The organism is Streptomyces sp. NPDC050610 (genome assembly GCF_040654875.1).
In the GTDB taxonomy this organism is placed as follows: Bacteria; Actinomycetota; Actinomycetes; order Streptomycetales; family Streptomycetaceae; genus Streptomyces.
Window position 1 is genome coordinate 2161 of record NZ_JBFAIV010000030.1, and the last position, 114527, is coordinate 116687.

A 114527-nucleotide genomic window follows, 5' to 3' on the forward strand; every position below is an offset into this window, starting at 1 on the left:
GGGCCGCCGACGCGCGGGAACTGCGAGGTCTCGCCGGGGCCGTTGGCGAACTGACCGGGCTGCGCGAACTGACCGGTGTCGCCGCGCCCGCCCTGCTCGGGCTGGGCGAACTGGCCCGTGTCGCCGCGCCCGTCGTGGCCGGGCTGGGTGTATTCACCGGTGTCGTTACGGCCGCCCTGACCGGGCCGCGAGTACTCGCCGGTGTCGGCGGGGCCGCCGACGCGCGGGAACTGCGAGGTCTCGCCGGGGCCGTTGGCGAACTGACCGGGCTGCGCGAACTGACCGGTGTCGCCGCGCCCGCCCTGGTCGGGCTGCGCGAACTGGCCCGTGTCGCCGCGTCCGCCTTGTTCGGGCTGGGCGAACTGGCCCGTGTCGTTGCGCCCGTCGCGGCCGGGCCGGCCGTATTCGCCGGTGTCGGCGGGGCCGCCGATGCGCGGGAACTGTGCCGTGTCGCCGGGACCGTTTCCGCCCTGACCGGGCTGACCGCCCGGACCTGGCTGCGCGAACTGGCCGGTGGCGTTGCGTCCGCCCTGGTTGGGCTGGGCGAACTGGCCGGTGTCACCGGAGCCACCGCGCCCGGGCTGGGCGAACTCGCCCGTGTCGCCGCGGCCTGCCGGCGGGGCGCCGGCGCCGTCCGTACCGCCCGGCGCGCGGTTGCCCGGACGGCCGAAGGCGGACGGGGAGTCCACGTCCTCATGGCCGCGCGGGCTGTCCTGCCGGCCGCGCGGGGAGCCGTCTTCGCCGAGGGGCCAGTCGTCCACGGGGGACGAGCCGGAGCCCTGGCCGCTGTCGCTGCCCCAACTCGTCGCGGGCTGCCGGGAGCCGCGGCCGGTGAGGCCCTCGGCGGGGCCGCCGGACAGCTCGCCCGCGGGGCCGCGGGGCGGGAGCTGCGGCCGACGCGCGCGGTCGCCCGAAGAGGGGGCGCCGGTCGGCGGGGCGACCGAGGGGCCGGGGGCCTTGCCGCGCGGCTGGATCGCCGGGCGCCCGTCGGGGCGGGTGCTCATCCGGTCCGTACCGGAGGGGCGCGGGGCGCCGTTGTCGAAGAGGCTGGCGCCGCCCGACGGGGGCGCGGCCGGGGCCAGGCCCGCGCCGACGGGACGGGTCGGCAGACCGCTCTCGGTAGTGCTGGGACGGCCGGACTGGTCGCCGGGGCCGGCTCCTTGGCCGCCCTGACCACCCTGGCCGGGTCGGCCGGGCTGACCGCCCTGGCCTCCCTGACCGGCGGGTCCGCCCTTGCCCGGCAGTGCCGGACGCGGTCCCGGGCCCGGCACCTGGCGGCGAGGCGGCGCGGAGTCGACGAGGCCGGGGGCCGCGTTGCCGCCGCTGACGCCGGGCGTGGAAGCGCCGGGCGCGTTGCTCGGCACCGGCTTCTTGCCGCCCTGGGCGACGTCGACCGGCAGCATGACGAGCGCGGTGGTGCCGCCCGAGTCGGACGGCCGCAGCTGGATGCGGATGCCGTGGCGCAGGGAGAGGCGGCCGACCACGAAGAGGCCCATGCGCCGGGAGACGGACACGTCCACCGTCGGCGGGCTGGCGAGCCGCTCGTTGATCGCGGCGAGGTCTTCGGGGGAGAGCCCGATGCCCGTGTCGTGGATCTCGACGAGCACCCGCCCGTCGGGCAGCGCGTGACCGGTGACCTTGACCTTGGTCTGCGGGGACGAGAACGACGTCGCGTTCTCCAGCAGCTCGGCGAGGAGGTGCACGAGGTCGTTGACGACCCGGCCGGCGACCTCGGTCGGCGGCACCCCGCTGAGTTCGATGCGCTCGTACTGCTCCACCTCGGACGCGGCGGCGCGCAGCACGTCGACGAGGGGGACGGGCCGGGTCCAGCGGCGGCCCGGCTCCTCGCCCGCGAGGACGAGGAGGTTTTCGCCGTTCCGGCGCATACGGGTCGCGAGGTGGTCCAGCTTGAAGAGCGAGGAGAGCTGGTCCGGGTCGGCCTCGCGGCTCTCCAGCTCGGAGATGAGCGAGAGCTGGCGCTGGATGAGGCCCTGGCTGCGGCGCGAGAGGTTGGTGAACATCGCGTTGACGTTGCCCCGCAGCATGGCCTGCTCGGAGGCGAGGCGGACGGCCTCGCGGTGCACGTCGTCGAAGGCCGCGGCCACCTTGCCGATCTCGTCGCGGCTGTGCACGCCGACGGACTCGACGGAGGTGTCCACGTCCTGCGGGTCGATCTCGGAGAGCTGCTTGACCAACTCGGGCAGCCGCTCCTGGGCGACCGTCTGCGCGGTGTCCTGGAGCCGGCGCAGCGAGCGCACCATGGAGCGCGCCACGACGAACGCGCCGACCAGCGAGATGCCCAGCACCAGCACGATCAGCGCACTGTTGAGGATCGCGTCCTGCTGCGCGTCGGCGCGCAGCTCGCGCGCCTTCTGGTCCATCTGCGTCAGCAGCGTCTGCTCGATCTTGGACATCTCTTCGAGCTTGACGCTGTCCTGGTCGTACCAGTCCTGGTAGGACGTCTTCTCGGACTTGATGCCGTCCTGCTTGGTGAGCCAGCGCTCCGCGTTGGCGTTTGCGGAGGTGATCTCGGTCTGGCCGCCGTTGAGCGCCCGCATCAGTTCGTCGATGTCACCGGACTGGATCGCGGTGAAGCGGCGCAGCGACTCGTCCTCGCTGTCCAGGGCCGACTTGCCGTACTGGCGGTCGTTCTCGGAGAGGAACGGGTGCTTGGGGTTGGCGAGCGCGGCACTGATCACGGCGCGCTGGATGGACGCGTACTCCTTGGCGGAGGAGAACGTGGCGAGCGCGCGGGTGCTCGTGATCATCTCGGGGTTGCTGGTCGCCTGCGCCATGTCCTGGGAGAGCGACAGCAGCGAGGTGATCAGCGCGTCGTAGTTGCCGACGGTCCGGGAGATGTACTCCTTGTCGCCGTACGCGTCCGCACGGATGTCCTTGATCTTGTCGAGCTGCTTGGAGATATCGACGAGCGTGGTCCGGACACCGACCATCGACGGGTCTTCGGGCTTGACGCTGTCCGTGGCCTGCTTGAACGCCTGGACGGCGCGGTCGGTGCTCAGCCGCGGCGAGATGACGCCCTGGTCGTCCTTCTTCTCCCCGGCGGTCAGCGGGCCGGCCGACTTGTCCCGCTCCTCCTGGAGCGCGCCGGCGAGCCGGGTGGCCTGCTGCGTCATCTCGGTGAGCAGCTGCATGTGGTCGAGCTGGTCGATCTTCTCCAGCGAGTCCTGGATACGCAGCGCGCCCAGGGTCGTCGCGGCGACCACGGGGAGGGCCAGCAGGGAGACCAGACGGGTACTGATGCGCCAGTTGCGCAGGGCAACGCGTGGGCCGGGGCCGGTCTGCTTCTTCGCCTTCGGCCGCTCGGACGGCTCGCCGCCACTGGGCGCGTCGGCAGCCGCACCGGCAGCTCCGCGGTCGGTCGAACCGCGTGGCTCCGGCTCCGCCGCGGCGTTGCCATCTCTCTTGAAACGTCCCTGCACTAGCGTCGCAACCTCTGGACCAGGCGTCCCTCCGCGAGCGGCGGAACGGTGTCGAGTCGTGGGGGACCGCGCGGCCCCCCATGGCGGTCGTGAGTTCCGGCGCGCCACCCCTCATTCCGACCGCCGCTTCGGCGCTGTTCTGCGCCCATCGCGCGCCGGATGATTCGTACGGCGGTCCGTGGAATTCCAGCACAGTGCAGGATCTCCAACAAGAGCAGCAGTCGTGCAGGCGATGTGAGTAACGCTATGTGCGGTGCATGTCACCAGGTGTGCAAAGTCGCGTCCGCGATTTCGGACTTATGGGTACGAATCTCTCGTACGTAAAGGGTGTCCCGGTACCGGCGATCACGATCGGAACGTCTGGTTCGGTGGTGCAATGTCTGTTTTGCGGGGGTGGAAGTGCTGCCACTTATGGGGCTTTTGTCATAGAGCTCGTGAGGAAACTCACACGCCCGGCGTGACTTTCCTCGCGGATCAGTGGGGATAGGGGTGCCTAGCCTTGACGTTTACACAGGCAACGGAAACGACAACCGCGAGGCGGCCCCAGTGAAGAAGACGATGATGTTCCGGAACATAGCCAACCCGCGCCGCACGACCCTCGCGCACCTCAAGGACGCCGAGGAGCTGCTGACGCCGGCGCCGGAGGCACCGGAGCACTCCGTCGAACTGCCCGCGCAGACGGCCAACCCGCGCCGCACCACGCTGGCGAACGCGCCCAAGGTCTGAGTCGTCCGAGGGCCGAGGTGCCGGAAGGCCGGGGCGTCCAAGGGCCGGGGTGCTCAAGAGCTGAGGCGTTCGGGAACCGGGGAGTCCGGGAACCGGGGCGCGTATGAATACCGGGCCGACGAGGGCAGCCGCCGCGACTCGCACCCGCCACGCCCGCCGCACGCGCCCTAGTCGTCGCATCCGGCCCCCTCGCCGCATCCGCCACGGAGGCCCTCCACCGGAAAGTGGCCGGAGCCCCGCCGCGCCCCGCGTTAGCCTGGAGCGTCAGTCTCCGGCCGGCGGATGGCCAGCGGATTCAGTGCAGTGAAAGTGAAGGGGTAGCGGCTTCCCGTGCGCATCGCCAGGTTCTCCATCGACGGCAACGTCGCCTTCGGCGTCGTAGAAGGAGATGTCGAAGAAGCCAAGGCAGGGACCGCCGACGGCGGCCCGGTCCTCGACATCATCAAGGGACACCCCTTCGCCGAGTTCGAACGCTCCGGCCAGAAGGTCCCGCTGAGCAAGGTCCGGCTGCTGCCGCCCGTACTCCCCAACAAGGTCGTCGCGTTCGGCCGCAACTACGCCGAGCACGCGACCGAGCTGGGCAACGCCGTCCCCGACGCGCCCTTCGCCTTCTTCAAGCCGTCCACCTCGGTGATCGGCCCCGGCGACCCCATCGCGTACCCCTCCTTCTCCGAGGAGGTGCACCACGAGGCCGAGCTGGCCGTGGTCATCGGCCGCATGTGCCGCGAGGTGCCGCGGGAGCGCGTCAAGGACGTCATCCTCGGCTACACCTGCGCCAACGACATCACCGCGCGTGATGTCCAGAAGCGCGAGAAGCAGTGGGCGCGGGCCAAGGGCTTCGACACCTCCTGCCCGCTGGGCCCGTGGGTGGAGACCGAACTGGATCCGTCGGACCTCGGGATCATGTGCACCGTCAACGGCGAACAGCGCCAGCTGGGCCGCACGGGCGAGATGATCCACTCCATCGAGGACCTGATCGTGAACATCACCGAGGCGATGACGCTGCTCCCCGGCGACGTCGTCCTCACCGGCACCCCGGCGGGTGTCGGACCCATCGGTGTCGGCGACGAGGTCGCCGTCACCATCGAAGGCATCGGCACTCTCACCAATAAGGTGATCAAGCGTGGTTAGCGCAACCCCCTCTTCCGTGCGTGTTCGTTTCTGTCCCTCGCCGACCGGCAACCCCCACGTGGGCCTGGTCCGCACCGCCCTGTTCAACTGGGCGTTCGCGCGCCACCACAAGGGCACCCTGGTCTTCCGCATCGAGGACACCGACGCGGCCCGCGACTCCGAGGAGTCGTACGAGCAGTTGCTCGGCGCGATGCGCTGGCTGGGCTTCGACTGGGACGAGGGCCCCGAGGTCGGCGGCCCGCACGAGCCGTACCGCCAGTCGCAGCGGATGGACATCTACCGCGACGTCGCGCAGCGGCTCAAGGACGCCGGCCACGCCTACGACTGCTACTGCACCACCGAGGAGCTCGACGCGCGCCGCGAGGCGGCCCGCGCCGCCGGCAGGCCGTCCGGTTACGACGGCGCGTGCCGCGACCTGAGCGCCGAGCAGAAGGCCGCGTACGAGGCCGAGGGCCGCAGCCACATCGTCCGCTTCCGGATGCCGGACGAGACGATCACCTTCACGGACCTGGTCCGCGGCGAGCTGACCTTCACCCCGGAGAACGTGCCGGACTACGGGATCGTAAGGGCCAACGGCGCGCCCCTCTACACCCTCGTCAACCCGGTCGACGACGCGCTGATGGAGATCACGCACGTGCTGCGCGGCGAGGACCTGCTGTCCTCGACCCCACGCCAGGTCGCGCTCTACAAGGCGCTGACCGAGCTGGGCATCGCGAAGACGACGCCGGAGTTCGGGCACCTCCCGTACGTCATGGGCGAGGGCAACAAGAAGCTCTCCAAGCGTGACCCGCAGGCGTCCCTGAACCTCTACCGCGAGCGCGGCTTCCTGCCGGAGGGGCTGCTCAACTACCTCTCCCTGCTCGGCTGGTCCTTCTCCGCCGACCAGGACGTCTTCTCGGTCGAGGAGATGGTGGCGAAGTTCGAGATCGAGGACGTCAACGCCAATCCGGCCCGCTTCGACCTGAAGAAGGCGGAGGCGATCAACGCCGACCACATCCGGCAGCTGGATCCGGCGGCCTTCGCCGCGGCCTGCGCCCCGTGGCTGGAGGCCCCGCACGCCAACTGGGCGCCCGAGGACTTCGACCAGACCGCCTGGGAAGCCATCGCGCCGTACGCGCAGACGCGGGTCACAGTCCTGTCCGACATCACCGCCAACGTCGACTTCCTCTTCCGGGACACCCCGGTCGAGGACGAGGCGTCCTGGAACAAGGCGATGAAGGAAGGCTCCGACGCCCTGCTCCGCACGGCCCGCGCCAAGCTCGCTGACGCGGACTGGAGCAGCGCGGACGCCCTCAAGGAGGCCGTCCTGGCCGCCGGCGAGGAGCACGGCCTCAAGCTCGGCAAGGCCCAGGCCCCGGTCCGCGTAGCGGTAACCGGCCGCACCGTCGGCCTCCCCCTCTTCGAGTCCCTCCAGATCCTCGGCCGCGACCGCACGCTCCCGCGCATCGACGCGGCCCTGGCCAAGCTCACGGCCTGACCTCGTGCACGTAGGGCCCGGAAGCCGAACCGGCTTCCGGGCCCTACGTACGTACGGGGACTGGCATCAGAGCGCCACCAGATCGACGACGTTGATGACGACGTGCCGGTTGGAGACCACATAGGTGATGAAGCCGCCGGTGAAGTCCGCCGACCAGCTGTTGTCCCGGTTGCTCCTCGCGGGCGGGTCGAACGGATTGCGGCTCAGACGCTTTTCGAGCCCCTCCAAAGCGGAGCGCTGCGGTGAGGTCAGAGCCGCCTTGCGCTGAGCCGCCCGGTCCGCGTACCTGATCTCATACGCACTCACAGACACCTGCCCGTGCCGATCGGGTTGTTCTCGGCGTCGTAGGCGTTGCCCTCCGCGTCCCGGAAGACCATGCCTTCCGTGTCCCCCTCCGCCATGCGCTTGACGGTCTGTTCCACATCGTCCAGATATCCCGGAGTGGCACAGGCGCAGGCAAAGGGAATCCACTTGTCCAGCACATCGTCCAGCGCCGCCTGGTCGAAGTCAGCGGCCGCACTGAGCCACTCCTGCTCGAACCCCTGCAACCAGTCGGGCCGCCGCTCCAGCGCCGTACGGATGGCTTCCGGCGTTCTCTCACAAGAGTCCGGGTCGACTTCGCGGGCCATGATCGGCGACCTCCGGCGAATGAGGGGCAGGGGACAGGGGTGCCCACCGTAGAGGCGCGCGCCTCCCGGCCGCACCCGGGACGCGCGGTGATACGAGCGTGAGCGCCCGCGACCGCCCTCGCCCGATGGTTCACTCAACGCGACCACTCGCGTACGCGACCGGACCGGCCCAGCCGGGGCGCGGTCGCTTCGACCAGCTCTTGGATAAGAGGAGCAGAGATGAACAGTTGGGCCTGGCAGAAGTCCTCCTATAGCAACCAAGGCGCCAACTGCGTCAACATCGCCGCCGCCCCGGACGGCACCGTCCGCCTCCGGGAGAGCGACGCCCCCGATGCCGTCCTGTCCGTAGCGCCCGACGCTCTGCGAGGGTTCTTCGTCGCGGTCAAGAAGGATCGGCTGGGCGGTCGCGCGGACGGGCGGGGCCGGTAGCGTCGGGGGTATGCCGATTCGTGCTGTCCTCTGGGACGTCGACGACACCATCTTCGACTACGCCACGGCCGACCGCACCGGAGTGCTGGAGCACCTGCGGGCCGAGGGGCTGCTGGGCGGGGGCGAGGCGGAGGAAGTGGTGTTGGGGCGGTGGTGGGAGGTCACCGAGATTTACTGGGCGCGGCTCGCGGCCAAGGAAGTGGATTTCGAGGGGCAGCGCAGGGGGCGGGTGCGGGCGTTTTTGGGGGAGGAGGCCAGTGATGCCGAGGCGGATGCGTGGTTCGCGCGTTATCTGAGGCATTACGAGGCCGCGTGGGCGCTGTTTCCGGATGCCGTGCCGGCGCTCGACGGGCTCACCCCCGGATATCGGCATGGCGTGCTGTCGAATTCCCGGGCCAGCAATCAGGACCGCAAACTGCGCGTACTCGGGGTGCGCGACCGGTTCGAGGTGCTGGTCTGCGCCCACGACCTGGGGATCAGCAAACCGGAGGCCGGTGCGTTCATCGCGGCGTGCGAGGCGCTCGGGCTGGAGCCCGGGGAGGTCGCGTACGTGGGGGACAAGATCGATATTGATGCGTGCGGGGCCCGGGACGCCGGGCTCACCGGGATCTGGCTGGATCGCGGGGGCGCCCCCGGTGCCGCCCCCGGCGGGCTGCCGGCCGGGGTGACCGGGGTGCATCGCATCACCGGTCTCGACCAGCTCTCCGGCCTCCTGCGGGGCGATACCCGTTTTGGAGCGCCGACGTCGATCGGGTAATGTTCTTCCTGCGCCGCCCGAGCGGGCCGAGAGGCCGGAGCGGAAAGCGCAAGCCAAGCAAGGCCCTTCAGGGGGTTGTGTTTTGGTGGGCTATGGTGTAATTGGCAGCACGACGGTTTCTGGTTCCGTTAGTCTAGGTTCGAGTCCTGGTAGCCCAGCAAGAGATCGTTATTATTGGGTCTCTTGATTCAGCAGTGCAAGCCCCCGTTGTGTAGCGGCCTAGCACGCCGCCCTCTCAAGGCGGTAGCGCCGGTTCGAATCCGGTCGGGGGTACAGATCCTTTCTTTCCGTCACCTTCGGGTCGCTCCCGGATGTGACGATGCGAGGATCGCTAGGGCCCCCGTTGTGTAGCGGCCTAGCACGCCGCCCTCTCAAGGCGGTAGCGCCGGTTCGAATCCGGTCGGGGGTACTGGTCTATACCATGGGCTATGGTGTAATTGGCAGCACGAGGGTTTCTGGTTCCCTTAGTCTAGGTTCGAGTCCTGGTAGCCCAGCTTCAGAGCGTCGAAATCGGACATCTGAAAACACGCGGACGCGAGTCCGCACGCTAGCCCCCGTTGTGTAGCGGCCTAGCACGCCGCCCTCTCAAGGCGGTAGCGCCGGTTCGAATCCGGTCGGGGGTACGCAATCGAGACGCCCTCCGCGCAAGCGGGGGGCTTTTCCACGTGCACCTTCCGCTGCGCGTGTGCCGCGCTCGATAATTCACGCATGGCCCAAGCCGACGGTGTGCGCCGCAGGGTCCCCGTGGGGAAGCTGCGCCCCGGCGATCACGCCTGCCTGCTCTTCGCCTCGGAGGAGGAGCGGGCCTGCGTCCTGCGGGGTTTCCTGATCGGCGGACTGCGCGCCACCCACAAGATCCTCTACCTGGCCGGCCATGACGGGCCGCACAGCGCCGGCGAACTGATGGGGCGTCACCAAATCTCCGAGTCCGCGATCGGCGCCGGCGGTCAGGTAGAGATCGTGGACGCCGCCCAACCCTGCCCGGACGACAGGCAGTTGGACCTCGACATGATGCTCGGCCGGCTGCGCAAGGCCTGCGACCGCGCCCGCTCGCAGGGCTACCGCACCCTGCGCATCGCGGGCGACCCGGGCGGTGCGCCCTATGACGCGTACGACCTCGGACGGCTGCTGCGCTACGAGGCGCTGCTGGCAGGGGAGTTCCGGACCAGGGACACGCTCACCGTGTGCCAGTACGATCTGCGCCGCTGCGACGACGAGGCGGCGGACGCCGTCGAGTCGGCCCACCCCTGGAGCGTCGAAGTGGACCCCCTCGTACAGACCGCGGAGTTGGTCATCGTCCGTACGTACCGCCCGCAAGGGCTGCGCATCGAGGGCGTGGTGGACGCCGCCGCGCACCGGCACATCAGGGAGGCCCTGCAGACGGTCGCCGCCGTACGGGGCGACGTCCGGCTGGAGATGTCCCGGGTGGAGTTCCTCGACCTTGGCGGGCTGCGGCTGCTGATGGCCTTCGCGCGCGCCCGCGCCGCCCGCCACTACTGCGTGGAGCTGACGGGGCTGATGCCGCACCTGCTCCAGGTCATCACGCTCATCGGCTGGGACAGCACCCCCGGCCTCAGACTGGCGGCCACCCATGCCTGCTGACCTCGGCGCTGCCGACGGTTTCACCCACCACGCCTGCCTCTACGGCTCGGACGACGAATTCCTGGCGATGGCGGTGCCGTTCGCCGAGCGCGGACTGGCGGCGGGGGAGCCGGTGCTGGCCGCGACCACGGCCGCCAACCTCGCCTCGCTGCGCGCCGCGCTCGGCGGACGGGCGTACGCGCTGGACACCGCCGAGACCGCCTTCTTCGGCCGCCGCCCAGTGGAACGGGTCTCCGCCTTCCTCCGCTACCACGCGCGCCGCGCGGTGCCGGGCCGCCGGCTGCGGATGCTCGCCGAGCCCGTGTGGAGCGGGAAGTCCGCCCGCCAGGTCGCCGAGTGGCAGCGGATGGAGGCCGGGCTCAATGTGCTGCTGGCGGACCTGCCGGTATGGATGATCTGCCCGTACGACACCCGAGCCGTGCCGGACCAGGTGGTGTCGGCCGCGCGGGCCACCCACCCGGGGCTGATGGACGGCGCACGGCTGCTGCCGTGCGCCGAATACGTCGCGCCCAAGGAGTACGCGGCGTCCGTCGCGCCCGATCTGCCGCCCCCGCCGGCCGGCGCGCCGGGGATCGCGCTGACCTCCGACGCCCCCGCCGTCCGCCGGTTCGCCCGTGAACGCGCGGCGGCGGCCGGACTGTCCGGCCCCCGTCTCGCGCTCGCCGAACTCGCCGTCCACGAGGCCGCGGGCTATCTGCTGGCCGCGCGAGGAGCCCGCGTCTCGCTCCGGATGTGGACGGAACCGGGCGCCCTGGCCTGCGAACTGCTGCGGCGCGCACCGGACGGCGCGCCGCCGCCCGTTTTCGTGGGCTTCCACCCGCCCGGCGCCGCCCCGGACGCCGCGGACGGCCTCTGGCTCGCGCGCAGCCTGTGCGAGTACATGGAGATCCGGGGCGACGGGCCGTGGGTCCGTATCACCCTGCACATCGCGGGTCCGCGGGACGCCGAGCGCCTGTGACGTGCCCCGGGGGCGGGAGTCATGGGGCACGCCGCCTCCGTAGCCGCGGCCGGTGCGGGGCTCAGCCCGTGCGGCGAAGGGCCTCGCTGAGCCGGGCCGCCGCGTCGATGACGGCCTGGGCGTGCATCCGGCCCGGGTGGCGGGTCAGGCGCTCGATGGGTCCGGATACCGAGACGGCGGCGACCACGCGGTTGGACGGGCCGCGGACCGGCGCGGAGACCGAGGCGACGCCCGGCTCGCGCTCGCCGATGGACTGGGCCCAGCCCCGGCGGCGTACGCCCGAGAGCGCGGTCGCCGTGAAGCGCGCGCCCTGCAGCCCGCGGTGCAGCCGCTCCGGCTCCTCCCAGGCCATGAGCACCTGGGCCGCCGAACCCGCCTTCATCGGCAGCGTCGAGCCGACCGGCACCGTGTCCCGCAGTCCGGACAGCCGTTCCGCGGCCGCCACGCAGATCCGCATCTCGCCCTGCCGGCGGTAGAGCTGGGCGCTCTCGCCCGTCACGTCCCGCAGGTGGGTGAGGACCGGGCCCGCCGTCGCCAGCAACCGGTCCTCGCCCGCCGCCGCGGCGAGTTCGCTCAGCCGCGGGCCGAGGATGAACCGGCCCTGCATGTCCCTGGCCACCATCCGGTGGTGTTCGAGGGCCACCGCGAGGCGGTGCGCCGTGGGGCGCGCGAGGCCGGTCGCCGCGACCAGTCCGGCAAGAGTGGCCGGGCCCGACTCCAGAGCGCTCAGTACCAGAGCCGCCTTGTCGAGAACGCCGACGCCGCTAGAGTTGTCCATGAAACGATACTCGCGTCTCACACTGTGAAACGCAAGTTCAATTTTCTCGGAGAAGCGCGAACCTGGTCGACAGCACCCCGCAGACATACGAGTTGGGTCGGCGGCGACGTCGGCCGGAGGGACAGCGATGGGACGGACACTGGCGGAGAAGGTATGGGACGACCATGTCGTCACGCGCGCCGAGGGCGAGCCCGACCTCCTCTTCATCGATCTCCACCTGCTGCACGAGGTGACCAGCCCGCAGGCGTTCGACGGCCTCCGCAAGGAGGGCCGCACGGTCCGCCGCACGGACCTCACCCTCGCAACGGAGGACCACAACACCCCCACGCTCGACATCGACAAGCCGATCGCGGACCCCGTCTCCCGCACCCAGTTGGAGACGCTGCGCAAGAACTGCGCGGAGTTCGGCGTGCGGCTGCACCCGCTCGGCGACGTCGAGCAGGGCGTCGTCCACGTGGTGGGCCCCCAGCTCGGCCTCACCCAGCCCGGCACCACCGTGGTCTGCGGCGACAGCCACACCTCCACGCACGGCGCGTTCGGCGCGCTCGCGTTCGGCATCGGCACCAGCCAGGTCGAGCACGTGCTGGCCACCCAGACGCTGCCGCTGGCGCCCTTCCGGACCATGGCGATCACGGTCGAGGGCGAGCTGCCCGACGACGTCACCGCCAAGGACCTGATCCTCGCCGTCATCGCCCGCATCGGCACGGGCGGCGGCCAGGGCTATGTCATCGAGTACCGCGGCCCCGCCATCGAGAAGCTCTCGATGGAGTCCCGGATGACGATCTGCAACATGTCGATCGAGGCGGGCGCCCGGGCCGGCATGATCGCCCCGGACGCGACCACCTTCGCGTACCTGAAGGGCCGCGCGCACGCCCCGCAGGGCGCCGACTGGGACGCGGCGGTCGAGTACTGGAAGACGCTGCGCACCGACGACGACGCAGTCTTCGACCACGAGGTGGTCATCGACGCCGCCGAACTCGCGCCGTTCGTCACCTGGGGGACCAACCCCGGGCAGGGCGCGCCGCTGTCGGCCCGCGTCCCCGACCCCGGTTCGTACGATGACGCTTCGGAGCGGTTCGCCGCCGAAAAGGCCCTGGAATACATGGGTTTGACGGCTGGTCAGGCGCTGCGGGACATCACCGTGGACACCGTCTTCGTAGGTTCATGCACCAACGGCCGGATCGAGGACCTGCGCGCCGCGGCCGCCGTGCTGGACGGCCGCCGCATCGCCGACGACGTCCGCATGCTGGTCGTGCCGGGCTCCGTACGGGTCTCGCTGCAGGCCGTGGCGGAGGGGCTGGACAAGGTGTTCACCGCCGCCGGGGCCGAATGGCGGCACGCCGGATGCTCGATGTGCCTGGGCATGAACCCGGACCAGCTCGCCCCCGGCGAGCGCTCCGCGTCCACCTCCAACCGCAACTTCGAGGGCAGGCAGGGCAAGGGCGGACGCACCCATCTGGTCTCCCCGGGGGTCGCCGCCGCCACCGCGGTGCTCGGCCATCTGGCCTCGCCCGCCGATCTGTCCGACGTCCCGACTCTCGTGGAGGCCTGAGCACCATGGAAGCTTTCACCACGCACACCGGCCGGGCCGTGCCGCTGCGCCGCGGCAACGTGGACACCGACCAGATCATTCCCGCGCACTGGCTGAAGAAGGTCACCCGCGACGGCTTCGAGGACGGGCTCTTCGAGGCCTGGCGCAAGGACCCGGAGTTCATTCTCAACCGGCCCGAGCGCGCGGGCGCCTCGGTTCTGGTGGCCGGCCCCGACTTCGGCACCGGCTCCTCCCGCGAGCACGCCGTCTGGGCGCTCCAGAACTACGGCTTCCAGGCCGTCGTCTCCTCCCGCTTCGCCGACATCTTCCGCGGCAACTCGCTGAAGAACGGTCTGCTGACCGTCGTGCTCCCGCAGGAGACGGTCGAGCTGCTGTGGAAGCTCATCGAGGAGGACCCCGCCGCGGAGGTCACCGTGGACCTCGTCGCCCGCCAGGTGAGGGCCGAAGGCATCACGGCTGATTTTGCGCTTGACGAGAACGCACGTTGGAGGCTGCTGGAGGGGCTGGACGACATCGGCCTGACCCTGCGGCAGAGCGCCGAAATCGCGGCGTACGAAGGGAAGCGGCCCTCTTTCAAGCCCTCCACGACCGTCGTCTGAGGCCCTTGCCGGGACCCCGATTTCCGCTGTTCACCCGGCGTTTGACATGATGCGCCCCCTGTCTTCGGACAGGGGGCGCATCGGTTTGTTGAGGCCCCGTGAAGCGACAACTCGCCTCAGATGGCACAATCGGTGCATGGAACGCGACAGCCAACTCAAGCTCTACGGGCTCGTTGCCGACCAACTAAAGGAAGCGCACACAAGGGTGCGCACACTGCAAGTCCCGGAGGGCGTACGGATGGCGCTGTCCCGGAAGCTGCTGGCCATCACGGCCGCGGCGAAGCACGATCTCTCAGGCGCGGCAAAGCGTCTGGACCGGTTGATGAACGACCTCGACGAGGGCCGTTTCCCCCCAGAACGCGACACCGACGGAACTCGATGATGGTCGAGTTCGTTGCGGCACAAGGGTGATTAGACCGTTTCGTGTTTGATTTGCGGTATATATCTGCCTAACGTGCGAAAAGGCTGGAACGCATTCGTTCCAGCAATGTCTCCGAAGGGGAAGACGTGAACAAGGCGCAGCTCGTTGAAGCGATTGCCGACAAGGTAGGCGGCCGCCAGCAGGCCGCAGACGCTGTCGACGCGGTACTCGACGCGATCGTCCGTGCAGTTGTCTCCGGCGACCGGGTCTCGGTCACCGGTTTCGGCTCGTTCGAGAAGGTCGACCGTCCGGCCCGGTACGCCCGTAACCCGCAGACGGGTGAGCGGGTGCGGGTCAAGAAGACCTCCGTGCCCCGCTTCCGCGCGGGTCAGGGCTTCAAGGACCTCGTGAGCGGCTCGAAGAAGCTCCCGAAGAACGACGTGGCCGTCAAGAAGGCCCCCAAGGGCAGCCTCTCGGGCGGTTCTTCCACCCGTACGACCGCCAAGGCCGCGGCCAAGAAGGCCACCGCCAAGAAGGCGACGGCGAAGAAGACCACCGCGAAGAAGACCACCGCGACGGCCGCCAAGAAGACCACGGCGACCGCTAAGAAGGCGGCGACCAAGGCGACCGCGAAGAAGGCGGCGCCCGCCAAGAAGGCCACGGCCACCAAGGCCGCCGCCAAGAAGGCCACGCCGGCGAAGAAGGCGGCGACGGTCAAGAAGGCGACCGCGAAGAAGACCGCGCCCGCCAAGAAGGCCACGGCGACCAAGGCTCCGGCGCGCAAGACCACCGCGCGCAAGACCACCGCCAAGAAGGCCACTGCCAAGAAGAAGTAAGGGCGGCGACAGCCAAGAGCGTCCCGCGCCGGGCCGGTCTCCCTCCGGGGAGACCGGCCCGCGGCGTGCGCTCGGACACGCCCGAAAGGGCCCGGGGACGCGCGGGCCTGACGGACGTACGTCTCAGAAGGCCTTACGTCTCAGAAGGTCTGGAGCGTCACCAACGTCACCCGGCGCCCGTCGGCGGCCGGCGCCTTCCCGGAACCCGTCCCAGGGCCTTCCGGGGAGCCCTTCGCGGCGCCCTCAGCGGACCCCTTTTCCGGGGCCGCTTCCGATTCCGCGGACGCGACCTCGATCCGCACCCGCTGCCCCGGACGCAGCAGCCGCAGCCCGCCCGCGTCGAACGCCGCCGCGTCGAACGGCAGCGGCGTGCCGTCGTCCAGGAGGACGCTCCCGCTGCGGGTCTCGAAGTCGTATGTGTACGCGGTGGCCTGCATAGGACAAAGCTTAGAGCCTGGGGCCGACACCGGCGTGTGCCCCGCCCTAATCGGCAATCAGCAGGCCCGCCGCGGCCTCGGTGGTACGGGCTCCCGCGCCCAGCGCCAGGGCGGCCCGCAAATCCTGCGGCGTATCCACGTCCTGACGTACCGAATCGACTCCGTCGAGCAGGATCTCTCTCGCCCCGGACGCCCGGTGCCGGGCCCGCGAGAGCCCTTCGAAAGCCGGCGCCAACAACACTCCGGGAGCGGCCGAGAGCAATGTGGTCCCGATTCCCGCGGCATCCGCGAGAAATGCGCGCGGAAACGCGGCGGCCGCGTTCAGTACCCGGGTCAGCTCATCCGGCCGCAAGGCGGGAAGATCCGCGTTGAGCGTCACCACCCCGGATTCCGGGGCCCACGCCCGTACGGCGTCCGCGCCATGGGCGAGGGCCGCGTTCAGGCCGCCGCCCGGCGGCTCCGGCACGATCCGCGCGCCGAGATCCGCCAGTTTCGGGGCGGCCAGCGGATCGTCCGTGACGACCGCCACACCGGCCACCGGCCGCGCGGCCAGCGCGGCGGCCACCGTGTCGAGGGCGAACGCGAGCGCGAGAGCGGGCCGGAGGCCGTCTCCCCTTGTCCCAGCGGCCCCGGAGAGGCGGCTTTTGGCCTGCGCCAGGGATTTCAGCGGCACCACTACGGTCCAGACCACACCCGCTCCGTCTCTTCGCATCGACCTCATTGTCACCTGCTGCCGCAGTCGCCCGGAGAGCGCGGGGTTACCGTGTTCTCGACAGACCGGGTACCTGGGGCCACACTTGTGCGGCCCCCGGGATCGCAGCAGACCCGCTCCATCCCAGGTCCAAAGAGAAGGGTGTCCGAGTGTCCCGCCACAGAATCGGCTTCTGGTACCGCTTTACGGCGGTGTTGGCGAAACCGCCGCTCGTGGTTCTGTTCAAGCGGGACTGGCGCGGAATGGAGCACATTCCCGCGGACGGTGGCTTTATCACCGCGGTCAACCACAACTCGTATCTGGACCCGCTGTCCTATGCGCACTTCCAGTACAACACCGGCCGCGTGCCGCGCTTCCTCGCCAAGTCGGGCCTCTTCAAGACGACCTTCGTGGGCACGCTGCTGCGCGGCACCGGCCAGATTCCCGTCTACCGCCAGTCGACCGATGCCGCAGTCGCCTTCCGCGCCGCCGTCGCGGCCATCGAGAGCGGCGAGTGCGTGGCCTTCTACCCCGAGGGCACGCTGACCCGCGACCCGAAGCTGTGGCCCATGCAGGGCAAGACCGGCGCCGCCCGCGTCGCGCTGCTGACCAAGGCGCCCGTCATCCCCGTGGCGCAATGGGGCGCCCACGAGGCCATGCCGCCGTACGCCAAGGAGAAGAAGTTCCGGTTCTTCCCCCGCAAGACGCTCAAGGTGCTGGCCGGCCCGCCCGTGGACCTCTCCGAGTACTACGGGCAGGATCCGACCGCCGACGTGCTGCGCCAGGCGACCGACACCATCATGGCCGCCATCACCGAACTCCTCGCCGAGCTCCGCCAGGAGCCCGCGCCCGCGGAGCCGTACGACCACAAGCAGGCGCGCGCCGAAGCCCGCCGCAAGGCCCAGCATGCCAAGGAGAACGACGAGTGACGCGCTGCGCCGTATACGGCACCGGATCCTGGGGCACCGCCTTCGCCATGGTGCTCGCCGACGCGGGCTGCGAGGTGACGATGTGGGCCCGCCGCGCCGACGTCGTCGAGGCCGTCAACACCGGCCGCAGCAACCCCGACTACCTCCCCGGGGTCCGGCTCCCGGATGCCGTACGGGCCACCACCGACCCCGCGGTCGCCGCCCGCGGCGCGGAGTTCGCCGTCCTCACCGTGCCCTCCCAGACGCTGCGCGAGAACCTCTCCCAGTGGTCCCCGCTGCTGGCCCCCGACACCGTCCTCGTCTCCCTGATGAAGGGCGTGGAGCTCGGCACCGCCAAGCGGATGAGCGAGGTCATCCAGGAGGTCGGCAACGCCGCCCCGGAGCGGGTCGCGGTGATCACCGGCCCCAACCTCGCCAAGGAGATCGCCGCCCGGCAGCCCGCCGCCGCCGTCGTCGCCTGCCCCGACGAGTCGGTCGCCCAGCGGCTCCAGGCCGCCTGCCACACCCCGTACTTCCGCCCGTACACCAACACGGACGTGGTCGGCTGCGAGCTCGGCGGCGCGGTCAAGAACGTCATCGCCCTCGCCGTGGGCATCGCCGACGGCATGGGCCTCGGCGACAACGCCAAGGCGTCCCTCATCACCCGAGGCCTCGCCGAAACCACCCGGCTGGGACTGGCGATGGGCGCCGACGCGCAGACCTTCGCCGGCCTCGCGGGCATGGGCGACCTCGTCGCCACCTGCTCCTCCCCGCTCTCCCGCAACCACACCTTCGGCACCAACCTCGGCCGCGGCATGACGCTGGAGGAGACCATCGCGGTCACCAAGCAGACCGCGGAGGGCGTCAAGTCCTGCGAGTCCGTGCTGGATCTGGGCCGCCGCCACGACGTCGACATGCCGATCACCGAAACGGTCGTCGGCATCGTCCACGAGGGCAAGCCGCCGCTCGTCGCGCTCAAGGAGCTGATGTCCCGCTCCGCCAAGGCCGAGCGGCACTGACGAGCGGTTCGTCAACAGGTAGTCTCGACGCGATATGAGCAGCGACAACCCTCCCCAGAGCCCTGAGCAGAGCCGGAAGCCGCGTGTCGCCGTCGTCTTCGGCGGCCGCAGCTCCGAGCACGCGATCTCCGTCGTCACCGCCGGCGCCGTGCTGCGCGCCATCGACCGCACCAAGTACGACGTGCTGCCGATCGGCATCGCCGCGGACGGCCGTTGGGCGCTGACCGCCGACGACCCCGAGCGGATGGCGATCACCGGCCGCGAGCTGCCGTCCGTCGCGCAGCTCGCCGACTCCCCGGACGGCACGGTGGTGCTGTCCGCCGACCCCACCTCGCGCGAGATCGTCTACACCGAACCGGGCGCCGTGCCCAAGGCGCTGGGCGACGTCGACGTCGTCTTCCCCGTGCTGCACGGCCCGTACGGCGAGGACGGCACCCTCCAGGGGCTGCTGGAGCTCGCCGGGGTGCCCTACGTCGGCTCCGGCGTCCTCGCGTCCGCCGTCGGTCAGGACAAGGAGTACATGAAGCGCGTCTTCACCTCCTTCGGACTGGCCGTCGGCCCGTACGAGGTGATCCGGCCGCGCGAGTGGGAGAACGACCGCGACGCCGCCCGCCGGAAGATCGCGGACTTCGCCGGGGACCACGGCTGGCCGCTGTTCATCAAGCCCGCCCGCGGCGGCTCCTCCATGGGCATCACCAAGGTCGACGGCTTCGACGGCCTCGACGAGGCCATCGAGGAGGCCCGCCGCCACGACCCGAAGATCATCGTGGAGGCGCTGCTGCGCGGCCGCGAGATCGAGTGCGGGGTGCTGGAGTTCGAGGACGGGCCGCGCGCGAGCGTGCCCGCCGAAATCCCGCCGGTCTCCAGCCACGACTTCTACGACTTCGAGGCCAAGTACATCGACTCCTCGCCCGGCCTGGTACCCGCGCCGCTCACCGCCGAGCAGACCGAGCGCGTCCGGGAACTGGCCGTACGGGCCTTCGACGCGGCGTCCTGCGAGGGCCTGGTCCGCGCGGACTTCTTCCTCTGCGAGGACGGCGAGTTCGTCATCAACGAGATCAACACGCTGCCCGGCTTCACGCCCATCTCGATGTACCCGCGGATGTGGCAGGAGAGCGGCGTCAGCTACCCGCAGCTCGTGGACCTCCTCGTACAGGCCGCGCTGCGCCGCACCACGGGGCTGCGCTGAAGGACGCTCGGCCGAGCGCCTTCAGATCCCCGTCGGGACGGTCCGCCGCACGGCGTCGGCGAAGTCGGTGAGCGCGCTCACGTCACCGGCTTCGCCCGTGTACTTGGCCGGGATGACGATCTCGACGAACGCCTTGCGCAGCGTCGTCGTGGCGCGGACGCCGCCGTCCGGGAGCCGTTCGGGCAGCCACGAGACCCCGTTGAGCTCCATGGCGTCCGCGCTGGGGTTGTAGTGTTCGTTGCCGGGCGTGAGGATCTTCGGCCGCGGCCCCCCGCAGCGCAGTTCGATGGCCGGATCGCCCCAGGCCGCGGTGTAGTCCGAGGCAGGCACCGTCGTCCGCCGCTGCATTCCGTTCACGGCATCGGGGAGCTTCGCGTGCAACGCCCGGCAGTACCCGGCCTCCGCCGCCGACGGCGAGGGGGCGCTCACGTTCGCGCCGCCGCCCGTGGACGAGCAGCCGACGGCGGTCAGTACGGCGACGAAGGGCAGCCAGCCGCGCGGGCGGATGGAAAATCTCACCGGCCGAGCATACGGGGGGACTAGATATGGACCACCGGGCAGGTCAGAGTGCGGGTGATGCCGTCCACTCGCTGGATTCTGGCGACCACCATGCGGCCGAGTTCGTCCACGGTCTCGGCCTGGGCGCGGACGATCACGTCGTACGGACCGGTCACGTCCTCGGCCTGTATCACGCCTGCGATCTTCGCGATGACTTCGGCCACGGTCGACGCTTTGCCGACCTCGGTCTGGATCAGGATGTACGCCTGTACCACGGAACCTCCTGGGCGGCGACGAGGATCATGTGGGGGAAAGAGACGCCACGGTACCGCGTCGCCGCACGGCGCGGGGAGACCCGCGCGGCCTGCGCGGCGCGGCGATCAGCGGAGCACGAGTGCGAAGGGGCAACAGGATGAAGGGCACCGTGGGCGAGTTGGGGGAATTCGGGCTCATCAGAGAGCTCACTTCCCGGCTCACCACCACCCCGGCGGTACGGCTCGGGCCGGGGGACGACGCGGCGGTGGTGGCGGCCCCCGACCGGCGCGTAGTGGCCAGTACGGACCTGCTGCTGGAGGGACGGCACTTCCGCCGTGACTGGTCCACCGCCTACGACGTCGGGCGTAAGGCCGCCGCGCAGAACCTCGCCGACATCGCCGCGATGGGCGCGGTGCCCACCGCCGTCCTGCTCGGCCTCGTCGTCCCCGCCGAACTCTCCGCCACCTGGCCGACCGAGCTGATGGACGGCATCCGCGACGAATGCCAGGTCGCCGGCGCGGCCGTGGTCGGCGGCGACGTGGTGCGCGGCGAGACGATCACCGTGGCCATCACCGCCCTGGGCGACCTGCGCAACCACGAACCCGTCACCCGCTCCGGCGCCCAGCCCGGCGACGTGGTCGCCGTCACCGGCTGGCTCGGCTGGTCCGCCGCCGGGCACGCCGTGCTCTCCCGCGGCTTCCGCTCCCCCCGCGCCTTCGTCGAGGCGCACCGCAGGCCCGAACCGCCGTACCACGCGGGCCCCGCGGCCGCCGGGCTCGGCGCCACCGCCATGACCGACATCAGCGACGGCCTCATCGCCGACCTCGGCCACATCGCCGACTCCAGCAAGGTCCGGATCGACCTGCACACGGCGGCGATCGACGTGCCCAGCCAGATGCACGACATCGGGCAGGCCGTCGGCGTCGACCCGCTGCACTGGGTGCTCGGCGGGGGAGAGGACCACGCGATCGTGGCCACCTTCCCGCCGGACGTGAAACTGCCCGCCCGCTGGCAGGTCATCGGCGACGTGCTCCACCCGTCCGCGCTGCCGCAGGTGACCGTGGACGGCGCGCCCTGGGAGCAGGCCGGCGGCTGGGACCACTTCGGCGACCTGGAGACGGACGAGTAGGGCCGGCGGGCCCGGCCGGTGCGCGGCGGTGACGGTAGATTCGCCCGTATGCCAAGCGAGATAACCACACCGCCACGCGTGCTCACCGTCGCCGGATCGGACTCCGGCGGCGGCGCCGGCATCCAGGCCGACCTCAAGACGATGCTGGCGCTCGGCGTGCACGGCATGAGCGTCCTCACCGCCGTCACGGCGCAGAACTCACGCGGTGTGCAGGGCGCGTGGCCGCTGCCCGCCGAGGTCGTCCGGGCGCAGTTCCGCAGCGTCGTCGACGACATCGGCGTGCAGTCCGTCAAGACCGGCATGCTCGCCTCGGCGGAGCTGGTCGAGACCGTCGCCGACCTGCTCGTGGGCGTCGAAGCGCCGGTGGTCGTCGACCCGGTGGGCATCTCCAAGCACGGCGACGCGCTGCTCGCCGCCACCGCGCTCGACGCGGTCCGTACGAAGCTGCTGCCGGCGGCGACCGTCGCCACCCCCAACCTGGACGAGGTGGCGCAGCTCACAGGCGTACACGTGACGGCCGAGGACGATCTGCGGCGGGCGGCGGACGCGGTGCTCGGCTACGGGCCCACCTGGGCGCTGATCAAGGGCGGGCACCTCGCGGGCGACGCCGTGGACCTGCTCACGGACGGTGCCGAGGAGCACTGGCTGCGGTCAGAGCGGCTCGACAACCGGCACACCCACGGCACCGGCTGCACGCTCGCCAGCGCCATCGCCTCGGAGCTGGCCAAGGGGCGTACGGTCCCGGCGGCGGTGGCCGGGGCGAAGGAGTACGTCACGGGGGCGATCGCGGCGGGCTTCCCGCTGGGCGGCGGCATCGGCCCGGTGGATCACGGGTGGCGCACGCGCCGCTGAGCGGCCTCTCCCGCATGCCCGCGGGCATGCGAAAGGCCGGTCCGTACGGGACGGACCGGCCTGTCAGGCAACCGGAGGGGGCTGCGCCACGACGTAACCGTCGGTGCGAGACCGGCTCACCCCCGCTGGTGCGGGGAGGACCGCTCGCTAGCGCGAGACCTTGCCGGCCTTGATGCACGAGGTGCAGACGTTGAGCCGCTTCGGCGTGCTCCCGACCACTGCACGCACCCGCTGGATGTTGGGGTTCCAACGGCGGGGGGTACGGCGGTGCGAGTGCGAAATAGCGTTGCCGAAGCCCGGCCCCTTGCCGCAGACGTCGCAGTTGGCAGCCACGGGTCACTCCAAAGACTTCAGATGCTCTTACGGTGAATTCCCGGCACTCCGACATCGAGAACGTATCGATGACCGGCGGTACCAGGGGGAATGGCCTGATTCTCATCAGGCAACCGGAGCAGCATACAACGACCGCTCCCGTACAACGAAACTACCATGACGGCCCTGGCCCCCGCCCCGGGCGGCCCACCGCCCCGGCACTACTGTGCCGACCTGTGCCCGTGGCCCGCGGACGCCGCGGAGGCGGCGAGCCGGGGCGCACATCGGGCCCGGGCGGATCTAGGAGGAGGAACACAGGTGCCGCACACGACGCGGGTGCCGCACACGCTGGACGCCGCCGCGGTACGCACCTGGTGCGCCCTGGCGCTGGACGAGCTCGGCCGGGCCCGCGAGGAGATCGACGCGATCAACGTCTATCCGGTCGCCGACGGGGACACCGGCACCAACCTGTACCTCACCGTCGAATCCGCCGCCCGGGCCGTCGACGCCGCCTTCGACGGGCACGCCGCCACGGAGGCCGTGCCCACCCTCGCCGACGCCGTACGGGCCATGGCGCACGGAGCCCTCATCGGGGCGCGCGGCAACTCCGGCACGATCCTGGCGCAGCTGCTGCGCGGCATGGCGCAGGTGCTGGCGGAGGACGGCCCCGACGGCGGCGCTCAGGGGGGCGTGAGGGCGATCGGGACGCGTGAGGGCGCCGATGCGCTCCGGCGCGCGCTCCGGCAGGCCGCCGACTCCGCGTACACCGCCGTCGCGCACCCCGTCGAGGGCACCGTGCTCACCGTCGCCGCGGCCGCCGCCGACGCCGCGGGGAAGGCCGAGGGAGACGGCGCGGACGTGGCGCGGGCGGCCTGCCTGGGGGCGCGCACCGCGCTCGACGCCACCCCGGACCAACTCCCCGACCTCCGCCGCGCGGGCGTCGTGGACGCGGGCGGCCGCGGGCTGGTCGCGGTCCTGGAAGCCCTCGTACGGACCCTGTCAGGGGCCCGTCCGGACGCCCGTACACCTGCGCCCGGCATGCCGGCGGCAGCGGTCGCGCGGGCGTCGTGCGACTGCCCGGGCGGCGGCACGCACCCGGCCGCGGACGGGCCCGCCTTCGAGGTGATCTACCTCCTTGAGGCGGACGACGACGCCGTCACGGCGCTGCGGACCCGGCTCGACGCCCTGGGCGACTCCCTGGTCGTCGTCGGCGGCGACGGGCTGTGGAACGTCCACGTCCACGTGGACGACGCAGGGGCGGCCGTCGAGGCGGGCATCCAGGCGGGACGGCCGCACCGCATCCGCATCACGCACTTCGGGGCGGACGCCGCGCAGGCACGCGCCGCGAGGCGCCCGGAGGAGCGCGCCGAGACGCCGGAGCGCCGGCCGCGCGCCCCGCGGGCCGTCGTCGCCGTGGTGCCCGGGGAAGGGCTGGCCGGGCTCTGCGCGGAGGCCGGGGCGACCGTGGTGGCGACCCGGCCGGGGGAGCCGCCCGCCAGCGGCGAGCTCGTCGACGCGATCCGGCGCGCGCACGCGCGTGAGGTCGTCCTCCTGCCCAACGCCGCCGACCTGCGGCACACCGCCGCCGCTGCCGCCGAACAGGCCCGCACCGAGGGCGTACGGGTCGCCCTGATCCCCACCCGGTCCGCGGTGCAGGGCATCGCCGCGCTCGCCGTGCACGAGCCCGGCCGCCGCTTCGACGAGGACGTCGTCGCCATGACATCCGCCGCCGGGGCCACCCGCTCCGCGGAACTCGCCGTCGCCGAACGGCAGTCCTGGACCATGGCCGGCGTGTGCCAGGCCGGTGACGTACTGGGCCTCATCGACGGCGACGTCGCCGTGATCGGCGCCGAGCTGCCGGCCACCGCCGAGGCCGTCCTGGACCGGATGCTGGCCGCGGGCGGCGAGATGGTCACCCTGGTGCTCGGCGCGGGGGTGCCGAACGCCGTCGCGGACCGCCTGGAGCGGTACGTACGCGACGGCCACCTCGCCGTCGACACCGTCGTCTACCGCGGCGAGCAGCAGTCCGCGCCGCTGCTCATCGGCATCGAATAGCGCCGCCCGCGGCGGCTCCGGCGGCGGTGGCGCGGCGTTGTCACACCCATGGTGTGCAATGGACCGCGTGCCCGCGCTCGATGAACCACTGAAGAAGATCCTCGGCGGCAACACCGCGAAGGTGATGGCCGAACACCTCGACCTGCACACGGTCGGCGACCTGCTGCACCACTACCCGCGGCGGTACGCGGAGCGGGGCGAGCTGACCCGCCTCGCCGACCTGCCGCTCGACGAGCACGTCACGGTCGTCGCGCAGGTCGCCAAGGCGGCCATGAAGACCTTCAACCACGGCAAGGGCGTCCGCCTGGAGGTCGTGGTGACGGACGGCAGCGGATCGCTGACCCTGGTCTTCTTCGGCAGGGGCGCGTACGCGCGCGAGAAGGAGCTGCTGCCGGGGCGGCGGGGCATGTTCGCGGGCAAGGTCTCCGTCTTCAACCGCACCCGGCAGCTCCTGCACCCCGATTACGAGCTCCTGGACCGGGAGAGCGGCAGCGAGGCCGCCGAGTCCTTCGCCAACCAGATGGTGCCGATCTACCCGGCGTGCAAGCAGTTCCAGGCGTGGAAGCTCACCAAGGCCGTCTCCACCCTCCTGGACCTCTTCGAGGCGGAGAACTGGGAGCACGTCGTCGACCCGCTGCCGACGGCGCTGCGCGAGAACCGCGGCCTGGCCGAACTGCCCGACGCCTTCCGCAAGGTCCACCGCCCGCGCACCAAGGCCGACATCGCCTTCGCCCGGGACCGGCTCAAGTGGGACGAGGCGTTCGTCCTCCAAGTCGCCCTGGCCCGGCGGCGGCACGCCGACGCCCAGCTCCCGGCCGTGCCCCGGCGGCCCGTACCAGGCGGCCTGCTCGACGCCTTCGACGCCCGGCTCCCCTTCACCCTCACCGACGGCCAGCGCAAGGTCTCCGCCGAGATCTTCGACGACCTCGCCACCGACCACCCCATGCACCGGCTCCTCCAGGGAGAGGTCGGATCCGGGAAAGCGCAGCCCCTCGATTCCCTGGTGCTCACTCCACAGGGTTTCCGGCCCATGGGAGAGATGGCGGTCGGCGACGAAGTCGTGGTGCCCAGTGGCGAGCGCGCTGTCATCGACGGCGTCTTCCCACAAGGTGAGCGCGACGTGTGGCGCATGTCCCTGTCCGACGGAACGACGGTGGAGTGCGACGACGAGCACCTATGGATCGTAGGCACCAGTTGTGCCTGGGCCCGGGGTCAGGAGCCCAAGGTGATGACGACACGTGAGATCCGGTCGGACCTCTGCAAAGCGAATGGATCGTCCAAGTGGTATCTCCCCGTCGCGAAACCGGTCGATCTTGAGGATGAGGCGGACCTCGCCTTCGATCCCTATTTCTTCGGTCTTCTCCTGGGGGACGGTTCGTTCCGGCACAACCTGCGGCTGTCCAGTGTCGACGAGGAGATCCTGGAGGCGGTGAGAGGAGCCGTGAGCCCCGATTGCACGCTCGTACCTGTGATCGGGTCCACGTGTGACTACACCATCCGGCTCGCAGGGCCCAGGAGCGGTGCGCGGCGAAATCCGGTGATCCAGGAGCTGCGCGATCTCGGGCTGTGGGGCCTGACGTCGCATGGGAAGTTCATCCCCCGCGCTTACAAGCACACGACGGTCAAGAACCGCCTCGCTCTGCTCCAGGGACTCATGGACACGGACGGCACGGTGGGGGCGGACGGACTGGATGTTTCCTTCTGCTCGGCCTCCCGCCGATTGGCGGATGATGTGGCCTGGCTCGTGCGTTCGCTCGGAGGCCGGGCGCGGGTCTTCACGAAGAAGGCCGCTTACATCGTCGCGGTGGGGCTGCCCGACGCCTATGTGCCCTTCAGGCTGAGCAGAAAGGTGAACCGCACGCGTCCCCGCCCGAAGTACAAGACCTTCCGACGGGGTATCCGGGAAGTCGACTACGTCGGCCGGAAGCCGGTTCAGTGCATCAGCGTCGCGCACCCGAGCCACGCCTACGTGACGGATCACTTCACGGTGACGCACAACACGATGGTGGCGCTGCGCGCCATGCTCGGGGTCGTGGACACCGGCGGGCAGGCCGCGATGCTCGCGCCGACCGAGGTGCTCGCGCAGCAGCACCACCGGTCCATCACCGAGATGATGGGCGAGCTCGCCGAGGGCGGCATGCTCGGCGGGGCCGAGCAGGGCACCAAGGTGGTGCTGCTCACCGGGTCCATGGGGATGCCGGCCAGGCGGCAGGCGCTGCTGGACCTGGTGACCGGCGAGGCCGGGATCGTCATCGGCACGCACGCGCTGATCGAGGACAAGGTGCGGTTCCACGACCTCGGGCTGGTCGTGGTGGACGAGCAGCACCGCTTCGGGGTCGAGCAGCGGGACGCGCTGCGGGCCAAGGGCAGCCAGCCGCCGCACCTGCTGGTGATGACGGCGACGCCGATTCCGCGGACCGTCGCCATGACCGTCTTCGGCGACCTGGAGACGTCCGTGCTCGACCAACTCCCGGCCGGGCGCTCGCCGATCGCCTCCCATGTGGTGCCGGCCAAGGACAAGCCGCACTTCCTGGCGCGCACCTGGGAGCGGGTGCGCGAGGAGGCCGAGGGCGGCCACCAGGCGTACGTGGTCTGCCCGCGCATCGGCGACGAGCCGGAGGAGACGAAGAAGAAGACAGGGGCGAAGAAGGAAGAGGCCGAGGACGACGGGCCGGACGGCGAGCGCCGGCCGCCGCTCGCCGTCCTCGACATCGCCGAGCAGCTGTCCGCGGGGGCGCTGAGCGGGCTGCGCGTGGAGGTGCTGCACGGGCGGATGCAGCCGGACGCGAAGGACGACGTGATGCGGCGCTTCGCCGCGGGCGAGGTGGACGTGCTCGTCGCGACGACCGTCATCGAGGTCGGCGTCAACGTCCCCAACGCCACGGTCATGGTGATCATGGACGCGGACCGGTTCGGCGTCTCCCAGCTCCACCAGCTGCGCGGCCGGGTGGGCCGCGGCTCGGCGGCGGGGCTCTGCCTGCTGGTGAGCGAGGCGCCCGAGGCGAGCCCGGCGCGCGCCCGGCTCAACGCTGTCGCCAACACCCTCGACGGCTTCGAGCTGTCCCGGATCGACCTGGAGCAGCGACGCGAGGGCGACGTGCTCGGGCAGGCGCAGTCCGGCGTCCGCTCGTCGCTGCGGATGCTCGCCGTCATCGACGACGAGGAGGTCATCGCGGCGGCCCGCGAGGAGGCCGTCGCCGTCGTCGCCGCCGACCCGGAACTCGACGGATTCCCCGCGCTGCGCACCGCGTTGGACGCGCTCCTCGACGACGAGCGGGAGCAGTATCTCGACAAGGGCTGACAGGGGATGACGGGCCTGTGCGCCCGGTCGCGCGGGGGCGCGGAGAGGCCCGAACGAGCAGAGGAATTGTCAGACCCCCCTGAGAGAATGGACACAGTCCGAACCGATCCGCTCCAGGATCGGCTGAGTTGGGCCATAGGGGGCTGCTTTCATGTCGTTCCGCCACATCAACGAGCTGCCGCTCGGCGACAAGATCTTCCGGATCGAGCTCGCCAGCGACGACGACGCCACCGTCACCCTGACCCTCACCGGCTGGCAGGAGGACGCCCCGGAGGCGCTGCTGGCCTCCGGCGCCCTGACGCTGCCGCTGACCGAAGTCCCGCCGCTGCGCATCGCGCTCAACCGCGCGCTGCGCGCCCTCGCGCTCGTCGCCGACGTCGCCGAGCCGATCCCGGACCGGGACGTGCTGCGCGAGCTGTTCCCCGGCCACGGCGCCCCCTGGGTGCCCCAGCACGAGGAGGACCTCGCGCACCGCTTCCACGGCGGCGAGACCATAGCCCGGATAGCCGCGCGCTTCGGACGTACGCCGGACTCGGTGCGTACAAAGCTCCGCGAGCTCGGCCACGACCCGCGCCGCCCCGAGTACTGCCCGCCCGACGGCTGCCTCTCCTGGTCGCGCTACGTCTCGCCGGCGCTCCTCGGAGCGGGCGAGGCCCCCGGCGACGCTCCCGGCGTCTGATCCCCGCCCGGCCTGTCCCGTAAGGCCCGGGCGGGCCGCATCCGGCGGCGGCGCCAATAATGAGACGGCAGCGTGTGCACGTCGAACGGAAGGGTGAGCCACCACCATGACCCGCGTTATCGCCGGTGCGGCCGGAGGGCGGCGCCTCGCGGTGCCGCCCGGCGGCGGCACCCGCCCCACCTCCGACCGGGCGCGCGAGGGCCTCTTCTCCACCTGGGAGTCGCTGGACGGGCCGCTGGCCGGGGCGCGGGTCCTGGACCTGTACGGCGGGTCCGGCGCGGTCGGCCTGGAGGCGCTGTCCCGCGGCGCGGAACACGTCCTGCTCGTCGAGGCCGACGCCCGCGCGGCCCGCACCATCCGGGAGAACGTCCGCGCCCTCGGCCTGCCCGGGGCCGAGGTCCGCGCGGGCCGGGCCGAGCAGGTCGCCGCCGCGCCCCCGCCGGACCGCCCGTATGACGTCGTCTTTCTCGATCCGCCGTACGCGGTGGGGGACGACGAGCTGCGGGAGATACTCCTCACACTCCTGGCCCAGGGCTGGCTCGCGGGTGAGGCGCTCGTCACCGTGGAGCGCAGCACCAGAGGCGGCGAGTTCCGGTGGCCGGAGCGGTTCGAGGGGCTCAGGGCCCGTCGCTACGGCGAGGGGACGCTTTGGTACGGTCGCGCCGCCTCATGTCGCACAGCCGCGTCATGACCGGATCGGAGAGCGAGGAACCACTCTTGCGCCGCGCAGTCTGTCCGGGGTCCTTCGACCCCGTCACCAATGGACACCTCGACATCATCGCCCGCGCTTCCAGGCTGTACGACGTCGTCCATGTCGCCGTGATGATCAACCAGTCCAAGCAGGGGCTGTTCACGGTCGACGAGCGGATCGACCTGCTCCGCCAGGTCACCGTCGAGTACGGCAATGTGCAGGTGGAGTCCTTCCACGGCCTGCTCGTCGACTTCTGCAAGGAGCGCGACATCCCCGCCATCGTCAAGGGGCTGCGGGCCGTCAGCGACTTCGACTACGAACTCCAGATGGCCCAGATGAACAACGGGCTGTCGGGCGTGGAGACGCTGTTCGTCCCCACCAATCCCACCTACAGTTTCCTCTCCTCCAGCCTGGTGAAGGAGGTCGCGGCCTGGGGCGGCGACGTCGCGCACCTGGTGCCGCCGCTGGTGCTGGAGTCCCTCACCGAACGGCTCGCGAAGCGCTGACGGGCTGACGGCGCGTCAGCAGGTGTCGGGCGGGGGCCCACTGGCCGTACAGTCGGTCCCGTCCCGACCCTTCGGCCGTAGAAAGTGGCGAGCACCCAGGTGGACGTGCAGAAGAAGCTCGACGACATCGTCGCGACCGTCGGCGGCGCCCGGTCCATGCCCATGTCGGCCTCGTGCGTGATCAACCGGGCCGAGCTGCTCGCCCAGCTGGAAGAGGTGCGGGCCGCGCTGCCCGGCTCGCTCGCCCAGGCGCAGGAGCTCATCGGCGGCCGGGAGCAGATGGTCGAGGACGCCCGCCAGGAGGCCGAGCGGATCATCGAGTCCGCGCACGCCCAGCGCGGCTCGCTGATCTCCGACACCGCGGTCGCCCGGCAGTCCCAGGACGAGGCCGACCGCATCCTCTCGGAGGCCCGCCGGGAGGCCGAGGAGATCCGCGCCGAGGCGGACGACTACGTCGACAGCAAGCTCGCCAACTTCGAGGTCGTCCTCACCAAGACCATCGGCTCCGTCGACCGGGGCCGGGACAAGCTGCTGGGCCGCGACGGGGGCCCCGACGGCTTCGCGGACGCGGACGGCCAGTTCGACGAGGGGCCCGAGCGCAGCGCCGACCCGCAGACCCAGCGCCACCGCGCCGACGAGTACGTGGACACCAAGCTGGGCGCGGTGTCGGCCGTGCTCGCCAAGACCCTGGAGGCCGTCGGGCGCGGCCGGCAGAAGCTGCTCGGCGTGCGCCCCACGGACGAGCTGGGCGCGCTCGCGGACGCCCAGGACGGCTTCGGCTCCGGCGGGCACACCACCGACGCGGACTTCCTCGCCGGGCTCGCCCTCCCGCAGGAGCAGCCCGACCGCGCCGGCGTCCCGGCCGCCCCGATCCAGCCCCCGCAGCCGCAGGTCCAGGAGGTCCAGCACCAGGACCACGGCCAGGCCCAGCCCGATTACTACGGGGCGACCGCGGGGTACCAGCAGCAGGACGCGTACGGCTATCAGCAGCAGTACGCGCAGCAGCCGGACCCGTACGCGGCGCAGGGCGGCTACCAGCAGGACGCCTACGGCTGGCAGGGGCAGCAGGCGTACGACCCGAACGCCGGGTACGTCGCCGATCCGCACCTCCAGCACCAGGTCCATGAGGGCCACCAGCAGCAGGCCGCGGCCCTCGACGAGACCAGTCTCTTCGACACCAGCATGATCAATCTCGACCAGCTGCGCGCGTACGAACAGGGCCGCTGACCCCGCCGCTGCCGCGCCGGGCGGGCCCCTCGGGGCGCGGATTGGGTGTACAGCGACAGGTCCAGTATCCTGGCTCTTCGGTCGCGTGTACGTCCGCGATCACGGCTGCCCCAGCACATCCGCACCGGGCGGCCGTCACCGCAGCGTAGAAAGCAGGAAGCCCTGAACGCCCACCTCGACCACCGTGCCCCTCTCGTGTTCGACACACGCGAGCTGGGTCGGCGTCCCGGTGCGCTGAAGCGGGTCTCCCGCACTGTCGCCGCCCCCGCCGACCTCGGCATCGAGGTCATCCGGGTGGCGGAAGGCGCGACCGTGGAGCTGGACCTCCGACTGGAGTCGGTCATGGAAGGGGTGCTTGTCACAGGCACCGCCCGTGCGCCGCTGACAGGGGAGTGCGTAAGGTGTCTGGAGCCGCTGGAGCGAAAGCTCGACGCGGACTTCCAGGAGATGTTCTCCTACCCCGACGCCGACGTCCGGAGCCGCACCGCGGACACCGGCGACGACGCCGAGGAAGATGAGGACACTCTCTTCATCGAGGACGACATGTTCGACCTCGAACCCGTGCTGCGCGACGCGGTGGTGCTCGCACTGCCGCTGCAGCCGGTGTGCCGGGAAGACTGCCCCGGCCTGTGCCCCGAGTGCGGGGCGCGGCTGGCGGACGACCCGGACCACCACCATGAGGCCGTCGACATCCGTTGGGCGGCTTTGCAGGGACTCGCCGGGACCATCCAGGACGGCGAGAAGGACAACGCCCCCCGCGCCAGCGGGGATGAACCTCAGGAGAAGTAGCCGTGGCTGTTCCGAAGCGGAAGATGTCGCGCAGCAACACGCGCCACCGCCGGTCGCAGTGGAAGGCTGCGGTCCCCACCCTGGTGGCGTGCGAGCGCTGCCACGAGCCGAAGCTGCAGCACATCGCGTGCCCGAGCTGCGGCACCTACAACCGCCGCCAGGTCCTAGAGGTCTGAACGGCGGGTGACAGGCTCCATGTCAGACGCTGATTCGTCGAGGAACACCTCCTCGAAAAAGACGTCGGCGGACACAGCCTCGTCCCACACGCTTCTGGAAGGGCGGCTCGGGTATCACCTTGAGTCCGCCCTTCTGGTGCGTGCGCTGACGCACCGCTCCTTCGCGTACGAGAACGGCGGGCTGCCCACCAACGAACGGCTCGAATTCCTCGGGGATTCGGTGCTCGGACTGGTGGTCACCGACACGCTGTACCGCATCCACCCCGACCTCCCAGAAGGCCAGCTGGCCAAGCTGCGGGCCGCGGTGGTCAATTCGCGTGCGCTCGCCGAGGTCAGCCGTGGCCTCGATCTCGGCGCCTTCATCCGGCTCGGCCGCGGTGAAGAAGGAACGGGCGGCAGGGACAAGGCGTCGATCCTCGCCGACACCCTTGAGGCCGTCATCGGCGCGGTCTACCTCGACCAGGGCCTCGACGCCGCCGGCGAGCTGGTGCACCGGCTCTTCGACCCGTTGATCGCCCGCTCCTCGAACCTCGGCGCCGGCCTGGACTGGAAGACCAGTCTCCAGGAACTCACGGCGACGGAAGGGCTCGGCGTCCCCGAGTACCTCGTCTCCGAGACCGGCCCCGACCACGAGAAGGTCTTCACGGCTGCTGCCCGCGTCGGTGGTGTCACGTACGGCACCGGCACCGGCCGCAGCAAGAAGGAAGCGGAGCAGCAGGCGGCCGAGGCCGCCTGGCGCGCGATCCAGGAGGCGTCCGAGGCCCGTGCCGCGGACACCGCCAAGGAAGCCGCCGCGGAAACGACGGACGGCGCGTCCGCCGACAGCGCACCGCCCGCCGCAGAAGGCAGCCGGCCCGCCTGACCCTTCCGCGCGCAGTACGAAGGCCGACCGCCCACCCGTCCCCGCAAGGGGAAGGGTGGGCGGAGCCGCATCCCGCACCATTCCGCAGTTCTTTTACCCAGGAGAGAGCGTGCCCGAGCTGCCCGAGGTAGAGGTCGTCCGGCGCGGGCTGGACCGGTGGGTCCGCGGCCGCACCGTCGGCGCCGTCGAGGTGCTGCACCCGCGCGCCATCCGCCGCCACGTCGCCGGCCCCGTCGACTTCGCCGCCCGGCTGACCGGCCACCGCATCGGCGAACCGCGCCGCCGCGGCAAATACCTCTGGCTGCCGATGGAGAGCGCCGACGCCCTCTCCGTCCTCGCGCACCTCGGCATGAGCGGCCAGCTCCTCGTCCAGCCGCACGACGCCCCGGACGAGAAGCACCTGCGCGTCCGCGTCCGCTTCGCCGACGCGGACGGGACCGAACTGCGCTTCGTCGACCAGCGCACCTTCGGCGGACTCTCCCTGCACGACGCCGTCCCCGGCGACCCGGACGGCCTCCCGGACGTCATCGCGCACATCGCCCGCGACCCGCTGGACCCAGCCTTCGACGAGGCCGCCTTCCACGCCGCGCTGCGCCGCCGCCGTACGACCGTCAAGCGCGCGCTGCTCGACCAGTCGCTGATCAGCGGCGTGGGCAACATCTACGCCGACGAGGCGCTGTGGCGCTCGCGCCTGCACTACGACCGCCCCACCGCGACCCTCACCCGCCCGCGCAGCGCCGAACTCCTCGGCCATGTGCGCGAGGTGATGAACGCGGCCCTCGCGGTGGGCGGCACCAGCTTCGACAGCCTCTACGTCAACGTGAACGGCGAGTCGGGCTACTTCGACCGCTCCCTGGACGCGTACGGGCGCGAGGACGAGCCCTGCCGCCGCTGCGGGACCGCCATGCGCCGCCGCCCCTGGATGAACCGCTCCAGCTACTTCTGCCCGCGCTGCCAGCGCCCGCCGCGTCCGGTGGCCGCCGGCCTCTGACCGGCGCCGACGGGCGGGCCGGCCGGCCCGCCTTCAGGAAATGGCCGTCAGAAGCCGAAGTCCTGGGTCCACCAGGGGCCGCCGGGGCCGTAGTGCACGCCGACGCCCAGCGTCTTGTAGTCGCAGTTGAGGATGTTCGCCTTGTGCCCGGGGCTGTGCATCCAGGTGTCCATGACGGCTTTGGCGTCCGCCTGGCCGCGCGCGATGTTCTCGCCGCCCAGGTTCTTGATGCCGCGCTTCGCGGCCCGGTCCCAGGGGCTCTTGCCGTCCGGGTCGGTGTGGGCGAAGAAGCCGCGCTCGGCCATGTCCTCGCTGAACGCGCCGGCGAGCGAGTCGAGCGGCCGGCTCGCGGTGACCGGGCTGCAACCGGCCTTCGCCCGCTCCTGGTTGACCAGGGCGAGGACCTGGCCGCGGGCGGCGGCCACGCGGCCGGCGGACGCCGGAGCGCCCGCGGACTTCTCGGGCGCGGCCGGGGCGGGTGCGGCGTCGCTGGCACGGGGCGGCGCGGCGGCGCGGTCCGTGGCGCCGTGGTCCGGGCGTGGGTCGGCCCCGGCCCCCGTCCCCTTCGCGGCGCTCTCCCCGGTCCGCGCGGGGGAGGGGCTGGCGGACGGCGAGGCGGGCGGCGTCGAGGGCGTCAGGGACGGCGCGTGCGCACGCTCCCCGCCGCGGCTCGCGGGCGTCGGGCCGCGGCCGGCCGGGGACGCCGACTCGGAGTTCGTGGACCCGAGCGAGCCGCCGTCCGGGGAGCCGTCGGCGCGCACATCGCCGCTCGGGCCGTCGTGCCCGCCGAAGCCGAAGTTCTCGCCGCCCGGCAGCAGGCCGGAGGTCACGGCGACCGCGCCGATGGCCATCGCGGCGGACGCGCTCAGCAGCCCGGTCCGTACCGGAGCCTTGGCTCTGGCCCGGCCGCGGCGGCCCTCGCGGTGCCGTCCGGCGGCGGGGTCGGCGGCGGACGGGGGAGCCGTCGCCGCTGGTGGCGAAGTGGGGCGTCCATGGCGGCCCATGTGCTGCCTTCCTTACGTGCGCTGCGCGTTGCCAGGCATCGACATGCGTCACTCGTACGGGTGAGTAATCGTATCGAGCGGCGACTGTACGCCATGGTCATCGGGGCCGAAGTGCTCCGAAAGCAATTGGCCGGTTAGCGTGCACACATGAACGAGAATGTCCGTCTGACCGCCTGGGTCCGTGGCCATGTGCAAGAGGTCGGCTTCCGGTGGTTCACGCGCGCCAACGCGCTCCGTATCGGGGACCTCATCGGATTCGCCTCCAATCTCTCCGACGGCCGGGTGCAGGTGGTCGCCGAAGGCCCGCGGATGGGGTGCGAACAATTGCTCGAATGGTTGCGCACGGGGGACACGCCCGGACGGGTCGACGGCGTGACGGAGATCTGGGACACACCGCGCGGCGGATATGAGGGGTTCGAGATCCGCTGAACGCGGGGGCGCGCGGATGGATCGAGGGGCGGCCGATGGGCCGGCGACCCCGCTCCGTGCGTGAGGCCCGAGCGTCTCGGGCATATGCGAAGGGCGGGAATGGCCTGATGGTTGCCAAGCGCGCCCGCCCGTGCAAGGCTGCCCCCGACGGATGATCTCCACGCTCCCAGCGGGCCAGGGAAGAGGAAGCGCCGCGCATTGAGCTGCCGCGCGCCCCTGGGTTGCCCCTTGATACGGGGCGTGATCGTGTTGACCGTCAAACTTTTTGGTGAGACGCTGGAAGCCCCGCGCACCTTAGCTGTTTGGCATTGAACACAGTAGTGATGGCAGACACCGCGGGTGCGAATCCCTCACGACCCACACCGCTTCGGTCGGTCACTCAGTGTGGAGGACCATCCATCATGGCAAAGGCGCTTCTCGGTTACGTCGGCGGCTCCGACCCCCGAGTTCTCTCCGAGATGCGACGGCTTCAGCAGCGTGTCCAGGACCTCGAATCCGAGCTCATCCGGATTCAGGCCGAAAACGACGCGCTGTACGCCGCCGCGCACCACGGCGACTCGCTGCTTGACAGCATTGACGTACCGCAGGCAGAGCCTGCGCTGGCCTGACCTCAACCCTTACCCCAGGGCCGGTCCGGCTGCAATGTCAGCCGTTTGAGAATCCGCAAGGGACGCTTCGGCGTCCCTTCGTTTTTTCCGGCTGTCGCCCACCGCCTCCTCACCGTCAGATGTGCCCTGCACCATAACCGGTGAAACCGAAAAACAAGCGAGCCGCCCCGGGGCCCGCGCCGGGACCGGGGTCGGCCGGGGGCGGGCGGTAGAGTCCCACGGCGTGCATCTCAAGTCCCTGGCCCTCCGAGGTTTCAAATCCTTCGCCTCGGCTACGACGCTCCGCTTCGAGCCGGGTATCACGTGCGTCGTAGGTCCCAACGGCTCCGGCAAGTCCAATGTCGTGGACGCCCTTTCCTGGGTCATGGGCGAACAAGGAGCCAAGTCGCTGCGCGGCGGCAAGATGGAAGACGTCATCTTCGCCGGTACCACCGGGCGGCCCCCGCTGGGCCGCGCGGAAGTGTCGCTGACCATCGACAACTCCGACGGCGCGCTGCCCATCGACTACACGGAAGTCACCATCACGCGGATCATGTTCCGCAATGGCGGCAGCGAATATCAGCTCAACGGCGATACGTGCCGGCTGCTCGACATCCAGGAACTGCTCTTCGACTCCGGTATCGGCCGCGAAATGCACGTCATCGTCGGCCAGGGCCAGCTGGACTCCGTTCTGCACGCCGATCCGATGGGGCGGCGCGCCTTCATCGAAGAGGCGTCCGGAGTTCTCAAGCACCGCAAGCGCAAGGAGAAGGCGCTGCGGAAACTGGACGCGATGCAGGCCAATCTCTCGCGCGTACAGGATCTGACCGATGAGTTGCGCAGGCAGCTCAAACCGCTCGGGCGACAAGCCGCCGTCGCACGCCGGGCGGCCGTTATCCAGGCCGATCTGCGCGACACCCGGCTGCGGCTGCTCGCCGACGACCTCGTGACCCTGCGGGAGGGGCTGCGCACCGAGATCGAGGACGAGGCGGCGCTCAAGGCGCGCAAGGACGCCGCCGACGCCGAACTGAAGGCCGCGCTCCAGCGCGAGGCCGCGCTGGAGGAGCGGGTGCGTACGCTCACGCCGCGGCTCCAGCGCGCGCAGCAGACCTGGCACGAGCTGTCGCAGCTCGCCGAGCGGGTCCGCGGGACGATCGGGCTGGCAGACGCCCGGATCAAGAGCGCGACCGCCGCCCCCGGCGAGGAGCGGCACGGCCGCGACCCCGAGGACATGGAGCGCGAGGCGGCCCGGATCCGGGAGACGGAGGCCGAGCTGGAGGCCGCGCTGGAGGCGGCGAGCCGGGCCCTCGACGACACCATGGAGCACCGCGCCGAGCTGGAGAGCCGGCTGGCGCAGGAGGAACGGCGGCTGCGGGATGTCGCACGCGCCATCGCCGACCGCCGGGAGGGGCTCGCCCGGCTGCACGGCCAGGTCAACGCGGCCCGCGGCCGGGCCGCCTCGGCGCGGGCCGAGATCGACCGGCTGGCGGCGGCCCGCGACGAGGCACGGGAGCGGGCGGCCGCGGCCGAGGAGGAGTACGAGCAGCGGGCGGCCGAGGTCGGCGGGCTGGAGGCGGGCGACGCGGAGCTGGCCGACGAGCACGAGCGCGCCAAGCGCGAACTGGCCGACGCCGAGGCGGCGCTGACCGAGGCGCGCGGGGCGGCGGTGGCGGTGGAGCGCGACCGCGCCGCGACCGCCGCCCGGCACGAGGCGCTGGCGCTGGGTCTGCGCCGAAAGGACGGTACGGGCACGCTCCTCGCCGCCGGCGACCGCCTGACCGGCCTCCTCGGGCCCGCCGCCGAACTGCTGACGGTGGCCCCCGGCTTCGAGATCCCCGTCGCCGCCGCCCTGGGCGCGGCCGCCGACGCCCTCGCCGTACACGGTCCGGACACCGCCGCCGACGCGCTGCGCCTGCTGCGCGAGCAGGACGCGGGGCGCGCGGCGCTGGTGGTGGGCGGCGGGGCCGAAGCCGGTGGCTCCGCGTCCGGCGTCGAGCCCGTCGATACGGAAGCGGAGCCCGGCGGTGCGGGGCCGGTGCCCGCCGTGCGGCTCGTCGAAGCGCCCGACGGGCTGCTGCCCGCTGTGCGGCGGCTGCTGCGGGACGTCGTCGTGGTGGGCTCGCTCGACGACGCCGAGAAGCTGATCGCGGCGCGCCCCGAGCTGACGGCCGTGACCGGCGACGGCGATGTGCTCGCGGCGCACTTCGCGCAGGGCGGCTCCGCCGGTGCGCCGAGCCTGCTGGAGGTGCAAGCGTCGGTGGACGAGGCCGCCGCGCGCCTCACGGAGCTGGCCGTACGGTGCGAGGAGCTGGCCGGCGCGGAGCGGGAGGCGGGCGAGCGGCGGGCCCGCTGGGCGGCGCGGGCCGAGGAGTTGGGCGCCCGGCGCAGCGCCGCGGACCGGGAGAAGTCGCACGTCGCGCAGGCGCTCGGGCGGCTCGGCGGGCAGGCGCGGGCGGCCGTGGGGGAGGCCGAGCGGCTCGCGGCGTCGACGGCGAAGGCCGAGGAGGCGCTCGCCGGGGCGATGGCCGAGGCCGAGGAGCTCGCCGAGCGGCTGGCCGTGGCGGAGGAGGCCGCCGCGTCCGGGGACGGCGGTGCCGAGGAGCCCGACACGTCCGTACGGGACCGGCTCGCCGCGGACGGGGCCAACGCCCGGCAGACCGAGATGGAGGCGCGGCTTCAGGTCCGTACGCATGAGGAGCGCGTGAAGGGGCTCGCGGGGCGGGCGGACGCGCTGGACCGGGGCGCGCGCGCCGAGCGCGAGGCGCGGGCGCGCGCGGAGCAGCGCCGGGCGCGGCTGCGGCACGAGGCGACGGTGGCGGCGGCCGTCGCGGCCGGCGCCCGCCAGTTGCTGGCGCACGTCGAGGTGTCGCTCGTACGGGCCGACGAGGAGCGGCGCGCCGCCGAGGAGGCGAAGGCCGGGCACGAGCAGGAGCTGATCGCCGAGCGCAACCGGGGGCGTGAACTCTCCTCCGAACTGGACAAGCTCACGGACTCGGTGCACCGGGGCGAGGTGCTGGGCGCGGAGAAGCGGCTGCGCATCGAGCAGTTGGAGGCGAAGGCGCTGGAGGAGCTGGGCGTGGAGCCCGCCGCGCTGGTCGGCGAGTACGGCCCCGACCAGCCCGTACCGCCCTCGCCGGCGGCCGACGGCGAGGAACTGCCCGAGGACCCGGAGCACCCGCGCAACCAGCCGGCGCCCTTTGTACGGGCCGAGCAGGAGAAGCGGCTGAAGGCCGCCGAACGGGCGTATCAGCAACTGGGCAAGGTGAATCCGCTCGCCCTGGAGGAGTTTGCGGCTCTGGAGGAGAGGCACAAGTTCCTGAGCGAGCAGCTTGAAGACTTGAAGAAGACCCGGACGGACCTCCTTCAAGTGATCAAGGAGGTCGATGTGCGCGTGGAGCAGGTCTTCACCGAGGCGTACCGGGACACGGCGCGGGAGTTCGAGGGCGTCTTCGCGCGGTTGTTCCCGGGCGGCGAGGGGCGGCTGGTGCTGACCGATCCGAACGACATGCTCAGCACCGGCGTGGACGTGGAGGCGCGCCCGCCGGGGAAGAAGGTCAAGCGGCTGTCGCTGCTGTCCGGGGGCGAGCGGTCGCTGACGGCGGTGGCGCTGCTGGTGTCGATCTTCAAGGCGCGGCCGAGCCCGTTCTATGTGATGGACGAGGTCGAGGCGGCCCTGGACGACACCAACCTGCAGCGGCTGATCGGGATCATGGCGGAGCTCCAGGAGAGCTCGCAGCTCATCGTGATCACGCACCAGAAGCGGACGATGGAGGTCGCGGACGCGCTGTACGGCGTGTCCATGCAGGGCGACGGCGTCTCCAAGGTCATCAGCCAGCGGCTGCACTGACCGCTGCCCGGCCCGTTCTGGGGCACCTCCTGCAAGACTTCAAGTCTTGAAGCCTGTGTCGAAGAAAGCTTGGGAGAACTTCTTGGTCACGACCTATTGACTTAGAAACTTGAAGACATAGGCTCTGCAACGTCGCTTATGCCTTTAAGTGGTGGCTTCCGGGAAGTTATGCCCCACTGGAAGGTCCAGCCCCCTACGCCCGGCAACGCGGCCGGGCCACAGGAGTTCACGTTGACCAGCACCGCGAAGGCGCAGGTTCCGGAGGGCCGCGGAGCCCAGCCGGACCATCTCGGCCATGTCATCTTCATCACCGCGGCAGCGGCGATGGGCGGCTTCCTCTTCGGCTACGACAGCTCCGTGATCAACGGCGCCGTCGAGGGGATTCGCGGCAAGTACGACATCGGCTCCGGCGCGCTCGCCCAGGTCATCGCCATCGCGCTGATCGGCTGCGCGATCGGCGCCGCCACCGCGGGCCGGATCGCGGACCGCATCGGCCGGATCCGCGTGATGCAGATCTCCGCGGTGCTCTTCACCATCAGCGCGGTCGGCTCGGCGCTCCCCTTCGCCCTGCTGGACCTGGCGTTCTGGCGAGTGCTCGGCGGCATCGCGATCGGCATGGCCTCGGTCATCGGCCCGGCCTACATCGCCGAGGTCTCGCCGCCCGCCTACCGCGGCCGCCTCGGCTCCTTCCAGCAGGCCGCGATCGTCGTCGGCATCGCGGTATCGCAGCTGGTCAACTGGGGCATCCTCAACCTCGCCGACGGCGATCAGCGCGGCAAGATCATCGGCCTGGAGGCATGGCAGGTCATGCTGGGCGTGATGGTCGTGCCGGCCGTCCTGTACGGACTGCTGTCCTTCGCCATCCCCGAGTCGCCGCGCTTCCTGATCTCCGTCGGCAAGATCGGCAAGGCCAAGGCCGTGCTCGCCGACGTCGAGGGCGGCGGCGTCGACCTCGACGCGCGGGTCGCCGAGATCCAGCACGCGATGCGCAGCGAGCACAAGTCGACCTTCAAGGACCTGCTGGGCAGCCGGGCCGGCTTCCTGCCGATCGTCTGGATCGGCATCGGCCTCTCGGTCTTCCAGCAACTCGTCGGCATCAACGTGGCGTTCTACTACTCGGCCACGCTGTGGCAGTCGGTGGGCATCGACCCGAGCGCCTCGTTCTTCTACTCCTTCACCACGTCGATCATCAACATCATCGGCACCGTGATCGCGATGATCTTCGTCGACCGGATCGGCCGCCGGCCGCTCGCGCTGATCGGCTCGGCGGGCATGGCGGTCGCCCTCGCCCTGGAGGCATGGGCCTTCTCGGCCAAGACCACCGGCGGCACCCTGCCCAACACCGAGGGCGTCGTCGCCCTCATCGCGGCCCACTGCTTCGTGCTCTTCTTCGCCCTCTCCTGGGGCGTGGTCGTCTGGGTCTTCCTCGGCGAGATGTTCCCGAACCGCATCCGCGCCGCCGCGCTGGGCGTGGCCGCCTCCGCCCAGTGGATCGCCAACTGGGCCATCACCGCGAGCTTCCCGAGCCTGTCGGACTGGAACCTCTCGGCGACGTACATCATCTACATGGTCTTCGCCCTGCTCTCGATCCCCTTCGTGCTCAAGTTCGTGAAGGAGACCAAGGGCAAGGCGTTGGAGGAGATGGGCTGACCACCCCGCCCCGCCCGTCTCCTCGCATTCGGTCGCTGCCCCGGCTCAGCTCCTGAGCCGGGGCAGCGACCGTTCCAATGATCGGCACCTGCCCCGCGGCTCAGTCCTTGAGCCGCGGCAGCACCTGTTCCGCGAACAGCCGCAGGCTCCGCCAGCCCTCCTCGACCGGCATGCCCCCGCACAGCGGATGCAGCACCAGCCCCGACCCGTCGTCGCCGTTCTCCCGCGCGAGGGCCACGCACTCCTCGGGCGTGACGATCCGGTAGACGCCCTCGCGGCGCAGCGCCTCGACGTCCTCGGCGGCGGACCGCACGGCCGAGCGGATGTCCGAGGACTGCCAGGACGCGTACGTACGGGCCTCGTGCAGCAGATGCGCGCCGTGCTCCGCCCACGCCCGGTCCACGTCCTCGGCGATGTGCAGCAGCGGCGTCTCGGCGGCCGGCATCAGCACCCAGCCCTCGGTCCCGTACTCGACGCACCGCTCCTTGTAGTACGCCTCCAGCTCCGGCAGGTGCGCGCTCGGGAACAGCGGCAGCCCGAGCCGGGCCGCCCGCCGCGCCGCCGGCCGGGAGGCGCCGCCGACCAGCAGCAGCGGATGCGGCTGCGTGTACGGGCGCGGGGTCACCCGGACCGTGCGGCCCCGGTACGAGAAGGGCTCGCCGGTCCACGCCTTGAGCAGCGTCTCCAGCGCGTCGTCCTGGAGCCTGCCCCGGTGGTCCCAGGCGCGGCCGTGCGCGGCGTACTCCTGGGGGCGGTAGCCGATCCCGGCGACCGTCACCAGCCGGCCGCCGCTCAGCAGGTCCAGGACGGCTATGTCCTCGGCGAGCCGCAGCGGGTCGTACAGCGGGGTGACGATCGCGGCGAGCGTCACGGCGATACGGCGGGTGGCGCCGAGCACCGCGCCCGCGAAGGCGATAGGCGAGGGCATCCAGCCGTTGTCCGTGCCGTGGTGCTCCTCCGTCTGCACGGTGGTGACGCCGTGCTCATCGGCGTAGGCGGCCATCTCGACGGCGGCGCGATAGCGCTCGGAAAGGCTCTGCGGGGTGGCGGCGGGATCGACGAGATTGAACCGAACGACCGTGGTGGGCATGGCAGACGTCCCCTTCGCCGTGGGTGGCAGAAGGGGACGCTAGTCGAGAGCTGATCAATTGAACAGAGCGCCCGCGGGCGCCCGTTCGACGCGTCAGGCAGGGACCTTCGTGCGGGGCGCGGGCTCCTGTCCGGCCTCCGCCGCGCCCTCCCGGGGCTTCGGCAGAGCCAGCGAGAGCACCGCGGCGATCACGATCGTCGTCGCCCAGCCCAGGCCGTGCTGCCCGATCCAGGTGGTGGCCAGCGGACCGGTGAACCAGTCGACCTTGGTGAAGCACAGGCCCGCGACCAGCGCCACGAACCACGCCGTCATCGCCTGCCAGCAGAAGCCGCCCAGGTACCAGTAGCGGCTGGTGCGGCCGGTGTCCATCAGCGCGTCCGGGTCGTACCGCAGCGAGCGGCCCCGGCGGCGCGCCATGTCGACGGCGTAGACGCCGATCCACGCGGAGAAGGAGACCGCGAGCAGGGTCAGGAAGGCGATGAAGGAACCCAGGAAGCTCTTCGCCACCAGCATCAGCAGCAGCCCGCCGACCAGGGAGATGACCGCGTTGATGGATACGGCCATGGCGCGCGGCAGCTTGACGCCCATGGTCTGCGCCGTGAACCCGGCCGAGTACATCGACAGGCTGTTGATCAGCAGCATGCCCACCACCGCGGTGATCAGGTATGGCACCGCGATCCAGGTCGGCAGGATGTCGCCGAGGAAGGAGACCGGGTCCGGGGCCGAGGCGAGATCCGGCGTGGCGACGGCCATGACGGCGCCCATCAGCACCATCGGTGCCATGACCAGGCCCGCGCCCGAGATCGTGATGCCGACGATCTTCTTGCCCGAGGCGGCGTGCGGCAGGTAGCGGGCGAAGTCGGGGCCGGTGGGCACCCAGCTGATGCCGCCCGCGGCGATGGTGCCGACGCCCGCGATCATCATGGCCGTCGTCCCCGCCGGCCTGGAGAAGACGTTGCCCCAGTCCATGTCGGCGATCAGATAGACCAGGACCAGCACGCTGAAGACGCCGAAGAGGTACGTCGACCACTTGTTGCAGACGTTGAGCGCCTTGCGGCCCATGCCGCTCACCAGGAAGGTGCAGGCGACGAAGGCGACGAGGGTGACGACGATCAGCGCGGTGTTGCTCTTGACGCCGAAGAGCAGGTCCAGCACGGTCAGCACGGCGTACGCGCCGGTGACCGCGTTGATGGTCTCCCAGCCGAAGCGGGCCACCCACAGGATCGCGCCCGGGAAGTAGTTGCCGCGGACGCCGAAGGCGGCGCGGGAGAGCAGCGCGCCCGGCGCGCCGCCCCATTTGCCGGACACCGACAACACGCCCACCATGCCGAACGACACGACGGCGGCGCACACGGCGACGATCAGCACCTGCCAGAAGTTCAGCTTGTTGAAGACCACCAGGGACGCGCCCATGGTGAGCAGCAGCACGCTGATATTGGCGGCGACCCACGTCGGGAAGAGCTCGCGGACCTTTCCGTGGCGCTCGTGGTCCGGCACGGGCTCGATGCCGCGGACTTCGATGGCGCCTTCGAAATCGGCGGTGGACGCGTTGGCCCCTGAGGCCGTGTTGGACGCTGTGTCCATAGGTAGGGCTCCGTGCGTTTCATGCAGTGGCGGGATGCCTGGTCAGCGGGGGGACGATCGGACTCTACGCGCGTCGCATCGTGTCACACCATCGTAGTTTGCTCCAACTTTGACCGGTTGGCCGCTTTGGTCCTCTGCCCAGCCGAAGGTCGGGGCGGACCGGGACGGATGCCGCCGAGGGGCCGGGGCGCCGTGCGCCCATGGGCGGGCCGCCACCGGTAAGCGGAACTGGAGGTTCCCACGAGTGGGGTCCGTATCCGGCCTTGGATGCCGGCAGCCGCGCCCGGACACCGCATATCGACATCTCCACCGCGCCCCGCGCCCGGCCGCGTCGCCGCGCTCCGACCAGGCCGTACGGTCCCGGCCGCACCGGTCGATACGCGCCGTCCCGTGCGCGGCCCGGCCGAGAACTCCGCGCGTGGCCGATACTGGGTCCGTTATGGACATCGTCACCCTTGCTGTAGTCATCGCTGTGGTCGCGCTCATCGCGATCGGCGGGCTCGTGGTCGGCAGCCGCAAAAAGAAGCAGCTGCCGCCGGCCCCGCCGAGCAGCCCGTCCGTCACCACGCCGCCCGCCGAGCCGCAGGTCGGCGAGGAGGCCGATACCGCGCGCGAGGAACCGCGCCGGACCATAGAGGAGGTTGACCTGCCGGCGGCCGAGGCCCCGGCGCCCGCTGCCGAAGCACCCGTCGCCGAGGAGCCCGAGGCCCCCGCGATCGAGGTGCCCGAGCCCACCGCGGGCCGCCTGGTGCGGCTCCGCTCCCGGCTCTCCCGCTCCCAGAACTCCCTGGGCAAGGGCCTGCTCACGCTGCTCTCCCGCGAGCACCTCGACGAGGACACCTGGGAGGAGATCGAGGAGACCCTGCTGGTCGCCGACGTCGGCGTCGCCCCCACCCAGGAGCTCGTCGACCGGCTGCGCGAGCGGGTGAAGGTGCTCGGCACCCGCACCCCGCAGGAACTGCGCAGCCTGCTGCGCGAGGAGCTGCTGACCCTCGTCGGCACCGACCTCGACCGTACGGTCCACACCGAGAGCGGCGTCAGCGAGAGCGGCGCGGAGAAGCCCGGCGTCGTCATGGTCGTCGGCGTCAACGGGACCGGCAAGACCACCACCACCGGCAAGCTCGCGCGTGTCCTGGTCGCCGACGGCAAGTCCGTCGTACTCGGCGCGGCCGACACGTTCCGCGCCGCCGCCGCCGACCAGCTCCAGACCTGGGGCGAGCGCGTCGGCGCCCGTACCGTCCGCGGGCCCGAGGGCGGCGACCCCGCGTCGATCGCCTTCGACGCGGTGAAGGAGGGCATCGCCGAGAGCGCCGACGTCGTCCTCATCGACACCGCCGGCCGACTGCACACCAAGACCGGGCTCATGGACGAGCTGGGCAAGGTCAAGCGGGTCGTGGAGAAGCACGGCTCCGTGGACGAGGTGCTGCTGGTGCTCGACGCCACCACCGGACAGAACGGCCTGGTGCAGGCGCGCGTGTTCGCGGAGGTCGTGGACATCACCGGCATCGCGCTCACCAAGCTGGACGGCACCGCCAAGGGCGGCATCGTCGTGGCGGTCCAGCGCGAACTGGGCGTACCGGTGAAACTGGTGGGCCTGGGCGAGGGCGCGGACGACCTCGCGCCGTTCGAGCCGGAGGCCTTCGTCGACGCGTTGATCGGCGAATGACGGCCGGCGGCTGACGGCCGTCGCACCGCCGCCGCGTATGCGGTTCGGACCGCCGCGGCGCATACGGAAACGAGAAGGGCCCCGTCGCACGTACAGCCGCGACGGGGCCCTTCCTCGATTCCGGCGGCCGGTTCGGGCCCGAACAGAATCCTGGCAGCGGGGTCAGGCGCAGAAACGTGACCCCGCGCGGTGGCAGACGTAGGCCAGCGTGCCCACCAGGAGCCGCGCCTGGGGCGGGCGGCCCGCGGTGTCCAGGGTCGGGGGGCGCAGCCAGCGCATCGGGCCGAGACCGCCGAAGTCGGAGGGCGGCGCGGTCACATGGTCGCCGGGGCCCAGGCAGCGCAGGTCGAGACCGGCGTCGTCCCAGCCCATGCGGTAGAGCAGCGCCGGGAGTTCGGCCGTCGCGCCGGGGGCGACGAAGAACAGCGCGCGCCCGTGGGGGGTGGCGGCGACCGGGCCGAGCGGCAGTCCCATCCGCTCCAGCCGGACCAGCGCGTGCAGCCCGGCCGGCTCCGCCACCTCCAGCACCTCGAAGGCGCGGCCGACCGGCAGCAGCACCGCCGCGCCGGGGACCTCGGCCCAGGCGGCGGTCGCCTCGTCGAGGGTGGCCCCCGCCGCGACCCGCGGGGCGAAGTGCAGCGGGTGGGCGCCGGGGGAGGGGCAGTCGGCGACGCCGCAGGAGCAGTCCGTACGGCCATCGGGCCCCTGGCGAGAGGCGCGGGCGCCGGGCGCCACGTCCCATCCCCACAGGCCGGTGTACTCCGCCACTGTCATCGCTGTCATGGCACACCCGGTCGCGCGTGCGCGCCGTCGGGTGCCGGAACGCATGTCCCGGATACCGCCGATCGTGAAGCCCATGCTCCCTCCAACGGGTCGTCTTCAATGATGGTTACGACCCGGAGTCTTGCGAACACGCACGGTTGCCGACACCCGTGCGTGGGGGGCGTGAGGCGGTGCGGCCGGTGGTGCGAAGTGGCGGCCGCGCTCCCGTGCGCCTCACTGCGCCAGCTCCTGATCTTCCCGCGCCAAGTCAATCGCGCGGAGTGGTGCGGGGGTCCATTCGGTGGGGTGGCGAATGGTGGCGATTGCCGGATCGGCCTCGCGGCGCCCGTGATCGTAGGATTACTTTCGGTGCATGAACCCCGGAGGTGCCCACCCGGCGGGTATGCCGGAGGCATGAGGCCTCGTCGGAGCGGCTGTTTACCTTCAGTCGAGTCGGTGCATCACCGGACAGGAAGTCGCAGGAGGCGGCATTCTGTTGGCGGTTCGCGCACAGCACAGTCGGAATGGGGGCCTTCCAGTGGGCGGCAACGGCAGCGGGAGTGGCAGCGCTGACAAGCGCCCCAACGAGAAGTTGGGTTCATGGTTCCTGCGCAGCGGTTGGTCCAAGGGCGAACTGGCCCGCCAAGTCAACAGGGGAGCCCGCCAGTTGGGCGCCCACCACATCAGCACGGACACCTCTCGGGTGCGCCGCTGGCTCGACGGCGAACAGCCGCGCGAGCCGATCCCGAAAATCCTCTCCGAGCTGTTCTCCGAGCGGTTCGGCTGCGTCGTGGGCATCGAGGACCTCGGCCTGCGCACCGCGCATCAGTCGCCGTCCGTATCCGGCGTCGACCTGCCCTGGGCGGGCCCGCAGACGGTCTCCCTGATCAGTGAATTCTCGCGCAGCGACCTGATGCTGGCGCGGCGCGGCTTCCTCGGCACGTCGCTGGCGCTCGCGGCCGGGCCCGCGCTCATCGAGCCGATGCAGCGCTGGCTGGTCCCCGGGCCCGCCGGCCACGACGGAGCGCGCGCGGCCGCGGCGGCCGCGTCGGACCGCTCCCGGCGGGCCTCCCGGCTCTCCCAGCCGGAGCTGGAGCTGCTGGAGTCCACGACGGTGATGTTCCGCCAATGGGACGCCCAGTGCGGCGGCGGGCTGCGGCGCAAGGCCGTCGTCGGCCAACTGCACGAAGTCACCGACCTACTACAGGAGTCGCAGCCGCAGGAGACGTCCCAGCGGCTGTTCAAGGTCGCCGCCGAGCTGGCGGAGCTGGCCGGCTGGATGAGCTACGACATAGGGCTCCAGCCCACCGCGCAGAAGTACTTCGTCCTCGCGCTGCACGCCGCGAAGGAGGCCGGTGACCGCCCCCTGGGCTCGTACGTGCTCTCCAGCATGAGCCGCCAGATGATCCATCTCGGCCGGCCGGACGACGCGTTGGAGCTGATCCACCTCGCGCAGTACGGCTCCAGGGAGCAGGCCACCTCCCGTACGACCGCGATGCTGTACGCGATGGAGGCCCGCGCGTACGCGAACGCGGGCCAGCCCGCGAAGTGCAAGCGTGCCGTGAACATGGCCGAGGACGCCTTCGGTGACTGCGCGCCGGGCGAGGGCGACCCCGACTGGATCCGCTTCTTCTCCGAGGCCGAACTGAACGCGGAGAACGCCCACTCCTTCCGCGACCTCGCCTACGTGGCGGGCCGCAGCCCCACCTACGCACACCTGGCGTTCCCGAAGATGGAGCGCGCCGTCGAGCTCTTCGGCAAGGACGAGGAGCACCAGCGGTCGTATGCGCTCAACCTCATCGGAATGTCGACGGTCCATCTGATGCGGCGCGAGCCCGAGCAGTCCGCCGAACTCGCCGGCAGAGCGCTGACGATCGCCAAACGGGTGCGCTCGGAGCGGGTGAACAACCGGCTCCGCAAGACCATCGACACGGCGGTCCGCGACTTCGGTGAGGTCGCCGAAGTCGTCGACCTCACCGAGAAACTGGCCGTCGAACTGCCGGACACGACGGAGGCCGCACACGCGATCTGAGGCCGGCCCCGGCGCCCGTACCCGATGCCCGCTACCTGATATCTCCGCTGCCTGACATCCGGCGACTGATCGCCGATATCCGGTGTCCGAGCTCCCTTGTCGAGATCCGACGCCTGGGCCCTGCCGCCCCGAACCCGCTTTCGGAACCGCCTCAGCTTTTGACCCGCCTGGCCGCCCGGCCCCTGGATTCCGGCCGCGGTGACCACCCCGGACAGCCCGACTCGGCTCCCCCACGCCAGGTCAACCGGGTGGTCGCCGCGGTCGGTCTTGTGTGCGGAGGGGGCCCGCATCGGCTGGCGCGGGGCCCTGCCCGGTGATTCATCCGCCCGTAACACTCGTGCGCCCATCGTCACCGCGGTGAAACACGCGGACGCATCGGCGGAAACCGCGCTGCGCCAGCCTCGTGGCGTCAGCCGGCCCACCGAGTCCCTGCCCGCACGGGCCGCCCGCCCCGAGGAGACGTCGACGTTGAATGGCGCAGATACCGCGTTCGTACTGATCAGTGCCGCGCTCGTGATGCTGATGACCCCCGGCCTGGCTTTCTTCTACGGGGGCATGGTCCGGGTGAAGAGCGCCCTCAACATGCTCATGATGTCGTTCATCTCGCTGGGCATCGTCTCCGTGCTGTGGGTGCTCTACGGCTACTCCCTCGCCTTCGGCGAGGACAGCGGCGCCGGGCTGCTCGGCGGCCTCGACCACATCGGCCTCTCGGGCATCGACGCCGCGACGCTGACCGGCGGGAAGACCGGCATCCCCGTCTTCGCCTTCGCCCTGTTCCAGCTGATGTTCGCGGTGATCACCCCCGCGCTGATGAGCGGGGCGCTCGCGGACCGGGTGAAGTTCAGCGCCTGGTCGCTGTTCATCACGCTGTGGGTCACGGTCGTCTACTTCCCGGTTGCGCACTGGGTGTGGCAGCCGGACGGCTGGCTCTACCAGCTCAAGGTCATCGACTTCGCGGGCGGCACCGCGGTCCATATCAACGCGGGCGTGGGCGGTCTCGCCGCGGTCCTGGTCGTCGGAAAGCGGATCGGCTTCAAGAAGGACCCGATGCGGCCGCACAGCCTGCCGCTGGTGATGCTGGGCGCGGGGCTGCTGTGGTTCGGCTGGTTCGGCTTCAACGCGGGCTCGGCGCTGGCCGCCGACGGCACGGCCGCCACCATGGCGCTCAACACCCAGGTCGCGACCGCCGCGGCGATGCTCGGCTGGCTGGGCTACGAGCGCGTCCGGCACGGCGCGTTCACCACGCTGGGCGCAGCCTCCGGGGCCGTGGCGGGCCTGGTGGCCATCACCCCGTCCGGCGCCGCCGTGAACGCGATGGGGGCGATCGTCATCGGAGTCGTCGCCGGAACCGCCTGTTCCTGGGCCGTCAGCCTCAAGTACCGGCTGGGGTTCGACGACTCGCTCGATGTGGTCGGCGTCCATCTGGTCGGCGGCGTCATCGGGACCCTCCTCGTCGGGGTCCTCGCCGTCGACGGTGTCGGCGGCGCGGCCCAGCTCGGCCGGCAGGCCGTCGGGGCGTTCTCCGTGATGGCGTACTCCTTCGCCGTCTCGTGGCTGCTCGCCAGGTTCGTCGATCGGGTGATCGGCTTCCGGGCGGCCGAGGACGACGAGACCAGCGGCGTCGACCAGGCGTTCCACGCCGAGGCCGCCTACGACTTCAGCGCGGTGGGCGGGATCGCGCAGTCCCGCGGCAGCGCGGCGGCCACCGGGCCGGGCGGCGGCGCGGCCCTCACTGCCCCAGGGGAAGCCGGCGCGGCCGCCCGGCCGACGGACAAGAAGGTGGACGCATGAAGCTCATCACCGCGGTCGTCAAGCCGCACCGGCTCGACGAGGTCAAGGAAGTCCTCCGGTCCGAGGGTGTGCAGGGCCTGACGGTCACCGAGGCGAGCGGCTACGGCCGGCAGCGCGGCCACACCGAGGTCTACCGCGGCGCGGAGTACACGATCGACCTCGTGCCGAAGGTCCGTATCGAGGTGCTGGTCGAGGACGACGACGCCGAGCAGGTCATCGAAGCGATCGTCAAGGCGGCCCGGACGGGCAAGATCGGCGACGGCAAGGTGTGGTCCGTACCCGTGGACACGGCCGTACGGGTACGAACCGGGGAGCGCGGCCCGGACGCGTTGTAACGCGCCCGGCGGGGGCGAGCGAGGCGGCCACGGGACGGCCGTACAGGGGGCGGGACAGGGACGCGGTACGGGTACAGGGAGCCGGAATTGACGGACAGCGTACGGACGAAGACCGGCGGCGACCCGCTGCCCGGCGGCTACGCGGCGGCCCGGCTGCGGCTCCTCCATGAGGGCGCGGCGGCCGGGCCGCCGCGCCGCACCGCGCTCGCGGCGCTCACCGACGAATGGCTGAGCGCGCTCCTCGGCCCGGCCCCGACCGCCGCGCTCGTCGCCGTCGGCGGCTACGGACGCGGCGAACTCTCCCCGCGCAGCGACCTCGACGTCCTGCTGCTGCACGACGGTTCGGCGGACCCGAGGGAGATCGCGGCCCTCGCCGACCGCGTCTGGTACCCGGTGTGGGACATGGGCCTCGCGCTCGACCACTCCGTACGCACCCCCGCCGAGGCCAGCAGGGCGGCGGCCCACGACCTCAAGGTGCACCTCGGGCTGCTCGACGCCCGGCACATCGCGGGCGACGCGGAACTGACCGCCGCCCTGCGCGCCACCGCCTACGCCGACTGGCGCGCCCAAGCCCCCAAACGGCTGCCCGAACTCCTCGAACTGTGCGCGGAACGGGCCCGCCGCCACGGCGAGTTGCGGTTCCTGCTGGAGCCCGACCTCAAGGAGGCGCGCGGCGGTCTGCGGGACGCGACCGCGCTGCGGGCCGTCGCCGCGTCCTGGATCGCGGACGCGCCGCGCGAGGGGCTGGAGGCGGCCCGTACCCGGCTGCTGGACACGCGCGACGCGCTGCACCTCGCCACGGGCCGGGCGACGGACCGGCTCGCGCTGCAGGAGCAGCCGCAGGTGGCCGCGGACCTCGGCATGCTGGACGCGGACACGCTGCTGCGGCGGGTGTACGAGGCCGCGCGCGCCGTCTCGTACGCGAGCGACGTGACCTGGCGCGAGGTGGAACGGGTGCTGCGGGCCCGCTCCGCGCGGCCCCGGCTGCGCGGGCTGCTGGGCGGCCGGGGCGCCGGGGAGGGCGAGCGCAGCCCGCTCGCCGAAGGCGTCGTCGAGCAGGACGGCGAGGTCGTACTCGCCCGGACCGCGCGGCCCGACCGCGACGCGGTGCTGCCGCTGCGGGCGGCCGCCGCTGCCGCGCAGTCCGGGCTGCCGCTCTCGCCGCACGCGGTCCGCCGGTTCGGCGCGCCCACCGCGGCTCCGATGCCCGTGCCGTGGCCGGCCGAGGCCCGTGAGGAACTCGTCACGCTGCTCGGCGCGGGCGAATCGACCGTTCCGGTCTGGGAGGCGCTCGAAGCGGAGGGCGTCGTCTCCCGGCTGCTGCCGGACTGGGAACGGGTCCGCTGCCGTCCGCAGCGCAATCCGGTGCACCGCTGGACCGTCGACCGCCACCTGGTCGAGACGGCCGTACGGGCCGCCGCGCTGACCCGCCGCGTCGGCCGCCCCGATCTGCTGCTGGTCGCCGCGCTGCTGCACGACATCGGCAAGGGGTGGCCCGGCGACCACTCCGTGTCGGGCGAGACGATCGCCCGCGACGTGGCGGTGCGCCTGGGGTTCGACCGGGCGGACACCGCAGTCCTCGCCACGCTCGTACGGCACCATCTGCTGCTGATCGACACGGCCACGCGCCGGGACCTCGACGATCCGGCGACCGTGCGGGCCGTGTCGGAGGCGGTCGGCAGCGGCGGCACCCTGGAACTGCTGCACGCCCTGACGGAGGCGGACGCGCTGGCCACCGGGCCCGCCGCGTGGAGCGCCTGGCGCGGCTCGCTCGTGGCGGACCTGGTGAAGCGCGTCGCGGCGGTCCTGGCCGGTGAGCCGGTCGTGGGGCGCGGCGGAGCGCGGGAGCCGACGGCGGAGCACGAGCGCCTGGCCGTCGAGGCGTGGCGCACGGGCGGGCCGGTCCTGGCGCTGCACACCCGGCGGGAAGAGTGGGAAGAGCGGGATCAGGGAAATCAGCGGGGTCAGCGGGGTCAGAGGGACCAAGAGGGCTTGGGGGAGCGGACGGGGTGTGAGAGCGGCGTCGAGCCCGTGGGCGTCGAACTGCTCATCGCGGTGCCCGACCAGCCGGGCGTCCTGCCCGCGGCGGCGGGCGTGCTGGCCCTGCACCGACTGACGGTCCGAGCCGCGGACCTGCGGGCCGTCGAGGTGCCGAAGGAGGCCGCCGGCCACTCCATGTCCCCGGCGGAGGTCCTGCTGCTCAGATGGCGGGTGGCCGCCGAGTACGGCTCGCTGCCGCAGGCCGTCAGGCTCCGCGACGACCTGGCGCGCGCGCTCGCGGGCACACTGGACATCGCGGCCCGGCTGGCGGAGCGGGAGGCCGCCTACGGCAAGCGGCGACGCCAGGTGCACGCGCCGCCGCCGACGGCGACCCTCGTGCCCGACAGCTCGCGGCTCGCGACGGTCGTAGAAGTACGCGCCCAGGACGCTCCCGGCCTGCTGCACCGCATCGGGCGGGCGCTGGAGGACGCCGGGGTCACGGTCCGCAGCGCCCACGTCTCGACGCTGGGGGCGAACGCGGTGGACGCCTTCTACGTGACCGGCCCGCGGGGCGTCCCGTTGGGCGGTGTGGAGGCCGCGGAACTGGCGCGTACCTTGCAGGGAGCGCTGGGCGGCTGACCGTACCCCGGAGGGCCGGATACCCTTGGGGACGCGACGTACTCGTCTGCTGACAACAGTCAGGCTCTCGTCCTGACAACCGGCACGACGAGACCGGCGAACGGCTTCCGACCCGAAGGATCTGCGACCACCGTGTTCGATACCCTCTCCGACCGCCTTGCAGCGACGTTCAAGAGCCTCCGGGGCAAGGGCCGCCTGTCCGAGGCGGATATCGACGCCACCGCGCGTGAGATCCGCATCGCCCTGCTCGAAGCGGACGTGGCGCTGCCTGTCGTCCGCTCGTTCATCAAGCAGGTCAAGGAGCGCGCGGTCGGGGCCGAGGTCTCCCAGGCGCTGAACCCCGCGCAGCAGGTCATCAAGATCGTCAACGAGGAGCTGGTCGGCATCCTCGGCGGCGAGACCCGCCGCCTGCGGTTCGCCAAGACCCCGCCGACCGTCATCATGCTCGCTGGCCTCCAGGGCGCCGGTAAGACGACCCTCGCCGGAAAGCTCGGCCACTGGCTCAAGGGCCAGGGGCACGCCCCGCTGCTCGTCGCCTGCGACCTCCAGCGTCCCAACGCAGTCAACCAGCTCTCCGTCGTCGCCGAGCGCGCCGGTGTCGCCGTCTACGCGCCGGAGCCGGGCAACGGCGTCGGCGACCCGGTCAAGGTCGCCCAGGACTCGATCGAGTTCGCCAAGTCCAAGCAGCACGACATCGTCATCGTCGACACCGCCGGCCGCCTCGGCATCGACCAGGAGCTGATGCAGCAGGCCGCGGACATCCGCGACGCGGTCAAGCCCGACGAGGTGCTGTTCGTCGTCGACGCGATGATCGGCCAGGACGCGGTCAACACCGCGGAGGCGTTCCGCGACGGCGTCGGCTTCGACGGCGTCGTCCTGTCCAAGCTGGACGGCGACGCCCGAGGCGGCGCCGCCCTCTCCATCGCGCACGTCACCGGCCGCCAGATCATGTTCGCCTCCAACGGCGAGAAGCTGGACGACTTCGACGCGTTCCACCCGGACCGCATGGCGTCCCGCATCCTCGGCATGGGCGACATGCTCTCCCTGATCGAGAAGGCCGAGCAGACGTTCAGCCAGCAAGAGGCCGAGCAGATGGCGGCCAAGCTGGCGAAGGGCCCCAAGGAGTTCACGCTCGACGACTTCCTGGCCCAGATGGAGCAGGTCCGCAAGATGGGCTCCATCTCCAAGCTGCTCGGCATGCTGCCCGGAATGGGGCAGATCAAGGACCAGATCAACAACCTTGACGAGAAGGACGTGGACCGCACCGCCGCGATCATCAAGTCGATGACGCCGGGCGAGCGCAAGGACCCGCACATCATCAACGGCTCGCGCCGGGCCCGTATCGCCCGCGGTTCGGGCGTGGACGTGAGCGCGGTCAAGAGCCTCGTGGAGCGCTTCTTCGACGCGCGCAAGATGATGTCGAAGATGGCGCAGGGCGGCGGCATGCCGGGGATGCCCGGCATGCCGGGCACGGGCGGTGGCCCGGGCCGGCAGAAGAAGCAGGTCAAGCAGGCCAAGGGCAAGCGCAAGAGCGGCAACCCGATGAAGCGCAAGGCCGAGGAGCAGGCGGCCGCCGCGAAGCGCGAGGCGGGCCAGAGCGGCCAGGGCGGTCAGCAGGGCGGCGCGTTCGGCCTCCCGGGCGCCGGCCAGGACGCGAGCTCGTTCGAACTCCCCAAGGAATTCCGGGACATGCTCCCGCCGTCGGACAAGTAAGCATCGGCGCGCGCCTGCCATAGCGTTCTCCTCCCCCGTCCCCGCCCCGGCCCTCCGGAGCGGGGCGGGGGATGCGCTGTTTATGGGCTTGTCGGCTGTGCGACGCGTATCGCGCCGCGTCCCGTTGCCTACAGGTTGCCTACCGGGATGCGCCGCGTACCGCGACGCGTCGGCTACCGATACGCCCTACACGGCGCGTATCGGCGCCCCGTTCGCCAGGCCCGACGGGTTCAGGCCCAGGGAGAGCGCCGCGGTGGCGCCCACGTCCGCGAGGGAAGGGGCGTCCGGAAGGAGCTCCAGGCCCGCTGCCTCGGGGCGGTGGACGAGGACCGGCACGTACTCGCGGGTGTGGAAGGCATGCCCGATGGTGGGGTCGTTGCCGTGGTCGCCGGTGACGACGAGGCGGTCGCCGGGGGCGTCGAGCAGCGCGATCAGCCCGGCCAGGCCCGCGTCGAGCTGCTCCAGCACCTCGCCGTAGCGCAGCACGTCCTGCTGGTGCCCCGCCAGGTCCGTCTCCTGGACGTTGGCGACGATCAGGCCGGGGGCCGGCGTCCGTACGGCCTCCAGGGTGTGGGCGAGCACGTCGGCCGTGGGCACCGCCGGGCGGCGCACGGCCGCGTCGCAGGCGAGGATGTCGGCGGCCTTGCCGACCAGGGTGACCGGAACGCCCGCGCGGGCGGCCAGGTCCGGCAGCTGCCGGGTGTGGTCCAGCGGCGCGCCCAGATGCTGCACTTCGAGCCCGCCGTTGCGGTAGAAGCCGGTGGCCGGGGTGTCGAGCCCGTACGTGCCGTTCTCGCCGTCCCGTACGAAGCCGGGCAGCGGGCCGTCGGCGTGGCCGCCCACCGCGATGACGCGGGCTACGGGCGCGACGGCGCGGACCGTCCGGGCGATGGACAGGATGCGGTCGAAGGGGAAGTCGTCGAGGCTCCCGGAGGCGTTCCAGTTGATGCCGGGGTCGGCTTCCAGGTTGTCGTGGACCAGGACGCACCCGTCGACGACGAGCAGCGGCTTGCCGTTCAGTTCCGCCACCCGGTGGCCCGCCGCCTCCAGCGCGGTGCGCACCTCGTCGAGGTGCTCGCCGAGCCGGGCCACGGTGACCTTGCTGAAGTCGGCGCCCATCATCGTCTGATGGCCCGCGTAGGTGTCCGCGCCGGGGTAGCCGAGCGCGGCCCGGCCGACGGCGACCGGCAGCCGGGTGGTGCGCGCGAGGTCCGGGTGTCCGTGGATCAGGCCGAGGCCGAGCGCGCCGAGGGAGGGCAGCCGCAGCGGGCGGTCCAGCTCCTTGCGGCAGTGGTCGAGGATGTGGCCGCAGGTGTCGGCGGCGATGTCGCCGGGGCGCAGCGCGCCCGCGTCGGGCATCGCGCCGATGCCGAATCCGTCGATGACGACGATGACGGTCTTGCTCATGTCAGTGCCTTTCGGAACGCTCGGTGCCTCTCAGTACGCGCGGCGCCTTTCAGTAGGCGCGGCCCAGGGGGTCGTACAGGCCGGTCAGCCGCGGTGCGCCGGAGGACAGGCCGGCGACGACCGCGACGGTGCTGCGGGTGACGAAGATCTGCGTGCGGAAGGCGAGGACGGCGGTGTCGCCGACGCGTACGTCCTGATCGGGCGCGGGGGCCTCCAGCAGGCGGTAGTAGTCGATGTTCTCGGCGGGCGCGTCCTGTACGGGCAGCTGGACCCCGGTGCGTGGCAGCAGGGCGTCCTTGACCCCGGAACGCGCGTAGAACCCGCCGCCGAACAGGGCGGGCCGCCCGTCGGCGAGGGTGTGGGCTACCTCGCTGACGTAGACGTACGCGGGGATCTCCGGCTGGTGCGGGTCCACGGCGTGCAGGGGGGTGGTGCCGGTGAGGGAGTGGCCCGGCTCGCCGTGCGTGGCGCCGAGTTCGGCGAGCATCGGCAGGGTGGCCATGGAGGTGGCGCTGGGGGCGCTGAGCGCCAGGTCCGAGTGGCCGCGGGCGGCGAGGATCTGCCGTGCCTTGACGGCCAGTTCGAAGTTGGGGGTGGGGCGGGGACGGGAGTCGGCGGGGTCGCACAGGACGCAGGGGAAGGCGGTCACGCCCGCGATCCGGATGCCCGGCAGCCGCTCTGCCTCCGTGGCGAAGGCGTCCAGCCCGTCGAGCGGAACACCGCCTTCCTGACCGGGGTAGACGGAGCCCTCGGCGCCCTCCAGCCGGATCAGGATGTCCTGTACGAAGCCGAGCCGGTGGGCGGCGTCGGAGACGGCGCGGGCGTTGGCGAGGTCGTACACCGTGACGGTCTCCGGGCGCCAGGCGAGCATCTCCGGAAGGGCGCGGCGCGGGATCTGCGCGAGGTGGCCGAGGTTGCCGGCCCGGGCTCCGGCGGCGTGCAGGACGCGGGCCTCGGGCGGCTCGATGGCCGCGAACTTCGGGATGTGCCGGGCGATGGCACGGATCAGCTCGGGGTTGCGGCCGATCTGCTTGACCACGAACCACAGGCTGAGGCCGACGCGCTCGGCCTCGGCGGCCAGCATCGCGGCGTTGGCCTCCACGGCGTCGAGGTCGACCACATACGTGTTGGGCGAGATCTCCCCGGACCGGTGCAACGCCGCCGCGGCGTCGGCCAGTTGAGGGTTGCGGGTGAGGACGGTGTCGAGGAACACGGTCAGTCCTTGGGTTCGCGAGAGTGGTGCGCGTCGCGCGGGGCGTCCTGCAGGGCACGGCGGAGTATGTCGATCACGAGGTCCGCGCCGGCCCTCATCGGGTTGATGCGCACCGTCCAGTCGGCCAGCTCCGGGGCGTCGTCGAGGGACGAGCTGGACATCCGGTAGAAGAGCGGGGCCACTTCGTAGCGGGAGTTGGAGCCGACGGGGTAGGGGGCCGCGCCGTACCGCGCGGCGAGCGCCGGCAGATCGCGCGCGGCGGGGCGGTCGAGGCGTACGAGCAGGCAGCGGTCCTGCGCGTTGGCGATACGGACCTCCGCCACGCCTGCCACCTCGCCCGCGGCCAGCCGTTCGGCGACCTCGGTCCCGACCCTCGACTGCACGGACCACATCACGGGCACGTGGGTGAGGGCTCTGAGCGCGTCCAGCGCCTGATGGCCCTGGACCTGGCCGCCGCCGGAGTAGTTGTCGGCCCGCACCCGCTCGACCAGGTCGCGCGCGCCCACCACGACACCGACGCCCTCCGGGCCGTGCAGCTTGAAGAGCGAGAAGCAGGAGGCGTCGGCGCCCAGCTCCACCCCGCTCTCGGGGACCCGCATGACCGCGTAGTTGTCGTCCACGATGGTGCGCACACCGGCGGCGCGGCAGACGGCCAGCACCTCGCCCGGGTCGTAGCAGTCGGCGAGCCGCTGTCGGGTGTGCTGCACGTAGGCCCATCGGAAACGGCCGGAGGCCAGCGCGCCGGCCAGCGCCGCCGAGTCGTTGAAGTCGACCTCCACGGTCTCCACCCCCAGTCCGCGCAGGGTGACTTCGGTGGTGCGGTAGACGGGGGCGCGGTGGATCAGCAGCGGATCGCCCGCGCTGACGGCCGCGTTCAGCGCGGCGCGGATCGCGCCGGTGCCGGCCCCTTGGACGAACGCGGCGTCCTCGGCCCCGAAGAAGTCGGCGAGGACCGCTTCCACCTGAGCGGTGGTGCGCGGCCGCCCGAGGCCCGGTACGACGCCCGCGTCCGCCTCGAAGAGCTGCGCTCCCTCGAAGTGCCGGGCGGTGCATTCGATCAGCCGGAACTGCTTGGCGACGGCGTCGTCCAGCGGGACCGTCGCCAGCGGGAAGGTCTGCGGAAGTACTGCGCTCATCTCAGAGCTCCTCCGTGGTCGAGCCGGTCAGGAAGCGCACCGGGTTGCGGCGGGTCATCAGGTCGATCAGGTCGTCGTCGAGCCCGGCGGCGCGCGCCTTGGGGAGGAAGGAGCGGAACAGGTGTCCGTAGCCCTGGCCGCCCTCGCTCTCCAGATAGCCGTGGCGTGAGATGTCGCAGCTGAGCAACACGCGGTCGGCGTGGCCTGCTTCCACCAGCGCGAGCAGCAGCCGCAACCGCGTGTCGTCGCTCTGATAGCTCTCCTTGCCCACCGTGTCGAAGGCGACATACGCCCCGGCCGCCGCCAGCTCCCGGTGAACGGACGGGTCGTCGAGCAGGTCCTGGTGGCCGACGCAGACCCGGTGCGCGGGCAGCCCGGCGTCCGTCAGCAGCGCCAGCTGGGCGAGCCCGCCATGGCCGAGCTGCGCGTGCGTGGCCAGGGACAGCCCCGTGGCGGCGGCGGCGCGGGCGGAGGCCAGCAGGGTGCGGGTCTCGGCGGGGCTCGGACGGTCGCCGTGGCTGCCGACCTCGCCGATCAGCCCCGGCCGTATGCCGCTCGCGCCGAACCCGTTCTCGATCTCGCGGACGAGCGTCTCGGTCAGCTCAGCCGGCCCGGTCGCGCCCACTTCGCTCGGGTGGAACGGCTCGTAGTACCAGCCGGTGGACGCGACGACCGCGACGCCGGACCGCTCGGAGATACGGGCCAGGGCGTCGGCGTCGCGGCCCATGCCCCGGCAGGTCTGCTCGACGACGAGCGACAGTGCGAACTCGTCGCGCAGCGCCGCGAGTTCCGCGGTGACCGGCTCGGAGTGCTCGGCCGGGCTGAGGACGGCCGCGCGGTCGGAGTCCCGGCTGAGGTCGATGACGAGGTGTTCGTGGGTGAGGACGGGGCCTTGGATGTCGGTGGGGGAGAGGGGACCGGTGACGGTCTGGAGGTGGTTCATGGGAGCTGTGCCTTCCTGGCGAGGGGCCCTGTCGTCATCCCTTGACGGGGGTGAACAGGTTCAGCCAGTACAGGAGGTTGAGGATGATGCCGCCGACGATGACCGCGGCGGGGGCCGCCGCCATCCGGACCACGACTCGGCCCATCGCCTCGTTGAGCATGTAGAGCCCGCCGACTATGAGGATGCCGAGGCCGCCGCCCATGGCGTTGGCCGCCATCAGGGAGCCGAAGAGGATCGCGAGCCCCAGCGTCTCGGAGATCGCGCTGCGCAGGTGTTCGGAGGAGTCGCGGACCGACGGCAGCTTGCCCAGCACCCGGCCGATCCAGGAGAGCGCCAGTACCTCGCAGGCGAAGACGAGGGCGCCGACGATGACCGCGAGCCAGGGGTTCGGGAGCAGGTAGCCGATCGGGTAGACGAGGGTGAAGCCGGCGATGCCGTACGCGCCGGAGGCGAGCGCGGTGGTCGCGATCAGCGGGATGAAGCCGAAGACGCGGTAGAAGTCGACCTGGGCGGCGCCGCTGTAATCGCCCTTGGCGATCAGGAAGCTGGTGGCCTCGCCGCCGCCGAAGATGTGCATCTGCGCCAGCAGGCAGACGCCCGCGCCGAGCACCATGAAGAGCGGCAGGTACTTGCGCAGCCGGGCCGCACTCGCACTGAACAGCGAGGCCATCGGATCGTCGGCCGCCTCGCCTCCGCCCGCGTCCGCGGGGGCGGCCGCCTTGCCTTCCTTCGTGTCCCCGGGGGCGGCCGCCGCGGCCTCGGCGGCGCGGTCGGCCTTGCGCTGCCGCATGTCCTTGGCGACCGCGAAGCCGATCAGCATCAGCACGCCGACGGCCATGGCCAGGGCGCCCGCGAACATGTTGGGCCAGAGCTTCATCGTCATGACGACGAGCGCCAGCTCGACGACGCCCGCGATGCCGCCGCGCGCCTTGCCGAACTGCTTGGTGATGGCGAGGACGGGGAAGAGCGCGAAGAGGAAGAGGATCGGCGTCGACATCTGCTGCATGGCGGTGATGAAGTCGACGGGCAGGTCGTGGGCGAGGTTGTTCGCGCCGTTCAGCCCGAAGACGATGACCGCGCCCCAGGCGGCGCCGAGGATCGGGGCGAGCCACTTCTTCGGCGACAGGATGCCGAGGATGTCGGTGGGCAGGAAGACCAGCCAGGGGTTCAGCACACCGGTGGACAGCGCCATCGGCGCACCGAGGCCGAAGATGAAGCCCGCGGACAGCCCGAACGACACCGCCGTCATGGCGCTGCGCGTCGTCCGCCCCTGGATGAAGTCGAGCATGAAGGGGCGGGCGCCGTCATTGAAGACGGCGAGCGCCATGTGCGAGATGAACGCTGTCAGCGCGCACAGGACGATGACGGTCAGCTCTTGCGGCAGCGTAAAGCTGAGGCTGTGGCTCGCGGCGGCGAGGGTTGTACTCACAGGTCACTCCTTTGTGCCCCGGTGTTCCGGCAGGTCTTGCTCCCGGCGTCCCGGTGTCCTTGGGTCAGCCGCGGGCCGCGATGGCGCGGGCCACGATGGGGGCCACCAGGTCGATCTGGTCGATGGCGAAGCCGAAGACCTTCTTGCCCTCGGCGAGCAGGCCGTTGACGTCGTCCTCGGTAGGGACGGAGCGGCCGAAGGTGTGGCAGGCGTCCTTGCCCATGAGGCCGACGAGGACGCCGAGGGAGGCGCCGGCGCCGGTGTGGCAGGTGCCGAGGAAGTAGTCGGCCTGGCCGGCGCGGAGCTTCATCGCGGCGTCCATGTCGCTGGAGACGGTGATCTCGACGCCGTCGAGAGCGAGCTTCTTGACGGTCTCCGCGACCTCGACCTTGCCGACGCCGCCGGTGAGGATCTTCGTCATTTCTGGTGCCTTCTCTCTGCTGGTGGTGCGGGGTTTCGGGCGTTCAGGAAGCGGTGGAGTGCTGGGCGAGCACGGCGAGGTGCATCCCGAGGAAGTTGATCTCGGACTCCGGGAGCGGGGCGCCCAGCACCCGCTTGGCGCGGGCGGAGATGGCGTGGGCCCGGTCGACGGCGTCGGGGTGGCCGGCCAGCTCGGCGGCCACCTGGTCGTCGGTGAGGAACTGCTCGATCGGCTCGCCGGCCAGCAGCCGGGTGAGGGCCATCATCAGATGGCTGGTGAGCATCCCGGCGGTGTCCTCGGTGACGGTGTGGCCCTCGGAGGTGAGGGCCTGCAGCTCACTGGTCACGAAGTCGGCCACTTCGGGCCGCACTTGACCGCTCTCGCGGAAGAGCTGGATGCGGAGGGCGAGCTTGTCATCCATGGTCATCCTTTCCACAAATTCGACAGTAACCAGGATTTTGGATTTTCGTCAGTGACTTAAGTCCCGATTCGTACACTTGGGGGGAGGGGGCTCGGTCAACCGGCGATCTTGATCGGGGTGAACAGATGCGCCCAGCTCGCGAGGTTCAGCGCGATGCCGACCAGGATCACGGCGCAGGGCGCCGCCGCCAGCCGCATCACGGGCCGGCCCATGGCCTCGTTCAGCACGTAGAGCCCGCCGACCAGCGCCACCCCGACCCCGCCGCCCATATGCATCCCGGCCAGGATCGAGCCGAACAGCACGGCGATCTCCAGCACCTGGTTGATGGCGTTGCGGATGTGGTCGGAGGCGTCCTGCATGGACGGCACCCTCGCGAAGAGCCGGCCGAGCTGGGAGAGCGCCAGGACCTCCACGCCGAAGACCGCCACCCCGGCTATACCGCCGACCAGCAGGTTCGGGGCCGCTATGTACCCGGCCGCGTACACGAAGTTCATGCCGTTGGTGGCGTAGACACCGGAGGCCAGCGAGGTCAGCCCGATCAGCGGGATGAAGCCGAAGGTGCGGTAGAAGTCGATCTGCGCCGCATTGCCCATGTCTCCCTTCTGCACGATGTAACTCGTCGCCTCGCCGCCCGCGAACACCCCGGTCGCGCAGAGCGCGCCCGTCAGCCCGCCGAGCAGCAGCAGCCACGGGAGGTATTTGCGCAGCCGCTTCGCGTTCCCGCCGAAGAGCGAGTCGGCGGCCGACGTGTCGACCACGGGCAGCTCCTCGCCCCTCGCCGCGGCCTCCGCTCGCGCCGTGCGCCGGTTGACGACGTCGCGCCGCACCGCGAAGGCGACCAGCATGGCCATGCCCGCGGCCATCGCCAGCGCACCCGGGAAGAGGCTCTTCCAGAAGTACGCCGTGGCCAGCATGATCAGGCCCTCGACGGCGAAGGCGATCCCGCCGCGCGCCTTGCCGAACTGGTAGGCGATGGCCACGGCCGGGAAGAAGGCGAAGAGGTACATCACCGGGTCGGACAGCGCCTGCATCGCGGTGAGGAAGTCCACCGGCAGCGCCTGCGCCGCGTCGGTGGCGCCCGCGAGACCGAAGATCACCAGCAGCGCCCAGGCCGCGCCGAGTACCGGGGCGAGCCACCGACGCGGCGCGAGCAGACCGAGGATGTCGGTCGGCAGGAAGAGCAGCCACGGGTTGAGGACGCCGGTCGAGAAGGCCATCGGCGCGCCGAGCCCGAAGATGAAGCCGGAGGAGAGGCTGAAGGCGATGGTCGCGATCTCGCGACGCTTCATCCGGCCCTGGCGGTAGTCGAGCATGAACGGCCGTACACCGTCGTGGAAGACGGCCACCGCCATGTTCACCAGCAGCGCCGAGAGCGCGCAGACGACGACGGTCAGAACGATCTGCGTGGGGGAGAGACTCAGTGAGTGGTGCCCACTGGCGGCGAGTGCCACCGCCCCCGGCCCTTGGTCTTGCATGTGGGTCTGCTTTCAGCCGTACGGATGGTCAAGCAGTGCGGATGGTCAGTAGGAGGGGATGCGCTCACCGCGCAGCACCTCGCTCTGCGATGTGGTGATGACCGACAGATCGAGCGCCTCGCGCACCGCGGTCAGCGCCGCCGCCCCCGCCGCGCGGCCGATGATGGCGGCGCTGGAGTTGCGCAGCGACAGATCTCGGGTGATCTCGTCGCCGAGCGGCAATATGTCCACGGAGGCGCCGAGCTGACCGTGCGGCACCTCGTCGAGGTTCCACACGGTGGCGTCCAGCTGATCGCTCGCGAAGAGGTCGCCCAGCTGCATGTACGAGGTCTCGATCCACTCGATGTCCGTGCGGCCCGCGAAGGCGCGCTCCGTGAGCATCCGCTGGTCCTCGGAGGAGTGGTCGATCGCGACGCGTAGCCGCTGCTCCAGCGAGGTGCCGTGGCGCAGCAGCATGCCGTGCGCGCCGACGTAGGTGGCGGGGCCCAGATCCGCGACCAGCTCCAGCGGGTGTTCCTCGGTGAGCCGGTCGGCGGCGAAGCGGGAGAGGACGACGAGGTCGACCTTGTCTTCCAGCAGGGCGGCGGCGCGGGCGCTCGCACCGCGCATAAAGGTGATCGCGAAAGGTGCGCCGGCTTCTTCGAAGGCGTCCCGCAGGCCGGTGGCCAGACCCTCGTAGCGCCGGGAGTAGGGCAGGGGCATCGCCGCGAGCAGGGTGCCGAGGCCGGCCAGCCGCCACAGTATGGTCCGGTCGGCCCGTACCAGGAAGGTGCCGAGATGCCCGCGGGCGACCGTCTCGATCGCGCCCGCTTCCTCCAGCATCTGCAGCGCCGCCTGCACGGTGCCGTTGCCGACGCCGAGCTGTGCGGCGAAGTCGCGGACGCGGGGCAGCCGGGCGTCCTGCTCGTGGTTGAGCAACAGGGCCGCGAGCTGCCGGGCGGCCAGTCCATTGCGGGTCAGGAACCGCTCATCGATGCCGTTCACGCATACGACAGTAACCAGGATTCTGGATATTGACAAGGGGTCTCAAGACTCACTTCCCAATGCTCCGATTAGTGTGATTTCTCCAGTACGGTCGCGGCGGCAGGGTCCGGCGGCAGGGCTCTGGAAAAAGGAGAGCAGGAGTGAGCAACCCCGTACCCCCGCGTGGCAACCCCGATCAGCCCTGGCGGGCGGAGGGCACGCCGCCCGCCCCGGCGCCGAAGCGCAAGATGCCCGGCGGCTGGGGCCGGCTGATCCTCACCGCCATCGCCGTCTTCCTGATCACGGACGTCCTGCTGTCCTTCTTCGGCGGCAACGACACCAAGTCGATCTCGTACACGGAGTTCAGCAACCAGCTCAACGCCGACAACATCTCCAAGCTCTACTCCAAGGGCGAGTCGATCCAGGGCGAGCTCAAGGCGAAGAAGCCCGTCCCCGGCGGCAAGGGCGACTACACGCAGTTCGAGACCCAGCGCCCGGCCTTCGCCAACGACAAGCTCTGGGAGACCCTCGCCAAGAACAAGGTCACCGTCACCGCGGAGCCGGTCGTCAAGGAACGCAGCTTCCTCTACAACCTGCTGATCTCCCTCGCGCCCATGCTGCTGCTGGTGGTGCTCTGGATCTTCATCGCGCGCAGGATGCGCGGCGCCATGGGCGGCGGGATGGGCGGCTTCGGCCGCAAGGCCCCGCCCAAGCCCGTGGTGCCCGAGGAGGGCAAGCGCACCACCTTCGAGGACGTCGCCGGCATCGACGAGGTCGAGGCCGAACTCACCGAGATCGTCGACTTCCTCAAGAACCCCGACGCGTACCGCAAGCTCGGCGCCCGGATGCCCGGCGGCGTCCTGCTCGCAGGACCGCCCGGCACCGGCAAGACGCTCCTCGCCCGCGCCGTCGCGGGCGAGGCCGGCGTGCCCTTCTTCTCCGCCTCCGCCTCCGAATTCATCGAGATGATCGTCGGCGTCGGCGCCGGCCGGGTCCGCGAGCTGTTCACCGAGGCCCGCAAGGTCGCCCCGTCGATCATCTTCATCGACGAGATCGACACCATCGGGCGGGCCCGCGGGGGCGGCGGCATGGGCGGCCACGACGAGCGCGAGCAGACGCTCAACCAGATCCTCACCGAAATGGACGGCTTCTCCGGCTCCGAAGGCGTCGTCGTCATCGCAGCCACCAACCGCGCGGACATCCTCGACAAGGCCCTCACCCGCCCCGGCCGCTTCGACCGCACGGTCACCGTCAGCCCGCCCGACCGCGACGGCCGTGAAGCGATCCTGCGCATCCACACCCGCCGCATCCCGCTCGCGGACGACGTCGACCTCGTCCAGGTCGCCCGTACGACCCCGGGCATGACCGGAGCGGACCTCGCCAACCTCGCCAACGAGGCGGCGCTCCTCGCCGTCAAGCGCAAGCAGCCGGTCGTCGGCCCCGCCGAGTTCTCCGACGCCCTGGAGAAGGTCCAGCTCGGCGCCGAACGGCCCCTGGTGATGCCCCAGGAGGAACGGCGCCGCACCGCCTTCCACGAGAGCGGCCACGCTCTGCTCGGCATGCTCCAGCCCGGCGCCGACCCCGTCCGCAAGATCACCATCGTGCCCCGCGGCAGGGCGCTCGGTGTCACCATCTCCACCCCCGATGCCGACCGCTACGCCTACACCGAGGAGTACCTGCGCGGCCGGATCATCGGCGCGCTCGGCGGCATGGCGGCCGAGAAGACCGTCTTCGGCGTGATCACCACCGGCGCCGAGAACGACCTGGAACAGGTCACCGGGATCGCCCGCGGAATGGTCGGCCGCTGGGGCATGAGCGAGCGCGTCGGCCGCCTCACCGCCATCCCCGGCGACGCCCAGCAGGCGTACGGGCTCTCCGCGGCCCCCGCCACCCTGGACGCCGTCGACAACGAGATGCGGCGCATCGTCGACGACTGCTACGACGAGGCGTGCCGGCTGCTGACCGAGCACCGCGCGCAGCTCGACGCCCTCGCCGAAGCGCTGCTCGCCAACGAGACCCTGGAGGAGGACGAGGCGTACCGCGTCGCCGGGATCACCCGCCTCAGCAAGCCCGAGGGCTGACGAGGAACCCGGCGGCCGGACACGCCACCGTACCGACCGGAGCGGTCAGACCAGGGCGATCAGATAGCGGAACACATTCGGCATCCAGACCGTGCCGTCCTCCCGCAGATACGGGTGGAGCGCCTCGGTCAGCTCCTTCACCACCTGCGTCTGGTCGGTCGCCCGCGCCGCCGCGTCGAACGCGCCCGTCGAGAGCAGACCGCGTACCGCGCACTCCATGTCCGCGTAACCGAACGGGCACGCCACCCGGCCCGAACCGTCCGGGCGCAGCCCCGCCCGCAGGGCCAGGTTCTCCAGGTCGTCCCGGCCGCTCGGCCGCCACCGGGCGGGCGCGCACATCGGGTCCGCCAGCCGGGCCGCGACCCGCAGCGCCCCGGACGTCGCGCAACGCTCCTGGGGGCCCCACCCGGCCAGTACGACCGGAGTGCCCCGCTCCGCGCAGGCCGCCGCCTCCGTGAGCGCAGTCGACATGGTCCGGGCGCTGCCGCCCGCGCAGTACAAAGGATCGAAGGCGGTCACCACATTGAAGGCTGCCCCACTCGGATCGGTTACGCATCCGGGGCCGCCATGCCCCAGGCGCGTACCGTCCGCCGGAGTGCGCTCCGGGAGCAGCCGCTGCCGGGCCAGCTCCAGTCGCCGGTCGTCCGGGTCGACCCCGCTCACCGTCGCGCCCCGCGCCGCCGCCATCAGCAGCGCCAGCCCGGAGCCGCAGCCCAGGCTGAGCAACCGGGTCCCCGAGCCTACTTCCAGCCGTTCGTAGACCGCCTCGTAGAGCGGTACCAGCATCCTTTCCTGGATCTCGGCCCAGTCACGGGCCCGCTCCTGGGGTGCGGGAAAGTCCTGGTGCCGCCGCACGAGCGTGGATGTCATCGAAAGCGCCCCAATCCGCCGAGAGACGTGATGTATTCAAGGTTCTCCGCCCCCGTATGCGCCGTCGTGCGCGCAGTTGTGGAACACCCCCGTATGCCAGGGAACTCCGCATCCGCCGACTCGTCCAGTGGGGGATGCCCCTCTGGGAGCGATTCACGCTCCGTTGCGGGTGCCCCGTACCATTCCCGCCATGGCAAAGGCTCCCGTTCTCACCCCTCAGGCGGAGGACTTCCCCCGCTGGTACCAGGACCTGATCAACAAGGCCGAGCTGGCGGACAACGGTCCGGTGCGCGGCACCATGGTCATCCGACCGTACGGGTACGGGATCTGGGAGCGCATGCAGCAGAGCATGGACGCCCGGATCAAGGACGTCGGCGCCCAGAACGCGTACTTCCCGCTGCTCATCCCGCAGTCCTATCTGACGAAGGAAGCCGAGCACGTCGAAGGCTTCGCGCCCGAGCTCGCCGTCGTCACGCACGGTGGCGGCAAGGAGCTGGAAGAGCCGGTCGTCATCCGGCCCACCTCCGAGACGATCATCAACGAGTACTTCTCGAAGTGGGTGCAGAGCTACCGCGACCTCCCCCTGCTGATCAACCAGTGGGCCAACGTCGTCCGCTGGGAGCTCCGCCCCCGCCTCTTCCTGCGGACGAGTGAATTCCTCTGGCAGGAGGGCCACACGGCCCACGCGACCTACGAGGACGCCCGGGACTTCGCGGCCCTCATCCACCGCCGGGTCTACGCGGACTTCATGGAGAACGTCCTCGCCATGGACGTCGTATTGGGCCGCAAGACGCCCAAGGAGCGCTTCGCGGGCGCCATCAACACCCTCACCCTTGAAGGGATGATGGGCGACGGCAAAGCCCTCCAGATGGGAACGAGCCACGAGCTCGGCCAGAACTTCGCCAAGGCGTTCAACACCCAGTACCTCTCCAAGGACGGGCAGCAGGAGCACGTCTGGCAGACCTCCTGGGGCTCCACGACCCGCATGGTCGGCGCCATGGTGATGATGCACGGCGACGACAACGGGCTGCGCGTACCGCCGCGCCTCGCCCCCATACAGGCCGTGGTCCTCGCGATCAAGGGCGACGAGGCCGTCGCCAAGGTCCGCGAGATCGGCGACCGCCTGAAGGCGGCGGGCATCCGCGTCCAGGTCGACGACCGCGTCGACACCCCCTTCGGCCGCCGCGCGGTCGACTGGGAGCTCAAGGGCGTGCCCGTACGCATCGAGGTCGGCCCCCGCGACCTGGAGAACGGCACCGCGATGCTCGCCCGCCGCATCCCGGGCGGCAAGGAGCCCGTACGCCTGGAAGGGCTGGCCGACCTGCTGCCCAAGGTCCTCGAAGAGGACCAAAAGACGCTGCTGCGCCAGTCGCGGGAGCGCCGGGAGGCCCGTACCACCGAGGTGGCGACGGTCGAGGAGGCCGCCGAGGTGGCGTCCGGGGGCGGCTGGGCGCGCATTCCGTGGGCGGACCTGGGCCCGGCGGGCGAGGCGGCCCTCGCCGAGCAGGCGGCGTCCGTACGGTGCCTGGTCGCCGAGGACGGGTCGGTACCGGAGGCGGACGACGCCGCGGGTACTGTCGCCATCGTCGCGCGCGCCTACTGATACCCCGGTCCCCCTCGGGGTTACGTCCCGGCTTGGGAACAGGTGCGCGACTTCTCCGCACATCGACGCACCCGCCCTCGTCGGGACGCATGAGCGTGAACTGACTGGTACGTGCAAATTATTTGGGATGGCCCGGTATCGGAACACCGGGCCATCCCGGCTCGTTGTCACGACGTGAGCACGACACCGCCTGTTCTCGCCGCCGAACTGGCGCTCGCCTGGGCCGACATTCAACGGCACCATCCCGAGCTGCCGGACCTGGCCGCGCCCGAATCCCTGATCGGAGAATCCTCGTCCGCCTGCGGCGCGGAGCTCTCCTTCGAACGGCTGCTGCATGAGGCAGTCCACGGCATCGCCGCCGCCCGCGGCGTCCGCGACACCTCACGCGCCGGCCGCTACCACAACCGCCGATTCCTGGCGATCGCCGAGGAGTTGGGCCTGGACCACTCCGAGGAGCCGCATCCCAGCAGCGGTTTCTCACTGGTCGTGCTCAACCCCGAGGCGCGAAAGCGCTACCGCCCGACCATCGAGAGACTCCAGCGAGCGCTCAAAGCCCACACCGTCGCCACCACGGCCGACACCTCCCGTACCTTCCGGGGGCCCGCCGCCCGGCACGGCTCGTCCGGCGGCGGGGTACGGGTGAAGGCCGTGTGCGACTGCGGCCGGAATGTCCGTGTGGTGCCATCGGTGCTGGCGCAGGCACCGATCATGTGCGGCGGGTGCGGACAGCCGTTCCGCATCCCCGAGGCGCTGGCGGTCGGCTGATCAGCCGCCGTGTGGCAGAATGGTCAGCTGTACTCGACAGTCGCATAGGACCCCTCTCTCCTCCGGCTGACGCGTCCATCGGGCAGATCGGGTACCGCAACCCCACGTGGCATCTCGTTGTGCCCAACCACGTCAAGACCAGGAGACACCACTTCCGTGGCAGTCAAGATCAAGCTGAAGCGTCTGGGCAAGATCCGTTCGCCTCACTACCGCATCGTCGTCGCCGACTCCCGTACCCGCCGTGACGGCCGGGCCATCGAGGAGATCGGCCTGTACCACCCGGTGCAGAACCCGTCGCGCATCGAGGTCGACTCGGAGCGCGCGCAGTACTGGCTGGGTGTCGGCGCGCAGCCGACCGAGCCCGTCATGGCCATCCTCAAGGTGACCGGCGACTGGCAGAAGTTCAAGGGTCTGCCCGCCCCGGCCCCGATGCTGGTCGCCGAGCCGAAGGCCGACAAGCGCGCCCTCTTCGAGGCCGCCGCCAAGAGCTCCGGCGACGAGCCGAAGGGTGAGGCCATCACCCCGAAGGCGAAGAAGTCGGAGAAGAAGGACGAGGCGGCCGAGGCCACCGCGTCCACCGAGTCGACCGAGGCCTGAGGATGCTCGAGGAAGCCCTCGAGCATTTGGTGAAGGGCATCGTCGACAACCCCGATGACGTACAGGTCGCCTCGCGCGTCCTGCGTCGCGGGCGCGTTCTGGAGGTCCGGGTGCACCCCGACGACCTCGGCAAAGTGATCGGCCGCAATGGCCGTACCGCGCGTGCCCTGCGCACCGTCGTAGGGGCGCTCGGTGGCCGCGGCATCCGCGTCGACCTCGTCGACGTGGACCAGGTCCACTGAGCAGCGATACAGCACCGGCATGGGCCGGGGGCGGCTTCGGCCACCCCCGGCCTTTGTCGGCAGTGACCAAGAAACGAGCAGCCGCGACGGCGCGCGACCACGGCCGCGGGAGCGGTCGCGGCTCGGCCGCACGGAGGAGACAGGCACAGTGCAGCTGGTAGTCGGCAGGATCGGACGCGCCCACGGCATCAAGGGCGAGGTCACGGTGGAGGTGCGTACGGACGAGCCCGAGCTGCGGCTCGGCCCCGGCGCCGTACTGGCCACGGACCCGGCCGCCACCGGTCCGCTGACCATCGAGACCGGGCGGGTGCACAGCGGCCGGCTGCTGCTGCGCTTCGCGGGCGTCACCGACCGTACGGGCGCGGAGGCCCTGCGCAATACGCTCCTCATCGCCGAGGTCGACCCCGAGGAGGTCCCCGAGGACCCCGAGGAGTACTACGACCACCAGCTGATGGACCTCGACGTCGTCACCGTCGACGGCGCCGAGATCGGCCGCATCACCGAGATCTCCCACCTGCCCTCCCAGGACCTCTTCATCGTCGAGCGGCCCGACGGCAGCGAGGTGATGATCCCCTTCGTCGCCGAGATCGTCCCGGAGATCGACCTGGAGGCGCAGCGTGCCGTCATCGACCCGCCGCCCGGCCTGATCGACGACAGCCAGGCCGAGATCGCGAGCGCCCGGGACGCCGAGCAGGGCGGCGCGGACGCCAAGCAGGACGCGGACGCCGAGCGGGGCGCGGAAGCCAAGCAGGGCGACGCCTGATGCGTCTCGACGTCGTCACGATCTTCCCGGAGTACCTGGAGCCGCTGAACGTCTCCCTGGTCGGCAAGGCGCGCGCCCGCGGGCAGCTGGACGTACGGGTGCACGACCTGCGCGAGTGGACGCACGACCGGCACAACACGGTCGACGACAGCCCGTACGGCGGCGGCCCCGGCATGGTCATGAAGCCCGAGCCCTGGGGCGAGGCCCTCGACGCGGTCATCGGCTCGGGCGCCGACGACGCGCGGCCCACCCTGGTCGTACCGACCCCCAGTGGCGTGCCCTTCACCCAGCAACTCGCGGTGGAGCTCTCCGAACGGCCCTGGCTGGTCTTCACCCCGGCCCGCTACGAGGGCATCGACCGCCGCGTCATGGCGGAGTACGGGGAGCGGTTCGACGTGCGCGAGGTCTCCATCGGCGACTACGTGCTCGCGGGCGGCGAGGCCCCGGTCCTTGTCATGGTCGAGGCCATCGCCAGGCTGCTGCCCGGCGTCCTGGGCAACGCCGAATCGCACCGGGACGACTCCTTCGCCCCCGGAGCGATGGCCGACCTCCTGGAGGGGCCCGTCTACACCAAGCCCCCCGAGTGGCGCGGGCACGGCATCCCCGACGTCCTGATCAGCGGCCACCACGGCAAAATCGCCCGCTGGCGGCGGGACGAGGCGTTCCGCCGTACGACCGCGAACCGGCCCGACCTGATCGAGCGCGCCGACCCGGCCGCGTTCGACAAGAAGGACCGCGAAATCCTCGCGGCACTGGGCTGGGCGGAGCTCCCCGACGGCCGATTTGGGCGGCCGGGCCAGGCCGTGGAACAATAGGACGCTGCTGTACGTCCGGCGTGCGCCCCTGCCACAGGGGGAACGACGTCCGCCCGACACAGCGCCGCTCCACCGGAGCGGCACCCCTCAACTCTCATCACGAATTTCCGCTGATGACCTGTGGCATCGGCGAAGAAAGCAGACGGTCATGAACCTTCTCGACAACGTCGATGCCGCGTCCCTGCGCAGCGACATCCCGGCCTTCCGCCCCGGTGACACCGTCAACGTCCACGTGCGCGTCATCGAGGGCAGCCGCTCCCGTGTCCAGCAGTTCAAGGGCGTAGTCATCCGCCGCCAGGGCGCCGGCGTGCGCGAGACCTTCACGGTCCGCAAGGTCTCCTTCTCCGTCGGCGTGGAGCGCACCTTCCCCGTGCACACCCCGATCGTCGAGAAGATCGAGCTCGTCACCCGCGGTGACGTGCGCCGCGCGAAGCTGTACTACCTCCGTGAGCTCCGCGGCAAGGCCGCGAAGATCAAGGAGAAGCGCGACAAGTAATCTGCCGTCCGGCGTCCGGGCCAGGCCGGATAGGCTCTCGGCTCGATGGACACCGACGCACAGCTTTCGGAGCGCGACCGCTCTCCTGAACCCGACGAGGGGCAGGAGCAGGGGTCGCGCTCCGCGCGTTCTCCCCGCTCCTCCTCACGGGCGGCCTGGCAGTGGCTCACGGGCGGCGGAGCGCTGCGTAAAACGGCCCTGTTGCTGGTCACCTGCATCGTCATACTGCTGGTCGTCAGCGGCTTCGTGGTGCAGCCCTTCCTGATCCCCAGCGGCTCCATGGAGAACACCCTCCAGGTGGGGGACCGGGTGCTGGTCAACAAACTCGCGTACAGCTTCGGGGACAAGCCGCGCCGCGGCGACGTTGTGGTCTTCGACGGAACGGACTCCTTCCTTCAGGACGCGCCGTCCGAGAACGCGGTGGCGGGCCTGGTGCGCCGCGTGGGCTCGGCGGTCGGGCTGATGGAGCCCGCCGGTACCGACTACATCAAGCGGGTCGTGGGCCTCGGCGGGGACCATGTCACCTGCTGCGACAAGCAGGGGAGGCTGATGGTGAACGGTCGGCCGATCACCGAGGAGTACGTGTACCCGGGGGACGTGCCGTCGCGAGTGCCGTTCGACGTCGTGGTGCCCGATGGAAAACTGTGGGTCATGGGCGACCACCGCGGCGACTCCCGTGACTCGCGCGACCACCTCGGGGAGCCCGGCGGCGGCACCGTGCCGGTCGACCGGGTGATCGGACGGGCGGACTGGATCGGCTGGCCCTTCGGCCGGATGACGTCGCTGAAGCGGCCAGGCGGCTTCGCGGGCGTACCGGAGCCCGGCGGCGCGCATGGGTAGCCGGGGCCGGCAGCAGGAGCACGCGCAGCAGGACGGCGAGATACCCCGCCCGACGACGGCCGGCGGCCGGGCCGAGCGGCGGAAGACTGCGCGGCGCGTCAAGCGGCGGCGGCGCCGGTCCGCGGTCAAGGAAGTGCCGATCCTGATCGGCGTGGCGCTGCTGATCGCCGTGGTGCTGAAGACCTTCCTCGTCCAGGCCTTCGTGATCCCGACCGGCTCGATGGAGCAGACGATCCGGGTCGGTGACCGGGTGCTGGTGGACAAATTGACGCCCTGGTTCGGGTCCGAACCGCACCGCGGTGACGTGGTGGTCTTCAAGGATCCGGGGAGCTGGCTCCGCGACGAGCCGAAGCCGAAGCCCGACCCGGTCGGCGTCAAGCAGGTCAAGGAGGGGCTGGCGGCGATCGGGCTGCTGCCCTCCGCGGACGAGCAGGATCTGATCAAGCGAGTCATCGGCGTCGGCGGCGATACGGTCAAGTGCTGCGACAAGAACGGCAAAATCACCGTCAACGGAACGCCGCTCGACGAGCCGTATCTGCACCCCGGCAACCCGCCCTCGAAGATCGAATTCTCCGTGAAGGTGCCCGCGGGCCGGTACTTCATGATGGGCGACCACCGCTCCGACTCGGGGGACTCCCGCTACCACTTGCAGGACGCTCACCAGGGCACTATTTCCCAGGACAAGGTCGTGGGGCGGGCCGTGGTCATCGCGTGGCCGTTCTCGCACTGGCGGGGGCTCACGGAGTCGGACACGTTCGCATCGGTGAAAGACGCGCGGGGTGAGGCGACACGGGCCAGGGGTTCGCCGAATAGTCTGTCCCCGGATCGGCAAGGAATGATCCAGCTCCCGACCCCTGCGGAACTCCCGCTCGTTATGGGAGTTGTGGGCCTACGTCGGTCGTGGGTCTGGCGGCAGCGCGGAGTGAGGAGTGGATGTGGGGGATTTGGCGGTCGGCGCACGATCCGGTCACGAAGAGCCCGAAAGGCGGCCCGATGGGACTGAGGGGGCTCCAGAGACCGGTGTGCCGGAAGCGGCAGGACCCCCGGAGCCACCGGAGGACTCCTCGGAACGAGGAAGCCACGGCGTGAAGCAGAAGAAGCAGCGTTCCTTCTGGAAAGAACTCCCGATCCTGATCGGCATCGCGCTGGTGCTCGCTCTGCTGATCAAGACCTTTCTGGTGCAGGCGTTCTCGATCCCGTCGGCCTCGATGCAGAACACTCTGCTGGAGGGCGACCGGGTGCTGGTGGACAAGCTGACGCCGTGGTTCGGATCGGAGCCCGAGCGGGGCGAGGTGGTCGTCTTCCACGATCCCGGGCACTGGCTCGACGATGAGCCCACCCCGCAGACCAACGTGATCCAGGATGCTCTCAGCTTCATCGGGCTGATGCCCTCGTCCCAGGAGAAGGACCTGATCAAGCGGGTCATCGCGGTCGGCGGGGACACCGTCGAGTGCCAGAACACCGGCCCCGTCAAGGTCAACGGCAAGGCGCTCGACGAGCCGTACATCTTCCCCGGCAACACCCCTTGCGGCGACAAGCCGTTCGGCCCGATCAAGATCCCCAAGGGGAAGATCTGGGTCATGGGCGACCACCGCCAGAACTCGCTGGACTCGCGCTACCACCAGGACCTGCCCGGCGGCGGCACGGTCCCGGTCAGCAAGGTCGTCGGGCGGGCCATCGTCGTCGCCTGGCCGATCAACCGCTGGACCACGCTGTCCGTCCCCGACACCTTCGACCAGCCGGGTCTGAGCGCGGCGGGCGCCGTGGCGCCGCCGGTCGCGGGGCTCGCGGGCGCGGTGCCGCTCGTGCTGTGGCGCCGGCGCCGACTGATCAGCAAGGCCTCGCGAGTGGGCTGACCCAGCTCCGTACCGCCGGGTAGTGTGCGATTCCGTGCCTGAGGGCGCGGGATTCGACTTCTACGCGGGGCGGGAGCACAGGGATGAGCGGAGCTGTACGTACGGACGACGGCCACGGCCGCGCGGGCAGGGTGCTGTCCGGGCTGGCCGTGGCCGTCGGCTGTGTGCTCTTCCTGGGCGGATTCGTCTGGGGCGCCGTGCTCTACCAGCCCTACAACGTGCCCACCGACTCGATGGCGCCCACCATCGGGCGGGGTGACCGGGTGCTCGCGGAGCGGATAGACGGCGCCGCGGTGCGCCGCGGCGATGTCGTCGTCTTCGAGGACAAGGTGTGGGCCAAGGTGCCGATGGTCAAGCGGGTCGTGGCGGTCGGCGGCGACAAGGTCGCCTGCTGTGACCGCGCTGGCCGGCTGACCGTCAACGGCGACCCCGTCGAGGAGCCGTATCTGGCGGACAAGGGCCCGGCCTCGCCGACCGCCTTCTCCTCCGTGGTCCCCAAGGGGCAGCTCTTCCTGCTGGGCGACCACCGCATGAGCTCGCTCGACTCGCGGGTGCACCTGACCGACAGCGACCACGGGTCCGTACCGCGCGGCGCGGTGAAGGCGCGGGTGGACGCCACGGCCTGGCCGATGAGGAGCCTCGGCATGATGACGCGGCCGGCGGCCTTCGAGGCGATGCCCGGCGGAACCTCGCAGCCGGGGCCGCTGCGGTTGGTGGTGGTCTCGGTGGCCGCGGGCGCGGTGCTGATCCTGGGCGGGGCCGCGTACGGGCCGATCGCGCGCCGGGTGGGGCGGCGGGGCCGGGGTGGGGCGGCTGCTGTGGAGGGGGGTGCGGCTCGTGTCTGAGGAGCGGATGTCCGCCGGGTCCGAGGGGTCGGTGTCTGAGGAGAGCGTGGCCGAGGGGCCCGTGTCCGAGGGGCTTGCGGCTGAGGGGCGGCGGAGGGCGGCGCGGGTGGTGCTGCTCGATGGGCGGGACCGCGTGCTCCTGATGCATGGCTTCGAGCCGGACGACCCGTCCATGACCTGGTGGTGCACGCCGGGCGGCGGGCTGGAGGGCGACGAGGCGTGGGAGCAGGCGGCGTGCCGGGAGCTGCTGGAGGAGACCGGGATCACAGACATCGAGCTGGGGCCGGTGCTCTGGCAGCGGCACTGCTCGTTCGTCTTCGACGGGCGGCGCTGGGAGCAGGAGGAGTGGTACTACCTGGCCCGGACCGAGCAGGAGGCGAGCTGGACGGGCGGGGCGACGGATCTGGAGCGGCGCAGCGTGACCGGGTTGCGGTGGTGGACCTGCGAGGAACTTCTCGCGACGCGTGAGACTGTGTATCCGACCAGACTCGCCGAGTTGGTGCTTACGCTGCTCGACGAGGGGCCCCCGAGTACGCCGGTGCTCCTGGAGACTGAGCGCGCCTGACGCACAATGGGGGGACGCACGGCTGAAGGGGAACACGCCATGAGCGCCGAGGACCTCGAAAAGTACGAGACCGAGATGGAGCTGAAGCTCTACCGGGAGTACCGCGATGTCGTCGGCCTGTTCAAATACGTGATCGAGACCGAGCGGCGTTTCTATCTCACCAACGACTACGAGATGCAGGTGCACTCGGTGCAGGGTGAGGTGTTCTTCGAGGTCTCGATGGCCGATGCCTGGGTCTGGGACATGTACCGACCGGCTCGGTTCGTCAAGCAGGTGCGAGTGCTGACGTTCAAGGACGTGAATATCGAGGAGCTCAACAAGAGCGACCTCGACCTTCCGAGTGGCTGAGTTGTCCACAACCCGGCGGTAACCGTCAGAGTTATCCACCAAGATCCAATAGATCTGGCGGGGGGCGTCACAGTCGGTGTCGGAGGTGGTGCCGATGCTGCTGCACCCCGGGGAGCGACCGACCGCAGCCCCACGACAGGCGCGACAAACGCGAGATCCACAGCCCGCGCAGCCTCAACCCGCACAGCCTCAACCCGCGCAGCCACGGCCCGCGCAGTCGCAGCAACCGCGACGGCCACGGCCGGCACGCTCGGTCTGCCGGTCGCAACAACCCCGACAGCCGTTGGAACCACCGCTGCCCGGACAGGCGCAACCGGCGGGGCAGTCACGACGGGCGCGGCGAGACGGCTCGTCAGGTGGTGGTGTGTCCCGAAAAGGGGCGCCAGTTGGGGGCGTGCACGCCGGTGTGGGCCTGGGTGAGAGCGCCGGGCGTGATCCGGCGCAAGTACGGCGCCGCGCGCTGGGGCGGTACGGGGAGGACCTCGCGGCGCGGCAGCTGACCGAGGCCGGGATGGCCGTCCTGGAGCGGAATTGGCGGTGTCGCGACGGGGAGATCGACATCGTCGCGCTCGACGGCGACGCGCTCGTGATCTGCGAGGTCAAGACCCGGCGGGCGGGCCCGTACGAACACCCCATGGCCGCCGTCGCTCCCGCCAAGGCCGCGCGGCTGCGGCGGCTCGCCGAACGCTGGCTCGACCGGAACGGCGGTCCTCCGCCCGGCGGCGTGCGAATCGACCTGATCGGCGTGCTGTTGCCGCACCGGGGCGCTCCGATCGTCGAGCACGCCAAGGGGGTGGCCTGATGGGCTTCGCCCGTACGTGCTCCGTGGCGCTCGTCGGCGTCGAAGGAGTCGTCGTAGAGGTCCAGGCCGACTTGGAACCCGGCCTCGCGGCCTTCGCCCTGGTCGGGCTCCCCGACAAGAGTCTCGTGGAGAGCCGCGACAGGGTCAGGGCGGCGGTCGTGAACTCGGGCGCCGAGTGGCCGCAGAAGAAGCTGACGGTGGGTCTCAGCCCGGCGTCCGTGCCCAAGGGGGGCAGCGGTTTCGATGTAGCGGTCGCCTGCGCGGTACTCGGGGCCGCGGAGCGGATCGACCCGAGGCAGATCGCGGATCTGATGATGATCGGCGAGCTCGGGCTCGACGGCCGGGTCCGTCCGGTGCGCGGCGTCCTGCCCGCGGTACTGGCGGCGGCCGACGCCGGCTACCGGCAGGTCGTCGTACCCGAGCGCACCGTCGCCGAGGCGTCACTGGTGCCGGGCGTCTCCGTGCTGGGTGTACGGACGCTGCGCCAGCTCATCGCGGTGCTCAGCGACGAACCGGTGCCCGACGAGGAGGAATCGCCCACCGACGGGCGGCCGGATCCAATGCTCGCCGGGCTGGCGTTGCCCGGGGCCGGCATGGGTACCGGCTCGCTCGTCGCCGAGCGGATTCCCGATCTCGCGGACGTCGCCGGACAGGCCAAGGCCCGCGAGGCATTGGAGGTAGTGGCGGCCGGGCGGCACCACATCTTCTTCAAGGGCCCGCCGGGAGCGGGCAAGACCATGCTGGCGGAGCGATTGACCGGACTGCTGCCGCCACTGACACCGCAGGAGTCACTGGAAGTCACCGCCGTGCACTCGGTGGCCGGAGCGCTCCCCGCCGGCCAGCCTTTGATCGAACGTGCGCCGTACTGCGCTCCGCACCACTCGGCTTCCATGCCTTCTCTGGTCGGAGGCGGCAGTGGGCTGCCACGGCCGGGAGCCGTTTCGCTGGCTCACAACGGCGTACTTTTTTTGGATGAGGCTCCTGAATTCAGCGGCCGGGTCCTCGACGCTCTGCGGCAGCCCCTGGAGTCGGGGCATGTGATCGTCGCGCGCTCCGGTGGAGTGATGAGGCTGCCAGCCAAATTTCTGCTCGCTCTGGCGGCGAATCCCTGCCCGTGCGGGCGGCACGGGCTCTCCGGGGCGGGCTGCGAGTGCCCGCCCCAGGTGGTCAAGCGCTATCGGGCCCGGCTGTCCGGACCGCTGCTGGACCGTATCGACGTGACGGTGACGGTCGAACCGGTGACCCGGTCCGAACTGGTCGGCCTCGACGGGGAGACGGAGACGACCGCGGATGTCGCGGCGCGGGTACTGGCCGCCCGCGACCGGGCCGCGGCCCGGTACGCCGACACCCCCTGGCGCACCAACAGCGAGGTGCCCGGCCATGAACTGCGCACTCGCTGGCAGGTCGAACCGGGGGCGCTGAGCGACGTGGAACGGGACATGGAGCGCGGGCTCCTCACCGCGCGCGGCCTGGACCGGGTGCTGCGCGTCGCCTGGACGGTCGCGGACCTCGCCGGGCACGACCGGCCGCTGGCAGCGGATGTGGGACGGGCGCTGGAACTGCGTACGGGCATCGCCCGCGGCACTGTGATGGCGGGGAGCCTGCCATGAGCGTTCCGGGGCAGGAGCGGCTCGCGCGGGCGGCGCTCACCCGGCTCACCGAACCGGGTGATGAGGTCGTGGGACGGTGGCTGCGGAGACTGGGGGCGGTGCGGCTGGTCGAAGCGCTGACCGGGCGCGCGCAACCGCCGCCCGGAGCGGGGCCCGACCGTATCGAGGGGTGCCGGCGCAGGGCGGCCGCGTGCGACCCGGCAGCGGACCTCGCGGCGGTCGCTCGGCTCGGCGGTCGCTTTCTGTGCCCGGGCGACCTGGAGTGGCCCCGGCAGCTCGACGACCTCGGGGACGCCGTGCCCGTCGGCCTCTGGGTGCGCGGCGACGCCGACCTGCGACTCTGGGCGCTGCGCTCCGTGGCCGTCGTCGGCGCCCGGGCCTGTACGGACTACGGTTCGCGCATAGCGGCGCTGCTCGGTGCGGGGCTTGCCGAGCGCGGTTGGGTGGTGGTGTCGGGCGCGGCGTTCGGCGTCGACGGGGCGGCGCACCGGGGAGCGCTCGCCGCGGGCGGAGCGACGGTCGCCGTGCTGGCCTGCGGAGTGGATGTGCCGTATCCGCGAGGGCATGCCGAGTTGATCCAGCGGATAGCGGAACAGGGGCTCATCGTCGCCGAGTTGCCGCCCGGCGGACATCCCACACGCAGCCGCTTCGTGCTGCGCAACCGTGTCATCGCGGCCCTCACCCGGGGCACGGTCGTGGTGGAGGCCGAGTACCGCAGCGGCTCCCTGGTCACGGCGCGGCGGGCGCAGCGGCTCGGGCGGTCGACGATGGGCGTGCCGGGGCCGGTGACCTCGGGGCTGTCCGCCGGGGTCCATGAACTCCTGCGAGGGGAGGCGGTGCTGGTGAGCGACGCCGACGAAGTGATCGAGCTGGTGGGGAGCATAGGAGACCTGGCACCCGTCCGGGAGGGGCCGGTGGTGGCGAGGGACCTGCTGGAGGCCGCGGCGGCGCGGGTGCTGGACGCCCTTCCCGGGAGCGGCGGAGCGTCCTGGGACCGTCTGGCGCGGGATACCGGCCTGAGCCGGGACCAGGTGCTGGGCAGGCTCTATGAGCTGCGGGCTCTCGGCTTTGTCGAACGCACCGGCGAAAGCTGGCAGTTGACCGGGGAGGCGCGGGGCGCGGAGGTCGCCGGGCGACGCGCGGGCGCGCGGCGGGGCGGTCCTTGACCTGGGGCGCTTCGGTGGAAGGCTATGGACGATGACCGCAAAAGCGCGCGATGCGTCCCCGTCGCGGTTGCCGTTCGACCCGGCGGCCGTCATCCCGGAGTGCGGGCAGCGGAACGTATCTGCGCACCACCGAACCCACCCTCTTCGCGCACTGCGACGCTTCAGTCACGCTACGCTCACAAGAATTCCGGCTCCTATGGAGTACTCCACCCACGTCACGGCAGAACGGCTCAAGGCGAAGAATGCCCCAGCACACCTCGGGTTCTGACCGCGCGGCAGCGCCGCCCGCCGCCCGCGGCACGGTGCGCCCTCCCGCGCCCTCGACGCTCGACGAGCTGTGGCGCTCCTACAAAGCGACGGGCGACGAGCGGCTGCGGGAGCAGCTGATCCTGCACTACTCGCCGCTGGTGAAATATGTGGCGGGACGGGTGAGCGTGGGGCTGCCGCCCAATGTCGAGCAGGCCGACTTCGTCTCCTCCGGTGTCTTCGGGCTCATCGACGCCATCGAGAAGTTCGAACCCGAGCGGGCCATCAAGTTCGAGACGTACGCCATCACCCGGATCCGGGGAGCGATGATCGACGAACTGCGCGCTCTGGACTGGATCCCGAGATCGGTCCGGCAGAAGGCGCGGGCGGTCGAGCGCGCGTACGCCACGCTGGAGGCGGCCCTGCACCGCACGCCCTCGGAGGCGGAAGTGGCGACGGAGATGGACATCGGGCTGGAGGAACTGCACGGCGTCTTCAGCCAGTTGTCGCTGGCCAACGTGGTGGCTCTGGAGGAACTGCTGCACGTCGGCGGCGAGAGCGGCGACCGGCTGAGCCTGATGGACACGCTTGAGGACACCGCCGCGGACAACCCGGTCGAGATCGCCGAGGACAGGGAGTTGCGGCGACTGCTGGCGCGCGCCATCAACACGCTTCCGGACCGGGAGAAAACCGTGGTCACCCTCTACTACTACGAGGGGCTCACGCTCGCCGAGATCGGCAACGTCCTCGGCGTTACGGAGAGCCGGGTCAGCCAGATCCACACCAAGTCCGTGCTCCAGTTGCGGGCCAAACTGGCCGATGTCGGACGCTGAATCGTCCCACCAGCGTCGTCCTTCGTGCGGAGCATCCGTAGAGTGGAAGTGTGCCAAGGATTCGAGCGGCCTCAGTGGCCGAGCACCGGACGATGCAGCGCGGCGCCCTGTTGGACGCCGCCCGCACCCTGCTGTCCGAAGGCGGCACGGAGGCGCTGACCTTCCCCGCCCTCGCCGAGCGGACCGGGCTCGCGCGGTCCTCCGTCTATGAATACTTCCGCTCTCGGGCGGCTGTCGTCGAAGAGTTGTGCGCCGTCGACTTCCCCGTCTGGGCGGCGGAGGTCGAGTCGGCCATGGAGCGGGTCGACACGCCGGAGGCGAAGATCGAGGCGTACGTGCGGCGGCAGCTCGCGCTCGTCGGCGACCGCCGGCACCGGGCCGTGGTCGCCATCTCGGCGGGCGAGCTGGACGCCGGGGCGCGCGAGAAGATCCGCGCCGCGCACGGTGGGCTGATCGCCATGGTCGTCGAGGCGCTCGGCGGTCTCGGGCATGAGCAGCCACGGCTGGCGGCGATGCTGCTCCAGGGCGTGGTCGACGCCGCCGTGCGCCGCATCGAGCTCGGCGCGGCCGAGGATCCGGACCACATCACGGAGGCGGCCGTCGCCATGGCCCTGCGGGGCGTACGGGGCTGACCCCCTTCAGGCCGCCCTCGTGGGGTGGCCGACTGTCCCGCGCCGTTTCCCTCGCGGACCGGACGTCGGCGTCAGGCGTTCTCGTGGTGCGGGCGCTCTCGCCTGCTGGTCCTGCGCGCGCCTGCTGTCCGAGCCAGTCGCGCCGTGCGTCCGGCGTCCGTGACAGCCGCCTCGTGCGCCTTCCAGTGTCACCCGTCCACGCCGCTCACCTTCGTATGCTTCCGCCCTGTACGTCGGCCGCCCGGCGTGCGCCGGGTGCGTTGGGCGGTGCGCAACGCGCGGCGCGCCCACACTGTCGCTGCCGCCAAGGCGGCGGCTGCGGCCACGTGTCCCGGGGACGTGTCGTCGCCCCAGGCGGCCGGTAGCAGTCGCCGTGACGCGTGCGTCAGCAGGGTGCCTCCCGGTGCGGGGAGGAGAGCGGGAGGAGCCGGCATCGGGGAGTCCATGGGGATGCCGAAGACTGGGAGTAGTCGCGAGTGGCCGCTGCCCAGCATTTCGGGCGGCAGCAGTGACAGCGGGTCGAGGTAGCGGTGGCCGCGCAGCAGACCCCAGTGCAGGCAGGGTGCCGCGCAGTGGGATGAGCCGGGCACCAAGACGCCCACCGGCTGCCCCGCTGTCACTCGGTCGCCCGCGCGCGCCGTCGCGCGCACCGGCTCGTACGTGGTGCGCAGAGGGGGACTGCCCGTCCCGGACAGCTCGATCGACAGCACTCCGCGGCCCGCGACCTTCCCCGCGAAGGACACCGTGCCGCCCCCGGCCGCGCGTACCGCCTGACCGGAGTGGGCGGCGAGGTCCACCCCGCGATGCCCTGCGGCCCACGGCGCGGGGGGCGGCTCCCATGCCCGTACGACTACGGGGCGGCCCGAGGCGCCTGCCCCGGCTACCGGCCAGGCGCGGGCGGTCTCGTCGGCGGGGGTTCTCCGCCCGTCGGCGCTGGGGGCGGCCGCCGCGTTAGCGGCCGGGGTGCGCATGCTCAGTGCGTACGTGTCCGTCGTACACATGACCATGAGGGCGTAGAGCAGGACCGTGCCCGCGGTTGTCGTCAGTCGGCGCATGGCAGAACCGTGGCGCAGAGCGCCTTCGCGCGGGGATCATGGACCGGATCTGTGGACTACTGGTGGGTTGTGGACAACGGCGTCACCCGTCGGTGCGGCGGTCCCGTACACTTCTTGTGGCGATCCGGGTCACCGGATCGACTTCGCACGCCCCGCCACCGGCGCGTCAGGCCCTCTCGGGCAGCCCGGTGGCCGTGTCCCTCGGTCCGCGGAACGGTTCCTCGCAAAGGCACCGGCCACGGCGGGCGCGACGGGGCGTCAGGCGCGACGGCCGCCCGGCCGGCGCGGGAACCGAGCACATAGGAGTACGGCCATGGCCGTCGTCACGATGCGGGAGCTGCTGGAGAGCGGCGTCCACTTCGGTCACCAGACCCGCCGTTGGAACCCGAAGATGAAGCGCTTCATCTTCACCGAGCGCAACGGCATCTACATCATCGACCTGCTCCAGTCGCTGTCGTACATCGACCGCGCCTACGAGTTCGTCAAGGAGACCGTCGCGCACGGCGGCTCCATCATGTTCGTCGGCACCAAGAAGCAGGCGCAGGAGGCGATCGCCGAGCAGGCGACCCGCGTCGGCATGCCCTACGTCAACCAGCGCTGGCTGGGCGGCATGCTCACCAACTTCTCCACGGTCTACAAGCGCCTCCAGCGCCTCAAGGAGCTTGAGCTCATCGACTTCGAGGATGTGGCCGCCTCCGGCCTCACCAAGAAGGAGCTCCTGGTCCTCTCCCGCGAGAAGGCCAAGCTGGAGAAGACCCTCGGCGGCATCCGCGAGATGCAGAAGGTGCCCAGCGCCGTCTGGATCGTGGACACCAAGAAGGAGCACATCGCCGTCGGCGAGGCGCGCAAGCTCCGGATCCCGGTCGTCGCGATCCTCGACACCAACTGCGACCCCGACGAGGTCGACTACAAGATCCCCGGCAACGATGACGCGATCCGCTCCGTCACCCTGCTCACCCGCGTGATCGCCGACGCCGTCGCCGAGGGCCTCATCGCCCGCTCCGGCGCCGCCTCCGGTGACGCCAAGGGCGAGAAGGCCGTCGGTGAGCCGCTTGCCGAGTGGGAGCGCGACCTGCTCGAAACCAAGAAGACCGAGGAAGAGGCCGCTCCCGCCGCCGAGGCCGAGAAGCCGGCCGAGGCCGCTGCCGACGCTCCGGCCGCTGCCGAAGCCCCGGCTGCCGCTGACGCCCCGGCCGTCGCCGAGGCCCCGGCCGAGGAGGCCACCGAGGCCAAGGCCGCGGACGCCGAGCAGGCCTGACCTCACACGTCACGGCTGATGACGGAGGGGGACGGTGCCGCGTGCACCGTCCCCGCCGTTCACCCGTAGTCACATCGACTTTCGAGAAGAGATTCACAGACCATGGCGAACACCACCGCCGCTGACGTCAAGAAGCTCCGCGAGCTCACCGGCGCCGGCATGATGGACTGCAAGAAGGCGCTGGACGAGGCCGAGGGCAGCGTCGACAAGGCCGTCGAGATCCTGCGCGTCAAGGGCCAGAAGGGCGTCGCCAAGCGCGAGAGCCGCAGCGCCGAGAACGGTGCCGTCGTCTCCCTGATCGCCGACGACAAGTCCTCCGGCGTGCTGCTGGAGCTCAAGTGCGAGACGGACTTCGTCGCGAAGGGCGACAAGTTCGTCGCCGTCGCCGACGCTCTCGCCGCGCACGTCGCCAAGACCTCCCCGGCCGACATCGAGGCGCTGCGCGCCTCCGAGATCGAGCCCGGCAAGACCGTGCAGGCCTACGTGGACGAGGCCAACGCCACCCTCGGCGAGAAGATCGTCCTCGACCGCTTCGCGCAGTACTCCGACGGCTACGTGGCCGCGTACATGCACCGCACCAGCCCGGACCTGCCCCCGCAGGTCGGCGTCCTGGTCGAGCTGGACAAGGGCACCGCCTCCGACGAGGCCGCCGCCGCGACCGCCAAGGACGTGGCGCAGCACATCGCCGCGTTCGCGCCGAAGTTCCTCACCCGTGAGGACATCCCGGCCGAGACGGTCGAGAACGAGCGTCGCGTCGCCGAGGCCACCGCCCGCGAGGAGGGCAAGCCCGAGGCCGCCCTGGAGCGCATCGTCGAGGGTCGCGTCACCGGCTTCTTCAAGGAGAGCGTGCTGCTGGACCAGCCGTTCGCCAAGGACAACAAGAAGACCGTCCAGAAGATCCTGGACGAGGCCGGCGTCACGCTCAAGCACTTCGCCCGCTTCCGCGTCGGCGTCTGAGCCTGACGAAGTCAGCGAATGACCTACGACCCGCTAGGGTCGTACGCAGCCGACCGTCCACCGGCCGGCCGCAGATGTGACGAGGAGGCCATTGCCGCAGAGGGAACCGAAAGGGACCACCGGCAATGGCCTTCTTCGTATGTGCACGAGGAGATCTCCAATGAATCAGGGCGCGGACGCCACGCAGGCTGCCGACGACAAGGGCACCGGCGGCGGCACACACCGTCGGTTCATGCTGAAGCTGTCCGGTGAGGCATTCGCCGGCGGCGGGGGACTGGGCGTCGACCCGGACGTCGTGCACAAGATCGCCAGAGAGATCGCGGCGGTCGTCCGGGACGGTGCGGAGATCGCCGTCGTCATCGGCGGCGGCAACTTCTTCCGCGGCGCCGAGCTTCAGCAGCGCGGCATGGACCGGGCCCGGTCCGACTACATGGGCATGCTCGGCACGGTCATGAACTGCCTGGCCCTCCAGGACTTCCTGGAGAAGGAGGGCATCGACTCCCGCGTGCAGACCGCCATCACCATGGGCCAGGTCGCGGAGCCGTACATTCCGCTGCGCGCGGTGCGGCACTTGGAGAAGGGCCGCGTCGTCATCTTCGGCGCCGGCATGGGGATGCCGTACTTCTCGACCGACACCACCGCCGCCCAGCGCGCGCTGGAGATCGACGCCGAGTGCCTGCTGATGGGCAAGAACGGCGTGGACGGGGTCTACGACTCCGACCCGAAGAAGAACCCGGACGCGGTGAAGTTCGACGCCCTGGAGTACGGCGAGGTCATCACCCGCGGGCTCAAGGTCGCCGACGCCACGGCCATCACCCTGTGCATGGACAACCAGCTCCCGATCCTCGTCTTCGAGCTGCTCGCTGAGGGCAACATCGCGCGCGCCGTGAAGGGTGAGAAGATCGGCACGCTCGTGAGCGACCGGGGTACCCGGGCCTGACGGCTCGTACGGCCGTACGGGCGGCACGGGGCCCCATCCGGGACCGTGCGGCCACGACGGCAACCCACGCCGCGGGAGATGCGCGGCACGGGGATGGACAACGGCCTGCCGGTCGGACACCGTGCAGGAGAAGACGCGCGCAGGGGCGAGGCTCTGCTTACTGATAACACCAGGAGCAAGTGGTGATCGAAGAGATCCTCCTCGAGGCCGAGGAGAAGATGGAGAAGGCCGTCGTGGTCGCCAAGGAGGACTTCGCGGCGATCCGTACGGGGCGTGCGCACCCGGCGATGTTCAACAAGATCGTGGCGGACTACTACGGTGCGCTGACCCCGATCAACCAGCTGGCGTCGTTCTCGGTGCCGGAGCCGCGGATGGCCGTGGTGACCCCGTTCGACAAGACGGCGCTGCGCAACATCGAGCAGGCGATCCGCGACTCGGATCTGGGCGTCAACCCGAGCAACGACGGCAGCATCATCCGGGTGACGTTCCCGGAGCTGACCGAGGACCGGCGCCGCCAGTACATCAAGGTCGCCAAGGGCAAGGCCGAGGACTCGAAGGTCTCGATCCGCTCGGTCCGCCGCAAGGCCAAGGAGACCCTCGACAAGCTCGTCAAGGACAAGGAGTCCGGCGAGGACGAGGTGCGCCGCGCGGAGAAGGAGCTCGACGACACCACTGCGAAGTACGTCACGCAGGTGGACGAGTTGCTCAAGCACAAGGAAGCCGAGCTGCTCGAGGTCTGATGAACGACTCTTCCTGGGGGGCCCCGCCGAGCGCCGGATACCGCGGGCCGACCGACCGGGGGCCGGCCCGTCCGGCAGGTCCCGTGCACGACATGGGCGACGCGGCGCAGACTCGGCCCATGCCCATCGTGCCCGACGCAGGCGGAGATCAGGACGACCGTGAGAAGGGGGCCGCTTACCTCGGCGGCCCCCTCTTCCGCGATGAACAGTTCCGTGAGGAACGGTTCCGTGACGACCAGTTCCGTGGTGAGCAGTTCCACGGGGAGCAGGAGCCCGCTGCGGTGCCCGAGCCCGTTCCCGCGGCGCCGGAGCCGGCCGCCGCGCCTGTGAAGAAGAGCGCGGGCCGTGACCTGCGGGCGGCCATAGGGGTGGGCCTGGGGCTGGGCGGGATCATCATCGCCTCCCTGTTCATCTACAAGCCCGTCTTCCTCGGCGTGATAGCGGTCGCCGTGGTCGTCGGGCTGTGGGAGCTGACCTCGCGCCTGTCGGAGAAGAAGGCGATCAAGGCGCCGCTGGTGCCGCTCGCGGTCGGCGGCGCCGCCATGGTCGTCGCGGGCTATCTGGACGGCCCGGAGGGCGCGTGGGTGGCCATGGCCTTCACCGCGCTCGCCGTGCTCGTGTGGCGGATGACGGAACCGCCCGAGGACTATCTGCGGGATGTCACGGCGGGCATCTTCGCGGCGTTCTACGTGCCCTTCCTCGCCACGTTCGTGGCGCTGATGCTCGCCGCCGGCGACGGCGCGTGGCGGGTGCTCACCTTCCTCGTGCTGACGGTCGTCAGCGACACCGGCGCGTACGCGGTGGGCTGGAAGTTCGGCAAGAACAAGCTCGCGCCGCGGATCAGCCCCGGCAAGACGCGCGAGGGCCTCGTCGGCGCGGTCGCCTTCGCGATGGTGGCGGGCGCGCTGTGCATGCAGTACCTGATCGACGACGGGACCTGGTGGCACGGGCTGCTGCTCGGCTGCGCGGTCGCGGCCAGCGCCACGCTCGGCGACCTGGGCGAGTCCATGATCAAGCGGGACCTCGGCATCAAGGACATGGGCACGCTGCTGCCGGGGCACGGCGGGATCATGGACCGGCTGGACTCCCTGCTGCCCACCGCGCCGGTGGTGTGGCTGCTTATGGTGATCTTCGTCGGCAGCGGCTGACCTGCGCTTTTCCCGTCGAGGGGTCCGTTGTCCACAGGGCGGCGGGCCCCTTTCCGGATGTCTGCCACACTGGATGGACCATGCCTAAGCCCGGAGAACTCACTTTCGTCGCGCCGCGCGGAGCCAAGAAGCCGCCGCGGCATCTCGCCGACCTTAGCCCCGCCGAGCGCCGCGAGGCCGTGGCCGCGATCGGCGAGAAGCCGTTCCGTGCCAAGCAGCTGTCGCAGCACTACTTCGCCCGGTACGCCCACGATCCGGCGCAGTGGACCGACATCCCCGCGGCGGCGCGCGAGAGGCTGGCGGCCGAGATGCTGCCGGAGCTGATGAGCGTGTTGCGGCACATCTCGTGCGACGACGACACCACCCGCAAGACGCTCTGGAAGCTGCACGACGGCACGCTCGTCGAGTCCGTGCTGATGCGCTATCCGGACCGGGTCACCATGTGCATCTCGTCGCAGGCGGGCTGCGGAATGAACTGCCCGTTCTGCGCCACCGGCCAGGCCGGGCTGGACCGGAATCTGTCCACCGCCGAGATCGTCCACCAGATCGTCGACGGCATGCGCGCCCTGCGCGACGGGGAGGTGCCCGGCGGTCCGGCCCGGCTCTCCAACATCGTCTTCATGGGGATGGGCGAGCCGCTCGCCAACTACAAGCGCGTCGTGGGTGCGATCCGCCGGCTCACGGACCCCGAGCCGGACGGGCTCGGCCTCTCGCAGCGCGGCATCACCGTCTCCACCGTCGGCCTGGTCCCCGCGATGCTGCGGTTCGCCGACGAGGGCTTCAAGTGCCGCCTCGCGGTCTCGCTGCACGCCCCCGACGACGAGCTGCGCGACACGCTTGTGCCGGTCAACACGCGGTGGAAGGTGCGCGAGGTCCTCGACGCGGCCTGGGAGTACGCGGAGAAGTCCGGCCGCCGCATCTCCATCGAGTACGCGCTGATCCGCGACATCAACGACCAGGCGTGGCGCGGCGATCTGCTCGGGCGGCTGCTCAAGGGCAAGCGCGTGCACGTCAACCTCATTCCGCTCAACCCGACGCCCGGTTCCAAGTGGACCGCGTCGCGTCCGGAGGACGAGAAGGCGTTCGTCGAGGCGATCGCGGCCCACGGCGTGCCCGTGACCGTGCGCGACACGCGGGGCCAGGAGATCGACGGGGCCTGCGGACAATTGGCCGCTTCCGAGCGCTGATATGGTGCTTTCGCACAATTGAACAATCCGACAGGGGAGCGCACAGAGCGCTGAGAGTGCGGCTTGGCCGCAGACCCTCGGACCTGATCCGGGTCATACCGGCGTAGGGAGTCAGCTCACTCATGAACAGCAATGTCCGGCGTGCCATCGGCGCCGCGGTCGTCAGCGCCCTCGGCGTCACCGCGCTCGCCGCCTGCGGGGGATCCGGATCGTCCGAGGCGTCGGACTCCAAGACGGTCACCCTGGTCTCGCACGACTCGTTCAACGCCTCGAAGTCCGTGCTCGCCCAGTTCACCGAGAAGACCGGCTACAAGGTACGGGTCGTCAAGAGCGGCGACGCGGGCGCGGCCGTCAACCAGGCGATCCTCTCGAAGTCGCACCCGCAGGGGGACGTCTTCTTCGGCGTCGACAACACCCTCCTCTCGCGCGCCCTCGACAACGGGCTGTTCTCGCCGTACGAGGCCAAGGGGCTGGACCGGATCCCGCGCGATCTCCAGCTCGACGCGGCGAAGCACCGCGCCACCCCCGTCGACACCGGGGACATCTGCGTCAACTACGACCGCGCGTACTTCAAGGACCACAAACTGGCGCCGCCGCAGTCCTTCGACGATCTGGTCAAGCCGGAGTACAAGAACCTTCTCGTCACCGAGAACGTCGCCACCTCGTCCCCCGGCCTCGCCTTCCAGCTCGGCACCGTCGCCAAGTACGGCGAGGACGGCTGGCAGAAGTACTGGAAGCAGCTCAGGAGCAACGGCGTCGAGGTCGTGGACGGCTGGGAGCAGGCCTACAACCAGCGGTTCTCCGGCTCCGCCGCCGGCAAGAAGGCCAAGGGCGACAAGCCGCTCGTCGTCTCCTACGCCTCCAGCCCGCCCGCCGAGGTGCTGGACGCGAAGCCGCAGCCGAAGGAGGGGCCCACCGGGGTCGCGACCGGCACGTGCTTCCGGCAGATCGAATTCGCGGGGCTGCTGAACGGGGCGAAGAACACCAAGGGCGGCAAGGCGCTCCTCGACTTCCTGGTGGGCAAGGAATTCCAGGAGGACATGCCGCTCCAGATGTTCGTCAAACCGGCGAACCCGGACGCGAAGCTGCCCGAGGTGTTCACGAAGTACGGCGCGAAGATCTCCGCCCCCGAGACCCTGGCCCCGGAGAAGATCGCCAAGAACCGTGAGCAGTGGGTCAAGTCGTGGTCCTCGCTCGTCCTGAAGTAGCGCCCCCGGGGAACGCGCCGGACGGGCCCGATCCCGGCCGCGCGGCGGACCGCAAGGCCGCCGCGCGCGGCGTCGTGTCGCGACTCGCGCTGATGGCGGTGCCCTTCGCGTTCTTCGCCGCCTTCTTCGCCTATCCCGTCGTGGCGATCGTCGCCCGGGGGCTGAAGGACGGCGGGCAGTGGCAGTTCGGCCGGATAGGGGAGGTGCTCGGCGACCCGCAGATCGGCCACGTCCTGTGGTTCACCACCTGGCAGGCCGCCGCGTCCACCGCGCTGACCCTCGCCCTCGCGCTCCCCGGCGCGTACGTCTTCGCCCGCTTCGACTTCCCCGGCAAGCAGCTGCTGCGCGCCGTGGTCACCGTCCCCTTCGTCCTGCCGACCGTCGTCGCGGGCTCGGCGTTCCTGGCGCTGCTGGGCCGCGGCGGGCTGCTCGACGAGCTGTGGGGGGTCCGCCTCGACACCACGGTCTGGGCCATCCTCCTGGCGCACGTCTTCTTCAACTACGCGGTCGTCGTGCGGACCGTCGGCGGCCTGTGGGCGCAGCTCGACCCGCGCCAGGAGGAGGCGGCGCGGGTGCTGGGCGCCGGGCGCTTCGCGGCCTGGCGCAGGGTGACGCTCCCCGCCCTCGCGCCCGCCGTGGCGGCAGCGGCCCTGATGGTCTTCCTCTTCACCTTCACCTCCTTCGGCGTCATCCAGATCCTCGGCGGCCCGCGCTACGCGACGCTGGAGGTGGAGATCTACCAGCAGACCGCGCAGCTCCTGAACCTGCCGACGGCCGCCGTGCTCTCGATCGTCCAGTTGCTGGCGGTGTGCGTGCTGCTCGCCGTGCACGCCCGGACCGTACGCCGCCGGGAGTCGGCGCTCCGGCTGGTCGACGCGGCGCGGACGTCGCGCCGGCCGCGCGGCGCGGGGCAGTGGTCGCTGCTGGCGGGGGTGCTGGCCTGCGTCGCCCTGCTGATCCTGCTGCCGCTGGCCGTGCTGGTGCAGCGCTCCTTCGACGGCCCCGACGGCTACGGCCCGGTCTTCTATCGCGCTCTCGAATCGGCCGCGGACAACGGCGGCACCTTCGTCGTCGCGCCGCTGGAGGCGATCGGCAATTCGCTCTCCTACGGGCTCGCCGCCACCGCCATAGCCGTGGTCATCGGCGGGCTGGCCGCAGCCGCCCTGACGCTCCGGGGCGGAGCGAACGGCGGCGCGAAGGGCGGAGCGAACGGGGGCGCGAACGGGGGCGCGAAGGGCGCGGGCCGGCTCGTACGGGGCTTCGACGCGCTCCTCATGCTGCCGCTCGGCACCTCCGCCGTGACCGTCGGCTTCGGCTTCCTCATCACCCTCGACAAGCCGCCGCTGGACCTGCGGGACTCCTGGATCCTGGTGCCGCTGGCCCAGGCGCTGGTGGGCGTCCCCTTCGTCGTACGGACCATGCTGCCGGTGCTGCGCGCGGTCGACGCCCGGCTGCGGGAGGCCGCCGCGGTGCTCGGGGCGTCCCCGCTGCGGGCCTGGCGGGAAGTGGATCTGCCGCTGGTGGGGAGGGCGCTGGCGGTCGCGGCGGGGTTCGCGTTCGCGGTCTCGCTGGGCGAGTTCGGGGCGACCGTCTTCATCGCCCGGCCGGACAGCCCGACGCTGCCGGTCGCGGTGGCCCGGTTGCTGAGCCGGCCCGGGGAGATGAACTACGGGCAGGCGATGGCCCTCAGCACCATTTTGATGCTGGTGTGCGCGGTGGCGCTGCTGGTACTGGAGCGCATTCGCACCGACCGTTCGGGAGAGTTCTAGATGGCCCTGCTGCGACTGGACGGCGCGAGCGTCCGCTTCGGCGCGAGGACGGCGCTGGACGCGGTGGACCTGGAGGTCGCCGAGCACGAGACGGTGTGCGTCCTCGGCCCGAGCGGCAGCGGAAAATCCACCCTGCTGCGCGTCGTCGCGGGGCTTCAGCGGGCCGACGGCGGGCGGGTGACACTGGAGGGCCGGGACCAGAGCGGCATCCCGACGCACCGCCGCGGTGTGGGGCTGATGTTCCAGGACCACCAGCTCTTCCCGCAGCGCGATGTGGCCGGAAACGTGGCCTTCGGACTGCGGATGCGCGGGGCGGGCCGCGCCGAGCAGGCCCGTACGGTCGCCGAACTCCTCGACCTCGTCGGGCTGCCGGACGCACAGCGCCGCGCGGTCGGCACGCTGTCCGGAGGTGAGCAGCAGCGCGTCGCGCTCGCCCGCGCGCTCGCGCCGCGCCCCCGGCTGCTGATGCTCGACGAGCCCTTCGGCCAGCTCGACCGTGGGCTGCGCGAGCGCCTGGTGATGGAACTGCGCTCCCTCTTCAGAACCTTGGGCACCACGGTCCTCGCCGTCACCCACGACCAGGGCGAGGCGTTCGCGCTCGCCGACCGGGTGGTCGTCATGCGCGACGGGCGTATCGCCCAGAGCGGCACGCCGCTGGAGGTGTGGCAGCGCCCGGCCTCAGAATTCGTGGCCCGGTTCCTCGGCTTCGACAACGTCGTCGAGGCGGGTGTCTCCGGTGAGGCAGCCGAGACGGCCTGGGGCAAGCTCCCGGTGCGCCGAGGCGCGCCCCAGGGCGCGCAGCGGCTGCTCGTACGCCCGGCCGGGGTGCGGCTGACGGGCGTACGGGACGGGCTGCCGTGCACGGTGGAAGCGCGCACCTTCCGCGGGGACCATGTGGCGCTGCTGCTGCGGCCCGAGAACGGGCCGCAGCTGGAGGCGGCGTGCGCCCTGCGCGACGCGCCGGAGGCGGGCGCGCGGGTCGGCGTGGAGTTCGACGCGGACGAAGTGGTGGTGCTCAGCGCCCCGTAGCGCGGCCTCCCGGTAGCGCGGCCTCCTGTGCCGCGGTCTCCCGCGGCTCGGCTCCCTGCGGGCCCAGCAGCCCGGCGCGCCGTAGGCCGACTCCCCTTGGGGCGATTTCCCGTAAGTCAGCTCCCCGTAGGAGAGGCCGTACTCTGCCGCACAGTGTCGTCGGTGGCGTTGTCGGCGTCCGCCGGGAGGGGGTCCTGCGGCTGCGGCGCCGCCTCCGCGCCGCCCTCCGGCTGGCCGAACCAGGCCACGGCGACCGCGCCCGCCACCGCCAGGACGAACCCGAGGATCGCCACCCAGGCGAAGCCGGGCCGCGAGGAGTCGCCGAGCCACAGCACGCCGATCATGCCGGGCAGCACCGTCTCGCCCACCACCAGCGCGGCGGTCGCGCCGTTGACCGAACCGATCTGGAGGGCGACAGTGTGCAGGTACATGCCGCCGATGCCGGCCACGAGGATGGCGTAGAGGGCGGGGTCCGCGAGGAGCGTGGGCAGGTTGAACGGGTCGATGCCGTTCAGGACGCGCACCCCGACGCCCAGCGCGCCGAAGCCGAGGCCGGAGAGCAGGCCGGCCAGGATCGCGGCCCGCGAGCCGAGCATCCGCACGATCACCGTGCCGCCCGCCATCAGCACGATCGCGATCACCAGCAGCCACCAGTGGGTGGTCGTCGAGCTGCTGCCCCCGCCCTCGTGCCCGGCCGCCGTCGCCAGCAGCACCAGCGCCGAGCAGACGACGGCGATCGAGGTCCACTCGGGCCGGGTCAGCTTGATGCCGAGGAGCTTGATGCTCAGCACGGCGGTGATCACCAGGTTGGCGCTGATGACGGTCTGCGAGAGGAAGAGCGGCAGCAGCCGCGCGGCCAGCGCGCCGAGCGCGAACCCTATGAAGTCGAGCACCGTGCCGACCATGAATTCCCAGGTCACAGCGGCCTTCGCGGTGGACGACAGGCTGGGTCCGCCATGCTGCGTGGTGCCGGTCGACGAGGCGGCCGCGGCCTCTCGCCGAGCGGATTTGCGTGAGCCCACGGCTTGCAGGACAGAGCCTGTGCCGTAGCAGGCCGATGCCGCGACAGCCGTCAGAAGGCCGATGATCACCAGTAGCTCCGTTCGCGCGTGCGCACTCTGTGTTCTGTCAGGCAGACGCGCATTTCGGGGGAAGAGTTGCCTCCGGTCAAGAACTGGTCAAATATTAGTCATCCGCAGACCGGGACCGTCCCGCCGGGGCAGCCGCCCGCAGCCGGGCCAGCGCCTCGGGCGCCTCGTCCACCGAGTCGACGAGCGCGATGCGCCCGGCCATGGCGCGGCCCTCGGCCAGCGCCTCCAGCAGCGGCCAGGCCGGCAGGCGGCGCGTCCAGTGGTCGCGGTCGACCAGCACCATCGGGGTCGCCTCGCCGTGCGAGCCGTAGTAGTTCGACGTCGCGTTGTCGAAGATCTCCTGCACCGTCCCGGCCGCGCCCGGCAGGAAGACGACGCCCGCGTTGGAGCGGGCGAGCAGGCCGTCCTCGCGGATGGCGTTGGCGAAGTACTTGGCGATGTGGGCGGCGAACGCGTTCGGCGGCTCGTGCCCGTAGAACCAGGTGGGCAGGGCCACCGAGGCGCCGCCCGCCGGCCAGCGCTCCCGTACGGCGAAGGCGGCCGCCGCCCAGTCGCCGACCGAATCCACGAACGAGGGGACCTTCGCCAGGAGTTCGAGGGCTTCGTCGAGCATGGCGTCGCCGTACGGAGCCGCGTACGCGCCGAGGTTCGCGGCCTCCATCGCGCCCGGCCCGCCGCCCGTCGCCACCGTCAGCCCCGCCCGGCTCAGCGCCCGGCCGAGGCGGGCCGCGCCCGCGTACCCCCGCGAACCGCGCTCCAGCGCGTGCCCGCCCATGACGCCCACGACGTGCGCGCCGACGAGGAGTTCGTCCAGGGCGTCGGAGACGGAGTCGTCGTGGATGCTGCGCAGCATCGAGGCGAAGACGTCGCCATCGGGCCGGGTCCGTTCGTACCAGGCGTATGAGAGCGCGTCTGGCGTGCTCTCATAGCTCACCGCCAGCCCCTCGAAGAGCTCCTCGGGCCGGTAGAGCGAGCTCCGGTACGGATCGAACGGCAGTTCCGGTATGGGCGGGAAGACCAGCGCGCCCGACGCCCGTACCCGCGCCGCCGCGTCCTCGGGCATCCGGCAGCCCAGGAAGACGGCCTGATCGCACTCCACGGCCAGCAGCGCCGCGCCCCGCTCCGTCAGGTCGAGGGACTGGACGCGGCAGCCGCCGAGCGAACCGGCGGCCACGGCCGCGTCGAACTCCTCGACGGACGCGATCTCGCAGGGCGCCGCCGACGGGCGTGACGGCGCCTTCGGCTCCGCTGAGACGGGGCGGTGGACCTTGTCCCGCCCGGCCGGGGACTGGGGGCTCGGCTGCATCCGGCCATGCTAGACGCAGCCGCCGGACCGCCGTCGTCCGCGGCTTGAAACCCAGCCCGAGACCCAGCCCGAGACGCAGCCCAAGACGCGGCCTGAAACGCAGCCCCGAGTGCTCACCGCGTCAGCGGGAGCGCCGCCAGCAGCCCGACCGCCCACGTCAGCGCGGCGAGTACGGCCAGCAGCACGGCCGTACGGAGCGCCGCCGCGCCGCGCAGCACGGCGACCGGGGCGCCCAGCCGCAGCAGGGCGGCCGTGGTCTCGCCCCGGCGGTTGCGGGTCTCCAGACCCGCGGTGATCGCCGTCGCGGTGGCGCACGCTATGACGACGGCGGCGCCCAGGCCCGTCAGCGGGCCGAACGGGCGGGGGCCCGCCGACTCCCAGGCGGTGCCGTACAGTTCGGCCGCCGCCAGCGCGCCCGAGGCGACCGCGCACACCACGCCCAGCGGCCGGCCGATGCGCACCGCGTCGTCCTGGAGCACCCGGCCGGCCAGCAGCCGCAGCGCGCCGGGCCGCCCGGCGGACAGCACCTTGCCGATGAGCTGTGCGAGGCCGGGCCCGGCCAGCACGAGCCCGATCGCGGTGAGCGCCCAGCCGCCGACGACGCCCGGCGGGCTGCCGTCGAGGCGGCCCGGCAGCGGGAAGAGCGACTCGGGGGAAGGGGCCGGGCCGCGGCCCGCGTACGCCTCCAGGGCGAGGCCGACCGCGGTCAGCGCGATGCCCCACGGCAGGCCGTGCGAGACGCCGGAGGGCTCGGTGGCCTCGGCACGCGGGGCGCGGGGCCGCAGTGCGACGGCGCTCACGGCCGCGGTGGCCACGGGCCCCACGGCGAGCAGTGTGAGGACCGCGCCCCACGGCAACGGCCGGCCCGCGCCGAGCAGGTCGGCGGTCGCGGCGAGCGGACCCCCGACGAGGTCGCCGCGCAGTTGCAGGAAGACGAGGAGCGCGAGCCCGCTGCCGAGCGTGCAGGACACGGCGGCCGACACGGCGGACAGCAGCGTGACGCGGCCCGGCCCGTACCCGGCGGCGGCCAGCCCCGAGCGCGGGCCCGTGACCGGGTCCGTACGGGCGATCGCGACGGAGAGCTGCGCGGTGGCGGCCAGCGGCACCGCGCACCACGCGAGGCGCACGAGGGAGCCGTCGATGTCCTTCGGGTGCGCCACGGCGTGCCCCAGCGTGCAGAGCAGCAGGAAGCCCACGCCGCCGGCCGCCGCCGCGAGCAGCAGCCGCCGCAGGAGTACGAGGGGGTGGGCGCCGCGGGCTAGGCGGAGACTGAGCACGCGGGCTCGCCCTCCGCCTCGGGGGCCGGAACCGTGCCGACCCGGCGGCCGTCGATCACCGAGACCATCCGGTCGGCGAGGGTGGCCGCTTCCGTGTCGTGCGTCGCGAGAACGACCGTGATGCCGTGCGAGCGGGCCGCCGTCGTGATCGTACGGAGCACCTGGGCGCGGTCGGCGCGGTGCAGCGGCGCCGTCGGCTCGTCGGCGAAGAGCACCGTCGGCTCGGCGGCGAGCGCGCGGGCGATGGCGACGCGCTGCCGCTGCGACTGGAGGAGGGCCGCCGGGCGTTTGCGAACGCAGTCACCGACGTCGAGCCGCTCCAGCCACTCGACGGCCTTCTGCCGGGCCGTCCGGTTGCCGGTGCCGCGCAGCAGCAGCGGCAGGGCGGCGTTCTCCCAGCCCGTCAGCTCGGGTACCAGCCGCGGCTCGGTGTCGATCCAGCCGAACCGCTCGCGCCGCAGCCGCTCCCGGCCCAGCGGGGTGAGGGTGTGCACGGGCGCGCTGTTGAACCACACCTCGCCGCTCTCGGGCGGCAGTTGCCCGGAGAGGCACTTCAGCAGGGTGGTCTTTCCGGAGCCGCGGGGCCCGGTGACGGCGAGGATCTCGCGCTCGCGGACACCGAGGGAGATACCGGCGAGAGCGGGGGAGCCACTGTGCGAGTAGTGCAGTCCGCGTGCCCAGAGCACGTCGTTGTCCGGCGGGGCCGCCATGTCGAGCACCTCGGGTCGCTATGGGGGTCCGTTCCCCTGTCCGGGTGAACGAACCGGAGGCCAATGGGTCACTGGCACCGTACGGAACCCGGATACTAGCTTCCGTCGAGGCTCGGCGCAGGAGCGGCCCACTTTCCTCCGGTCGGGCTCATTACATTGGGCTGATTACAGATGTGTAGGAGCGAACACGCGCAGAAGCGGCCGCTTCTGCGCGTGTCGGCGGAAAGCCCGTCGGATTCCGGCGGGTCGGCGGAAAGCCCGTCAGATCTTGGTCCACGCCTCTTCGAGCACGCCCCGGACGATGGACTCGATCTCGTCGAACGTCGACTGGTCGGAGATCAGCGGCGGGGAGAGCTGGATGACCGGGTCGCCGCGGTCGTCGGCCCGGCAGTACAGCCCGTTCTCGTACAGCTTCTTGCTGACGAAGCCGTACAGCAGCCGTTCGCACTCCTCCTCGTCGAAGGACTCCTTGGTGACCTTGTCCTTCACCAGCTCGATGCCGTAGAAGAAGCCGTTGCCGCGCACGTCGCCGACGATCGGCAGATCGGTCAGCTTGGACAGCGTGGCGCGGAACGCGTCCTCGTTGTCGAGGACGTGCTGGTTCAGGCCCTCGCGCTCGAAGATGTCGAGGTTGGCGAGGGCGACCGCGGCGGAGACCGGGTGGCCGCCGAAGGTGTAGCCGTGCAGGAAGGTGTTGTCGCCCTTGTAGAACGGCTCGGCGACGCGGTCCGAGATGACCGCGGCCCCTATCGGGGAGTAGCCGGAGGTCATGCCCTTGGCGCAGGTGATGATGTCGGGCACGTAGTCGAACTTGTCGCAGGCGAACATCGTGCCGAGGCGGCCGAAGGCGCAGATGACCTCGTCCGAGACGAGCAGCACGCCGTACCGGTCGCAGATCTCGCGCACCCGCTGGAAGTAGCCGGGCGGCGGCGGGAAGCAACCGCCGGCGTTCTGCACCGGCTCCAGGAAGACGGCCGCGACGGTCTCCGGGCCCTCGAAGAGGATCTCCTGCTCGATCTGGTCGGCGGCCCAGCGGCCGAACGCCTCCGGGTCGTCGCCGTGGATCGGCGCGCGGTAGATGTTGGTGTTGGGCACCTTGTGCGCACCGGGCACCAGCGGCTCGAAGGGGGCCTTGAGGGCGGGCAGACCGGTGATGGACAGGGCGCCCTGCGGGGTGCCGTGGTAGGCGACGGCCCGTGAGATCACCTTGTACTTGGTGTGGTTGCCGGTCAGCTTGTGGTACTGCTTCGCGAGCTTCCACGCGGTCTCGACGGCCTCGCCGCCGCCGGTGCTGAAGAAGACCTTGTTGAGGTCGCCCGGCGCGTAGTGCGCGAGCCGCTCCGCCAGTTCGACGGCCTTGGGGTGGGCGTAGCTCCACACCGGGAAGAAGGCGAGCTCCTGGGCCTGCTTGGCGGCGGCCTCGGCCAGCTCCGCGCGGCCGTGCCCGGCCTGGACCACGAACAGCCCGGACAGCCCGTCGAGGTACTTCCTGCCCTGGTCGTCGTAGATGTACGTGCCCTCGCCGCGCACGATCGTCGGCACGGGGGCGTTCTCGTACGACGACATGCGGGTGAAGTGCATCCACAGGTGGTCGTACGCCGTCTTCGAGAGGTCCTTGCTCACGGCTATCGCGTTCCCCAGGTGTAGGTCTGTTTCCGGAGCTTCAGGTAGACGAAGCTCTCGGTGGAGCGCACGCCGGGGAGGGTCCGGATGCGCTTGTTGATCATTTGCAGCAGCTGGTCGTCGTCCTCGCAGACGACCTCGATGAGGAGGTCGAACGAGCCCGCCGTCATGACGACGTACTCGACCTCGCTCATGGCGGTCAGCGCGTCGGCGACCGGGTCGAGGTCGCCCTCGACGTTGATGCCGACCATCGCCTGCCGCCGGAATCCGACGGTGAGCGGGTCGGTGACGGCGACGATCTGCATCACGCCCTGGTCGAGCAGTTTCTGCACGCGCTGGCGCACCGCGGCCTCGGAGAGGCCGACGGCCTTGCCGATCGCCGCGTAGGGACGGCGGCCGTCCTCCTGGAGCTGTTCGATGATCGCCAGGGAGACGGCGTCGATCGGCTGCGTGCCGTTCGTGCTTCTCGGATCCGTACTACGAGTGGCCACGTGCCCCACTCTGCACGGGACTCGACTGTCTCGCAACCCGGAACCGATGAAATCCGTTGCGTAGGGCTCTTCATTGCACGGATTCCGTTGTCTGTGCGTGGTGGGTGTGTCGAAAACGTCGCCTACCTGACTAGGCTGGGCATCTCACCCATCGGACATCTGACAGGAGGGGTGGCAAGTGACCACCGAGCCTGGACGGCTTCGCACACTGCGCAACTACATCGGCGGGGAGTTCCGGGACGCCGCCGACGGGCGGACCACGGAGGTGGTCGACCCGACCACCGGCGAGGCGTACGCCACCGCCGCGCTCTCCGGGGCCGCCGACGTCGACGCCGCCATGGCCGCCGCCGAGGCCGCCTTCCCCGCCTGGCGGGACCTCGTGCCCGGCGAACGCCAGAAGGTGCTGCTCAAGGTCGCGGACGCGATCGAGGAGCGCGCGGAGGACCTGATCGCCGCGGAGTCCGAGAACACCGGCAAGCCCCTCGCGCTCGTACGCAGCGAGGAGATCCCGCCGATGGTGGACCAGATCCGCTTCTTCGCGGGCGCCGCGCGAATGCTGGAGGGCCGCTCGGCCGGCGAGTACATGGAGGGCCTGACCTCCATCGTCCGCCGCGAGCCCATCGGCGTCTGCGCGCAGGTCGCGCCGTGGAACTACCCGATGATGATGGCCGTCTGGAAGTTCGCCCCGGCGCTGGCCGCCGGCAACACCGTCGTCATCAAGCCCTCCGACACCACGCCCGCCTCGACGGTCCTGCTGGGCGAGATCATCGGCGGCGTGCTGGAGGGGCTCGGCCACTCCAAGGGCGTCTTCAACGTCGTCTGCGGCGACCGCGACACCGGTCGGCTGATGGTCGAGCACCCCACCCCCGCCATGGCCTCGATCACCGGGTCCGTACGGGCCGGCATGCAGGTGGCCGAGTCGGCGGCCAAGGACCTCAAGCGGGTCCACCTGGAGCTGGGCGGCAAGGCGCCCGTCGTCGTCTTCGAGGACGCCGACATCGCCAAGGCCGTCGAGGAGATCTCGGTCGCGGGCTACTTCAACGCGGGCCAGGACTGTACGGCCGCCACCCGCGTGCTCGTGCACGAGAGCGTCCACGACGAGTTCGTCACCGCCCTCGCCAAGGCCGCCGCCGACACCAAGACCGGCCGGCCGGACGACGAGGACGTGCTGTACGGGCCGCTCAACAACGCCAACCAGCTGAAGCAGGTCTCCGGCTTCATCGAGCGGCTGCCCGCCCACGCCAAGATCGAGGCGGGCGGCCACCGGGTCGGCGAGAAGGGGTACTTCTACGCCCCGACCGTCGTCTCCGGCCTCAAGCAGGACGACGAGATCATCCAGCACGAGGTCTTCGGCCCCGTCATCACCGTCCAGTCCTTCACGGACGAGGAGCAGGCCGTCAGCCACGCCAACGGCGTGGAGTACGCGCTCGCCTCATCGGTGTGGACCAAGGACCACTCGCGCGCGATGCGCATGTCCAAGAAGCTCGACTTCGGCTGCGTGTGGATCAACACCCACATCCCGCTCGTCGCCGAGATGCCGCACGGCGGCTTCAAGAAGTCCGGCTACGGCAAGGACCTCTCCGCCTACGGCTTCGAGGACTACACGCGCGTCAAGCACGTGATGACGTCGCTGGAAGGCTGAGCGAGGGCTGACCCACGGCCGTGCGGGGCGGGAGCCCGCTCCGCACGGCCTGCGGTCTTCCGCTGCCGAGCGCCGCGCCGGTCACCGGGTGAGCAGCGCGCAGAGCGCGTCCACCCGGTTCGTGGTGATGGAGTCGACGCCCGCGCGCAGCAGGCGCGTCATCGAACGGCGGGTGTCGGGGGTCCAGGCGGAGACCAGGAGGCCGTCGGCGTGATCGCGTTCGACCAGACCCCGGGAGACCAGCCCGAAGCGGTAGTTGAGCCACCGCGGGCGGACGTCCGCGAGGAGGACGGGCCGGGGCCGCGCCAGCGTCGTCCAGGTCAGGGCCGTCTCTGCGGCGGGGTCGGCGCGGCGCACGGCGAGCATGGCGGCGGGCCCGCCGCAGTAGTACGCCCGCTCGGCCGCGCCGGACGCGCGGACCTCGGCGACCGCGGCCGGTACGGCCGACGGGTCGGGGAAGTCGATGAACGCCCGTCCCGCCGGGGACTGCCCGATCTCGTGCAGGGCCTCGCGCAGGGTGGGCACCCCGCCGCCCGTCAGCCCCCGGACCTCGGCCGCCGAGAGCCGGGCCAGCGGGCGCTGGTGGCCCCAGAGGCGTTCGAGGGTCGCGTCGTGGAGCAGTACGGGCACGCCGTCGCGGGTGAGGCGGACGTCGATCTCCACCGCCCCGGCACCCGCCCGCAGCGCGGAGCGGATGGAGGGGAGGGTGTTCTCACGCCGTACGTAGGGGTCGCCGCGGTGGGCGACGGCGGTGCAGATCATGGTGCCCATTGTGGCCACGGCGCCTGAGCGCTACCGCAGCGCCGCCTCCGTGTAGCTGTCGATCTCCGCGGCCAGCTTCGCCTTGTCCGCCGCCTCCATGAAGGACGCCTCGACCGCGTTCTTCGCGAGGGCCGCGACGCCCCGGGCGTCGAGGTCCAGGAGACGGGCCGCGATGGCGTACTCCGAGTTGAGGTCGGTGCCGAACATCGGCGGGTCGTCGCTGTTGATGGTGACCACGACGCCCGCGTCTACCATCTGCTTCAGCGGGTGCTCCTCCAGCGTGGCGACGGCCCGGGTCGCGATGTTGGAGGTGGGGGCGACCTCCAACGGGATGCGGTGCTCCGCCAGGTGGGCCAGCAGCTTCGGGTCCTGGACGGCGCTGGTGCCGTGGCCGATGCGCTCCGCGCGCAGGTCGGTGAGGGAGTCCCAGATGGTCTCGGGGCCCGTCGTCTCGCCCGCGTGCGGCACGGAGTGCAGGCCCGCCGCGATGGCCCGCTCGAAGTAGGGCGCGAACTGCGGGCGGGGCACACCGATCTCGGGTCCGCCGAGCCCGAAGGAGACGAGCCCCTCCGGCCGCAGCCGGGTGGCGATGCGCTCGGTCTCCTCGGCCGCGGCCAGCCCCGCCTCGCCCGGGATGTCGAAGCACCAGCGCAGCCGCACGCCGAGGTCGGCCTCCGCGGCGGTACGGGCGTCCTCTATGGCCTCCACGAAGGCGGCGTCCGGAATCCCGCGCGAGGTCGAGCTGTACGGGGTGACCGTCAGCTCGGCGTAGCGGATGTTCTGCCGGGCCATGTCGCGCGCCACCTCATAGGTCAGCAGCCGGACGTCCTCGGCGTCGCGGATCAGGGCGACGACGGAGAGGTAGACCTCGATGAAGTGGGCGAAGTCGCGGAAGGTGAAGAAGTCGGCGAGCGCCTCGGGGTCGGTGGGCACCGGAGAGTCGGGGTGCCGGGCCGCGAGCTCCGAAACGATGCGGGGAGAGGCCGAACCGACATGGTGGACATGCAGCTCCGCTTTGGGGAGACCGGCGATGAAGGGGGCGAGATCGGACACCTGGAGCCTCCGGTAGCTGCTGGTGTAGCTGGGAAAATAGGTTCGGATCATCGTATGCGGGGCGGCCGCGGCCGTAGGACGCAGGCCGTAGCATGACGGAAAAGCGACTGGGGAGGGCCATGGCCGACATCGCCGACAAGGCCGATGAGCAGCCGTCGGAGCCGCGGGACCGTGACCCGTGGGCGCCGCCGGAGGCGCGCGGAGCGCAGCGCGTGGAGCTGGAGAAGCCGTCCGCGCCGACGCCGCCGGACGGCGGACAGGCCGCCGGACAGGCGACGGGCAGCGCCGAGCACGGCGGTTCCGAGCCCGCCGGAGGGCCGGGGCCGGCGTCGGCCCCGCACCCCGGCGGCGGCGAATCCGCCGGGGGCCCGGCGCCCGGCCCGTACCCCGCCGGCGGGCCCTTCGCACCGCACACCACGGCCGCGCCCAACCTCGGTCCCGCCCCCGCGCCGGGGCTGCCCGGCTCCGTGCCGCCCCCGCCGATCGCGCCGACGGGCCCCGGCGCGCCCGTCCCGTACGGCACGGCCGCGTACGGGACGGGCCCGTACGGACCGCCGCCCCACGGCCAGGCGTTCCCGGGTCAGCCGGGCCCGCCGGCCCCCGGAATGGGCCCCGGCTACGGCTACCCCGCCGCACAGCCGCCCTACGGCTACGGCTGGCAGGCCCCCCGCCCGGCGGCCGACAACGGCTTCGGCATCGCAGCCCTCGTGCTCGGCATAGTCGGCCTGGTCCTGTCGCCGACCGTCGTCTTCGGCGTCGTACTCGGCGTACTGGCCCTCATCTTCGGGATCATCGGCCGCGGCAAGGCGAAGCGCGGGGAGTCGGCCGCCTCCGGCCAGTCCCTGGCGGGCATCATCCTGGGCGCCGCCGCGCTCGTCGCCACGGCCGTGCTGGTCGTCGTCTACATCCAGGCCGCCGACGCCCCCCACACCACGCGCTACGACCCCGACGACGTCTACGGCGTCCATATGTCCGCCCCCGTGCTCGTACCCGGCCCGGACGCCAGCCGCTGACGCGCCTCCATCAGCGCGAACCCCAGCAGACTCAGCCCGCGCCAGCGCCCCGGATTCCGGGCCGCCCCGTCGTCCGCCGCCAGCCCGTACGGCCGGGTCTTCGCGCGCCACGCGGCGCTCGGCGCCAACGCCTTCCCCAGCCTGGTCAGGCGCGTACGGCGGTATGTCGCGCCCGTCTACGACTACGCGCTGATGACCGAGCGGCTCGCGGCCGTCGGCCGGCGGCGACGGCAAGGGCTCAGCGACAGCGCCAACCACTTCCACTACTTCCGCGTCACCGCCGACCAGCGCGTCCTGTGGGGCGGTTACGACATCGTGCACCTCTACGGAGGCGGCGTCCGCGCCGAGTACGACCACCACCCGGCCACCTACCGCAAGCTCGCGCACCACTTCTTCCGGTGCCTCCCGTAGCTCGCGGGGGTGCGCTTCAGCCACGCGTGGGGCGGCGCGATCGACACCTGCTCCCGCTTCTCGCCCTTCTTCGGCACGGCGCACGGCGGGCGCGTCGCGTACGCGCTCGGCTTCACGGGGCTCGGCGTCGGCGCGACCAGGTTCGGGGCCGACGTCATGCTCGATCTGCTGGCCGGGGAGCGTACGGAGCGTACGGAGCTGGAGATGGTCCGTACGAAGCCGCTGCCGTTCCCGCCCGAGCCGGTCCGGACGCTGGGCATCGGGATCACCCAGTGGGCCATGACCCGCGCCGACGAGCGGGGCGGGCGGCGCAATCTGTGGCTGCGGGCGCTGGACCGGGCCGGTCTCGGCTTCGACAGCTGAGTTTGCCGGCCGCCCAACTCCGCCGGCCCGCTGACCCGCCGGGCTGTCGCGGTTCTGCTGAGGCCGCGTCATTCCACTGCTCTGTGGGGCGCGTTCGGCCGGATTCGTGGTGTCCCACGCGTCTCGTGCGCCTCCGGTCACGCCGGGGCGCACGGCTGTGTGGTTCCTGTGCGCCAAGTCACTACCAACTGGTAGCTCGAACTCGCGTAACGATGTGCGCCGTTCGGCCTCTCACCCGTGAACGCAGGACAAGCGGAAACGGAACGGAGGCTTGGACATGAGCGGCGGCGCGGGTGCCAAGAACGCGGTGGAATGGCTGGCGTCGGTGGCGCCGGACCCCGACGCCTGTCGGTGGGAGTGGGAACGCAACCCCCTGGGGGTGGCCCTGCTGCCGGCCGGCCGGCTCTGGGACGTACTGATCCTGCCTGGCGATCTCGGCTACCCGACCCTGGACGTCCTCTCCCGCTTCATCGACCGGCCCGGCCCGGTCCTCGCGGACTTCGGCGACTCCCGGCTGGGGTTCTTCGTGCCGCCGGGCACGGTGGCCCGCTGGCTTGCCACGGGCGTGCGCGGCGCCGGGCGCGGCACCTGGATCGTCGTCCCCTACCCGGGGCGCGCCACCGGCGGAGTCCGCTGGATCGTCGTGCCCGACGGCGAGGGGACCCTCACGGACCCGGCCGTCCTGGAGCTCGCGATGCACGAGGCAGCGGCCGGGCTGGCCCAGAACGGGGGCTGACGAGCAGGGCCCGGTGCAGACACCACAGCACCAGGCCCGCCAGGCACCAGGAGCCCAGGACGTCCAGCGGCCAGTGGTAGCCCTGGCGTACGAGCCCCACGCCGATCGCGACATTAAGCAGCCCGTACGCGATAAACGCCGCCGGCCGGCGCGTACGGGCGCGCTCGCGGGCGTACTGGAGCAGGAGCAGGATCGCGGCACCGTAGGCGACCGCCGCCGTGGCCGCGTGCCCCGACGGGAAGAAGCCCTCGTGCGCGCCGCCCGCCATACGCGGCGGCCCGGGGCGGCCGATCCACGTCTTGAGCGGCACGACGAGCGCGGGCACCGCGGCCATCGCGAGGGCGGCGGCGAGCGGGGGCAGCCACCACCTGGGGGCGCGGGCGCGACGCCCGCGCCGTGCCGCGTACGCCAGCGCGAGGACCAGGACGGGCACGGCCACCGCCGCGTTGCCGAGATCGGCGAAGAACTGCGCGGCGGGGGAGGGGAGGGAGCTGTCGGCGAGCCAGCGGCCGAGCCGCTCGTCGAGCGGGCGCACCGGCCCGTCCGTCGCCGCCTGCCACGACAGCAGGGCGAGGAGCAGCGCGCACAGCGGGGGGATCAGCGAGGAGAGCGGCACGCGAGAAGCGTACGGAGCGGGGGAGAGGGGGCGGCCCCGGAGCAGGGGGGGGAGTCCCGGGGCCGCCGTGTGACCGGGGTGCCGCGCGCCCCGGGGGGTGTGGGGCGGGCGGCCGTCCGATCGGTGAGGAGATACGGAGTCCAGGACTCCGCCGGTGTGCGCGAGGGCACGGCCGGGTCGGGGCTGGGGAAGCACCGGCTCGGCTCCGCCCGCGGTCACCCGCGGGCGAATGTTTCTCTCATCCGCGGAAACCGTACGGCAGGCGGGGCGGGCCGGACAGCCGTGTCACCCGTCCACCACCCGCCCCGCACATTCTCTTCACGCGTGTGCCGTGGCACGGGACGCGGCGCGGGCCGCGGTGACGCGGTACGAGCAGGGACGACGCCGCACGGACAGGAGTGACGGGCTGTCAGACTCATGCGCCGCCCGGGCCCGTGGGCCGCCGGCCCGCTCAGACCTCGGCGAGCGCGCCCTCGATGATGTCCAGGCCCTCGTTCAGCAGCTCCTCGCCGATGACCAGCGGCGGCAGGAAGCGCAGCACGTTCCCGTACGTACCGCAGGTGAGCACCACCAGGCCCTGCTGGTGGCACGCCTTCGCGAGCGCCGCCGTGGCCTCGGGGTTCGGGTCCTTGGTGCCGGACTTCACCAGCTCGACAGCGATCATCGCGCCGCGGCCGCGCACGTCGCCGATGATGTCGAACTTCTCCTGCATGGCCGCCAGCCGGCCCTTCATGACCGACCCGATGTGCCGGGCGCGGCCCACGAGGTCCAGCTCGCGCATCGTCTCGATCGAGCCGAGCGCCGCCGCGCACGCCACCGGGTTGCCGCCGTACGTGCCGCCGAGGCCGCCCGCGTGCGCCGCGTCCATGATCTCGGCGCGGCCGGTGACGGCGGCGAGCGGCAGCCCGCCCGCGATGCCCTTGGCGGTCGTGATCAGGTCCGGGACGATCCCCTCGTCCTCGCACGCGAACCACTCGCCGGTACGGCAGAAGCCGGACTGGATCTCGTCCGCGACGAAGACGATGCCGTTGTCCTTGGCGAACTTCGCGAGCGCGGGCAGGAAGCCCTTCGCCGGCTCGATGAAGCCGCCCTCCCCGAGCACCGGCTCGATGATGATCGCGGCGACGTTCTCCGCGCCGACCTGCTTGCTGATCTGGTCGATGGCCTGGGCGGACGCCTCGGCGCCGCAGTTCTCCGGGCCGGTCGGCCAGCGGTAGCCGTACGCCACCGGCACCCGGTACACCTCGGGCGCGAAGGGCCCGAAGCCGTTCTTGTACGGCATGTTCTTCGAGGTGAGCGCCATCGTCAGGTTCGTACGGCCGTGGTAGCCGTGGTCGAAGACGACGACGGCCTGCCGCTTGGTGTACGCGCGGGCGATCTTCACCGCGTTCTCGACGGCCTCCGCGCCGGAGTTGAAGAGCGCCGACTTCTTGGAGTGGTCGCCGGGCGTCAGCTCCGCGAGCTGCTCGCAGACCGCCACATAGCTCTCGTACGGCGTGACCATGAAACAGGTGTGGGTGAAGTCGGCGAGCTGCGCGGACGCCCGGCGCACCACGGCCTCGGCGGAGGAGCCGACCGAGGTCACGGCGATGCCGGAGCCGAAGTCGATGAGCGAGTTGCCGTCCACGTCCTCGATCACCCCGCCGCCCGCGCGCGCGGCGAACACCGGCAGCGTGCTGCCGACGCCCGCGGCCACCGCGGACGACCTGCGGGCCTGCAGCTCACGGGACTTGGGGCCGGGGATCGGGGTGACGATGCGGCGCTCCTGGGGGAGGGCCGGGCCTCCGGACAGTTCAGTCATGGCAGGACTCCAGGGAGAGGGCGAAAGGGGCGTTTAGTCGCAGGCTAGGGGCGGCGGGGCGGGGGCGGCATGTTCCGTTAGGGAGAAGTGGGCGCGTCACCTTGTCCGCGGCGGCTATGGCGTCGGCCCGCGGCGGCTATGGCGTCGGCTTGCGGCGGTCGTGGCAGCGGCCCGCGGCCGTTGTGACAGCGGCTCGCGGCGGCTATGCCACCGGCCCGCGGCCGTTGTGACAGCGGCTCGCGGCGGCTATGCCACCGGTCCGCGGCGGTCGTGGCAGCGGGCGCCCCGTAGCGATCCCGCCGTCCGTTTCCCCGGCGCACTCCCGCGCGTACCCTGCGGATGATCACGGGCGCCGGGTCGGCGCGGCACCGCCGGGGTCGGTGAACTCCCCTCGTGGGAACAGTAGATTGAACGGCGGCGCGCACACGGACACGACCTCCGGTCGGGGGCAAGGGGCAGCGGATGGACACCGAAGGCACATACGACTCACGCGGCACCCGGAGCGGCTCGGTGCCGGGTCCGGCGGAACCGCCCGCCACCGTGCCCGACCAGGCACGACCGGTCCCCGCACCGCCGGCGCCGGCCGCCCCTCCCGCCCCGCCCATAGAGGCCCCCGCCACCCCTGCCGTCCCCGCCGCCCCGCCCGCCGCGCCGCCTTCCGTTTCGCCCGCCGCGCCGCCCGCCGCCGAACCGCCGTTCCTCGGCTGGCTGCGCGCCCCGCGCCCCGCCGTCGACCCCGGCATCTGGGCCTTCCGCTACCGGCCGAAACCCCCGGAGGAGCCCGACGCCATCCCCGGCCGCCAGCTGATCAGCGGCGCCGTCGTGGCCCTGCTCTGCGCCTGGCTGCTCTGGTCCCTGCTGTGGAACAACTACCTGGGCGACTACTGGTACTGGCCGCTGACCCTGCTGACCCCCGACTCCTGGTTCGAGGCCGGCGGCGGCGACTACGGCCCCGGCTGGTGGGCCCAGCGGATCTATCTCGCCATCGTCATCTGCGTGATCGCCGTCGTCTTCGGCCGCCTCGGCCGCTGGCCGCAGGTCTGGCGCCGGTACGCGGCCCCCGCCCTGCGCCGCATGTGGGACGACGCCGACGCCCCGGCCGCCCCGCCCACCCCGCACAGCGACCCGGCCCTGTGGCCCGAACTGCGCGCCGCGGGCGCCCCCGACGCCGCCGACCGGCTGGCCGCCGAGGCGCGCGCCGGGGCGATGACCGACGTCGACCACGCCCGTATCGACCGCGCCTGGCAGTCCGTACGGGCCCAGCCCGGCCGCCTCGCCGCCTTCACCGACACCGTGCTGCGGCACGGCGCGGCCGCCTGCGCCCACCCCTCCGGCGCCCGCGACCTGCCCGTACGGACCTGCCACCACGACCTCGTCGCCCGCCAGGTGCGCATCGGCACCGCGGTCGAGGACCCGCGCAACCCGTACGACCACCGGGGCGCCGGATACGCGCTCGACCCGGAGCTGCTCGGCACCTCGCTGCTCGCCGTCGGACCGCCGGGCTGCGGGAAGACCGGGCGGCTGGTGCGGCCGGTGGTCGAGGCGCTGTGCCTGGAGGCGCTCGCCGGGCGGGCCGCCGTCGTGGCCGTCGGCGCGTCCGGCGCGGGGCTCGCGCCGGACGGGTCCTTCGACGTCGTCATCAAGGTCGGCAGCCCCGACTCCGCCTACGCCCTCGACCTGTACGGCGGCGCCGACGACCCCGACGAGGCGGCCGGCGTCCTCGCCGAAGCGCTCGTCGGGGACCTCGCCGCCGGTCTCCCCGGCGGCGACGGCCGCCGCGCGGCGACCGCGCTCGCCCAGCTCATCGGCCCGTACCGGGCGGCCCACGACCGCTACCCCACCGTCTCCGAACTCCGCGAACTGCTGGACGAGCCGGCCGCCGACGGCGCCGCCGGCCCCGCGCGCGCCGCCCTGCGCGAACGGCTGCTCGCCGCCGGGCAGCACACCCACGCCCGCGAACTCGACGCCCGCGAGCGGCAGGCGATGCGCCCCGGCGACGTCGGCGCGACCCTCGCGGACCGGCTCGCGCTCCTGGACCGGCCCGCCTTCGCGCACTCCTTCCACCACCCGGACGGCACCGAGCCGTTCTCGCTGCGCGCCCTCGAACACCCCCTGCGGGTCCGCGTCGACCTGCCCGAACGCGGCCACACCGAGGCGTCCCGGATGCTCGCGCGGCTCGTACTCGCCCAGTTCACCCAGTGCGCGGTGGGGCGCGGCGACCGTTCGCTGTTCACCTGCCTCGTCCTCGACGACGCCGCCAGCACCGTCACCGCCGAGGCGCTGCGCGGCCTCCAACGGCTGCGGTCCGCGAACGCCGGGGCCGTCCTCGCGCTCCGTACGCTCGACGACGTACCCGACGCGCTGCGCTCAGCGCTGCTGGGCGCGGTCGGCTGCCGGATGGCGTTCAGCGGCGTGACGACCTGGGACGGCGCGCGGTTCGCCGAGGTCTGGGGCAAGGCGTGGGTGGAGGACCGGGACATCACCGACCGCCAGATCATCGCCCACGAGCCGCTGACCCGCGCCACCCACGTCGTGCGCCGCCTGGTCACGGGCCGGGCCGTGACGGCCCAGTCGGTGACCACCCGCAAGGTCGAGCGCGAGCGCTGGTCCGCCTCGGAACTGGCGCACGCCGTCCCGGCCGGTCACGCGGTGCTCTCGGTGACCTCGGTACGGGGCGCGAGCGCGCCGCCGGTCCTGGTGGACCTGCGGCCGGCGGGCCCGGCCCGTTCCTCCGGCGCACCCGGCGCACCCCGCTCGCGCTGACGGGACGGAGCGGGTCGCGGCGAGGCAGGGCCGGAAGGCGGCGCCGGGGCGGGCCCGGAGGCAGGCCAGGCAGGGCCGGAAGGCGGCGCCAGAGCGGGCCCGGAGGCAGGGGAGGCGAGCCCACGCCTCCCCACGCAATCCTCCGCTGAGGCAGAATCGAGGGGAGCCGTTCATACGGGACGGCGCAATCGCAGCAACGCCCCGCGAAGGTGCCATGCCTCCCACGCTCGCCTCACTCGTCCACCACTCCGCGCTCAAACTCACCGTGCTCGCGGGAGAGGACAAGCTGGAGACCCCGGTGCGCTGGGCGCACGTCAGCGAGCTGGCCGACCCGGTGCCCTGGATGGAGGGCGGCGAACTCCTCCTCGTCACCGCGATGAAGATCGACGCGGACAACCCGGCCGCCATGCGCCGCTATGTCAAACGGCTCGTCGCCGCGGGCGTCGTCGGGCTCGGCTTCGCGGTCGGCGTCAACTACGAACAGGTGCCGAAGCCGCTGGTCGAGGCCGCGAAAGGGGAGGGGCTGCCGCTGCTCGCGGTGCCGCGCCGCACCCCGTTCCTCGCCATCAGCAAGGCCGTCTCGGCGGCCATCGCCGCCGAGACGTACCGCTCCGTGACCGCCGGCTTCGACGCGCAGCGCGAGCTGACCCGAGCCGCCCTCAGCGCCGACGGCCCGGCCGCGCTGCTCGCCCGGCTCGCCGTCCACCTCGACGGCTGGGCCGCGCTCTACGACGCGTCGGGGGCGCTGGTGGCCGCCGCCCCCGAATGGGCCGCGCGCCGCGCCGCCCGGCTCGGCGGCGAGGTCGAGCGGCTGCGCGAGCGCCCCGCGCCCGCCAGCGCCGTCGTCGGCGGCGATCCGGGGGAAGCCGGTGACGACGGCGGTACGGGCGACGGCGACGACGCCGGGCGGGGCGCGGCCGACGGGTCGGACCGGGTCGAGCTCCAGTCCCTGGGCACCGGACGCCGCGCGCGCGGCGTCCTGGCCGTCGGCACGGGCGCGCCCCTGGGCACCGCCGAGCGGTACGCCGTGCACTCCGCCGTCGCGCTGCTCACCCTCTCCACCGAGCGCTCCCGCGCCCTCCAGGACGCCGAACAGCGGCTGGGCGCCGCCGTGCTGCGCATGCTCCTCGCGGGCGAGCCCGACCACGCCCGCGCCGTGGCGGGCGGGCTCTACGGCGAACTGCTCGACGCGCCGTTCCGGATGCTGGTCGCCGAGGCCGCCGCCGGACCCGCCGCCGAGAGCGCCGACCCCGCGGAGCACCCCGACGCCGAGGCGGCCCCGGACCCGCTCGGAGTCCTCGCCGACGCGGTGGAGTCCGCGGCGGCCCGTACCGGCGAATCGGTGCTCGCCGTCCCCGACGGCGAGCGGCTCATCGTGCTCGCCCCCGACGGCGGCGCCGCCGTCGCCGCCTGCGCCGCCCACGCACGGGCCATCGAGGCCCGCCGCGGCACCAAGGCGCGGCCGCGCCAGCGCACCGCCACCGCCCCCGACGACGACCTGGTCGTCGGGCTCTCCGCCCCGGCCGGCCCCATCGCCGCCGCGGGCGCCTTCCGCCAGGCCGAACAGGCCCTGTCGGTGGCCCGGCGGCGCGGCCGGGTCCTCGTCGAGCACGAGGAGGTCGCCGCCGGCTCCGTACTGCCGCTCCTCGCCGACGACGCGGTACGGGCCTTCGCCGACGGCATGCTCCGCGCCCTCCACGACCACGACGCCACCGGCCGCGGCGACCTCGTCGCCTCGCTCCGCGCCTGGCTCTCCCGGCACGGCCAATGGGACGCCGCCGCGGCCGACCTCGGAGTCCACCGCCATACGCTCCGCTACCGGATGCGCCGGGTCGAGGAGATCCTGGGCCGCTCCCTGGACGACCCGGACGTCCGTATGGAGCTGTGGCTGGCCCTCAAGGCGACATCGGTGCCCGCCACGGGCTGACGGGGCGCGGGCCAAGTGAGATCGGGATCCGGATCCGACAATGCGGTGCGCCTCGCCCGCCCACTGCTACGCGCTGGACAAACGCCGCCTCCCGGTGCGGCCCCTACGGTGGGGAAAGTCATTCATCCGCACCATTTCCGAAGGGCCGGGATCGCTGTGCCTTCTTCCCAAGACTCTCAAGCAGCCGCCATCCACGCGTTCTGGCTCGCAGGCCGGCAGGCGACCGGTGAGGACACCTTCGACGTCACCTCTCCCTGGGACGGGAGCACCGTCGGCACGGTGAGCGTTCCCACCGAGGCCCAGGTCGAGGAGGCCGTGGCCGCCGCGCACGCCGTGCGGGACGAGTTCACCGCCACCCCCGCGCACGTACGGGCGGCGGCCCTCGACCATGTGTCGCGGCGGCTCGTCGAGCGGACCGAGGAGATCGCGCGGCTGATCTCCGCGGAGAACGGCAAGCCCGTCAAGTGGGCGCGCGGCGAGGTCGGGCGCGCCGTGTCGGTGTTCCGGTTCGCGGCCGAGGAGGCCCGCCGCTTCAACGGCGGCGAGGCGCAGCGGCTGGACACCGACGCGGGCGGCGTCGGCCGGCTCGCGCTCACCCGCCGCTTCCCGCGCGGCCCGGTGCTCGGCATCGCGCCCTTCAACTTCCCGCTGAACCTGTGCGCCCACAAGGTCGCCCCGGCGCTCGCCGTCGGCACGCCGATCATCCTCAAGCCCGCCCCGGCGACCCCGCTGTCCGGGCTGCTGATCGGCGAGCTGCTGGCCGAGACCGACCTGCCGGCCGGTTCGTGGAGCGTGCTGCCGGTCGGCAACGACCGGATGCCCGGCCTGGTGGCCGACGAGCGGCTGCCGGTCATCTCCTTCACCGGCTCCGGCCCGGTCGGCTGGTCCCTGCTGGACGCCGCGCCCCGCAAGCACACCACCCTGGAGCTGGGCGGCAACGGCGCGGCCGTCGTCCTCGCCGACTGGTCCTCGGAGGCCGACCTGGACCGGGCGGCGCAGCGCATCGCCACGTTCTCCAACTACCAGGGCGGCCAGTCCTGCATCTCGGTGCAGCGCGTGATCGCCGACGCGAGCGTGTACGACCGGCTCGTGCCGAAGGTCGTCGCGGCCGTCGAGGCGCAGGTCACCGGCGACCCGTCGGACGACGCGACCGACGTCGGCCCGCTGGTCAGCGAGGACGCCGCCAAGCGCGTCGAGTCCTGGGTCGACGAGGCCGTGGCGGCGGGCGCGAAGCTCCTCGCGGGCGGCAAGAGGGACGGTGCGTCCTACGCCCCGACCGTCCTCGCGGACGTGCCCGCCGGCGTGAAGGTCGCCTGC

104 protein-coding genes, 5 tRNA genes, 2 pseudogenes and 1 riboswitch (1 of these 112 running past the window's edge) are annotated in these 114527 nt (G+C 71.7%); of the genes and pseudogenes, 76 read left to right on the top strand and 35 right to left on the bottom strand.

Translation table 11 applies throughout. From position 1 onward, the window contains the following. Positions 1–3440 (bottom strand): nitrate- and nitrite sensing domain-containing protein (locus AB0I22_RS29850; protein ID WP_363134065.1); only part of this gene is annotated, 3440 nt, incomplete at its 3' end. 546 nt (positions 3441–3986) lie between these two features. Between AB0I22_RS29850 and AB0I22_RS29855 the strand changes: the two genes are divergently transcribed. The 3 genes from AB0I22_RS29855 to gltX all read left to right on the top strand — a co-directional run bounded on the left by AB0I22_RS29855 (position 3987) and on the right by gltX (position 6774). Further along, complete coding sequence (locus tag AB0I22_RS29855; protein ID WP_363134066.1) at positions 3987–4166, top strand: hypothetical protein; 180 nt, start codon at positions 3987–3989, stop codon at positions 4164–4166. A 330-nt stretch (positions 4167–4496) separates the two neighbouring features. Continuing rightward, positions 4497–5297, top strand: coding sequence for a fumarylacetoacetate hydrolase family protein (locus tag AB0I22_RS29860; protein WP_363134067.1), 801 nt, complete (start codon positions 4497–4499; stop codon positions 5295–5297). Next, a complete protein-coding gene (gene gltX, locus AB0I22_RS29865; RefSeq protein ID WP_363134068.1) occupies positions 5290–6774 on the top strand; it encodes a glutamate--tRNA ligase in 1485 nt (494 codons plus the stop codon). The genes AB0I22_RS29860 and gltX overlap by 8 nt, the downstream gene beginning before the upstream one ends. Positions 6775–6840: 66 nt before the next feature. Here the strand turns inward: gltX and AB0I22_RS29870 are convergent, their stop codons facing one another. Further along, positions 6841–7080 carry a hypothetical protein gene (locus AB0I22_RS29870; protein WP_363134069.1) on the bottom strand — a complete coding sequence of 80 codons (240 nt, stop codon included), beginning with the start codon at positions 7078–7080 and terminating at the stop codon, positions 6841–6843. Continuing rightward, positions 7077–7403, bottom strand: coding sequence for a DUF6247 family protein (locus AB0I22_RS29875; protein WP_363134070.1), 327 nt, complete (start codon positions 7401–7403; stop codon positions 7077–7079). Before AB0I22_RS29875 ends, AB0I22_RS29870 begins: the two co-directional genes overlap by 4 nt. Before the next feature lie 219 nt (positions 7404–7622). On the opposite strand from AB0I22_RS29875, the gene AB0I22_RS29880 reads away from it, so the two are divergent. From AB0I22_RS29880 to AB0I22_RS29920, 9 genes are all read left to right on the top strand, one after another. Next, a complete protein-coding gene (locus tag AB0I22_RS29880; protein WP_363134071.1) occupies positions 7623–7832 on the top strand; it encodes a DUF397 domain-containing protein in 210 nt (69 codons plus the stop codon). Positions 7833–7842: 10 nt separating this feature from the next. Beyond that, positions 7843–8589, top strand: a complete 747-nt coding sequence (locus AB0I22_RS29885) for an HAD family hydrolase (RefSeq protein WP_363134072.1) — start codon at positions 7843–7845, stop codon at positions 8587–8589. 86 nt (positions 8590–8675) lie between these two features. Then, positions 8676–8747 (top strand) — tRNA-Gln (locus AB0I22_RS29890). A 42-nt stretch (positions 8748–8789) separates the two neighbouring features. After that, positions 8790–8862: transfer RNA gene (locus tag AB0I22_RS29895), tRNA-Glu, on the top strand. Between the two features lie 63 nt (positions 8863–8925). Next, positions 8926–8998: transfer RNA gene (locus AB0I22_RS29900), tRNA-Glu, on the top strand. A gap of 13 nt (positions 8999–9011) precedes the next feature. After that, a tRNA-Gln gene (locus AB0I22_RS29905) sits at positions 9012–9083 on the top strand. Between the two features lie 56 nt (positions 9084–9139). After that, a tRNA-Glu gene (locus AB0I22_RS29910) sits at positions 9140–9212 on the top strand. Positions 9213–9297: 85 nt separating this feature from the next. Further along, positions 9298–10191, top strand: a complete 894-nt coding sequence (locus AB0I22_RS29915; protein WP_363134073.1) for an MEDS domain-containing protein — start codon at positions 9298–9300, stop codon at positions 10189–10191. Continuing rightward, on the top strand, positions 10181–11149 hold the full coding sequence (locus tag AB0I22_RS29920) for an MEDS domain-containing protein (protein ID WP_363134074.1): 969 nt from the start codon (positions 10181–10183) through the stop codon (positions 11147–11149). Before AB0I22_RS29915 ends, AB0I22_RS29920 begins: the two co-directional genes overlap by 11 nt. A 61-nt stretch (positions 11150–11210) precedes the next feature. Here AB0I22_RS29920 and ndgR read toward each other — a convergent pair whose 3' ends face one another. Further along, a complete protein-coding gene (gene ndgR, locus AB0I22_RS29925) occupies positions 11211–11927 on the bottom strand; it encodes an IclR family transcriptional regulator NdgR (RefSeq protein ID WP_363134075.1) in 717 nt (238 codons plus the stop codon). 127 nt (positions 11928–12054) lie between these two features. Between ndgR and leuC the strand changes: the two genes are divergently transcribed. The 4 genes from leuC (at position 12055) to AB0I22_RS29945 (ending at position 15275) form a co-directional block, all read left to right on the top strand. After that, the gene (gene leuC, locus AB0I22_RS29930; RefSeq protein WP_363134076.1) at positions 12055–13479 is read left to right on the top strand and encodes a 3-isopropylmalate dehydratase large subunit; all 1425 of its coding nucleotides are present in this window, start codon (positions 12055–12057) and stop codon (positions 13477–13479) included. A 5-nt stretch (positions 13480–13484) separates the two neighbouring features. Continuing rightward, positions 13485–14078, top strand: coding sequence for a 3-isopropylmalate dehydratase small subunit (leuD, locus tag AB0I22_RS29935; RefSeq protein ID WP_363134077.1), 594 nt, complete (start codon positions 13485–13487; stop codon positions 14076–14078). A gap of 136 nt (positions 14079–14214) precedes the next feature. Then, positions 14215–14460 carry a hypothetical protein gene (locus AB0I22_RS29940; RefSeq protein WP_363134078.1) on the top strand — a complete coding sequence of 82 codons (246 nt, stop codon included), beginning with the start codon at positions 14215–14217 and terminating at the stop codon, positions 14458–14460. Positions 14461–14585: 125 nt separating this feature from the next. After that, positions 14586–15275: an HU family DNA-binding protein gene (locus AB0I22_RS29945; protein ID WP_363134079.1), complete on the top strand. Its 690-nt coding sequence runs from the start codon at positions 14586–14588 to the stop codon at positions 15273–15275. A gap of 140 nt (positions 15276–15415) precedes the next feature. Here AB0I22_RS29945 and AB0I22_RS29950 read toward each other — a convergent pair whose 3' ends face one another. Then, complete coding sequence (locus AB0I22_RS29950; protein ID WP_363134164.1) at positions 15416–15712, bottom strand: hypothetical protein; 297 nt, start codon at positions 15710–15712, stop codon at positions 15416–15418. A gap of 46 nt (positions 15713–15758) precedes the next feature. After that, positions 15759–16403: a 2-phospho-L-lactate guanylyltransferase gene (gene cofC / locus AB0I22_RS29955; RefSeq protein WP_363134154.1), complete on the bottom strand. Its 645-nt coding sequence runs from the start codon at positions 16401–16403 to the stop codon at positions 15759–15761. Between the two features lie 170 nt (positions 16404–16573). Here cofC and AB0I22_RS29960 point away from each other — a divergent pair, with 170 nt between their 5' ends. Genes AB0I22_RS29960 through AB0I22_RS29970 form a run of 3 tightly spaced genes read left to right on the top strand, consistent with a single transcriptional unit; the run spans position 16574 to position 19519 of the window. After that, complete coding sequence (locus AB0I22_RS29960; RefSeq protein ID WP_363134080.1) at positions 16574–17332, top strand: lysophospholipid acyltransferase family protein; 759 nt, start codon at positions 16574–16576, stop codon at positions 17330–17332. Continuing rightward, the gene (locus tag AB0I22_RS29965) at positions 17329–18330 is read left to right on the top strand and encodes an NAD(P)H-dependent glycerol-3-phosphate dehydrogenase (protein WP_363134081.1); all 1002 of its coding nucleotides are present in this window, start codon (positions 17329–17331) and stop codon (positions 18328–18330) included. Before AB0I22_RS29960 ends, AB0I22_RS29965 begins: the two co-directional genes overlap by 4 nt. Before the next feature lie 34 nt (positions 18331–18364). Further along, a complete protein-coding gene (locus AB0I22_RS29970; protein ID WP_363134082.1) occupies positions 18365–19519 on the top strand; it encodes a D-alanine--D-alanine ligase family protein in 1155 nt (384 codons plus the stop codon). A 21-nt stretch (positions 19520–19540) separates the two neighbouring features. On the opposite strand, the gene AB0I22_RS29975 is transcribed toward AB0I22_RS29970, so the two are convergent. Further along, a complete protein-coding gene (locus tag AB0I22_RS29975; RefSeq protein WP_363134083.1) occupies positions 19541–20038 on the bottom strand; it encodes a DUF3515 domain-containing protein in 498 nt (165 codons plus the stop codon). Positions 20039–20058: 20 nt separating this feature from the next. Further along, on the bottom strand, positions 20059–20292 hold the full coding sequence (locus AB0I22_RS29980) for an Lrp/AsnC ligand binding domain-containing protein (protein WP_363134084.1): 234 nt from the start codon (positions 20290–20292) through the stop codon (positions 20059–20061). A gap of 137 nt (positions 20293–20429) precedes the next feature. Here AB0I22_RS29980 and AB0I22_RS29985 point away from each other — a divergent pair, with 137 nt between their 5' ends. Continuing rightward, entirely contained in the window at positions 20430–21401 is a 972-nt protein-coding gene (locus tag AB0I22_RS29985) for a thiamine-phosphate kinase (RefSeq protein WP_363134085.1), read from the top strand. Positions 21402–21449: 48 nt separating this feature from the next. Further along, the gene (gene thiD / locus AB0I22_RS29990; RefSeq protein WP_363134086.1) at positions 21450–22253 is read left to right on the top strand and encodes a bifunctional hydroxymethylpyrimidine kinase/phosphomethylpyrimidine kinase; all 804 of its coding nucleotides are present in this window, start codon (positions 21450–21452) and stop codon (positions 22251–22253) included. Positions 22254–22400: 147 nt separating this feature from the next. Here the strand turns inward: thiD and rpmB are convergent, their stop codons facing one another. Then, entirely contained in the window at positions 22401–22586 is a 186-nt protein-coding gene (gene rpmB / locus AB0I22_RS29995; protein WP_078645170.1) for a 50S ribosomal protein L28, read from the bottom strand. A gap of 297 nt (positions 22587–22883) precedes the next feature. Here rpmB and AB0I22_RS30000 point away from each other — a divergent pair, with 297 nt between their 5' ends. From AB0I22_RS30000 to mutM, 10 genes are all read left to right on the top strand, one after another. Next, the gene (locus tag AB0I22_RS30000; protein WP_363134087.1) at positions 22884–24620 is read left to right on the top strand and encodes a DAK2 domain-containing protein; all 1737 of its coding nucleotides are present in this window, start codon (positions 22884–22886) and stop codon (positions 24618–24620) included. 58 nt (positions 24621–24678) lie between these two features. Further along, a complete protein-coding gene (locus AB0I22_RS30005) occupies positions 24679–27921 on the top strand; it encodes a helicase-related protein (protein ID WP_363134088.1) in 3243 nt (1080 codons plus the stop codon). 151 nt (positions 27922–28072) lie between these two features. Then, positions 28073–28600, top strand: a complete 528-nt coding sequence (locus AB0I22_RS30010; RefSeq protein ID WP_363134089.1) for a hypothetical protein — start codon at positions 28073–28075, stop codon at positions 28598–28600. A gap of 106 nt (positions 28601–28706) precedes the next feature. Continuing rightward, positions 28707–29291 carry a 16S rRNA (guanine(966)-N(2))-methyltransferase RsmD gene (rsmD, locus tag AB0I22_RS30015; protein WP_363134090.1) on the top strand — a complete coding sequence of 195 codons (585 nt, stop codon included), beginning with the start codon at positions 28707–28709 and terminating at the stop codon, positions 29289–29291. Next, positions 29288–29797: a pantetheine-phosphate adenylyltransferase gene (gene coaD / locus AB0I22_RS30020; protein ID WP_363134091.1), complete on the top strand. Its 510-nt coding sequence runs from the start codon at positions 29288–29290 to the stop codon at positions 29795–29797. The genes rsmD and coaD overlap by 4 nt, the downstream gene beginning before the upstream one ends. Positions 29798–29896: 99 nt before the next feature. After that, entirely contained in the window at positions 29897–31024 is a 1128-nt protein-coding gene (locus AB0I22_RS30025) for an ATP synthase F0 subunit B (RefSeq protein ID WP_363134155.1), read from the top strand. A gap of 195 nt (positions 31025–31219) precedes the next feature. Continuing rightward, complete coding sequence (locus AB0I22_RS30030; RefSeq protein WP_363134092.1) at positions 31220–31813, top strand: YceD family protein; 594 nt, start codon at positions 31220–31222, stop codon at positions 31811–31813. 2 nt (positions 31814–31815) lie between these two features. Continuing rightward, positions 31816–31989 carry a 50S ribosomal protein L32 gene (rpmF, locus tag AB0I22_RS30035; RefSeq protein ID WP_065965136.1) on the top strand — a complete coding sequence of 58 codons (174 nt, stop codon included), beginning with the start codon at positions 31816–31818 and terminating at the stop codon, positions 31987–31989. 19 nt (positions 31990–32008) lie between these two features. Next, positions 32009–32851 (top strand): ribonuclease III, encoded by an 843-nt coding sequence (gene rnc, locus AB0I22_RS30040; RefSeq protein WP_363134093.1) that lies wholly within the window; start codon positions 32009–32011, stop codon positions 32849–32851. 109 nt (positions 32852–32960) lie between these two features. Beyond that, positions 32961–33842 carry a bifunctional DNA-formamidopyrimidine glycosylase/DNA-(apurinic or apyrimidinic site) lyase gene (gene mutM / locus AB0I22_RS30045; protein ID WP_363134094.1) on the top strand — a complete coding sequence of 294 codons (882 nt, stop codon included), beginning with the start codon at positions 32961–32963 and terminating at the stop codon, positions 33840–33842. Positions 33843–33889: 47 nt separating this feature from the next. Here mutM and AB0I22_RS30050 read toward each other — a convergent pair whose 3' ends face one another. Next, complete coding sequence (locus AB0I22_RS30050; RefSeq protein WP_363134095.1) at positions 33890–34846, bottom strand: CAP domain-containing protein; 957 nt, start codon at positions 34844–34846, stop codon at positions 33890–33892. A 147-nt stretch (positions 34847–34993) separates the two neighbouring features. On the opposite strand from AB0I22_RS30050, the gene AB0I22_RS30055 reads away from it, so the two are divergent. From AB0I22_RS30055 to AB0I22_RS30070, 4 genes are all read left to right on the top strand, one after another. After that, a complete protein-coding gene (locus AB0I22_RS30055) occupies positions 34994–35275 on the top strand; it encodes an acylphosphatase (protein ID WP_363134096.1) in 282 nt (93 codons plus the stop codon). Positions 35276–35676: 401 nt separating this feature from the next. Further along, on the top strand, positions 35677–35883 hold the full coding sequence (locus AB0I22_RS30060) for a hypothetical protein (protein ID WP_363134097.1): 207 nt from the start codon (positions 35677–35679) through the stop codon (positions 35881–35883). Between the two features lie 223 nt (positions 35884–36106). Next, positions 36107–39709 (top strand): chromosome segregation protein SMC, encoded by a 3603-nt coding sequence (gene smc, locus AB0I22_RS30065; RefSeq protein ID WP_363134098.1) that lies wholly within the window; start codon positions 36107–36109, stop codon positions 39707–39709. A 138-nt stretch (positions 39710–39847) separates the two neighbouring features. Next, complete coding sequence (locus AB0I22_RS30070; protein ID WP_363134099.1) at positions 39848–41359, top strand: sugar porter family MFS transporter; 1512 nt, start codon at positions 39848–39850, stop codon at positions 41357–41359. A gap of 100 nt (positions 41360–41459) precedes the next feature. On the opposite strand, the gene AB0I22_RS30075 is transcribed toward AB0I22_RS30070, so the two are convergent. Both AB0I22_RS30075 and AB0I22_RS30080 read right to left on the bottom strand, forming a co-directional pair. After that, positions 41460–42449, bottom strand: coding sequence for an LLM class flavin-dependent oxidoreductase (locus tag AB0I22_RS30075; RefSeq protein ID WP_363134100.1), 990 nt, complete (start codon positions 42447–42449; stop codon positions 41460–41462). Positions 42450–42542: 93 nt separating this feature from the next. Continuing rightward, a complete protein-coding gene (locus AB0I22_RS30080; protein WP_363134101.1) occupies positions 42543–44033 on the bottom strand; it encodes a cytosine permease in 1491 nt (496 codons plus the stop codon). 439 nt (positions 44034–44472) lie between these two features. Here AB0I22_RS30080 and ftsY point away from each other — a divergent pair, with 439 nt between their 5' ends. Next, positions 44473–45699, top strand: a complete 1227-nt coding sequence (gene ftsY, locus AB0I22_RS30085) for a signal recognition particle-docking protein FtsY (protein WP_363134102.1) — start codon at positions 44473–44475, stop codon at positions 45697–45699. 162 nt (positions 45700–45861) lie between these two features. Here ftsY and AB0I22_RS30090 read toward each other — a convergent pair whose 3' ends face one another. Beyond that, entirely contained in the window at positions 45862–46557 is a 696-nt protein-coding gene (locus tag AB0I22_RS30090; RefSeq protein WP_363134103.1) for a bifunctional DNA primase/polymerase, read from the bottom strand. A gap of 442 nt (positions 46558–46999) precedes the next feature. Between AB0I22_RS30090 and AB0I22_RS30095 the strand changes: the two genes are divergently transcribed. From AB0I22_RS30095 to ffh, 5 genes are all read left to right on the top strand, one after another. Beyond that, on the top strand, positions 47000–48493 hold the full coding sequence (locus AB0I22_RS30095) for a hypothetical protein (RefSeq protein ID WP_363134104.1): 1494 nt from the start codon (positions 47000–47002) through the stop codon (positions 48491–48493). Between the two features lie 468 nt (positions 48494–48961). Beyond that, on the top strand, positions 48962–50284 hold the full coding sequence (locus tag AB0I22_RS30100) for an ammonium transporter (protein ID WP_363134156.1): 1323 nt from the start codon (positions 48962–48964) through the stop codon (positions 50282–50284). Continuing rightward, the gene (locus tag AB0I22_RS30105) at positions 50281–50619 is read left to right on the top strand and encodes a P-II family nitrogen regulator (RefSeq protein ID WP_363134105.1); all 339 of its coding nucleotides are present in this window, start codon (positions 50281–50283) and stop codon (positions 50617–50619) included. Before AB0I22_RS30100 ends, AB0I22_RS30105 begins: the two co-directional genes overlap by 4 nt. 87 nt (positions 50620–50706) lie before the next feature. Next, positions 50707–53238, top strand: a complete 2532-nt coding sequence (locus AB0I22_RS30110; RefSeq protein WP_363134106.1) for a [protein-PII] uridylyltransferase — start codon at positions 50707–50709, stop codon at positions 53236–53238. Between the two features lie 132 nt (positions 53239–53370). Next, positions 53371–54951, top strand: a complete 1581-nt coding sequence (gene ffh / locus AB0I22_RS30115; protein WP_363134108.1) for a signal recognition particle protein — start codon at positions 53371–53373, stop codon at positions 54949–54951. 186 nt (positions 54952–55137) lie between these two features. Here the strand turns inward: ffh and AB0I22_RS30120 are convergent, their stop codons facing one another. From AB0I22_RS30120 to yhfZ, 9 genes are all read right to left on the bottom strand, one after another. Beyond that, a complete protein-coding gene (locus AB0I22_RS30120) occupies positions 55138–56358 on the bottom strand; it encodes a phosphopentomutase (protein ID WP_363134109.1) in 1221 nt (406 codons plus the stop codon). A 49-nt stretch (positions 56359–56407) separates the two neighbouring features. Beyond that, positions 56408–57571 (bottom strand): alanine racemase, encoded by a 1164-nt coding sequence (locus tag AB0I22_RS30125; protein ID WP_363134110.1) that lies wholly within the window; start codon positions 57569–57571, stop codon positions 56408–56410. A 2-nt stretch (positions 57572–57573) separates the two neighbouring features. Further along, positions 57574–58707 (bottom strand): aminotransferase class V-fold PLP-dependent enzyme, encoded by a 1134-nt coding sequence (locus AB0I22_RS30130; RefSeq protein WP_363134111.1) that lies wholly within the window; start codon positions 58705–58707, stop codon positions 57574–57576. A gap of 1 nt (position 58708) precedes the next feature. Beyond that, on the bottom strand, positions 58709–59650 hold the full coding sequence (locus AB0I22_RS30135) for a phosphotriesterase (protein ID WP_363134112.1): 942 nt from the start codon (positions 59648–59650) through the stop codon (positions 58709–58711). Between the two features lie 34 nt (positions 59651–59684). Further along, on the bottom strand, positions 59685–61079 hold the full coding sequence (locus AB0I22_RS30140) for a YhfT family protein (protein ID WP_363134113.1): 1395 nt from the start codon (positions 61077–61079) through the stop codon (positions 59685–59687). Between the two features lie 64 nt (positions 61080–61143). Further along, entirely contained in the window at positions 61144–61500 is a 357-nt protein-coding gene (locus AB0I22_RS30145) for a DUF2620 domain-containing protein (RefSeq protein ID WP_363134114.1), read from the bottom strand. A gap of 43 nt (positions 61501–61543) precedes the next feature. Then, a complete protein-coding gene (locus tag AB0I22_RS30150) occupies positions 61544–61921 on the bottom strand; it encodes a transcriptional antiterminator (RefSeq protein ID WP_363134115.1) in 378 nt (125 codons plus the stop codon). A 95-nt stretch (positions 61922–62016) separates the two neighbouring features. Continuing rightward, positions 62017–63396 carry a YhfT family protein gene (locus tag AB0I22_RS30155; protein WP_363134116.1) on the bottom strand — a complete coding sequence of 460 codons (1380 nt, stop codon included), beginning with the start codon at positions 63394–63396 and terminating at the stop codon, positions 62017–62019. 45 nt (positions 63397–63441) lie between these two features. After that, complete coding sequence (yhfZ, locus tag AB0I22_RS30160; protein ID WP_363134117.1) at positions 63442–64380, bottom strand: GntR family transcriptional regulator YhfZ; 939 nt, start codon at positions 64378–64380, stop codon at positions 63442–63444. Between the two features lie 140 nt (positions 64381–64520). Here yhfZ and ftsH point away from each other — a divergent pair, with 140 nt between their 5' ends. After that, positions 64521–66440, top strand: coding sequence for an ATP-dependent zinc metalloprotease FtsH (ftsH, locus tag AB0I22_RS30165; protein WP_363134118.1), 1920 nt, complete (start codon positions 64521–64523; stop codon positions 66438–66440). Positions 66441–66485: 45 nt separating this feature from the next. On the opposite strand, the gene AB0I22_RS30170 is transcribed toward ftsH, so the two are convergent. After that, the gene (locus AB0I22_RS30170; RefSeq protein WP_363134119.1) at positions 66486–67310 is read right to left on the bottom strand and encodes a methyltransferase domain-containing protein; all 825 of its coding nucleotides are present in this window, start codon (positions 67308–67310) and stop codon (positions 66486–66488) included. Between the two features lie 190 nt (positions 67311–67500). Between AB0I22_RS30170 and proS the strand changes: the two genes are divergently transcribed. From proS to AB0I22_RS30260, 18 genes are all read left to right on the top strand, one after another. Further along, on the top strand, positions 67501–68913 hold the full coding sequence (gene proS, locus AB0I22_RS30175) for a proline--tRNA ligase (RefSeq protein ID WP_363134120.1): 1413 nt from the start codon (positions 67501–67503) through the stop codon (positions 68911–68913). 174 nt (positions 68914–69087) lie between these two features. Continuing rightward, on the top strand, positions 69088–69678 hold the full coding sequence (locus tag AB0I22_RS30180) for a hypothetical protein (protein WP_030884967.1): 591 nt from the start codon (positions 69088–69090) through the stop codon (positions 69676–69678). Between the two features lie 156 nt (positions 69679–69834). Further along, a complete protein-coding gene (gene rpsP, locus AB0I22_RS30185) occupies positions 69835–70275 on the top strand; it encodes a 30S ribosomal protein S16 (RefSeq protein ID WP_030884970.1) in 441 nt (146 codons plus the stop codon). A 2-nt stretch (positions 70276–70277) separates the two neighbouring features. Continuing rightward, entirely contained in the window at positions 70278–70517 is a 240-nt protein-coding gene (locus AB0I22_RS30190; RefSeq protein ID WP_030884973.1) for an RNA-binding protein, read from the top strand. Between the two features lie 148 nt (positions 70518–70665). Beyond that, positions 70666–71280: a ribosome maturation factor RimM gene (gene rimM / locus AB0I22_RS30195; RefSeq protein WP_363134121.1), complete on the top strand. Its 615-nt coding sequence runs from the start codon at positions 70666–70668 to the stop codon at positions 71278–71280. Beyond that, positions 71280–72095, top strand: coding sequence for a tRNA (guanosine(37)-N1)-methyltransferase TrmD (trmD, locus tag AB0I22_RS30200; RefSeq protein ID WP_363134122.1), 816 nt, complete (start codon positions 71280–71282; stop codon positions 72093–72095). Before rimM ends, trmD begins: the two co-directional genes overlap by 1 nt. A gap of 148 nt (positions 72096–72243) precedes the next feature. Continuing rightward, positions 72244–72591, top strand: a complete 348-nt coding sequence (gene rplS, locus AB0I22_RS30205) for a 50S ribosomal protein L19 (protein WP_030884981.1) — start codon at positions 72244–72246, stop codon at positions 72589–72591. 45 nt (positions 72592–72636) lie between these two features. Next, entirely contained in the window at positions 72637–73431 is a 795-nt protein-coding gene (gene lepB, locus AB0I22_RS30210; protein WP_363134123.1) for a signal peptidase I, read from the top strand. Beyond that, positions 73424–74434, top strand: coding sequence for a signal peptidase I (gene lepB, locus AB0I22_RS30215; protein ID WP_363134124.1), 1011 nt, complete (start codon positions 73424–73426; stop codon positions 74432–74434). Before lepB (AB0I22_RS30210) ends, lepB (AB0I22_RS30215) begins: the two co-directional genes overlap by 8 nt. Beyond that, complete coding sequence (gene lepB, locus AB0I22_RS30220) at positions 74376–75287, top strand: signal peptidase I (RefSeq protein WP_363134157.1); 912 nt, start codon at positions 74376–74378, stop codon at positions 75285–75287. Before lepB (AB0I22_RS30215) ends, lepB (AB0I22_RS30220) begins: the two co-directional genes overlap by 59 nt. Positions 75288–75370: 83 nt before the next feature. After that, positions 75371–76132 (top strand): signal peptidase I, encoded by a 762-nt coding sequence (gene lepB / locus AB0I22_RS30225; protein ID WP_363134125.1) that lies wholly within the window; start codon positions 75371–75373, stop codon positions 76130–76132. Positions 76133–76139: 7 nt separating this feature from the next. After that, the gene (locus tag AB0I22_RS30230; protein WP_363134158.1) at positions 76140–76697 is read left to right on the top strand and encodes an NUDIX hydrolase; all 558 of its coding nucleotides are present in this window, start codon (positions 76140–76142) and stop codon (positions 76695–76697) included. Positions 76698–76736: 39 nt separating this feature from the next. Beyond that, the gene (locus tag AB0I22_RS30235; protein WP_004944840.1) at positions 76737–77045 is read left to right on the top strand and encodes a DUF2469 domain-containing protein; all 309 of its coding nucleotides are present in this window, start codon (positions 76737–76739) and stop codon (positions 77043–77045) included. A 412-nt stretch (positions 77046–77457) separates the two neighbouring features. After that, positions 77458–77847, top strand: coding sequence for a YraN family protein (locus AB0I22_RS30240; RefSeq protein ID WP_363134159.1), 390 nt, complete (start codon positions 77458–77460; stop codon positions 77845–77847). Further along, positions 77847–79457 (top strand): YifB family Mg chelatase-like AAA ATPase, encoded by a 1611-nt coding sequence (locus tag AB0I22_RS30245; protein WP_363134126.1) that lies wholly within the window; start codon positions 77847–77849, stop codon positions 79455–79457. Before AB0I22_RS30240 ends, AB0I22_RS30245 begins: the two co-directional genes overlap by 1 nt. After that, the gene (gene dprA / locus AB0I22_RS30250) at positions 79454–80623 is read left to right on the top strand and encodes a DNA-processing protein DprA (protein WP_363134127.1); all 1170 of its coding nucleotides are present in this window, start codon (positions 79454–79456) and stop codon (positions 80621–80623) included. The genes AB0I22_RS30245 and dprA overlap by 4 nt, the downstream gene beginning before the upstream one ends. A gap of 242 nt (positions 80624–80865) precedes the next feature. Next, positions 80866–81702 (top strand): RNA polymerase sigma factor WhiG, encoded by an 837-nt coding sequence (gene whiG / locus AB0I22_RS30255; protein WP_363134128.1) that lies wholly within the window; start codon positions 80866–80868, stop codon positions 81700–81702. Between the two features lie 92 nt (positions 81703–81794). After that, on the top strand, positions 81795–82334 hold the full coding sequence (locus AB0I22_RS30260; RefSeq protein ID WP_363134160.1) for a helix-turn-helix domain-containing protein: 540 nt from the start codon (positions 81795–81797) through the stop codon (positions 82332–82334). Positions 82335–82522: 188 nt separating this feature from the next. Here the strand turns inward: AB0I22_RS30260 and AB0I22_RS30265 are convergent, their stop codons facing one another. Beyond that, complete coding sequence (locus tag AB0I22_RS30265; RefSeq protein WP_363134129.1) at positions 82523–83389, bottom strand: M23 family metallopeptidase; 867 nt, start codon at positions 83387–83389, stop codon at positions 82523–82525. A gap of 313 nt (positions 83390–83702) precedes the next feature. On the opposite strand from AB0I22_RS30265, the gene rpsB reads away from it, so the two are divergent. From rpsB to AB0I22_RS30310, 9 genes are all read left to right on the top strand, one after another. After that, positions 83703–84647 (top strand): 30S ribosomal protein S2, encoded by a 945-nt coding sequence (rpsB, locus tag AB0I22_RS30270; RefSeq protein ID WP_363134130.1) that lies wholly within the window; start codon positions 83703–83705, stop codon positions 84645–84647. Between the two features lie 102 nt (positions 84648–84749). Beyond that, a complete protein-coding gene (gene tsf, locus AB0I22_RS30275; RefSeq protein WP_363134132.1) occupies positions 84750–85604 on the top strand; it encodes a translation elongation factor Ts in 855 nt (284 codons plus the stop codon). Positions 85605–85764: 160 nt separating this feature from the next. Further along, on the top strand, positions 85765–86544 hold the full coding sequence (gene pyrH / locus AB0I22_RS30280) for a UMP kinase (protein WP_363134133.1): 780 nt from the start codon (positions 85765–85767) through the stop codon (positions 86542–86544). 182 nt (positions 86545–86726) lie between these two features. Next, positions 86727–87284, top strand: a complete 558-nt coding sequence (frr, locus tag AB0I22_RS30285; RefSeq protein WP_363134134.1) for a ribosome recycling factor — start codon at positions 86727–86729, stop codon at positions 87282–87284. Further along, the gene (locus AB0I22_RS30290) at positions 87284–88432 is read left to right on the top strand and encodes a phosphatidate cytidylyltransferase (protein ID WP_363134135.1); all 1149 of its coding nucleotides are present in this window, start codon (positions 87284–87286) and stop codon (positions 88430–88432) included. Before frr ends, AB0I22_RS30290 begins: the two co-directional genes overlap by 1 nt. 80 nt (positions 88433–88512) lie before the next feature. Continuing rightward, positions 88513–89619 carry a 23S rRNA (adenine(2503)-C(2))-methyltransferase RlmN gene (rlmN, locus tag AB0I22_RS30295; RefSeq protein ID WP_363134136.1) on the top strand — a complete coding sequence of 369 codons (1107 nt, stop codon included), beginning with the start codon at positions 88513–88515 and terminating at the stop codon, positions 89617–89619. Between the two features lie 22 nt (positions 89620–89641). After that, a riboswitch (TPP riboswitch) is annotated at positions 89642–89746 on the top strand. Then, positions 89742–90827: a thiamine ABC transporter substrate-binding protein gene (locus AB0I22_RS30300; RefSeq protein ID WP_363134137.1), complete on the top strand. Its 1086-nt coding sequence runs from the start codon at positions 89742–89744 to the stop codon at positions 90825–90827. It overlaps the preceding riboswitch by 5 nt. A 92-nt stretch (positions 90828–90919) precedes the next feature. After that, on the top strand, positions 90920–92596 hold the full coding sequence (locus AB0I22_RS30305) for an iron ABC transporter permease (RefSeq protein WP_363134161.1): 1677 nt from the start codon (positions 90920–90922) through the stop codon (positions 92594–92596). Continuing rightward, complete coding sequence (locus AB0I22_RS30310) at positions 92597–93625, top strand: ABC transporter ATP-binding protein (protein WP_363134138.1); 1029 nt, start codon at positions 92597–92599, stop codon at positions 93623–93625. It abuts the gene before it with no gap. Positions 93626–93741: 116 nt separating this feature from the next. Here the strand turns inward: AB0I22_RS30310 and AB0I22_RS30315 are convergent, their stop codons facing one another. The 6 genes from AB0I22_RS30315 to AB0I22_RS30340 all read right to left on the bottom strand — a co-directional run bounded on the left by AB0I22_RS30315 (position 93742) and on the right by AB0I22_RS30340 (position 100123). Then, complete coding sequence (locus AB0I22_RS30315; protein WP_363134139.1) at positions 93742–94716, bottom strand: hypothetical protein; 975 nt, start codon at positions 94714–94716, stop codon at positions 93742–93744. 94 nt (positions 94717–94810) lie between these two features. After that, positions 94811–96022, bottom strand: a complete 1212-nt coding sequence (locus AB0I22_RS30320; protein WP_363134140.1) for an LOG family protein — start codon at positions 96020–96022, stop codon at positions 94811–94813. Positions 96023–96135: 113 nt separating this feature from the next. Continuing rightward, positions 96136–97299 (bottom strand): hypothetical protein, encoded by a 1164-nt coding sequence (locus AB0I22_RS30325; RefSeq protein ID WP_363134141.1) that lies wholly within the window; start codon positions 97297–97299, stop codon positions 96136–96138. Beyond that, the gene (locus AB0I22_RS30330; protein ID WP_363134142.1) at positions 97281–98009 is read right to left on the bottom strand and encodes an ATP-binding cassette domain-containing protein; all 729 of its coding nucleotides are present in this window, start codon (positions 98007–98009) and stop codon (positions 97281–97283) included. The genes AB0I22_RS30325 and AB0I22_RS30330 overlap by 19 nt, the downstream gene beginning before the upstream one ends. Before the next feature lie 261 nt (positions 98010–98270). Then, positions 98271–99650 carry an aspartate aminotransferase family protein gene (locus AB0I22_RS30335; RefSeq protein WP_363134162.1) on the bottom strand — a complete coding sequence of 460 codons (1380 nt, stop codon included), beginning with the start codon at positions 99648–99650 and terminating at the stop codon, positions 98271–98273. Then, on the bottom strand, positions 99635–100123 hold the full coding sequence (locus AB0I22_RS30340) for an Lrp/AsnC family transcriptional regulator (protein ID WP_363134143.1): 489 nt from the start codon (positions 100121–100123) through the stop codon (positions 99635–99637). The genes AB0I22_RS30335 and AB0I22_RS30340 overlap by 16 nt, the downstream gene beginning before the upstream one ends. Before the next feature lie 178 nt (positions 100124–100301). Here AB0I22_RS30340 and AB0I22_RS30345 point away from each other — a divergent pair, with 178 nt between their 5' ends. Then, positions 100302–101765 carry a gamma-aminobutyraldehyde dehydrogenase gene (locus AB0I22_RS30345; protein ID WP_363134144.1) on the top strand — a complete coding sequence of 488 codons (1464 nt, stop codon included), beginning with the start codon at positions 100302–100304 and terminating at the stop codon, positions 101763–101765. An 81-nt stretch (positions 101766–101846) separates the two neighbouring features. Here AB0I22_RS30345 and AB0I22_RS30350 read toward each other — a convergent pair whose 3' ends face one another. Continuing rightward, a complete protein-coding gene (locus AB0I22_RS30350) occupies positions 101847–102527 on the bottom strand; it encodes a glycerophosphodiester phosphodiesterase (protein WP_363134146.1) in 681 nt (226 codons plus the stop codon). A gap of 30 nt (positions 102528–102557) precedes the next feature. Beyond that, the gene (locus tag AB0I22_RS30355; RefSeq protein WP_363134147.1) at positions 102558–103580 is read right to left on the bottom strand and encodes an adenosine deaminase; all 1023 of its coding nucleotides are present in this window, start codon (positions 103578–103580) and stop codon (positions 102558–102560) included. Positions 103581–103672: 92 nt separating this feature from the next. Between AB0I22_RS30355 and AB0I22_RS30360 the strand changes: the two genes are divergently transcribed. Then, positions 103673–104593 (top strand): hypothetical protein, encoded by a 921-nt coding sequence (locus tag AB0I22_RS30360; RefSeq protein ID WP_363134148.1) that lies wholly within the window; start codon positions 103673–103675, stop codon positions 104591–104593. On the opposite strand, the pseudogene AB0I22_RS30365 reads toward AB0I22_RS30360, so the two are convergent. Next, positions 104536–104679: pseudogene (locus AB0I22_RS30365) on the bottom strand (DUF1768 domain-containing protein); the annotation flags it as partial. The gene AB0I22_RS30360 and the pseudogene AB0I22_RS30365 sit on opposite strands and share 58 nt — an antisense overlap. On the opposite strand from AB0I22_RS30365, the pseudogene AB0I22_RS30370 reads away from it, so the two are divergent. Together AB0I22_RS30370 and AB0I22_RS30375 are read left to right on the top strand one after the other, a co-directional pair. Continuing rightward, positions 104675–105367: pseudogene (locus tag AB0I22_RS30370) on the top strand (FAD-dependent oxidoreductase); the annotation flags it as partial. The pseudogenes AB0I22_RS30365 and AB0I22_RS30370 overlap by 5 nt on opposite strands. Before the next feature lie 277 nt (positions 105368–105644). Then, a complete protein-coding gene (locus tag AB0I22_RS30375) occupies positions 105645–106103 on the top strand; it encodes a hypothetical protein (RefSeq protein ID WP_363134149.1) in 459 nt (152 codons plus the stop codon). Here the strand turns inward: AB0I22_RS30375 and AB0I22_RS30380 are convergent. Together AB0I22_RS30380 and gabT are read right to left on the bottom strand one after the other, a co-directional pair. Further along, entirely contained in the window at positions 106033–106719 is a 687-nt protein-coding gene (locus AB0I22_RS30380; protein WP_363134150.1) for a phosphatase PAP2 family protein, read from the bottom strand. The genes AB0I22_RS30375 and AB0I22_RS30380 overlap by 71 nt on opposite strands. A gap of 451 nt (positions 106720–107170) precedes the next feature. Then, positions 107171–108520 (bottom strand): 4-aminobutyrate--2-oxoglutarate transaminase, encoded by a 1350-nt coding sequence (gabT, locus tag AB0I22_RS30385; protein WP_363134151.1) that lies wholly within the window; start codon positions 108518–108520, stop codon positions 107171–107173. A gap of 462 nt (positions 108521–108982) precedes the next feature. Here gabT and AB0I22_RS30390 point away from each other — a divergent pair, with 462 nt between their 5' ends. The 3 genes from AB0I22_RS30390 to AB0I22_RS30400 form a co-directional block, all read left to right on the top strand. After that, positions 108983–111283, top strand: a complete 2301-nt coding sequence (locus AB0I22_RS30390; protein ID WP_363134152.1) for an ATP-binding protein — start codon at positions 108983–108985, stop codon at positions 111281–111283. 214 nt (positions 111284–111497) lie between these two features. Then, on the top strand, positions 111498–113210 hold the full coding sequence (locus tag AB0I22_RS30395) for a PucR family transcriptional regulator (protein ID WP_363134153.1): 1713 nt from the start codon (positions 111498–111500) through the stop codon (positions 113208–113210). Between the two features lie 189 nt (positions 113211–113399). Further along, positions 113400–114527: the 5' portion of an aldehyde dehydrogenase family protein gene (locus AB0I22_RS30400; RefSeq protein ID WP_363134163.1), read on the top strand. 309 nt of this gene lie beyond the right edge of the window; 1128 of the gene's 1437 nt are visible here — the first part of the coding sequence; it begins with the start codon at positions 113400–113402; its stop codon lies beyond the right edge, outside the window.

Bases quoted from the DNA above. Each gene is read 5' to 3' on its own strand.
- AB0I22_RS30055 (WP_363134096.1), top strand. From the start codon at position 34,994: ATGAACGAGAATGTCCGTCTGACCGCCTGGGTCCGTGGCCATGTGCAA.
- AB0I22_RS30060 (WP_363134097.1), top strand. From the start codon at position 35,677: ATGGCAAAGGCGCTTCTCGGTTACGTCGGCGGCTCCGACCCCCGAGTT.
- AB0I22_RS29970 (WP_363134082.1), top strand. From the start codon at position 18,365: ATGAGCAGCGACAACCCTCCCCAGAGCCCTGAGCAGAGCCGGAAGCCG.
- ftsY (WP_363134102.1), top strand. From the start codon at position 44,473: ATGGACATCGTCACCCTTGCTGTAGTCATCGCTGTGGTCGCGCTCATC.
- AB0I22_RS30120 (WP_363134109.1), bottom strand. From the start codon at position 56,358: ATGAGCAAGACCGTCATCGTCGTCATCGACGGATTCGGCATCGGCGCG.
- AB0I22_RS29920 (WP_363134074.1), top strand. From the start codon at position 10,181: ATGCCTGCTGACCTCGGCGCTGCCGACGGTTTCACCCACCACGCCTGC.
- AB0I22_RS30190 (WP_030884973.1), top strand. From the start codon at position 70,278: ATGCTCGAGGAAGCCCTCGAGCATTTGGTGAAGGGCATCGTCGACAAC.
- AB0I22_RS30290 (WP_363134135.1), top strand. From the start codon at position 87,284: ATGAACGACTCTTCCTGGGGGGCCCCGCCGAGCGCCGGATACCGCGGG.
- rlmN (WP_363134136.1), top strand. From the start codon at position 88,513: ATGCCTAAGCCCGGAGAACTCACTTTCGTCGCGCCGCGCGGAGCCAAG.
- AB0I22_RS30350 (WP_363134146.1), bottom strand. From the start codon at position 102,527: ATGATCTGCACCGCCGTCGCCCACCGCGGCGACCCCTACGTACGGCGT.
- lepB (WP_363134125.1), top strand. From the start codon at position 75,371: ATGAGCGGAGCTGTACGTACGGACGACGGCCACGGCCGCGCGGGCAGG.
- AB0I22_RS30130 (WP_363134111.1), bottom strand. From the start codon at position 58,707: ATGAGCGCAGTACTTCCGCAGACCTTCCCGCTGGCGACGGTCCCGCTG.
- rpsB (WP_363134130.1), top strand. From the start codon at position 83,703: ATGGCCGTCGTCACGATGCGGGAGCTGCTGGAGAGCGGCGTCCACTTC.
- AB0I22_RS30310 (WP_363134138.1), top strand. From the start codon at position 92,597: ATGGCCCTGCTGCGACTGGACGGCGCGAGCGTCCGCTTCGGCGCGAGG.
- leuD (WP_363134077.1), top strand. From the start codon at position 13,485: ATGGAAGCTTTCACCACGCACACCGGCCGGGCCGTGCCGCTGCGCCGC.
- rplS (WP_030884981.1), top strand. From the start codon at position 72,244: ATGAACCTTCTCGACAACGTCGATGCCGCGTCCCTGCGCAGCGACATC.
- AB0I22_RS30230 (WP_363134158.1), top strand. From the start codon at position 76,140: ATGTCCGCCGGGTCCGAGGGGTCGGTGTCTGAGGAGAGCGTGGCCGAG.
- AB0I22_RS29880 (WP_363134071.1), top strand. From the start codon at position 7,623: ATGAACAGTTGGGCCTGGCAGAAGTCCTCCTATAGCAACCAAGGCGCC.
- AB0I22_RS30375 (WP_363134149.1), top strand. From the start codon at position 105,645: ATGAGCGGCGGCGCGGGTGCCAAGAACGCGGTGGAATGGCTGGCGTCG.
- AB0I22_RS30260 (WP_363134160.1), top strand. From the start codon at position 81,795: ATGCAGCGCGGCGCCCTGTTGGACGCCGCCCGCACCCTGCTGTCCGAA.
- AB0I22_RS30320 (WP_363134140.1), bottom strand. From the start codon at position 96,022: ATGCAGCCGAGCCCCCAGTCCCCGGCCGGGCGGGACAAGGTCCACCGC.
- AB0I22_RS30135 (WP_363134112.1), bottom strand. From the start codon at position 59,650: ATGAACCACCTCCAGACCGTCACCGGTCCCCTCTCCCCCACCGACATC.
- rnc (WP_363134093.1), top strand. From the start codon at position 32,009: ATGTCAGACGCTGATTCGTCGAGGAACACCTCCTCGAAAAAGACGTCG.
- AB0I22_RS30265 (WP_363134129.1), bottom strand. From the start codon at position 83,389: ATGCGCCGACTGACGACAACCGCGGGCACGGTCCTGCTCTACGCCCTC.
- coaD (WP_363134091.1), top strand. From the start codon at position 29,288: ATGACCGGATCGGAGAGCGAGGAACCACTCTTGCGCCGCGCAGTCTGT.
- AB0I22_RS30235 (WP_004944840.1), top strand. From the start codon at position 76,737: ATGAGCGCCGAGGACCTCGAAAAGTACGAGACCGAGATGGAGCTGAAG.
- AB0I22_RS30155 (WP_363134116.1), bottom strand. From the start codon at position 63,396: ATGCAAGACCAAGGGCCGGGGGCGGTGGCACTCGCCGCCAGTGGGCAC.
- pyrH (WP_363134133.1), top strand. From the start codon at position 85,765: ATGAATCAGGGCGCGGACGCCACGCAGGCTGCCGACGACAAGGGCACC.
- AB0I22_RS30170 (WP_363134119.1), bottom strand. From the start codon at position 67,310: ATGACATCCACGCTCGTGCGGCGGCACCAGGACTTTCCCGCACCCCAG.
- AB0I22_RS29940 (WP_363134078.1), top strand. From the start codon at position 14,215: ATGGAACGCGACAGCCAACTCAAGCTCTACGGGCTCGTTGCCGACCAA.
- AB0I22_RS30010 (WP_363134089.1), top strand. From the start codon at position 28,073: ATGTCGTTCCGCCACATCAACGAGCTGCCGCTCGGCGACAAGATCTTC.
- lepB (WP_363134124.1), top strand. From the start codon at position 73,424: ATGGGTAGCCGGGGCCGGCAGCAGGAGCACGCGCAGCAGGACGGCGAG.
- AB0I22_RS30070 (WP_363134099.1), top strand. From the start codon at position 39,848: ATGCCTTTAAGTGGTGGCTTCCGGGAAGTTATGCCCCACTGGAAGGTC.
- AB0I22_RS30390 (WP_363134152.1), top strand. From the start codon at position 108,983: ATGGACACCGAAGGCACATACGACTCACGCGGCACCCGGAGCGGCTCG.
- AB0I22_RS29875 (WP_363134070.1), bottom strand. From the start codon at position 7,403: ATGGCCCGCGAAGTCGACCCGGACTCTTGTGAGAGAACGCCGGAAGCC.
- whiG (WP_363134128.1), top strand. From the start codon at position 80,866: ATGCCCCAGCACACCTCGGGTTCTGACCGCGCGGCAGCGCCGCCCGCC.
- AB0I22_RS30395 (WP_363134153.1), top strand. From the start codon at position 111,498: ATGCCTCCCACGCTCGCCTCACTCGTCCACCACTCCGCGCTCAAACTC.
- gabT (WP_363134151.1), bottom strand. From the start codon at position 108,520: ATGACTGAACTGTCCGGAGGCCCGGCCCTCCCCCAGGAGCGCCGCATC.
- AB0I22_RS30330 (WP_363134142.1), bottom strand. From the start codon at position 98,009: ATGGCGGCCCCGCCGGACAACGACGTGCTCTGGGCACGCGGACTGCAC.
- AB0I22_RS30080 (WP_363134101.1), bottom strand. From the start codon at position 44,033: ATGGACACAGCGTCCAACACGGCCTCAGGGGCCAACGCGTCCACCGCC.
- AB0I22_RS30300 (WP_363134137.1), top strand. From the start codon at position 89,742: ATGAACAGCAATGTCCGGCGTGCCATCGGCGCCGCGGTCGTCAGCGCC.
- tsf (WP_363134132.1), top strand. From the start codon at position 84,750: ATGGCGAACACCACCGCCGCTGACGTCAAGAAGCTCCGCGAGCTCACC.
- AB0I22_RS30075 (WP_363134100.1), bottom strand. From the start codon at position 42,449: ATGCCCACCACGGTCGTTCGGTTCAATCTCGTCGATCCCGCCGCCACC.
- AB0I22_RS29985 (WP_363134085.1), top strand. From the start codon at position 20,430: ATGAAGGGCACCGTGGGCGAGTTGGGGGAATTCGGGCTCATCAGAGAG.
- AB0I22_RS29915 (WP_363134073.1), top strand. From the start codon at position 9,298: ATGGCCCAAGCCGACGGTGTGCGCCGCAGGGTCCCCGTGGGGAAGCTG.
- lepB (WP_363134123.1), top strand. From the start codon at position 72,637: ATGGACACCGACGCACAGCTTTCGGAGCGCGACCGCTCTCCTGAACCC.
- AB0I22_RS30145 (WP_363134114.1), bottom strand. From the start codon at position 61,500: ATGACGAAGATCCTCACCGGCGGCGTCGGCAAGGTCGAGGTCGCGGAG.
- AB0I22_RS30050 (WP_363134095.1), bottom strand. From the start codon at position 34,846: ATGGGCCGCCATGGACGCCCCACTTCGCCACCAGCGGCGACGGCTCCC.
- AB0I22_RS30005 (WP_363134088.1), top strand. From the start codon at position 24,679: ATGGACCGCGTGCCCGCGCTCGATGAACCACTGAAGAAGATCCTCGGC.
- AB0I22_RS29885 (WP_363134072.1), top strand. From the start codon at position 7,843: ATGCCGATTCGTGCTGTCCTCTGGGACGTCGACGACACCATCTTCGAC.
- ndgR (WP_363134075.1), bottom strand. From the start codon at position 11,927: ATGGACAACTCTAGCGGCGTCGGCGTTCTCGACAAGGCGGCTCTGGTA.
- trmD (WP_363134122.1), top strand. From the start codon at position 71,280: ATGCGTCTCGACGTCGTCACGATCTTCCCGGAGTACCTGGAGCCGCTG.
- AB0I22_RS30105 (WP_363134105.1), top strand. From the start codon at position 50,281: ATGAAGCTCATCACCGCGGTCGTCAAGCCGCACCGGCTCGACGAGGTC.
- AB0I22_RS29950 (WP_363134164.1), bottom strand. From the start codon at position 15,712: ATGCAGGCCACCGCGTACACATACGACTTCGAGACCCGCAGCGGGAGC.
- thiD (WP_363134086.1), top strand. From the start codon at position 21,450: ATGCCAAGCGAGATAACCACACCGCCACGCGTGCTCACCGTCGCCGGA.
- AB0I22_RS30150 (WP_363134115.1), bottom strand. From the start codon at position 61,921: ATGGATGACAAGCTCGCCCTCCGCATCCAGCTCTTCCGCGAGAGCGGT.
- AB0I22_RS30360 (WP_363134148.1), top strand. From the start codon at position 103,673: ATGACGGAAAAGCGACTGGGGAGGGCCATGGCCGACATCGCCGACAAG.
- rsmD (WP_363134090.1), top strand. From the start codon at position 28,707: ATGACCCGCGTTATCGCCGGTGCGGCCGGAGGGCGGCGCCTCGCGGTG.
- AB0I22_RS30305 (WP_363134161.1), top strand. From the start codon at position 90,920: ATGGCGGTGCCCTTCGCGTTCTTCGCCGCCTTCTTCGCCTATCCCGTC.
- dprA (WP_363134127.1), top strand. From the start codon at position 79,454: ATGAGCGTTCCGGGGCAGGAGCGGCTCGCGCGGGCGGCGCTCACCCGG.
- leuC (WP_363134076.1), top strand. From the start codon at position 12,055: ATGGGACGGACACTGGCGGAGAAGGTATGGGACGACCATGTCGTCACG.
- AB0I22_RS30245 (WP_363134126.1), top strand. From the start codon at position 77,847: ATGGGCTTCGCCCGTACGTGCTCCGTGGCGCTCGTCGGCGTCGAAGGA.
- AB0I22_RS30090 (WP_363134103.1), bottom strand. From the start codon at position 46,557: ATGGGCTTCACGATCGGCGGTATCCGGGACATGCGTTCCGGCACCCGA.
- proS (WP_363134120.1), top strand. From the start codon at position 67,501: ATGGCAAAGGCTCCCGTTCTCACCCCTCAGGCGGAGGACTTCCCCCGC.